Source organism: Chimaeribacter californicus, assembly GCF_002858675.1.
GTDB lineage: Bacteria > Pseudomonadota > Gammaproteobacteria > Enterobacterales > Enterobacteriaceae > Chimaeribacter > Chimaeribacter californicus.
The window spans coordinates 114,474-198,465 of sequence record NZ_PJZF01000008.1 but is presented as its reverse complement, the minus strand read 5'-3'; the positions used below and the strand labels follow the sequence as shown (position 1 = coordinate 198,465).

72 protein-coding genes, 1 pseudogene and 1 riboswitch (1 of these 74 running past the window's edge) are annotated in these 83,992 nt (G+C 60.1%); of the genes and pseudogenes, 40 read left to right on the top strand and 33 right to left on the bottom strand.

The features are described 5' to 3' along the window. A partial coding sequence (locus tag CYR55_RS23990) for a transketolase-like TK C-terminal-containing protein (RefSeq protein WP_175580802.1) occupies nt 1-166 on the top strand: 166 nt, incomplete at its 5' end. Between the two features lie 187 nt (nt 167-353). On the opposite strand, the gene CYR55_RS11715 is transcribed toward CYR55_RS23990, so the two are convergent. The 4 genes from CYR55_RS11715 to CYR55_RS11700 all read right to left on the bottom strand — a co-directional run bounded on the left by CYR55_RS11715 (nt 354) and on the right by CYR55_RS11700 (nt 3,142). Beyond that, on the bottom strand, nt 354-797 hold the full coding sequence (locus CYR55_RS11715; RefSeq protein ID WP_101816313.1) for a hypothetical protein: 444 nt from the start codon (nt 795-797) through the stop codon (nt 354-356). Further along, nucleotides 794-1,156: a tlde1 domain-containing protein gene (locus CYR55_RS11710; RefSeq protein WP_101816312.1), complete on the bottom strand. Its 363-nt coding sequence runs from the start codon at nt 1,154-1,156 to the stop codon at nt 794-796. Before CYR55_RS11710 ends, CYR55_RS11715 begins: the two co-directional genes overlap by 4 nt. Nucleotides 1,157-1,205: 49 nt before the next feature. Beyond that, nucleotides 1,206-1,682 (bottom strand): Hcp family type VI secretion system effector, encoded by a 477-nt coding sequence (locus CYR55_RS11705; protein ID WP_101816311.1) that lies wholly within the window; start codon nt 1,680-1,682, stop codon nt 1,206-1,208. Nucleotides 1,683-2,068: 386 nt separating this feature from the next. Continuing rightward, entirely contained in the window at nt 2,069-3,142 is a 1,074-nt protein-coding gene (locus tag CYR55_RS11700; RefSeq protein ID WP_241522141.1) for a DUF1176 domain-containing protein, read from the bottom strand. A 305-nt stretch (nt 3,143-3,447) separates the two neighbouring features. Between CYR55_RS11700 and CYR55_RS11690 the strand changes: the two genes are divergently transcribed. Beyond that, nucleotides 3,448-4,659 carry a hypothetical protein gene (locus CYR55_RS11690; RefSeq protein ID WP_241522140.1) on the top strand — a complete coding sequence of 404 codons (1,212 nt, stop codon included), beginning with the start codon at nt 3,448-3,450 and terminating at the stop codon, nt 4,657-4,659. Between the two features lie 184 nt (nt 4,660-4,843). Here the strand turns inward: CYR55_RS11690 and CYR55_RS11685 are convergent, their stop codons facing one another. Both CYR55_RS11685 and nudK read right to left on the bottom strand, forming a co-directional pair. Then, complete coding sequence (locus CYR55_RS11685) at nt 4,844-6,274, bottom strand: sugar porter family MFS transporter (RefSeq protein WP_101816308.1); 1,431 nt, start codon at nt 6,272-6,274, stop codon at nt 4,844-4,846. A 345-nt stretch (nt 6,275-6,619) separates the two neighbouring features. After that, nucleotides 6,620-7,195, bottom strand: coding sequence for a GDP-mannose pyrophosphatase NudK (nudK, locus tag CYR55_RS11680; protein WP_101816307.1), 576 nt, complete (start codon nt 7,193-7,195; stop codon nt 6,620-6,622). 215 nt (nt 7,196-7,410) lie between these two features. Between nudK and narQ the strand changes: the two genes are divergently transcribed. Together narQ and narL are read left to right on the top strand one after the other, a co-directional pair. Beyond that, on the top strand, nt 7,411-9,096 hold the full coding sequence (narQ, locus tag CYR55_RS11675; RefSeq protein WP_101816327.1) for a nitrate/nitrite two-component system sensor histidine kinase NarQ: 1,686 nt from the start codon (nt 7,411-7,413) through the stop codon (nt 9,094-9,096). A gap of 161 nt (nt 9,097-9,257) precedes the next feature. Next, nucleotides 9,258-9,890: a two-component system response regulator NarL gene (narL, locus tag CYR55_RS11670; RefSeq protein ID WP_101816326.1), complete on the top strand. Its 633-nt coding sequence runs from the start codon at nt 9,258-9,260 to the stop codon at nt 9,888-9,890. A 12-nt stretch (nt 9,891-9,902) separates the two neighbouring features. Here the strand turns inward: narL and CYR55_RS11665 are convergent, their stop codons facing one another. After that, on the bottom strand, nt 9,903-10,181 hold the full coding sequence (locus tag CYR55_RS11665) for a winged helix-turn-helix domain-containing protein (RefSeq protein WP_101816306.1): 279 nt from the start codon (nt 10,179-10,181) through the stop codon (nt 9,903-9,905). 289 nt (nt 10,182-10,470) lie between these two features. Between CYR55_RS11665 and acrD the strand changes: the two genes are divergently transcribed. Beyond that, the gene (acrD, locus tag CYR55_RS11660; protein ID WP_101816305.1) at nt 10,471-13,605 is read left to right on the top strand and encodes a multidrug efflux RND transporter permease AcrD; all 3,135 of its coding nucleotides are present in this window, start codon (nt 10,471-10,473) and stop codon (nt 13,603-13,605) included. A gap of 178 nt (nt 13,606-13,783) precedes the next feature. Here the strand turns inward: acrD and ypfM are convergent, their stop codons facing one another. Next, entirely contained in the window at nt 13,784-13,843 is a 60-nt protein-coding gene (gene ypfM, locus CYR55_RS24205) for a protein YpfM (RefSeq protein WP_139300320.1), read from the bottom strand. Between the two features lie 797 nt (nt 13,844-14,640). Here ypfM and CYR55_RS11655 point away from each other — a divergent pair. From CYR55_RS11655 to CYR55_RS11630, 6 genes are all read left to right on the top strand, one after another. After that, nucleotides 14,641-15,207: a GNAT family N-acetyltransferase gene (locus CYR55_RS11655; protein WP_101816304.1), complete on the top strand. Its 567-nt coding sequence runs from the start codon at nt 14,641-14,643 to the stop codon at nt 15,205-15,207. After that, nucleotides 15,191-15,622 (top strand): GNAT family N-acetyltransferase, encoded by a 432-nt coding sequence (locus CYR55_RS11650; protein ID WP_101816325.1) that lies wholly within the window; start codon nt 15,191-15,193, stop codon nt 15,620-15,622. The genes CYR55_RS11655 and CYR55_RS11650 overlap by 17 nt, the downstream gene beginning before the upstream one ends. A 122-nt stretch (nt 15,623-15,744) precedes the next feature. Continuing rightward, nucleotides 15,745-16,128, top strand: a complete 384-nt coding sequence (locus tag CYR55_RS11645; protein ID WP_101816303.1) for an ArsC family reductase — start codon at nt 15,745-15,747, stop codon at nt 16,126-16,128. A 1-nt stretch (nt 16,129) separates the two neighbouring features. Further along, a complete protein-coding gene (dapE, locus tag CYR55_RS11640) occupies nt 16,130-17,257 on the top strand; it encodes a succinyl-diaminopimelate desuccinylase (protein ID WP_101816302.1) in 1,128 nt (375 codons plus the stop codon). A gap of 11 nt (nt 17,258-17,268) precedes the next feature. Next, nucleotides 17,269-17,928 (top strand): M15 family metallopeptidase, encoded by a 660-nt coding sequence (locus CYR55_RS11635; RefSeq protein WP_175580803.1) that lies wholly within the window; start codon nt 17,269-17,271, stop codon nt 17,926-17,928. Between the two features lie 2 nt (nt 17,929-17,930). Beyond that, on the top strand, nt 17,931-18,116 hold the full coding sequence (locus CYR55_RS11630) for a YpfN family protein (RefSeq protein ID WP_101816300.1): 186 nt from the start codon (nt 17,931-17,933) through the stop codon (nt 18,114-18,116). Nucleotides 18,117-18,337: 221 nt separating this feature from the next. Here the strand turns inward: CYR55_RS11630 and CYR55_RS11625 are convergent, their stop codons facing one another. The 6 genes from CYR55_RS11625 to dapA form a co-directional block, all read right to left on the bottom strand. Further along, on the bottom strand, nt 18,338-21,028 hold the full coding sequence (locus CYR55_RS11625; protein WP_101816299.1) for an autotransporter outer membrane beta-barrel domain-containing protein: 2,691 nt from the start codon (nt 21,026-21,028) through the stop codon (nt 18,338-18,340). A 353-nt stretch (nt 21,029-21,381) separates the two neighbouring features. Beyond that, nucleotides 21,382-23,412 carry a tRNA(Met) cytidine acetyltransferase TmcA gene (locus CYR55_RS11620; protein WP_241522139.1) on the bottom strand — a complete coding sequence of 677 codons (2,031 nt, stop codon included), beginning with the start codon at nt 23,410-23,412 and terminating at the stop codon, nt 21,382-21,384. A 23-nt stretch (nt 23,413-23,435) separates the two neighbouring features. Next, a complete protein-coding gene (gene ypfJ, locus CYR55_RS11615) occupies nt 23,436-24,290 on the bottom strand; it encodes a KPN_02809 family neutral zinc metallopeptidase (protein WP_101816298.1) in 855 nt (284 codons plus the stop codon). Nucleotides 24,291-24,511: 221 nt separating this feature from the next. Next, nucleotides 24,512-25,225, bottom strand: coding sequence for a phosphoribosylaminoimidazolesuccinocarboxamide synthase (gene purC / locus CYR55_RS11610; RefSeq protein ID WP_101816297.1), 714 nt, complete (start codon nt 25,223-25,225; stop codon nt 24,512-24,514). Between the two features lie 128 nt (nt 25,226-25,353). Continuing rightward, entirely contained in the window at nt 25,354-26,406 is a 1,053-nt protein-coding gene (gene bamC / locus CYR55_RS11605; RefSeq protein ID WP_101816296.1) for an outer membrane protein assembly factor BamC, read from the bottom strand. A gap of 16 nt (nt 26,407-26,422) precedes the next feature. Then, nucleotides 26,423-27,304 carry a 4-hydroxy-tetrahydrodipicolinate synthase gene (gene dapA, locus CYR55_RS11600; RefSeq protein ID WP_101816295.1) on the bottom strand — a complete coding sequence of 294 codons (882 nt, stop codon included), beginning with the start codon at nt 27,302-27,304 and terminating at the stop codon, nt 26,423-26,425. Nucleotides 27,305-27,450: 146 nt separating this feature from the next. On the opposite strand from dapA, the gene CYR55_RS11595 reads away from it, so the two are divergent. Then, nucleotides 27,451-28,020 (top strand): glycine cleavage system transcriptional repressor, encoded by a 570-nt coding sequence (locus CYR55_RS11595; protein ID WP_101816294.1) that lies wholly within the window; start codon nt 27,451-27,453, stop codon nt 28,018-28,020. A 2-nt stretch (nt 28,021-28,022) separates the two neighbouring features. Beyond that, nucleotides 28,023-28,493 carry a thioredoxin-dependent thiol peroxidase gene (bcp, locus tag CYR55_RS11590; RefSeq protein ID WP_101816293.1) on the top strand — a complete coding sequence of 157 codons (471 nt, stop codon included), beginning with the start codon at nt 28,023-28,025 and terminating at the stop codon, nt 28,491-28,493. 58 nt (nt 28,494-28,551) lie between these two features. On the opposite strand, the gene CYR55_RS11585 is transcribed toward bcp, so the two are convergent. Beyond that, nucleotides 28,552-29,625: an AI-2E family transporter gene (locus tag CYR55_RS11585; protein WP_101816292.1), complete on the bottom strand. Its 1,074-nt coding sequence runs from the start codon at nt 29,623-29,625 to the stop codon at nt 28,552-28,554. Nucleotides 29,626-29,918: 293 nt separating this feature from the next. On the opposite strand from CYR55_RS11585, the gene bepA reads away from it, so the two are divergent. Both bepA and arsC read left to right on the top strand, forming a co-directional pair. Then, nucleotides 29,919-31,412 (top strand): beta-barrel assembly-enhancing protease, encoded by a 1,494-nt coding sequence (gene bepA / locus CYR55_RS11580; protein WP_101816291.1) that lies wholly within the window; start codon nt 29,919-29,921, stop codon nt 31,410-31,412. 53 nt (nt 31,413-31,465) lie between these two features. Further along, nucleotides 31,466-31,819, top strand: a complete 354-nt coding sequence (gene arsC / locus CYR55_RS11575; RefSeq protein ID WP_101816290.1) for an arsenate reductase (glutaredoxin) — start codon at nt 31,466-31,468, stop codon at nt 31,817-31,819. A 6-nt stretch (nt 31,820-31,825) separates the two neighbouring features. Here arsC and hda read toward each other — a convergent pair whose 3' ends face one another. The 4 genes from hda to CYR55_RS23325 all read right to left on the bottom strand — a co-directional run bounded on the left by hda (nt 31,826) and on the right by CYR55_RS23325 (nt 34,855). Continuing rightward, nucleotides 31,826-32,533 (bottom strand): DnaA inactivator Hda, encoded by a 708-nt coding sequence (hda, locus tag CYR55_RS11570; RefSeq protein WP_072930421.1) that lies wholly within the window; start codon nt 32,531-32,533, stop codon nt 31,826-31,828. A 119-nt stretch (nt 32,534-32,652) separates the two neighbouring features. Beyond that, complete coding sequence (gene uraA / locus CYR55_RS11565) at nt 32,653-33,939, bottom strand: uracil permease (RefSeq protein WP_101816289.1); 1,287 nt, start codon at nt 33,937-33,939, stop codon at nt 32,653-32,655. A gap of 84 nt (nt 33,940-34,023) precedes the next feature. Next, nucleotides 34,024-34,650: a uracil phosphoribosyltransferase gene (gene upp, locus CYR55_RS11560; protein WP_101816288.1), complete on the bottom strand. Its 627-nt coding sequence runs from the start codon at nt 34,648-34,650 to the stop codon at nt 34,024-34,026. After that, on the bottom strand, nt 34,637-34,855 hold the full coding sequence (locus tag CYR55_RS23325) for a hypothetical protein (RefSeq protein WP_146000976.1): 219 nt from the start codon (nt 34,853-34,855) through the stop codon (nt 34,637-34,639). The genes upp and CYR55_RS23325 overlap by 14 nt, the downstream gene beginning before the upstream one ends. Before the next feature lie 29 nt (nt 34,856-34,884). Between CYR55_RS23325 and purM the strand changes: the two genes are divergently transcribed. Together purM and purN are read left to right on the top strand one after the other, a co-directional pair. Beyond that, complete coding sequence (gene purM, locus CYR55_RS11555; RefSeq protein WP_101816287.1) at nt 34,885-35,922, top strand: phosphoribosylformylglycinamidine cyclo-ligase; 1,038 nt, start codon at nt 34,885-34,887, stop codon at nt 35,920-35,922. Then, nucleotides 35,922-36,560: a phosphoribosylglycinamide formyltransferase gene (gene purN, locus CYR55_RS11550; RefSeq protein ID WP_101816286.1), complete on the top strand. Its 639-nt coding sequence runs from the start codon at nt 35,922-35,924 to the stop codon at nt 36,558-36,560. The genes purM and purN overlap by 1 nt, the downstream gene beginning before the upstream one ends. A 188-nt stretch (nt 36,561-36,748) precedes the next feature. Here the strand turns inward: purN and pstB are convergent, their stop codons facing one another. The 3 genes from pstB to CYR55_RS11535 are packed head-to-tail and all read right to left on the bottom strand — an operon-like array spanning nt 36,749 to nt 41,293. Continuing rightward, entirely contained in the window at nt 36,749-37,558 is an 810-nt protein-coding gene (pstB, locus tag CYR55_RS11545; protein ID WP_101816285.1) for a phosphate ABC transporter ATP-binding protein PstB, read from the bottom strand. Between the two features lie 25 nt (nt 37,559-37,583). After that, nucleotides 37,584-39,251 (bottom strand): phosphate ABC transporter permease PstA, encoded by a 1,668-nt coding sequence (pstA, locus tag CYR55_RS11540; RefSeq protein ID WP_101816284.1) that lies wholly within the window; start codon nt 39,249-39,251, stop codon nt 37,584-37,586. Then, entirely contained in the window at nt 39,248-41,293 is a 2,046-nt protein-coding gene (locus tag CYR55_RS11535) for an ABC transporter permease subunit (RefSeq protein ID WP_101816283.1), read from the bottom strand. Before CYR55_RS11535 ends, pstA begins: the two co-directional genes overlap by 4 nt. Nucleotides 41,294-41,694: 401 nt before the next feature. Between CYR55_RS11535 and ppk1 the strand changes: the two genes are divergently transcribed. Beyond that, on the top strand, nt 41,695-43,764 hold the full coding sequence (gene ppk1 / locus CYR55_RS11530; RefSeq protein WP_101816282.1) for a polyphosphate kinase 1: 2,070 nt from the start codon (nt 41,695-41,697) through the stop codon (nt 43,762-43,764). Nucleotides 43,765-43,768: 4 nt separating this feature from the next. After that, nucleotides 43,769-45,334 (top strand): exopolyphosphatase, encoded by a 1,566-nt coding sequence (gene ppx / locus CYR55_RS11525; protein WP_101816281.1) that lies wholly within the window; start codon nt 43,769-43,771, stop codon nt 45,332-45,334. Between the two features lie 19 nt (nt 45,335-45,353). Here the strand turns inward: ppx and CYR55_RS11520 are convergent, their stop codons facing one another. Further along, entirely contained in the window at nt 45,354-46,340 is a 987-nt protein-coding gene (locus CYR55_RS11520) for a LacI family DNA-binding transcriptional regulator (protein WP_241522138.1), read from the bottom strand. Between the two features lie 198 nt (nt 46,341-46,538). On the opposite strand from CYR55_RS11520, the gene CYR55_RS11515 reads away from it, so the two are divergent. The 4 genes from CYR55_RS11515 (at nt 46,539) to CYR55_RS11500 (ending at nt 52,685) form a co-directional block, all read left to right on the top strand. After that, on the top strand, nt 46,539-47,447 hold the full coding sequence (locus CYR55_RS11515; RefSeq protein ID WP_101816280.1) for an ROK family protein: 909 nt from the start codon (nt 46,539-46,541) through the stop codon (nt 47,445-47,447). A 244-nt stretch (nt 47,448-47,691) separates the two neighbouring features. Then, nucleotides 47,692-47,880, top strand: a complete 189-nt coding sequence (locus CYR55_RS11510; protein WP_101816279.1) for a YfgG family protein — start codon at nt 47,692-47,694, stop codon at nt 47,878-47,880. 106 nt (nt 47,881-47,986) lie between these two features. Beyond that, on the top strand, nt 47,987-49,420 hold the full coding sequence (gene mgtE, locus CYR55_RS11505) for a magnesium transporter (RefSeq protein ID WP_101816322.1): 1,434 nt from the start codon (nt 47,987-47,989) through the stop codon (nt 49,418-49,420). 205 nt (nt 49,421-49,625) lie between these two features. Next, nucleotides 49,626-52,685 carry a PAS domain S-box protein gene (locus CYR55_RS11500; RefSeq protein ID WP_101816278.1) on the top strand — a complete coding sequence of 1,020 codons (3,060 nt, stop codon included), beginning with the start codon at nt 49,626-49,628 and terminating at the stop codon, nt 52,683-52,685. Between the two features lie 27 nt (nt 52,686-52,712). Here CYR55_RS11500 and alkA read toward each other — a convergent pair whose 3' ends face one another. Continuing rightward, nucleotides 52,713-53,600 (bottom strand): DNA-3-methyladenine glycosylase 2, encoded by an 888-nt coding sequence (gene alkA / locus CYR55_RS11495; RefSeq protein ID WP_241522137.1) that lies wholly within the window; start codon nt 53,598-53,600, stop codon nt 52,713-52,715. 115 nt (nt 53,601-53,715) lie between these two features. Continuing rightward, the gene (gene pqqU / locus CYR55_RS11490) at nt 53,716-55,857 is read right to left on the bottom strand and encodes a TonB-dependent receptor PqqU (protein ID WP_101816277.1); all 2,142 of its coding nucleotides are present in this window, start codon (nt 55,855-55,857) and stop codon (nt 53,716-53,718) included. A 268-nt stretch (nt 55,858-56,125) separates the two neighbouring features. Here pqqU and yegD point away from each other — a divergent pair, with 268 nt between their 5' ends. Beyond that, nucleotides 56,126-57,478, top strand: coding sequence for a molecular chaperone (yegD, locus tag CYR55_RS11485; protein WP_101816276.1), 1,353 nt, complete (start codon nt 56,126-56,128; stop codon nt 57,476-57,478). A gap of 363 nt (nt 57,479-57,841) precedes the next feature. On the opposite strand, the gene CYR55_RS11480 is transcribed toward yegD, so the two are convergent. Next, nucleotides 57,842-58,795, bottom strand: a complete 954-nt coding sequence (locus CYR55_RS11480; protein WP_101816275.1) for an aldo/keto reductase — start codon at nt 58,793-58,795, stop codon at nt 57,842-57,844. 274 nt (nt 58,796-59,069) lie between these two features. On the opposite strand from CYR55_RS11480, the gene CYR55_RS11475 reads away from it, so the two are divergent. The 11 genes from CYR55_RS11475 to gutQ all read left to right on the top strand — a co-directional run bounded on the left by CYR55_RS11475 (nt 59,070) and on the right by gutQ (nt 75,352). Next, nucleotides 59,070-60,338 (top strand): MdtA/MuxA family multidrug efflux RND transporter periplasmic adaptor subunit, encoded by a 1,269-nt coding sequence (locus CYR55_RS11475; RefSeq protein ID WP_101816274.1) that lies wholly within the window; start codon nt 59,070-59,072, stop codon nt 60,336-60,338. After that, entirely contained in the window at nt 60,338-63,457 is a 3,120-nt protein-coding gene (locus tag CYR55_RS11470) for an MdtB/MuxB family multidrug efflux RND transporter permease subunit (RefSeq protein ID WP_101816273.1), read from the top strand. Before CYR55_RS11475 ends, CYR55_RS11470 begins: the two co-directional genes overlap by 1 nt. Further along, a complete protein-coding gene (gene mdtC / locus CYR55_RS11465) occupies nt 63,454-66,549 on the top strand; it encodes a multidrug efflux RND transporter permease subunit MdtC (protein ID WP_101816272.1) in 3,096 nt (1,031 codons plus the stop codon). The genes CYR55_RS11470 and mdtC overlap by 4 nt, the downstream gene beginning before the upstream one ends. A 4-nt stretch (nt 66,550-66,553) precedes the next feature. After that, a complete protein-coding gene (mdtD, locus tag CYR55_RS11460; RefSeq protein ID WP_101816271.1) occupies nt 66,554-67,987 on the top strand; it encodes a multidrug transporter subunit MdtD in 1,434 nt (477 codons plus the stop codon). Beyond that, nucleotides 67,984-69,369, top strand: a complete 1,386-nt coding sequence (baeS, locus tag CYR55_RS11455) for an envelope stress sensor histidine kinase BaeS (RefSeq protein ID WP_101816270.1) — start codon at nt 67,984-67,986, stop codon at nt 69,367-69,369. Before mdtD ends, baeS begins: the two co-directional genes overlap by 4 nt. Further along, nucleotides 69,366-70,079: an envelope stress response regulator BaeR gene (gene baeR, locus CYR55_RS11450; protein ID WP_101816269.1), complete on the top strand. Its 714-nt coding sequence runs from the start codon at nt 69,366-69,368 to the stop codon at nt 70,077-70,079. The genes baeS and baeR overlap by 4 nt, the downstream gene beginning before the upstream one ends. A gap of 198 nt (nt 70,080-70,277) precedes the next feature. Then, nucleotides 70,278-70,616 (top strand): YegP family protein, encoded by a 339-nt coding sequence (locus CYR55_RS11445; RefSeq protein WP_101816268.1) that lies wholly within the window; start codon nt 70,278-70,280, stop codon nt 70,614-70,616. 196 nt (nt 70,617-70,812) lie between these two features. Beyond that, nucleotides 70,813-72,171: a prephenate-dependent tRNA uridine(34) hydroxylase TrhP gene (trhP, locus tag CYR55_RS11440; RefSeq protein WP_101816267.1), complete on the top strand. Its 1,359-nt coding sequence runs from the start codon at nt 70,813-70,815 to the stop codon at nt 72,169-72,171. Between the two features lie 488 nt (nt 72,172-72,659). Continuing rightward, nucleotides 72,660-73,559, top strand: a complete 900-nt coding sequence (yegS, locus tag CYR55_RS11435; RefSeq protein WP_101816266.1) for a lipid kinase YegS — start codon at nt 72,660-72,662, stop codon at nt 73,557-73,559. Nucleotides 73,560-73,633: 74 nt separating this feature from the next. Next, the gene (locus CYR55_RS11430) at nt 73,634-74,314 is read left to right on the top strand and encodes a GntR family transcriptional regulator (protein WP_101816265.1); all 681 of its coding nucleotides are present in this window, start codon (nt 73,634-73,636) and stop codon (nt 74,312-74,314) included. A 66-nt stretch (nt 74,315-74,380) separates the two neighbouring features. Continuing rightward, nucleotides 74,381-75,352 carry an arabinose-5-phosphate isomerase GutQ gene (gene gutQ, locus CYR55_RS11425; protein ID WP_101816264.1) on the top strand — a complete coding sequence of 324 codons (972 nt, stop codon included), beginning with the start codon at nt 74,381-74,383 and terminating at the stop codon, nt 75,350-75,352. A gap of 25 nt (nt 75,353-75,377) precedes the next feature. Here gutQ and thiD read toward each other — a convergent pair whose 3' ends face one another. Continuing rightward, nucleotides 75,378-76,178, bottom strand: coding sequence for a bifunctional hydroxymethylpyrimidine kinase/phosphomethylpyrimidine kinase (gene thiD / locus CYR55_RS11420; protein WP_101816263.1), 801 nt, complete (start codon nt 76,176-76,178; stop codon nt 75,378-75,380). Next, nucleotides 76,175-76,981, bottom strand: coding sequence for a hydroxyethylthiazole kinase (thiM, locus tag CYR55_RS11415; RefSeq protein ID WP_101816262.1), 807 nt, complete (start codon nt 76,979-76,981; stop codon nt 76,175-76,177). The genes thiD and thiM overlap by 4 nt, the downstream gene beginning before the upstream one ends. Nucleotides 76,982-77,018: 37 nt before the next feature. After that, nucleotides 77,019-77,110, bottom strand: a riboswitch (TPP riboswitch). Between the two features lie 171 nt (nt 77,111-77,281). On the opposite strand from thiM, the gene CYR55_RS11410 reads away from it, so the two are divergent. Continuing rightward, complete coding sequence (locus CYR55_RS11410) at nt 77,282-77,713, top strand: hypothetical protein (RefSeq protein ID WP_101816261.1); 432 nt, start codon at nt 77,282-77,284, stop codon at nt 77,711-77,713. Between the two features lie 60 nt (nt 77,714-77,773). On the opposite strand, the gene CYR55_RS24135 is transcribed toward CYR55_RS11410, so the two are convergent. Then, entirely contained in the window at nt 77,774-77,908 is a 135-nt protein-coding gene (locus tag CYR55_RS24135) for a hypothetical protein (protein ID WP_277622330.1), read from the bottom strand. A 213-nt stretch (nt 77,909-78,121) separates the two neighbouring features. Between CYR55_RS24135 and CYR55_RS11405 the strand changes: the two genes are divergently transcribed. Next, on the top strand, nt 78,122-78,562 hold the full coding sequence (locus CYR55_RS11405) for a GNAT family N-acetyltransferase (RefSeq protein ID WP_101816260.1): 441 nt from the start codon (nt 78,122-78,124) through the stop codon (nt 78,560-78,562). A gap of 240 nt (nt 78,563-78,802) precedes the next feature. On the opposite strand, the gene CYR55_RS23320 is transcribed toward CYR55_RS11405, so the two are convergent. Together CYR55_RS23320 and iraP are read right to left on the bottom strand one after the other, a co-directional pair. Further along, nucleotides 78,803-79,033 (bottom strand): hypothetical protein, encoded by a 231-nt coding sequence (locus CYR55_RS23320; RefSeq protein WP_146000975.1) that lies wholly within the window; start codon nt 79,031-79,033, stop codon nt 78,803-78,805. A 137-nt stretch (nt 79,034-79,170) separates the two neighbouring features. Beyond that, entirely contained in the window at nt 79,171-79,452 is a 282-nt protein-coding gene (gene iraP / locus CYR55_RS11400) for an anti-adapter protein IraP (RefSeq protein WP_101816259.1), read from the bottom strand. Between the two features lie 233 nt (nt 79,453-79,685). On the opposite strand from iraP, the pseudogene CYR55_RS11395 reads away from it, so the two are divergent. Next, nucleotides 79,686-80,030, top strand: a pseudogene (locus CYR55_RS11395) (type II toxin-antitoxin system RelE/ParE family toxin). Nucleotide 80,031: 1 nt separating this feature from the next. Further along, a complete protein-coding gene (locus CYR55_RS11390) occupies nt 80,032-80,349 on the top strand; it encodes a helix-turn-helix domain-containing protein (RefSeq protein WP_101816258.1) in 318 nt (105 codons plus the stop codon). Between the two features lie 72 nt (nt 80,350-80,421). Here CYR55_RS11390 and guaA read toward each other — a convergent pair whose 3' ends face one another. Beyond that, entirely contained in the window at nt 80,422-81,999 is a 1,578-nt protein-coding gene (guaA, locus tag CYR55_RS11385; protein ID WP_101816257.1) for a glutamine-hydrolyzing GMP synthase, read from the bottom strand. A 74-nt stretch (nt 82,000-82,073) separates the two neighbouring features. Then, complete coding sequence (guaB, locus tag CYR55_RS11380) at nt 82,074-83,537, bottom strand: IMP dehydrogenase (protein WP_101816256.1); 1,464 nt, start codon at nt 83,535-83,537, stop codon at nt 82,074-82,076. A 170-nt stretch (nt 83,538-83,707) separates the two neighbouring features. Between guaB and xseA the strand changes: the two genes are divergently transcribed. Next, on the top strand, nt 83,708-83,992 hold the 5' portion of the coding sequence (xseA, locus tag CYR55_RS11375) for an exodeoxyribonuclease VII large subunit (RefSeq protein WP_420912732.1). 1,092 nt of this gene lie beyond the right edge of the window; only the first 285 of its 1,377 coding nucleotides appear in the window; the start codon lies at nt 83,708-83,710; its stop codon lies off the right edge, out of view.

The following is an 83,992-nucleotide window of genomic DNA, read 5'->3' as shown; positions in this document are numbered from 1 at the left end:
GATTGAGGCGGGTATCAGCGACTACTGGTACAAGTATGTCGGCCTGAACGGCGACGTGGTGGGCATGACCACCTTCGGCGAATCCGCCCCGGCGGAGAAGCTGTTCGAGCTGTTCGGCTTCACCGTGGACAACGTGGTGAGCAAGGCGAAAGCGCTGCTGGGCTAAGCCCGCTGCCTGCCCGGCCTGACCAGATAAGCGCCCCAAGGGGGCGCTTTTTTTATGGGTGCTTTCCGGCTAGTTCCGCTCTTGCGGGGAACACTTCGCCATCCAGCGGTGGGCGTAAATCTCGGCCGATTTAGCCCCGCCCTCGCGGGAAATAACGTAAAAAAAATTTATCGTTTTAATAATTTTTCTAAAAATCACGTTTAACGATGATATAGCCATTAAACCTTACTGAGCAGTCAGTATCACTGGCAAATGCTGAAGCCAGAAAAATGTTTTTCTTCCCTTCTTTATTTTCAAAAGTGTATTCAGCAATTATATTTCTTGCATGGTCAGCCATAAAACCCTTCGCATACTCCTCTGCCGTTGTACGATCTTCGCTGTGTTCACCACTCAGGCGTTTTTCCTCCTTGCCGTATACGATTGCCAGTGGATACGTAACAGGAGTAATTGAAACTATTTTTGTTTCGGTTTTTCCTTCATTGATATTTTCCCGCGCTAACTTCAGGTCATCCAGCATTGAAATATACATGGCAGAGCCAATACCATTATTTAGTTTTATACATTCATCCGGCGTAACGGCAGAGAAGGCATAGAAACTAAAAAAAACCAGCATCAATATCGGGAGCTTCATAATACGATTAATTCCTTATCACCGGATTCGTAGAGCACTCGTCTGAATGTCGGATGGAGAATAATGCATCCATTCGATGCTGTTCCTTTGCTATTTCCGCCATGTATTAAGAACCCACTCCTCCCACACATATTATTAGTAGAATAAGGTTGTAGACGCAGTGTATACGGGCCAGCGTGGTAGTGTCTGAAAGGCTTGCCAACTATCTTATATTTCCCTCGCGGCAAAGGCCCTTTGTTTACTATACATTCGAAGTCAGGCTCATTTTTATAACCAGGAGCCCCAGCATAATCAGCGCTGAATTTATAAATACCATTTTGTTCAAACGACCTTTTTCTTACATTATAAACCCATGTCATTCTACCCTCCTTATATGGCGCCTTTCAGCGCCATTAAATACTCTTCTAGTTATCGATTTTTCCAGGAGTCAGAGTGAGTCAAATTACCATCACAGTATTTCCAGGTAATTTTCTCATAGCGAAGCGTAACTAATTCAAGATGATTTGTACTTTCGAAGGATTTAATATTGTGCATTATCGTTTTTACTGAAACAACCGTAACACCTTCAAGTAGCACATTGTAATATTCTTCCTCTCGCCCAGCATCATTAATCCTGTACCATTTAAACTCAGCACTTTTTAGTGTTTGACCGGTGGTCGATGCTTTATAAAGCAATGGGCTTGAGCTATCAACTTCCTTTTCAAATTCTAATGCATCATGAATTCGCGGCCCAGTTATTTGACCTGTGTGCCCATCGGTAGGAATGTCCACACCATGCATAAAACTTAACACTTCAATACTGTTTTCTCGGCCACGCACGTCAACCAAACCTTTAATCAGTGCGCCACCATCATCTTTTAACCATAAATAGGGAGGAATAGCCATTTTAAACTCCTAATTGATTAGAAAAGCTTGCATAGCTTGCGCCTAATAAAAACCAATGACAAATACCAAAAATCAATAAACACATCGATGAATATAGTTACGAAAAATAATTAAAACAGGGAATGGTTAAATTAATAACATTAAATTTAAAATAATAAGCACATTATATAATATGCATGTCAGAATTTAGAAAAAAATTCTTATATTGGACCACCACAATATTACAAGCTCAGTCATAGTCTATATCCCCGCTCTCATGGGGAATACAGCGTTATTGTTATGGAAATTACAACTGAAAGCGGTTTATCCCCGCTCACGCGGGGAACACGCTGCAATGGTTTCTACCACTCAGGACGCCGGTCTATCTCCGTCAGGTGACGCCGCTCTTATTTTTCGCCCTGCGTCGTCCACAATAACGGCCAGCCGTTCAGGCTGTAGCCGTCACAGTGCGGCTCGGCGCGGTACTCTGCCAGCCGGAACTGTTTGCCGTCATACACCCAGCGGCTGGACTCCCCACAGTCGCCAATGCCGCGCCCTTTGGCGTAGATCGACAACTGGCCGCGCGCCTCATCCATATCCACATTGATCAGTTCCGGCTCGACGAGCTGTGATCCATTGAGTTTGAACGGCGCCTGCAATACCAGATCCTCCGCTTTCAATGGCGCATGGCGGGTCACGACCGACGCCAGCGAGAAGAGGTTATAGGCACCCATATCGCAGTTCACCAGAATCAGCGCCTTATCACTGCTCAGCGGCGTCAGGCTGATGTCACGCTCCGACTGCTCCAGCGTGCAGTCACTGGTATCAATGTTGGTGGCAGCAAACTGGGTCAGCGCAGCGATTTCCCGTTCAGACAGCGAAGGTGCCGGTGTGAACGCCGGAATAACCGGTGCCACCGGGGCCGCCGGCACGGTGTCGGCGGCTTTGCTGCCCGGCGTTGCCCAGGCGGTGCGGGTCTCTACCCGGCCCTGTTGGGCATCCATCGCTAACAGCGCCGCTTTCAACCCTTTGAGTGACACCACCTGCCGCACTTTCGCCTTCTCCTGCCCGGAGAGCGTGAGCACGGAGGCGTCACGGAGACGGGCGATAAAATCATCGACTACCAGCGTATTGTCGGCACGGGTGGTGTGATCCGCTATCTGCCATTCACGCGGGTTCAGGCGCAGTACTTTGCCGTCCAGCGTCAGGCGTGAGGCGATCGGGCGGGTATCCGCGCCCTCAAAGACATCACTCTGCTGGTTATCCAGGCGGGCTTCTGCCCTGCCCTGTGGCCCGGCCTCACGGCTGAGATGCAGCACCAGGCCGTTATGGTCATTAATATTACGGGCTTCACAGCGGTTCAGGTTGTCACAGCTGACCGTCCAGTCACTGTAATCCTGTTGCAGTGGGTCAGCTGCGGCGGTGCCTTGCAACAGCACCATCAGCAGCACAGAAAAGGTCGCGGCTCTTAACATCATCATTCTCGGCTCCGGGAAAGTTCGCCCCGATAATAACGTAACACGTTGAAAAATTGCCTCCCTTTCCTTCGCATTTTACGTACCGTCACGCAAATTATCACCGCAAGGCAGCAAACACCGGCAGAGCGTGGAACCCGTGCCGCAGCCCGGCAATTTCCTTGCCTGCGGCCATTGCCGTTATGGCGCCCGCCCTGCAAAATGCTGCCGGCACCTCACCGGGCTGGTATGCTTTCAGGGTAATGGAAACCTGAGAGCCGCCCGCTGGGGAATCAACGCGCGGCGGGAGGAAGCCAAAGATGATAAGCGGGATGAAAAAGGGGTGGCGGCAGGCTGCCGCAGGGCTGTTATGCGCAGCGGGCATGGTGATGGCCCTGCCGCTGTATGCCGAAGAGGGGCCAACGGTGTATACCGGCACCCTGGGCAGCCAGCAGATTGTGGCCGAGCTGGATTTCACTCAGCCGGATGAGGTCAGCGGGCGCTATTTTTATCAGAAATACCATCTTGATCTGCCTCTCAACGGCAGCCTGGCCAACGAGACACTCAGCATGAAAGAGGGGCTGGACAGCCTGGATGCCGCCCCGCATCCCACGATCACCCTGCATCATACGGCGCAGGGGTGGCAAGGCGAATGGGTCAGCACCCAGGGTAATGCCCTGCCGCTGCAACTGACCACGGCCCACCCGGCGGCTGCGCCGGGGGATGACCCCTACCTCGCGTCACTGGCGGGTGACGACCCTTATGAATACCTGCGCCTGCAAGGGTTACGCCTGCAACGTGGCAAACAACAAACGGTGATGGGCTATCCGCTGCAGTGGTGGAAAGAGCCGCAATCCGGCATTACGTTGTTTGAGATTATTTCCGGCTACCCACCGGCACAGCTGGCGGCGCTTAACCAGCAATTGCGCGCCAGGCTCTGGCAGGAAGTGGTGGATTATCACGGCTGCCAGCTGGGTGCCAGCCGCTTTGGTCAGGGCGAGTTTGACCAGACCGTCACGCCGGAGTACCTCTCTGCCAACGTGGTGAGTATCAGCATTTTTACCAGCTATGACTGCGGCGGCGCACACCCGGACTTCGGCGACACCCCGCTTAACCTGAATGCCCGCACCGGGGAGAAGCTGGCGCTGGAGGATGTGCTCTGGGTGGGTCAAGGCCGCCCGTTCCACTACCTTTATGAAGACGAAGAGAGTGACGATGATGATGGCGATAACCATAACAGCGTCAGCTTTGATGAGTATTCCGCCTACCGCAGCAAACAGTTCGCGCCCTGGCTGGTGAGCCGCTTCCGCGCCCTCTACCCCGCTGAAATGGCCGCCCCGTCAGAGGGGGATGAAGAGGGCTGCAACTACAGCGATCCTGAGGTCTGGAATTTCCCGGCCTGGTATTTTACCCCGCAAGGGCTGCTGTTCAGCCCCTCGTTTGCCAGGGTGGCACGTGCCTGTGAGGCGGGCCTGAGCTGGCCGGTGCTGCCGTGGGCGGAGATTCTGCCGCATCCGGGCGGTGCCGGGCTGACGCTGCCCTGATTCTGCCCTGCGCCTCTCCTGTGGGATGGCATAGCAATGCGGCGCACGAAGGATCGCACGCCGCATACGCCGTCTCACTTTTACCGTGGCTTAGCCGGAAAGCCCCCGCCCATAGCCGCACGACCCATAGCCGTATGGCCGGAAAGGCCCCGGCCAGGGCGATTGCCCGGCACAGCAGAGGCTGCTAGCAGCCGATGTCGCGCAGTTTTTTGCCCGCCATCAGGTTCTTCTCAATCTTCTCCAGCGTCACGTTTTTGGTCTCCGGGATCAGGAACACGGTGATCACGATGAAGATGACGTTCAGCCCGGTATAGAGCCAGAAGGTGGCCGCCGCCCCGATACTGTTAAGCAGCGTCAGGAATGTTGCGCCGATAATCATATTGGAGACCCAGTTGGTGGTGGTGGAACAGGTAATGCCGAAATCACGGCTTTTCAGCGGCTGGATCTCTGAGCAGAGGATCCAGACCACCGGTGCGGCGCTCATCGCATAGCCGGCGATGCACATCATGGTCATGCCGACGGAGAGGTAAGAGATGCCGGTTGAGTGGTGGCCGTTTTCAATCAGTTGCAGGCAGATGCCCAGCACCAGCGTGCCTGCGGCTATCACAGAGAAGCCAATTTTCAGCGCCGGTTTGCGCCCGGCCTTGTCAACCATGCCGATGGCGATAAAGGTCGCCAGCACGAAGGTCAGCCCCACGACCACGGTCGCCATCATCTGTTGATGGGTGCTGGTAAACCCCGCCAGGCTGAAAATTTTGGGGGCGTAATACATGATGATATTCATGCCGGTGAACTGCTGCATTGCCTGTAACAGCATGCCGAGGAACACGGCCCGGCGCACATTGTGGTTGGTTTTAAACAGCCCCCAGCCGTTCTGTTTCAGCTTCAGGCTTTCGCGGATGTCATTAAGTTCCTGGCGCGCTTTTTCAGAGGTGTCGCGCAGCATGTTCAGCACCTGCTCTGCCTCCACATGCCGCCCTTTGGCTGCCAGCCAGCGCGGGCTGTTGGGCAGGAAAAACACCGCCACCATCAGGATCAGTGCCGGAATACAGAGTACGCCCAGCATGGCGCGCCAGTTGCCGCTGTAACTGAACGCGGTATCAGAGAGGAATGCGACCAGGATGCCCAGCGTGACCATCAGCTGATACATGGCAATCATCTTGCCGCGGATGTTTTCAGTGGCCATTTCAGAGAGATAGAGCGGAGCCGTATAGGACGCAATGCCCACGGCAAAGCCCAGCAGCACCCGGGAAAGCAGCAGTACCTCAATATTGTGTGCCAACGCTGACCCGGCAGACCCGGCCACAAACAGAATCGCCCCGGCCATCAGGCTGTATTTGCGCCCCAGCCGGGAGGAGAGCCAGCCGTTAGCCAGCGCGCCAAAGGCCGCCCCCAGCATCATGGCGCTGACCACCCACTCCTGCAGGTGGCTGCTCAGTGAGAAGTGATCGGTAATAAACGGCAGAGCGCCGGAGATGACGCCGATATCCAGCCCAAACAGCAGGCCGGCCATCGCCGCCGCAAACGAGACAAACAGATTCATCAGGCGGGTTTTCTTCGCCGAACTGCCGGCACCGGTTTCCGGTTTACCGGGATACTCATGGGTTGCAGACATAACGTTCTCCGTAACAAATCATCGGCACGCGCCGACAGCAGATTTACCGCATACGAGAACGTCACCCTACGAGGTGTGCCGCAAAGGGTGTGAGGGCAGAGCAGCTATAAGTATTCACTTATCTGCTGTGCCCGTGCGTTTTGTGATAGACCCATCACAAAAATGTGACTAAAAATGCGGCGAATATGGAGAATAGCGTTACAGAGACGACCCGATTATGCCGGATGCCCCTGGGCGATGTGTGCGTGCTCCCAATAAGCAGCATCAGGCCGGCTGAACCGGCCTGATGATTTTATCGTATAAGCAATTGCGGAACGGGAAGCCCGGCAAAACACCGGGCGGGGCTCAGACCAGCAGGCCGGCGAGGCGTGCGTGTTGCAGCAGCATAATGGTTTTGCCGTCTTTGATGCGGCCGTCGCGGATCATCTCCAGCGCCTGCGGATAAGGGATCTCCAGCACCTCGATGTCTTCATCCTCGACGCCGCCGCCCGTATGGCTGCGCTGGGCGTCATCATATTCGGCTGCAAAGAAGTGAATCAGCTCCGTGACGCCACCCGGTGACATGTACGCCTCAAACAGTTTCTCCACCTCACCCACCACATAGCCGGTCTCTTCCACCGCCTCTTTGCGGATGCAGTCTTCCGGTGAGTCGTCATCCAGCAGCCCGGCACAGGCCTCCAGCAACATACCGTCCTGATTGTTGTTTACGTAAGTCGCCATGCGGAACTGGCGGATCAGCACCACGCTGTTTTTCGCACGGTTATAAAGCAGGATGGTTGCGCCGTTACCCCGGTCATAAACCTCGCGTTTATGCTGCACTTTGCTGCCGTCCGCTTTTTCCAGTTCGTAGGTGTAATTACGCAGAACAAACCAGTTATCGGATAAGATTTTATTTTTGATGATGTTAATTTTTGCTGCCATACCGCTCCCCGGTTTAGCCTGAATGAACGATGTTGTCCTGACAGGACAGTGCGCCTCTGATGATAAGGCGCACGCCGGGGATATACCAGCCGCACCCGGCAGCAGAAAGTGCGGGACGCAAAGTGCGAATTAATCCCTGCCGCAGGCGGTGATTTTGATTAAGATGCGCTTTACTCTCTCTTTTTTCTCTCTTTCTTCTTTGCTGAGGCGCTGTGGTGACAGTCAAACGCTCGCTTACCCACTCACTCGCCCGGGTATTGTGCGGCATTCTGCTGCTCTCCGGGCTGACCACCGGCATGGCGCTGTTGACCCTGTCCAGCAGCCTGCGCGACGCGGAAACCGTGAACATTGCCGGGGCGCTGCGGATGCAGAGTTACCGGCTGGCCTATGAACTCGCCACCGATGCGCCGCAACTGGATACGCATCTGCGTGATTACCGCCGCTCACTGGATGCCCCCGCGCTGCACCGCCTGAGCCGCTTTTATGTGCCGGCAGACGTTGAACAGAAGTACCAGGTTCTGCGGGCAAGCTGGGAGAAAATGGACGCCGCCGTCCAGGCACGGAAACCTGAGACTTACCAGCGCCACCTGGAAAGGTATGTGGCTGAAATAAATGAATTTGTGCTGGCGCTTCAGCGCAATGCCGAACGCAAGCTGGCCATGGTGGCGGTGATCAGCCTGTTTGGCTTCTCCGCCATCATTATGCTGGTGGTGGTCTCCCTGCGCTTTATCCGCCGCCAGGTGGTGGCGCCGCTGAATAAACTGGTGGACGCCAGCCTGGCGATGCAGCACGGGACGTTTGCTTTTCCGCCGTTGCAGGAGACGCTGCCCAATGAACTGGGGCTGCTCTCGGCCACGTTCCAGCAGATGTCCGGCGATCTTTCGCGGCTTTACCAGTCGCTGGAACATAAGGTGCAGGAGAAAACCGCGCGGCTGACGCAGGCCAACCGGGCGCTGGGAGTGCTGTTTGACTGCTCGCAGGCGCTCAGCGTCGGCCAGCTGGATCGGGGCTGTTTCCAGCGGGTGTTGGATATTGTGCGCAACAGTGAAAACCTGCAGTGCCTGCGCCTGACGGTGCTGGAGGGCGGCGGCAGTTGGCAGCTTGACAGCGGAAGTGCCCGGGAGACACTGGGCTGGCACCGGCTGCCTATCACGCAGGATAACCGGCCGGTGGGCCAGCTGGACTGGCAAAGCGCCGTGCCGATCCCCCACCCGCAACTCATGGACAATGTGGCGAATATGCTGGGCCGTGGGGTCTTTTTCAACTACGCCCAGAAGCAGCAGATGCAACTGCTGCTGATGGAGGAGCGTGCGACTATCGCCCGCGAACTGCATGATTCGCTGGCGCAGGCGCTCTCTTTCCTGCGTATCCAGCTGACGTTGCTGAAACGCACCCTGCCCGATGCCCCGCCGCCGGCGCAGGAGATTATCTCCGCGCTGGATCAGGGTATGGCCGATGCCTACCGGCAACTGCGTGAGCTGCTCAGTACCTTCCGCCTGACGATTCAGGAAGCGTCGCTGGAGGAGGCGTTGCGCCAGATGCTTATTCCGTTACAGGCGCAGAGCGAGGCGGCGATCCGCCTGGAGTGCGCCCTGCCCTCGCAATCGTTGAGCGCCCAGCAGCAGGTGCACGCCCTGCAGATTGTCCGGGAAGCGGTACTGAATGCCATCAAGCACGCCAATGCCACCGTGATTGATATAAAATGCCGCCCTTATAGCGATGATTTAAATATGATTACCGTTCACGACAACGGCACCGGCATTATCAGCACGGAGGAACCGGAGGGCCATTACGGCCTGACGATTATGCGGGAGCGCGCGGTGAAACTGGGCGGTGACCTGACTATCCGGCAGGCCGACGCGTGCGGCACCGAAGTCCGCCTGCTGTTCCCGCAGCGTTAAAATGCCGGGATTCTTCGCTTTCGGCAGGTGAAACAGACGATTTGCCCCTATTGTTGATAAAGGAGGGCATACTGTGGCCCCCTCTCACCAGCAGTAAAGGCACAGTTTGCGCCGGTATTCTGAAGAGAGATAAAACGGCGTTACGCATGGAGAAGGCTTTTATGGTGAATCAAACACATACCGTCATGATCGTGGACGATCACCCGCTGATGCGGCGCGGTATCAAACAACTTCTGGAACTTGACCCGGCTTTTAGCGTGGTGGCAGAAGCCAGCAGCGGCAGCGAGGCCCTGGCCCTGGCTGCCCGCACAGCACCGGATTTGATCCTGCTGGATTTAAATATGCGGGGGCTTTCCGGCCTGGATACGCTGAAGGCGTTGCGTAATGACGGCGTCATCGCCCGCATTATCGTGCTGACGGTCTCGGATGCGCGCAGTGACGTTTACGCCCTGATTGATGCCGGGGCGGACGGCTACCTGCTCAAAGACAGCGAGCCGGAGGCGTTGCTCAACTGCATTCATCAGGCCGCCGGGGGCAATGCGGTGTTTAGTGAAGGCGTGGCGGATTACCTGGCGTCACGCGGCGACCAGACGGACCCGTTTGCTGCCCTGACCGAGCGTGAGCGGGATGTGCTGCAGGAAGTCGCGCGCGGTATGTCCAATAAGCAGGTCGCCGCCCAGCTGGCGATTTCCGAAGAGACGGTCAAAGTGCATATCCGTAATCTGCTGCGTAAGCTGGATGTACGGTCACGCGTGGCGGCCACGGTGCTCTACCTGGAGCATAAAAAACAGTAGCCTGCCCGGCCGTTACTCAATGGCGGCGAGCAACTGGTCATGGTGGCGGGCAATCCACTGGCTGTCGAGCGGGCCCCAGTCCGCCAGCTGGTAGTAACCGTCATTATTCCGCACCCCTTGCTGAATAAACTGCAGTTCAATCCCCATGCCCGGCAGGGCTTTCAGCACGTCCTGCATTGTCCGGCGCGGCCAGCCGGTCAGCGCCATCAGGCGCGGCACATTGGGCCGCTCATGCTGGCTGATAAGCCAGCAAAGATAGAGGCGGCGGGCGAAGACAGAATTGAGCGGCATGGCGGACTCCTGTTGAACCATAAACATTGATTATGACACGTCGCTGACCTCTCTGCTGTTAACCGGCCCTCAGGCCCGCCGGGCAGAGGGCGGCGCAGGCATTGTCTGCGGAGGGATGAAGATTCCGCAACGAAACATCAGAGTTTTTTTTACATTATCTTCTTATTTTCTCCACGCTTTTGCCACCTGCGGCGCGTAAAGTGCCAGAGGGGGCGGGCATGGGTTCGTTCCTGTGCCTGCCGGGCAGCGCGGCACGGCGCGATCAGTGTAATCATGAGGTTTTCCGCAGATGGCCAATTTCTTTATTGATCGCCCGATTTTTGCCTGGGTTTTGGCGATCATCCTCTCCCTCACCGGACTGCTGGCGATCTTTTCGCTGCCTGTGGAGCAGTACCCTAATCTGGCCCCGCCCAATGTGCGCATCACCGCCACCTACCCCGGTGCGTCGGCACAAACCCTGGAAAACACCGTCACCCAGGTGATTGAGCAGAGCATGACCGGGCTGGATAACCTGATGTATATGGCCTCAGACAGCAGCAGCACCGGCCAGGCGCGGGTGACGCTCTCCTTTGAGGCCGGCACCGATCCCAATGAGGCGATGCAGCAGGTGCAGAACCAGTTGCAGTCCGCGTTGAAGCGCCTGCCGCAGGATGTGCAGCAACAGGGCGTGACGGTCTCGAAAACCGGTGACACCAACCTGATGATGGTGGCGTTTGTCTCCACTGACGGCAGCATGGACAAGCAGGACATTGCGGATTATGTGGCCACCAACCTGCAGGATCCGCTCAGCCGGGTGAATGGCGTCGGCAGCATTGACGCCTACGGCTCGCAATATGCCATGCGCATCTGGCTCGATCCCAACAAGCTGAATGATTACCAGCTCACCACCAGCGACGTGGTAGACGCCATTACCGCACAGAACAGCCAGGTGGCAGTGGGCCAGCTCGGCGGTATGCCGTCGGTGGAGGCGCAGGCGCTGAATGCCACGATTAATGCCCAATCCCAGTTGCAGACGCCGGAACAGTTCCGTGACATCACGCTGCGGGTTAACGCCGACGGCTCCGTGGTGCGCCTGGGGGATGTGGCGCAAGTCGAGCTGGGCGCAGAAAAATATGACTACCTCAGCCGCTACAACGGCATGTCTGCCTCGGGCATGGGTATCAAGCTCGCCTCCGGCGCCAACGAACTGGAAACAGACAAGCTGGTGCGGGCGCGCATTGAGGAGCTTTCCCACTATTTCCCGCATGGCTTAGAGGCGAAAGTGGCGTATGAGACCACGCCGTTTGTGAAAGCCTCCATTGAGGATGTGGTGAAAACGCTGTTTGAGGCGGTGCTGCTGGTGTTCCTGGTGATGTACCTGTTCCTGCAAAATTTCCGTGCCACCCTGATCCCGACCATTGCCGTGCCGGTGGTGCTGCTCGGCACCTTCGCAATACTCTCTCTGTGCGGCTTCAGCATCAATACCCTGACCATGTTTGCTATGGTGCTGGCCATCGGCCTGCTGGTGGATGACGCCATTGTGGTGGTGGAAAACGTTGAGCGGGTCATGAGCGAAGAGGGGCTGGACCCGCGCGCCGCGACCCGGAAATCGATGGGCCAGATCCAGGGGGCGCTGGTGGGCATCGCCCTGGTATTGTCTGCGGTGTTTGTGCCGATGGCCTTCTTTGGCGGGACTACCGGCGCCATCTACCGCCAGTTCTCCCTGACGATTGTCTCCTCTATGGTGCTGTCAGTGCTGGTGGCGCTGATCCTGACCCCGGCGCTGTGCGCTACCCTGCTCAAGCCTGTTGCGCAGGGCCACCATCAGGAAAAGCGCGGCTTCTTCGGCTGGTTCAACCGCAGCTTTGAACGCAGCAGCCGCCGCTATGAACGCGGGGTCGGGATGATCCTGCAACGCAGCCTGCGCTTTATGCTGATTTATCTGCTGCTGATTGCCGGGTTAGCCTGGCTGTTTATCAAATTGCCGACCTCATTCCTGCCGATAGAGGATCGCGGCGTATTCACGGTACAGGTGCAATTGCCGGTGGGTGCCACCCAACAGCAAACGCTGAAAGTGGTGGAAAAGGTCGAGCGCTATTTTCTGACGCAGGAAAAAGAGGATGTGCTGTCAGTGTTCGCCACCGTCGGGGCCGGGCCGGGCGGCAACGGGCAGAACGTGGCACGGCTGTTTGTACGGCTGGCGGACTGGGATGCCCGCAGCGCTGACGGCTCAGCCGATGCGATTATCGAGCGCGCGACCCATGCTTTCCGTGACATCAAGGAAGCACGGGTGATCGCCAGCAGCCCACCCGCCATTAGTGGGCTGGGCAACTCCGCCGGGTTTGATATGGAATTGCAGGATCACGCCGGAATGGGCCACACCGCGTTGATGCAGGCGCGTGACCGGTTGCTGGAGCTGGCCGGTCAGCAGCCGGACCTGGCCCGGGTGCGGCATAACGGGCTGGATGACAGCCCGCAATTGCAGATTGATATCGATCAGCACAAGGCCCAGGCGTTGGGGGTATCGGTGGATGATATCAATGACACGCTGAAAACCGCCTGGGGCTCAACCTATGTGAACGATTTCGTTGATCGCGGCCGGGTGAAAAAAGTCTATGTGCAATCTGCGGCACGCTACCGCATGCTGCCGGAGGATATTTACCGCTGGTATGTGCGCAACAGCGCGGGCGGCATGGTGCCCTTCTCTGCCTTTGCCACGACCCACTGGACTTACGGCTCACCCCGGCTGGAGCGTTACAACGGTTATGCAGCGCTGGAGATTGTCGGGGAAGCCGCCGCGGGCGTCAGTACCGGCTCGGCCATGGAAACCATGGAGCGGCTGGTACGGCAATTACCCACCGGCTTTGGCCTGGAGTGGACCGGCATGTCTTATCAGGAGCGCCTCTCCGGCTCACAGGCACCGGCGCTGTATGCCATCTCGCTGCTGGTGGTGTTCCTCTGCCTGGCAGCGCTCTATGAGAGCTGGTCAATTCCGTTCTCGGTGATGCTGGTGGTGCCGCTCGGGGTGATTGGCGCGGTGGCGGCCACCTGGCTGCGCGGGCTGGAAAACGATGTCTATTTTCAGGTCGGGCTGCTGACCATTATTGGCTTGTCCGCCAAAAACGCGATCCTGATCGTCGAATTTGCCAATGAACTGCACCAGAAAGGGCGCGACCTGACCGAGGCCACGCTGGAGGCGTCCCGTATGCGCTTACGCCCGATTCTGATGACGTCACTGGCGTTTATCTTTGGCGTGTTACCGATGGCGATAAGCCACGGTGCCGGCTCCGGCAGCCAGCATGCGGTCGGTACCGGGGTGATGGGCGGTATGATCACCGCCACCCTGCTGGCGATTTTCTTTGTGCCGCTGTTCTTTGTGTTGGTGCGGCGCCGTTTCCCTGGGCGGAAAGCGCATGGCACCGCACCAGGCCAGGAAAACGCCTGACCATGCCCCCTGGCCGGGCACAAAACAGATGAAAAAGGGGCCGTCTGCAAAGACGGCCCCTTTTATTAGGTAATAAACAAGAGAGTGCTGTGTATAATCTCTTTTTTAAATTTACCCTGGTGTGGCATTAAATTAAAATAGATGTAACGGCAGTCTTGTTATTAACTTCATCTACGTATTACTTACGTAACATCTCTTCGATGAAGTCTTTCCAGGTACTTACTTCTTGTTCGACCATAACCACCTCACTGATGAATTAACGCAAGTGTACGCCACTTTTTTCACTTTAGGAATAGTCTTAAAGAACTATTTTTAACGAAGACTCACTTTTAGTGAAATTGCTGTTTTGTCAGCTTATTGAGCAGCGATATACCTTATATCGGCGTTCTTACCCATTCTATTAAGTTTTTTAACTGGTTCATTCATGCCAGACAATAAGAAAAAGTGTTCAACCCAGACAGTAAAAAGCATGCCTGTTATGAAACCGGGTTACCCCGCGCCATAAGCGCTTTCACACACTTTCCAGTAAGCCTGTTTTACCGTTTTTTCGCCCGCTGGAAGCCCGCTTCTGCCGCGTTTTTTGCGTTCATCCAGGATTTATACCTTCTTTGGTGTTTAATTATTGAAAAAACCCTGTTGCCAAATAAAAACTAAATTAAAAAACCCCCTGATAAATAAGTAGCGCATAGAAAAACCGGAGGAAATAATAACTCATGAAATTATTGTCATTTAATCTCACCAAATCATGGGTGGGAATTAACTATTAACTAATTTATAACAATTAATTAATTTTATATTATCATTATTTTCTTAAACCTCTTTTCCCTCTTTTTTAAACGCATCCTATGTACTGACCGCCACAGTAAAACATCCTTTCCGGCACCCGCAGAGATAAAGGTTCAGCAACGCCGGATGACGTGTTCTCATCTCTTTGTTTTTGTAGTCATTGCCATCATTTGCGCCTGCCAACGCCGGTCAAATGGCTTACTCTGTCCTGCCCAATGCCTTGTTTTCACCCACCGGGAGTGATGCCGTATGACGACTGTTCTGGTTACTGATGCCCTGGAGAGCCACATTCCGGCTATTCAGGCGATTTATGCCCACCACGTTTTGCATGGGCTGGCCTCTTTTGAAACCGAAGCCCCGGATGTGGCTGAAATGCTCGCGCGTTACCAGAAAACACGGGCGAGTGGCCTGCCCTGGTGGGTGGCGCTGGAGGGTGACCGGGTTATCGGCTACTGTTATCTCTCTTTTTACCGCCCACGCTACGCGTACCGTTATACGGTCGAGAACTCAGTCTATATCCGGCATGATGAAACCGGGCGCGGCACCGGTAAACGCCTGGTAGCAACCGCTATTCACTGGGCTGAACAACAGGGTTATCGCCAGATGGTGGCAAACGTGGGTGACAGCAACAACCGGGCGTCCCTCGCGCTGCACCGCTCACTGGGCTTTGAACAGATGGGCGTGCTGCGCGCCGTCGGGCTGAAACATGGGCAATGGCTGGATACCGTGCTGCTGCAACGTCCCCTGGGTGTTGGGGCTGCCACACTCCCTGATATGGAGCCGAAAAAATATGGCACAACTGGACATTGTGACTGATGAAACCCGCTACCCGGTAGACTGGCCGGCACTCGCCCGGCTGATTGAGCGCGGCGGCCTGAATGCGCGGAATGTCGATCAGTTGCGGCAGTCTTACCGCAACAGCGCCTTCTGCTACTGGGGCTATCTGGACGGGAAACTGGTGGCGACCGCCCATGCCATCAGTGATTTTACCTATGCCTCTTACCTTTCCGATGTGGTCATCGACCCGGATGTGCAGGGGCGCGGATTGGGCGACCAGCTGATGCGCCGCATCTGCGAGGATTTGCGCCCCTACGGTAAGCTGTTTATCTATGCGGTGCCGGATAAGATCGATTTTTACCGTCGTTACGATTTTCACCTGCTGCATACCGGCATGGTGACTGCCGCCCCAGAGCAGCTTCAAACGATGCGGCAAAAAGGCTATATCGATTGACCCGCGGGCCCGGTGGCTGGATCGGCCCGCTATTTTCCCGCATTATGTCAGGATGCCGGAACATTCAGCGCACCCCGGCGCACCGTTCCCTTTTCTGATCACGTGTTTATAGGTATTTTTTCATGGCAGAGTCACCCACCTCCCCTGACTTCACCCTCTATGGCATAAAAAATTGCGATACCGTTAAGAAAGCCCGCCGCTGGCTGGATGAGCAGCAGGTGGCTTACCGCTTTCATGACTATCGGGTTGATGGCCTGACGGTGGAGATGCTTCACACCTTTATCGCCCAGCAGGGGTATGAGGCGCTGCTGAATACCCGCGGCACCACCTGGCGAAAACTGAGTGATGAAGAGCGTGGGGCCGTGACAGATGCTGCCTCTGCCCTGCAACTGATGCTGGCACACCCGGCGACGATTAAACGCCCGCTGTTAACCAGCTCCGTCGCAACGTCACTGCTCGGTTTTGATGCCGCACGCTATCAGCACTTTATTTCACAGGGGAACTAAGATGACTTGCCCGGTAATTGATTTGGCGCAGCAACTGATCAAGCGCCCCTCCCTCAGCCCGGATGATGCCGGCTGCCAGGCTATTATGATTGCCCGGCTGAAGGCGCTGGGCTTTACCATCGAACCGATGAACATTGGGGATACCCAGAACTTCTGGGCCTGGCGTGGGGAAGGCAAAACGCTGGCCTTTGCCGGGCATACCGATGTGGTGCCGGTGGGGGATGCGTCGCGCTGGATCAACCCGCCGTTTGAACCGACGATCCGTGATGGCATGTTGTTCGGCCGTGGTGCCGCAGACATGAAAGGATCGCTGGCCGCGATGGTGGTGGCTGCTGAACGCTTTGTGGCCGCCAACCCGCATCATCGCGGCCGTCTGGCTTTTTTAATCACCTCTGACGAAGAGGCAAACGCCACTTACGGCACGGTCAAAGTGGTGGAAGCACTAATGGCACGCCAGGAGCGACTGGACTACTGCCTGGTGGGCGAGCCTTCCAGTACTGAGCGCGTGGGCGATGTGGTGAAAAACGGCCGGCGTGGTTCAATGACGGCCAACCTGCATATTCATGGCGTGCAAGGCCATGTGGCTTACCCGCACCTGGCGGACAATCCGGTACACCGGGCATTGCCTGCCCTGACCGAGCTGGTTGCCACGGAGTGGGATCAGGGCAATGAATTCTTCCCGCCGACCAGTATGCAGATCGCCAATGTGCAGGCCGGTACCGGCAGCAATAACGTGATCCCCGGTGAATTTTTTGTGCAGTTCAATTTCCGCTTCAGCACCGAATTAACCGATGAGATGATCAAACAACGGGTACAGGCGCTGCTGGAAAAACACCAGCTGCGCTACACTATTGAGTGGAAAATTTCCGGCCAACCCTTCCTGACCGCACGCGGTGAACTGGTAGACGCGGTGGTTAAAGCCGTCAGGCATTACAGTGAACTCTCACCGAAACTGGAGACCACCGGCGGCACCTCTGATGGGCGTTTTATTGCCCAGATGGGCGCGCAAGTCGTGGAACTGGGGCCGGTTAACGCCACCATCCACAAGATTAATGAGTGCGTCAGCGCGGCTGACCTGCAACTGCTGAGCAGAATGTACCAGCGGATTATGGATCAGTTAATCGCATGATCACCGATGAAATGCTGACCGGCCGGAGTGATGCCCACCTGGTGCCGCTCTGTGGCCCCCACCGCCTTCAGCCGGAGGCGGCGCAGGCGTTTATCGCCTTGCAACGCGCCGCGCACATCGCGGGGTTTGACCTGCAACCGGCCAGCACATTTCGTGACTTCGATCGGCAACGCGCCATCTGGAATGGCAAATTCCGTGGCGAGTGGCCACTCTTAGATCATGCCAGCCAGCCGCTGGATGCCACGGCGCTCCCTGTGGCGCAGCGCTGTGAAGCCATTTTGCGCTGGTCAGCGCTGCCCGGCACCAGCCGTCACCACTGGGGCACCGATCTTGATGTGTATGATCCCTCGCGATTGCCGGCCGGCCAGACCCTGCAACTGGAACCCTGGGAGTATCTGCCGGGAGGCTATTTCGCACCGTTGACGGCGTGGCTGACTGATCACATGGCTGAGTTCGGTTTTTACCGGCCCTTTGCCGAAGATCGCGGCGGCGTGGCCATAGAACCCTGGCACCTGAGTTACCGCCCCGCGGCCTGTACGCTGGAAAGGTTACTGACGCCGGAAAAGATCATATCATCGTGGCAAGGGCAGGATGTGGCAGGCGCAGAGTGGTTGTCTGCCCATATCGATACGCTGTTTACGCGTTACGTAAGCATTAATCACGGAGGGTAACCATGCATTGGATAGCCGATTACTGGTGGATTTTTTTAGTGATTCTGGTGGGCATCATCCTGAATGGCATCAAAGAGTTACGCCGACTGGATCATAAACGCTTTTTAAACAACAAACCGGAACTCCCGCCCCATCGCGATAACAACGCAGAGTGGGATGAAGATGATGACTGGCCAAAGAAAAAGTAACCGGTCAGGCTAATACCAAGGGCAGCGCAGGCTGCCCTTTTTTATGGGATAGGCCCCCCATAACGCAACAGCGGTGAGTATTACCTGGGTAGTAAGCACATCATCTGCTAGTAACCCCTTACTCACAGGCAAAAAAAAGGCCCCGTCGGGGGCCAGTGTGTACGTTCAGGGAGTAAAGCAACCAGGTGTTGCCTTGCTACCCACGGTATCTCCTGCCGGAATTACCAGCGGTATTTCACGCCGAGGTTGGCAGCCCACGGCTGATCAACATCGCTGCCGCCCAGATAGTTGGCATCTGCATAGATGCTGAAGTTTTTGCTCATTTCGAACTGACCACCGAGCCCTACGCGAACGGCTGAGCCATCCACGCCGTTATCGATGCGGTCACCATTGATCTGCGCATCGTTGCTTGAGCTTTCATACACATACGCCAGAGAAGCGTACGGTGTGAACGCCTGGCCGCCCGCATATTCGAAGGTATAGCCAATGTCTGCACCCAGCTCATAACGCATGCTGTCATAAGCCTGATCGCTGACGTTCATGCCGTTAGTCAGGGTGTAATCATCGTCACCTACAAAGACACCGGTGATGCTGGCATACGGCGTCAGGTACGCTTTCGGCTGGAAGGCCCAGTCATACCCCATTTTCAGGCCAAAGCCCCAGGCATCCGTGGTGTTGTCACCAGAGGCGTGCAGGCCGTTGCTCATGGTGCTGTCGAGGTCATTGCTGAAGTGGCTGTAGCTCAGTGAACTGTCAACAAACAGGCCGTTGTTAAACATCAGGCTGCTGTAAACACGCGCTGACTGGCTGTCAGAATCCGCATCGGCATTGGACATGCTGAGGCTGGACTTCGCGAAGCTGGCAGACATACCAACCAGCCATTCGCGCTCGCCACCGCCTTCAACCACTTTATCCAGGCCAACCATGACACCGTTAACATCCTGATCGTAATCAACGACATCATTACCGGTATTCAGGTTACCGCCAAAGTAGTTAACCCACACGCCGCCTTTATCCTGGTTAGCCGTATGGCGGACGTTGTCCATGCGGTTGTCCAGGGTATCCTGCTCAATGTGCCAGGTGCCGGCATTGGAGGACGGCAGGCTCAGGGCCGCGTTAGCAGAAGAGGTCAGCCCTTTCTGATCCAGTACCACCACGTCGCCACGTTGTTCGGCCTGATAACGGTACGCACCCAGATCCGCTTCATTGGCATCGGTAAAGGTTGCGTTACCGCCGTAGGTGCGGATCAGCTCTTTGTCTTTGTAATCTGCCACGCTGCCGGCACCGGTTGCATTATCAATACGCACCTGATAATTGCCGTTTGCCGTGCCGTTTACACTCAGGTGACCCGCTGAATTAATGCCAATCACACCGCTGTCATAGACGTAATCTGCCGCGGTTTTGTCACGGCCGTTATTCAGGTCAGCGTTCAGCACAAACTCACGGCTGCCGATGTCAAAGGCACCGTTGTCAGTCAGCACCAGGTTCTGGGTGTCAACCTGACCGCGGCCCAGATCCAGCTCAGCGCCGTTACTTACCGTCAGGGTGTTGGCATACAGATATGCGCTCTCTTCGACCAGAGAAGCACGGCTGCCGGTATCAACCCGCAGATCGTCGGTGGCGACTTCACCGTGAGCGGCGATGTTCAGCAGGGAGCCGTTGGTCAGGGTAATGGTATCGGCCAGCACTGAGGCTTCCTGAACCGTGACTTGTGATACGTTGTTAACGCTGAGGTTATCCAGGTTAGATGCTTTCGTCGCGTCCCACTCGGAGCCGTTGTTCACGGCGATGTCAAACAGGCCGCTCTGATAGACGGCATCACCGGTCAGGTGGCCGTAGGCGGAATTGTAAACCGAGTCCGGCCAGCGGCTGTTGGTGCTGTGGTCATACAGCGCGGTGTCAGCTTCCACGCTGGAGATCGCGGCACCCACCCATTTACTGCCGTTATCCAGCGTCAGATGCAGTTCATCGGTGTTATCCCAGCCGTCGGTATCCAGCACGCCGTCACCGTTGCTGTCGTGGCCTTCAACATAATAGCCGTCATCGAAATGGCTGACGAACGCGACATCCCCGGTCATGGTAGAGTTGTTCAATACCACGTTGGTTTTCATCGCATTATCGGCATCGGCACTGGCAACCACAGACAGCGCGATGTCGTCTGCCGCCGTGCTGGTGGCGGTGTTGTAGTCACTTGGTTTATCAGACTGGCCGTAGAACCCGTGATTATCCAGCTCACTGTAGGCCCCGGAAGTTAATACCGAGTCATTGATCTGAACATTATTATCGAAGGTTTCGCCGCTGTTGCCGTTAGCATCCACCCACTCATAACCCTGGGTCAGTGAAATACCCGCGACATGGGAATTATTCTGAAGGGTAATATTGCTTTCCTGATCCAGGGTAATGGCGGTGCCTAAACCATAAGTGTCTACCTGATCAAAATCACGTACCTGATCTGCCCCGGTCACATCATAAATATAGTGCTCATAGGTATCATTAATCGTGGTGTTATCAACGATCAGATTCAGCGGATCAAGATAATGACTCCGCGGTTCCGTGTTGCTGCAATCCCCTGTCATACAGGCAGAGGTAATCATCCCGTTAACGGTGGTATTGGACAGGGTCAGGCTATTATTCACCCCGGCACCGTTATCTAAATAATGGGTTGAGATTACGCCATTCACCACGGCGTTATTAATCACCGGGTAAATATCACTGCCGGCGTAACCTGCGGCACTATTATCCCAGTCTACATAACCCTGATAATGAACATGCCCGCCGATATCAACACCATGCGTGAAAGTATTGAAGGCAGAGCCGGAAATATCCTGCGCCAGGGAGGCAGAGGAGGTCAACGCAAGCGCACAGGCGAGCGTAATTTTTGATAAGGAGAACTTCTTATGGCTGACAGGCATTTGATAATCCCTCAATGCATAAAGTTACACAGCTATTTATCAGAATTCACGCTGATAAATAGGCACGTCCATTAATAAAATAGTATTACTTACACAGTAATCCGCGGGAAGGATCATATTTTAAGGATGAACTTCATTCAACCTCGAGGGGAACTTCACTACCGATTCTTAATTCATTGAGAATACTTAAGAACAATTTTAAGATATTAAGCCTTTTCATTTAATTATTTTCTGCTTAATTTAATTAATTAACCACCTGACCTTTAATCATTAAGCCACAGTTAATTTAATCAGACTATATTAATCTTTTAATGAAAATAAAATGACAACTAAAAAAACGCTGCGTAGCTGCATTATACGCCTGGCCACACTGCCGCCCACGCCTGCCCTTGCCGGCAGGCTGCCGGGTTGAGCGCGGCCAGTGCGTTGGCGGTTTCCTGACGCCAGCGCAACAGCAGGGCTTTACGCCCCGGAAGCGAAAAGTGTGCGCAGAGTGAGGCCGCGTCCTGCCCTTGTTGCAGGTGCGCCCGCAATGCCGGCAATGGCAGGAGTGAGTGCAGGAGCAGGCGTTGCAGCGCGCCCAAACTCGCCTCCAGCGAACGGTGAGCAAACGCAAAGCCCGCCAGCTCCCGCCAGTCTTCGTCGTCCAGGGTTTGTGAAACGTCGTGCGCCTGTGGCAGCGGCAGGGCAACCCGTGCCGCCAGCCATGGCCAGTCCCGGCTAAACCGTTGCGTGGCCTGCTGCCCCAACGCCTGCCCGGCCTCTGAGATCGGCAGCAGCGCCATCGCAGCGTAACAGCCACTGCTTGCCTCACGCTGGCTGCCGATACGCGCCAGGCGAAAACCGCACTGTTGCCAGAACGCCCATAAAGGCTCAGTAAAGCCAAAACTCACTGAGAGATAATCCACCCCGTCAGCACGTGCCCGTGCAATCTGCTCCTCTACTAACCGCTTGCCGAGCCCCTGACGCCGTTGGCCCGCTGTCACGGCAATGCGGCTGATGCGGCGTGAATGCAACACCGGGGCCTGCCACTGGCCGCCATGAGCCGCCAGCGACTGGGCGATCAGGCTGCCGCGCGGGCGGCGGCGGCCGGCCCATACCTCATGCGCCAGCGCCTCACTTAATCCGCCCTCTTCCACCAGCCACAGCGCACCGGAGATCTGTTGTTGATCCCAGGCTGCCATCACATGCTGCCCCGGCGCATCCAGTAAGCGGCGCAGATCCAGCGGGGAGGTGCGGTAGTGGGCGGCACTGAGCAGCCCATAGAAGGCGCTCAGTAACGCGGGGTGCGCAGGCCAGGCGGCCTGCGGCACTGATATCAGGCGGCAGTTTGCCGCCGGTGCGCTGTCCGGTACCGGCGAATCAGACATCAGCAGCGCGGCATCCAGCAGCGCTTCCAGCGGATCATTTTCTGCCCAGCGCACCGGTTGGGTGAGCCTGAGATCGTGCCAGCACGGCAGGTCAGCACAGAATTTAAGCAAGAAGCCACGTCCGGTGCCTTCGTAGCCCTGAACGGTCGTGGTCAGCAGAACCTGTGGGAAATAGGAGATCAGCTCACGCAACAGCGGTGCCGGAATGGCCGCCGCTTCATCGATCAGCAGCCAGCCGTGGGGCTCAGGCGGGCGCTGCCGGCAGGCCGCCAGCAGCGCATCGGGTGCCATAAACGGCAGGCGATCGCCCGCCCAGTGACTCAAGGTCTCCGCCGCGTCCCGGCTGGGGGCAGTTAACAGGCAGCCGCCCGGCCGTGAGGCGGCCAGCATGCCCGCTAACGCCGATTTGCCGCGGCCACGCGCCGCCGTCAGCACCCAGACACCGGCGTCGGCCTGTTGCAAACGGGTCAGCAGGTAGTGCTGTTCAGTCGTGGGGCCGCCGTCAGGGGGGTGCCATGCCGGGCGCGGTGCCCATACCGGCAAAGAGAACGGCTCGCCCTGCCGCCAGAGCAGGGATTCGGTATCGTTTTCCAGCAGGCGGGAGAGGTGTGCCACAAAATGGGGGGTCGCGATGGGGCCCGGCTGTTCGCTCCAGCGCACGCTGTCGTTATCCGGTTGCTGCGGCCAGCGCTCCCATGGCGGCAGCAGTAAAAGCAGCCAGCTGCCGGCCGCCAGGCAGCCGGAGAGCGCCGCCAGCGCCTCGGCATCCAGCCCCTGGGTGGCATCAAACACCGCGTGTTGGCGTTCACTGCCGAGCAGCCCCCTGGCACGCGAGGGTGGAAGCGCCTGAGGCCGTGCCGGGTCAGGTGACATCCACAGCACATCAGCGGCCAGCGCCACAGCAATCGCCTCAGCCTGCGCCAGGCACCAGGTGCGTTCACCGCTCAGCACCAGCAGGCGGCGGATGCCGGCCTGCTGCATGGCGTGCTGTGCGCTGAGGATCTCTGCAATCATACCCTGGCTGCCGGCGTAATAAATTATCGGGCGGCAAAGGTATCACACTCTTTATAGTTTCCGCTGTCAAAACCACGTTTAAACCAGCTGTAGCGCTGCTCAGAGGTGCCGTGGGTAAAGCTGTCCGGCACTACCCTGCCCTGGCTCTGTTGCTGTAAGCGGTCATCCCCGATCGCCTGCGCGGCGTTCAGCGCCTCCTGCAAATCACCTGCCTCCAGCACCTGCTGCTCCTGCATCACATGGCCCCAGACACCGGCGAAGCAGTCCGCCTGCAATTCCAGTTTCACAGAGAGATGATTGACTTCGGCTTCAGACGCGCCTTGCTGCATCTCACGCATTTTGCGCTCAATGCCCAACAGGTTCTGTACATGGTGGCCGACTTCATGCGCCACCACATAGCCCTGGGCAAAATCCCCGTCCGCGCCCAGTTTGTCTTTCAGTTCCTGATAGAAGGAGAGATCAACATACACGGTGCTGTCCGCCGGGCAGTAGAACGGCCCCATGACCGACTGGCCGGTGCCGCAGCCAGTGCGGGTTGCCCCACGGTACATCACCAGTTTCGGCTCGCGATACTGTTTCCCTTCCTGCTGGAAAATGGTTTTCCAGGTATCTTCCGTCGAGGCGAGGATCACGGAGGTGAACTTTGCCAGCTCATCATCTTGCGGGCTGACATTCTGCGTCTGGCTTATCTGTTGTTGCCCGCCGCCACCCAGCAGCGGGGTGAGATCAATACCGTAATAGCCGGCGATCAGCACCACCACCACAATAATAATGCCGCCTTTGCCGCCCATCGGTACGCGGAAGCCGCCGCCACCGCCTGAACCGGCCCCACGGCGATCTTCCACATTGTCACTTTCACGTCTCCCTTGCCAACGCATAACCCTGCTCCCCGGGGTATTGATACCCATGACTGTTAATGATGATTGTTGTTAATGATGATCGTTAATAATTGTTGATAACGCTGAGTCACCACGTTTTAGCTTAGCCTAAATCCTGCCGGGTGAGGCATGGCGCACCTGCCCGGGACGGCAGAAAACAAACGGGCGGCCAATAAGGCCGCCCGCGAAGAATAAGGCAACAGGAGTAATCGATTGCGCGCTTAGTCCAGCTGAACGCCGATACGTTTGGCGACATCTTCATAGGCTTCAATCACACCGCCCAGGCTCTGGCGGAAGCGATCTTTGTCCATTTTATTCAGGGTGGCTTTGTCCCACAGACGGCTGCCGTCGGGTGAGAACTCATCGCCAAGCACCACTTCGCCGTTAAACAGGCCGAACTCCAGCTTGAAGTCCACCAGGATCAGGCCGGCGTCATCAAACAGTTTGCTCAGCACATCGTTTACCTGATAGCTCAGTGCCTTCATGCGTGCCAGGTTCTCTTCATTCACCCAGCCGAAGGTTTTGCAGTAAGATTCGTTGACCATCGGGTCATGCATGGCATCATTTTTCAGGAACAGGTCGAACAACGGCGGGTTCAGCTCCAGGCCCTCTTCAATGCCGAGACGTTTCACCAGGGAACCGGCCGCGCGGTTACGGATGACGCACTCCACCGGCACCATCTCCAGCTTCTTCACCAGCACTTCATTGTCAGAGAGCAGGCGCTCCATCTGGGTCGGGATACCAGCCTCTTCCAGCTTGCTCATGATGAAGTGGTTGAACTTGTTGTTCACCATGCCTTTGCGGTCAAACTGCTCAATGCGTTGACCATCGAGCGCTGATGTATCGTTACGGAATTCCAGCACCAGCAGGTCAGGATTTTCGGTGGTGTAGACGGTTTTCGCCTTTCCGCGATACAGCTCAGCTAACTTTTGCATCTTAACTTACTCCAGTGATATGACTCGTCGGGATAGAGGGTAACGTTTGCGTCGTGGTTGCGGCAACAAAAATCTGTACCGGTTGCCCTGCCGTACTGCCAATAAAAAAGGGGCCGAAGCCCCTCAGATTAGTTTGCCGGTACCTTGTCGAAGGCGGCCTGGAACACCGCCACCAGCGCATCGTTTTCCGACTGCGTCAGCGGGTGCCCTTTGGAATCAATGAACTGCAAGCTGCTGCGGTTATCGAGGTCACCCACCTGCACTTTGTAGTCACCGTTTTTCACGTTTTCCGGTGCTTTTACGCCAAGTGCCTCCCAGTCGCTGTCGCTCAGGGATTTGTAGGTCACGGAAAGTGTGCCCTGCGGGCGGCTGCTGTCAGTCACGCTCATGCCGACACGCTCCAGCGTTTTCGGCAGGCGGTTCCACACCTGGGCATAAGGCGCACGCACCACCAGTACCGGCAGGCCGGTATCATCGCTGCCGCTGGTGACGTTAAAGCTGCTGGTATCGCGCCCTGCGCGGCTGCTTTCCAGATCGGACGAGATCTTGTCGAGGCCCGCCACCAGGCTGTTCAGCATCTGGCCGTTATAGCGCTGGATCTCAGACGGTGAAGTCACCGCTTTACCCTGCTGCTGCAGTGCCAGGGTTTTCACGCTTAGGGCAAGCTGGTAGTCCTGTGGTGCAACGGTGATTTGATAACGCCCTTCGTACTGGAAGTCCTCATCGGCGCGGTTCCATTTCACCCAGTCGGTGCTCAGCGTCTGGCCGGCATCATTGCGGCTGGCCAGCGGGTAACCGTTCTGCTGTGCCACTTTCACCACGTTGGCCCACAGGTCACGGTTTTGCGGGCTGTTTTCCAGCAGGATCATGACGCTGTCCCCGGCAACCTGGGAACGGGAACCGCTCAGCAGCGGCAGCGGCTGCACCGGCGGCCGGATATCCAGTTGCTTACCAACGGCACCCTTCAGCGTCCCGGCCGGCACATCGTACGTCCCGTCCTGTAACGGCAGAATCATCCCGGCGGGCGCTTTCAGTTCTTTCAGCGAAGCCGCATCGAGGTAAGCCTCGTCACCACTTACCTGGCGCTTGTAACGCTGATCGCTGGAACAGGCCGCGAGCAGCAGAACGAGGGATACCCCCGCGACTTTCGCTACACGCGACTTATGCAATGAATAAACCATCAAATCTCCCTAAGAGTTACAGCAAACCGGCATGTTTCAATGCCTGCTCCACCACCGGGCGGGCCGCATCGGTCAACGGCGTCATTGGCAGACGCAGTGTATCGGTTGCCATTAGTCCCAATGCCTTGCAGGCCCATTTCACCGGAATTGGGTTCGCTTCTACAAATAAATCCTGATGCAACGGCATCAGGCGCTGGTTCAGGCGACGGGCCTCAGCAAAGTTACCCTGCTGTGCCAGTGCGCAGAGTTGCGCCATTTCCCGGGCGGCCACGTTGGCCGTCACCGAAATCACGCCCTTGCCGCCCAGTTGCATAAAGTCCAGCCCGCTGGCGTCATCGCCGCTCAGCAGGATGAACGCCTCATCATCTACCAGCACTTGGATCTGGCTGACGCGGTTTAAGTTCCCTGTGGCCTCTTTAATTGCCACAATATTCTTGATTTTTGCCAGGCGCGCCACGGTCACCGGCAGCAGGTCACAGCCGGTACGGGAGGGCACATTGTACAGAATCTGCGGCAGCGCGGTGCTTTCAGCAATCGCTTTAAAGTGCTGGTACAGCCCTTCCTGCGTGGGTTTGTTATAGTAGGGGGTCACGGTCAGGCAGCCTACAACGCCGCTCTTTTCAAAGCGTTGCGTCAGCGAGATGGCTTCCGCGGTGGCATTTGCCCCGGTGCCGGCAATCACCGGGATACGGCCGTCGGCCAGTTCCACGGTCTGCATCACCACATCACCGTGTTCATCGTGGCTCAGGGTGGCAGATTCGCCGGTGGTGCCTACGGACACAATCGCCGAGGTTCCGCTGGCGACATGATAATCAATCAGTTTTTTCAGGCTCGCGCGATCGACAGCACCTTTGTCGTCCATCGGCGTAACCAGTGCAACAATACTTCCGGTAAACATTAGCCATCCCCTCCACAAACAGGTGACTCATGGTACGTTTGACTCTTGATTAAAAGCAAGCAAACAACCTGGTTACAAGCGCTTGGCAGGCGGTTTTTTTTATGTTTACCATGGGAACCCCATGGAGCATGACAGGAAGAGCGATTTTGCCGCAGTCACAACAACACTATCTGGTTATCACCGCGTTGGGCGTTGACCGCCCCGGCATTGTGAACACCATTACCCGTCACGTCAGCAGCTGCGGCTGCAATATTGAAGACAGCCGTCTTGCCATGCTCGGTGAGGAGTTCACCTTTATCATGCTGCTTTCCGGGAGCTGGAATGCCATCGCCCTGATTGAATCGACCCTGCCGCTGAAGGGGGCCGAACTGGAGCTGCTGATTGTGATGAAGCGGACGCACTCCCACGGCCGGCCGCCGATGCCGGTGACCGTCTGGGTGAAGGTGGAGGTGAAGGATTCGCCGCATATTATTGAACGCTTTACCGATCTTTTCGACTCGCATCAGATGAACATTGCCGAACTGGCCTCCAAAACGCAGCCCGCGACTGGAGATAACCCGCCCCAGCTGTCGATCCAGATCACCGCGCACAGCCCTGCCGACACGGATGCATCAATTATTGAACCGGCCTTTTACCGGCTATGTACAGAATTGAATGCGCAAGGCACTATTAGCGTGGTGAACTATCCACAGCATGATGAGAAAGATGGAGAGTAGTGATGAGCCCACTGAAAGCCGGTGATACAGCGCCGCAGTTTAGTCTGCCCGATCAGGACGGCGAATTGGTCAATCTGGCCGACTTCCAGGGACAGCGCGTCCTGGTCTATTTCTACCCTAAAGCCATGACGCCCGGCTGCACCGTGCAGGCCTGCGGCCTGCGTGACAACATGGATGACCTGAAAAAAGCGGGTGTGGAGGTACTGGGGGTCAGCACCGACAAACCGGAGAAACTCTCCCGGTTTGCCGAAAAAGAGCTGCTGAACTTCACCCTGCTTTCCGATGAGGATCACCAGGTGGCGCAGCAGTTCGGCGTCTGGGGTGAAAAGAGCTTTATGGGGAAAACCTATGACGGCATCCACCGCATCAGCTTCCTGATCGGCCGTGACGGCAAGGTCGAGAAGGTGTTTGACGAGTTCAAAACCAGTAACCACCATGACATCGTGATGGATTACCTGAAGGCCGGCGTGTAACCCCCGTTTCACCCCGGCAAGATCTCTCTCTTCTAAAAAAGCGCGTCCCGCGCTTTTTTTATGGCCGGTGCTCCAGATCGTCGTGCAGTTCATCCGGCCAGGCGTGGACGACGGCCTTGACCAGCGTCGCCAGCGGGATGGCGAAAAAGATGCCCCAGAAGCCCCACATTCCGCCGAAAATAATCACCGACAGGATGATCACCAGCGGGTGCAGGTTCACCGCCTCGGAGAAGAGGATCGGCACCAGCAGGTTGCCGTCCAGCCCCTGCACCACCAGATAGGCGATAATCAGCGTCCAGAAGTCCGCCCCCAGCCCCCACTGGAACAGCGCAATTACCACCACCGGGATCGTGGCAATCACCGCGCCGATATAGGGAATCAGCACCGAGAACCCGACCAGCACCGCCAGCAGCAGCGAATACTGCAATTCCATAATAAAGAACACGATATAGGTGGCGATGCCCACCACCACCATCTCCAGCACCTTGCCGCGGATATAGTTGGTGATCTGCTGGTTCATCTCTACCCACACCTGCCCGGCCAGCCCGCGGTTGCGCGGCAGCACCCGCCGCACTGCGTTCATCATCTGCTCTTTGTCTTTGAGCAGGAAAAACACCATCAGCGGCACCAGTACCAGGTAAATCGACAGCGTGAGCAACCCCACCAGCGAGGCGAGCGAGAATTTTACCACTGACCCGCCCACCAGCGTCAGGCGGGTGCGCACATCCTCGGCCATCATGTCGATGATGCCGGCATCCACCAGCGCCGGGTAGCGCTTCGGCAGGCTTTGCGCATACGCATAAAAATGGTTGAGCATCGCCGGCAGGTCAGTGACCAGGTTCACCCCCTGCTGCCAGGTGGCCGGGGCAATCACAAACAGCGCCAGCATCACCACCCCGGCAAACAGCGTCAGCACAATGCTGGCGGCCCAGGTGCGCGAACAGCCCAGCCGCTGCAAGCGCGCGGTTGGCCACTCCAGCAGGTAGGCGAGCACAATCGCCACCAGCAGCGGGGCCAGAATGCCGTGGAAAAAATAGAGGATACAGAAACCGGCCAGCAGGATAATCAGCAGCGCAATGGCTTCGGGGTCGGAGAACCGGCGGCGGTACCACTGTAATAACAACTCAAGCATTCATCACTCCAGAAACCGGAAACCGGGGCAACCCCCAGATTCCGGCATATATCCCCGCGCAAACGTTCCATTGCATCAAGGGGATGGCTAAGATAAGAAAAAGACGCGTGCGCAGGAACCCGCTACGCCGCAGGGAGTCTACGCAACCGGGGGAGCGCCTGAAAGCCATACCCGCCTGTTTTTACTGCCTACGCCGGAACGTTACCGCCACCGGGCAGACGCGGTGCAGAGGGGCAACCTGCCCGGCGCCGTCCTGCTTACCGTCAGGATTTTTTACCAAGGGATCGCGCATCATGGCTTTATCATTAAGAAAACCGCTTATTGCCGCGCTGATTGGCGCCTTGTCGCTCTCTGCCGCGCCCCCGGTGCTGGCTGATGCCCCGCTGCTGGCAGCAGACGCCACCCCACTGGCTGACCAGCTGCCGGACATCGGTACCACCGCGGGCGGCACCCTGAGCATCAACCAGGAGTTGCAGATGGGGGATTTCTACGTCCGCCAGCTGCGCGGCAGCGCCCCGCTAATCAATGACCCGTTGCTGGTTCAGTATATCAACCAGTTGGGGAACCGGCTGGTGGCCCACGCCTATTCCGTGCGCACACCGTTTCATTTTTTCCTGGTCAACAATGACGAGATCAACGCCTTCGCCTTCTTTGGCGGTAACGTGGTACTGCATTCGGCGCTGTTCCGCTACACCGACAATGAAAGCCAGCTCGCCTCCGTGATGGCGCACGAAATCTCCCACGTGACCCAGCGCCATCTGGCCCGCGCCATGGAGGACCAGCAACGCAGCGCCCCGCTCACCTGGGTGGGCGCGCTCGGCTCTATCCTGCTGGCGATGGCCAGCCCGCAGGCCGGGATGGCGGCGCTGACCGGCACGCTGGCCGGCGCGCAGCAAGGCATGATCAGCTTTACTCAGGCCAACGAGCAGGAGGCGGATCGCATCGGCATTCAGGTGCTGCAACGCGCAGGCTTTGACCCGGAAGCGATGCCGACCTTCCTGCAAAAGCTGGCGGACCAGTCGCGCTCCGCCTCCAAACCGCCGGAAATGCTGCTCACCCACCCGCTGCCGGACAGCCGCCTCTCCGACACCCGCAACCGTGCCAACCAGATGGCGCACGTGGTGGTGAACTCCTCACAAGACTTTATGCTGGCCAAAGTGCGCATTCTCGGCATGTACGGCAGCGAGGAGAACCGCCTGACCGAGGACACCCTGCAACCGCTGGAACGGGGCAACGTGCGTGAGCAGACGGCCGCACGTTACGGCCGGGCGATCATGTTTTATCAGGCGAAAAAATATGGCGATGCGGCAGGCGCCCTCGCGCCGCTGCTGGCCAAAGAGCCGGGCAACGTCTGGTATCTCGACCTGATGACCGATATTGACCTCGGCCGGCAGCAGATCCCGCAGGCGATCGCCCGGCTGGAAAAAGCCAATGCGGCCCGCGGCAACCCGGTGCTTCAGCTTAACCTGGCGAACGCCTATGCCGAAGGCGGCCGCCCGGCCGACGCCATCCGCATTCTTAATCGCTATACTTACGCTAACCCAGACGATCCGAACGGCTGGGATCTGCTGGCACAGGCGTCGGCGGCGAACAACCAGCGGGCGCAGGAGTTATCAGCCCGGGCGGAAAGCCTGGCGCTGGTGGGAAGGCTCGATCAGGCGATTGAGGTGCTGAGCAACGCCAGCGCACAAGCCAAACTCGGCAGCCTGGACCAGGCGCGCTATGACGCACGCATTGACCAGTTCCGCCAGATGCAGAAGCGTTTCCGCCAGTACCAGCGCAGCTGACCTTACGGCATCCCTGTATGCCGGTTCATGCATTGACTTTAAGGAAGCACATAATGGAAACCGTTTCGATTTACCACAACCCGCGTTGCAGCAAAAGCCGTGAAACCCTGGCGCTGCTGGAAGAACAAGGGATAAAGCCGGATGTCATCCTCTATCTGGAGACGCCGCCTTCATTTGCGACGCTGCACACCCTGGTGCATCAGCTGGGGCTGGCCTCCGCACGCGATATGATGCGGCATAACGAAGAGATCTACACCGAGCTGAAGCTGGATGACACGGGGCTGAGTGAGGATGCGCTGATTCAGGCGATGGCGGATCACCCACGGCTGATTGAGCGCCCGATCGTGGTGGCAAACGGCAAAGCCCGGATTGGCCGGCCGCCGGAAAAGGTGCTGGAGATCCTGTAGGCGGCGCTACAGGCTGAGGATCTCTTTCACAAAGGGGATCGTGAGTTTGCGTTGCGCGGTAATCGAGGCGCGGTCCAGTTGATCCAGCGTCATAAACAGCGTGCGCATCTCGCGATCCAGCCGTTTCAGCAGGAAGCGGCCCACATCTTCCGGCAGTTCGAAGCCGCGTAACTTGGCGCGCAGTTGCAGCGCCTGCAATTTTTCCTCATCCGACAGCGGCAACAGCTTGTAGATCTGCCCCCAGTCAAGGCGCGAGGCGAGATCGGGCAGTTGCAGGTTAAGCTGGCGTGGCGGACGATCGCCGCTGATAAACAGCCGGGTGCGCCCGGTTTCCAGGATGCGGTTATAGAGGTTGAAGATCGCCATCTCCCAGGCTTCATCCCCGGCGATGCACTCGATATTGTCGATGCAGACCAGCGCCAGCTGTTCCATTCCTTCCAGCACCTCGGGCACAAAATAGGCGCGCTTATCCAGCGGGACATAGCCCACGGCTTCGCCTTTCTGGGAGAGTTCGGCACAGGCGGCATGCAGCAGGTGGCTGCGCCCCCCGCCGACGCGGGACCAGAAATAGATGTATGTCCCGTGTTCCTGATGCAGTGCGGTATGAATGGCAGCGAGCAGGGAGGGATTTTCCCCCGGATAGAAACTGGCGAACGTTTCGTCATCCGGAAGATAGAGTGGCAGTGAAAGCTGCGCCGGCGTATTCAGAAGCACCTCAACCAAAACGGTCAGTAAAACCCGCGGAGTCTACCATAAAAACGGCCGCCAGGAGAACCGGCGGCCGCACGATGATCGATCCTCACAGTAAGAATCGCACCCGGTTAACACGCCGCTTAATGCCGCGGGGCGTCTTCGTCCGGCTCAAGCACCTGCTCTTCGCCGCGGAAACGCTCGATCAGTTTAAACAGCAGGCTCAGGAAGACCCCGACAATGGTCGCCAGCGCCATGCCTTTCAGTTCAGCCGCGCCGATGTGCACTTTCGCGCCGCTCACGCCGATGATCAGGATCACCGAAGTCAGGATCAGGTTCTGCGCCTTGTTGTAGTCCACTTTTGACTCAATCAGCACGCGGATGCCGGACGTGCCAATCACGCCGTACAGCAGCAGTGACACGCCGCCCATCACCGGCACCGGCACTGCCTGGATCGCCGCCGCCAGCTTGCCGACGCACGACAGCAAAATCGCCAGGATCGCCGCGCCGCCAATCACCCAGGTGCTGTAGACCTTGGTGATCGCCATCACGCCGATATTCTCACCATAGGTGGTGTTGGGCGTAGAGCCGAAAAAGCCGGAAATCATCGTCGAGAGGCCGTTGGCGAACATGGAACGGTGCAGGCCGGGGTCACGCAGCAGATCTTTTTTCACGATGTTGGCGGTGACCACCAGGTGGCCGACATGCTCGGCGATCACTACCAGCGCGGCGGGCAGAATGGTCAGCATCGCCACCCATTCAAACCGCGGCGAGTAGAAGGTCGGCAGTGCAAACCAGTGCGCCTCACGGATGGGGGAGGCATCCACCACGCCCATAAAGAAGGAGAGCGCATACCCCACCAGCACCCCGATCAAGATCGGGATAATCGCCAGGAAACCGCGGAACAGCACCGAGCCCAGCACGGTTACCGCCAGCGTCACCAGCGAAATGGTCACGGTTTTGCCGTCCACTGACGCGCCGTCCGCCGGCAGCAGCCCGGCCATATTGGCCGCCACGCCCGCCAGCTCCAGCCCGATCACCGCGACAATCGCCCCCATCGCGGCCGGGGGGAACATCACGTTGATCCAGCCGATACCGGCCTTCTTCACAATCAGCGCCACCAGGCAGAACAGCGCGCCGCACAAGATAAAGCCGCCGAGCGCCACTTCATACCCCAGCGGCAACAGCAGCAGCACCGGCGAGATAAAGGCAAAGCTGGAGCCGAGGTACGCCGGGATTTTCCCTTTGCAGATAAACAGGTAGAGCAAGGTGCCGATGCCGTTGAACAGCAACACCGTGGCCGGGTTAACTTTAAACAGGATCGGCACCAGCACGGTGGCGCCAAACATGGCGAACAGATGCTGGAAGCTTAACGGTATCGTTTGCAGCAGCGGTGGGCGCTCGCTGACGCCGATGGCGCGACGGGTCATCTTTCAATCCTCATACGGTGTTATTGATGGACGGCGTGGGGAAAACAGTTAAAAAAAAGCCGACTTCTCAGCCGGCTTAAATGCTTACTTGGTACCAAATATTTTGTCGCCTGCATCGCCGAGGCCCGGCACGATGTAGCCTTTGTCATTCAGGTACTGATCAATAGAGGCGGTGAACAGCTCGACGTCCGGGTGGGCTTTCTCCAGGGCGGCGATGCCTTCCGGGGCGGCAACCAGCACCAGCACTTTAATACTGGTGCAACCGGCTTTCTTCAGCAGGTCAATGGTGGCGATCATCGAGCCGCCGGTCGCCAGCATCGGGTCAACTACCAGCGCCATGCGCTCTTCAATGTTGGACACCAGTTTCTGGAAATACGGCACCGGCTCCAGCGTCTCTTCGTCACGGTACACACCGACCACGCTGATGCGTGCGCTCGGGACGTGCTCCAGGACGCCTTCCATCATGCCGAGGCCGGCACGCAGGATCGGCACCACAGTGATTTTTTTGCCTTTGATCTGGTCTACTTCAACCGGCCCGCACCAACCTTCAATGGTCACCTTTTCGGTTTCCAGATCGGCGGTCGCTTCATAGGTCAGCAAACTCCCCACTTCAGAAGCCAGTTCGCGAAAGCGTTTAGTGCTGATGTCATTTTCACGCATCAGGCCCAGCTTATGTTTTACCAGCGGGTGTTTTACCTCAACGATCTTCATAATTATTCTCCCCTACGATGGTTGACGGCCAAAAAAAAATCGCGAGATTATAACGCCTTTTTTTTGCCGCGCCACCGCTAATCGCCTGATCAGGATCAACTGATTTTCGATTAACAGTATAGAAGGCAAAACGTCTTTCCCCCGCATAAGCCACTCGCAAACGTTTGCCTGGGCTGTTAGAATTGCCGCGCTCAATTTTAACCACCAACCGCAAACCGCCGTGGGGATCCAGCAGTGACCGATAAAACCTCTCTCAGCTATAAAGACGCAGGTGTGGATATTGATGCAGGAAATGCATTGGTAGACCGTATCAAAGGTGTAGTGAAGCAGACCCGCCGCCCGGAAGTGATGGGTGGGCTGGGCGGTTTCGGTGCCCTGTGTGCGCTGCCGCAAAAATACCGCGAGCCGATTCTGGTTTCCGGCACTGACGGCGTCGGCACCAAGCTGCGTCTGGCGATGGATCTGAAACGCCATGACACCATCGGCATCGATCTGGTGGCGATGTGCGTCAATGATCTGGTGGTTCAGGGCGCAGAGCCGCTGTTCTTCCTGGATTACTACGCGACCGGCAAGCTGGACGTGGATACCGCCGCCAGCGTGATCACCGGCATCGCCGAAGGGTGTAAACAGGCCGGCTGCGCGCTGGTGGGCGGTGAAACCGCTGAAATGCCGGGCATGTACCACGGTGACGATTACGACGTCGCCGGGTTCTGCGTCGGCGTGGTGGAGAAGTCTGAGATCATCGACGGCAGCAAAGTGCAGGACGGCGATGTGCTGGTGGCACTCGGTGCCAGCGGCCCGCACTCCAACGGCTACTCGCTGGTGCGCAAGATCCTGGAAGTCAGCAAGACCGATGCCGCCACCGAGCAGCTTGACGGCAAGTCTCTGGCCGATCACCTGCTGGCCCCGACCAAAATCTACGTGAAATCGATCCTCAGCCTGATCGAGCAGATTGACGTGCACGCCATCGCCCACCTGACCGGCGGCGGTTTCTGGGAGAACATCCCCCGCGTGCTGCCGGCCAACACCCAGGCGGTGATTGACGAGGCGAGCTGGCAGTGGCCGGCGGTATTTACCTGGCTGCAACAGGCCGGGAACGTCAGCCGCCACGAGATGTACCGCACCTTTAACTGCGGCGTTGGTATGGTAATCGCCCTCCCTGCCGCCCTGGCGGATCAGGCGGTGGAACTGCTGACCGCCTCTGGTGAAAAAGCCTGGAAAATCGGCCACATCAACGCCTCTGACGCTGCGGAACAGGTGGTGATCGGCTGATGAAAAGGATCGTGGTGCTGGTATCCGGCCAGGGGAGTAATCTCCAGGCGCTGATTGATGCCTGCCAACAGGGACGTCTCCACGCATCTCTTGCTGCGGTGTTCAGCAATAAAGCCGGGGCCTATGGGCTGGAGCGCGCCCGCGAGGCGGGGATTCCGGCGCACGCGCTGGATGCCCGTGAATTCAGTGACCGCGAGGCCTTTGATGCCGCGCTGGCAGAGCAGATTGACGCCTACGCGCCCGATCTGATCGTGCTGGCGGGGTATATGCGCATCCTCAGCGCGGCGTTCGTCCGGCATTATGCCGGGCGGATGCTGAACATCCACCCTTCCCTGCTGCCGAAATACCCCGGGTTGCATACCCACCGTCAGGCGCTGGTCAACCGCGATGCGGAGCACGGCACCTCGGTGCATTTCGTCACCGAAGAGCTGGACGGCGGCCCGGTAATCCTTCAGGCCAAAGTCCCGGTTTTTGACGGCGACAGCGAAGAGGATCTGCAGGCGCGCGTGCAGGTGCAGGAGCACCAGATCTACCCGCTGGTGGCACAATGGTTTGTCAGCGGCCGCCTGGCCATGCGGGAGAATGCCGCCTGGCTGGATGGGGGGCGGCTGCCGCCGGAGGGATATGCGGCGGAGTAGGTGGCGGCGGCCACCAGCGCTTTTAGAAGGGTTCGTGTATTAGCGATTGCCCAGCGCCGGCAGGCCCTGCTCGGTTGAGGCTCGGAAAGCCGGGTAGCCAACGACACATAAACAACCGAAACCTGCTACCCCACCGGTAGCGGCACCAGAGCCGCAGAAAGCTTCCTGGGTGCAGGGCCAACGCCCTGCTACCCAAATCTCCCCGTAATATAATCCTCCGTCCGCCGCTGGCGCGGTGACGTAAACAACCGGTCAGTATCCCCATACTCCACCAACGCCCCCTGGTGGATAAATGCCGTGTAATCGGAGACGCGCGCCGCCTGCTGCATATTGTGCGTCACCAGCACCACGGTGAACCGCTCTTTCAGCGCGCCGATCAGCTCCTCAATCGTCAGCGTGGAGATCGGGTCAAGCGCCGAGGTCGGCTCATCCAGCAACAGTATTTCCGGCTCAATCGCAATCGCCCGCGCAATCACCAGCCGCTGCTGCTGCCCGCTGGAGAGCCGCAGGGCGTTCTCCTTCAGCCGGTCTTTCACCTCGTGCCACAGCGCCGCCGCGCGCAGGGCGGCTTCCACCGCCTCGTCCAGCACCCGCCGGTCATTGATGCCCTGCACCCGCAGGCCATATACCACATTCTCATAAATCGATTTCGGGAACGGGTTAGGCCGCTGGAACACCATCCCGACCCGCCGCCGCAGCGCGGTCACATCCACCTCGCCGCCATACACCGAACTGCCGCCGAGGCGAATATCGCCCTCGATCCGGCAAGGTTCCAGCAGATCATTCATCCGGTTAAAACAGCGTAACAACGTCGATTTGCCGCAGCCGGAGGGGCCGATCAGCGCCGTAACCCGGTGGCGCGGGATGCGCAGCGAAATATCATGCAGCGCCTGCTTACCGCCGTACCACAGGTTCAGCGCCTGTACCTCCAGCGCGGTATCGGCATCGCTGAGCCGCGACACATCCGGCAACGGCTCGCCACCCAGTAATGATCTCATCACTCTCTCCTGCACAGGCCGGGCATCAGATGCCCAGCGAACGGAATTTTTCACGCAGCGAATGGCGCAGCCCCATCGCCGCCAGGTTCAGGCCGACCACCATCACCACCAGCAGCAGCGCCGTGGCGTAGACCAGCGGCTGGGCCGCCTCCACGTTCGGGCTTTGCAGCGCCATGTCGTAAATCTGGAAGCCCAGATGCATAAATTTACGGTCAAGATGGAGGTAAGGGAAAATGGTGTCCACCGGCAGCGCCGGCACGGATTTCACCACCCCCACCAGCATCAGCGGCGCGGTCTCCCCGGCTGCGCGGGCGATCGCCAGAATCATGCCGGTGAGCATAGCCGGTACTGCCATCGGCAACACTATCCGCCAGAGCGTCTGTGCCTGCGTCGCCCCCAGCGCCAGTGAGCCCTGCCGCAATGCTACCGGAATGCGCGACAGCCCCTCCTCGGTGGCGACAATCACCACCGGCAGCGTCAGCAGCGCCAGCGTCAGCGCGGCCCACAGCACGCCGGGCGTGCCGAAGGTCGGGTCGGGCAGCGCCTGCGGAAACAGTAACTGGTCCAGCGACCCGCCAATCACATACACAAAAAAGCCCAGCCCGAAAACGCCGTACACAATCGACGGCACGCCCGCCAGGTTCACCACGGCAATCCGCAGCAGGCGCGTCAGCCAGTGCCGCCCGGCATATTCATGCAGGTAGACGGCGGCGATCACCCCGAGCGGCATCACCATCACCGACATCAGCACCACCATCAGCACCGTGCCGAACAGCGCCGGGAAAATGCCGCCGGCGGTGTTGGAGGCGCGCGGGTTTTCGCTCAGGAAGGCCCACCCGGCGCGCAGCGTGTGCATCAGCTTCTGCGGCAGGCTCATGGCATTCGGGTACCAGGCGTTGTGCACCTCGCTCAGCGGCAGTGTGTGAATCCGCCCGGCCGCGTCGCGCAGCAACAGGGCGTCGCGCTGACGATCCTGGTTGATGCTCTCCAGCTCCGCGGTCAGCCGGCTGAACTGGTACTCCACCTCAATACGCTCTGCGTGTAAACGGGAGACCGCCTGGGGCGTAAGCTGCCCGGTCATCGCCAGCTGCCGCTCCTCCAGCCGCAGCACTTCAAACCGGTGGTTGACCCGCGCCAGCGCATGGTGCTGCAAATGCCGGGCACGGGCGGCCAGCGCCCGGTTTTCCGGGATGCGGCGCAACAGCTCGGCCGCCAGGTTACGCGCCACCAGCGGCTGGCCGTTCTCCAGCATCCCGGCCAGCGTGCCGTAAGCCAGCCCGCTCTCCTCCCGGTCGAGCACCAGCACGTCCGGCGGCGCGCGGCGCGCCAGCACATCGCGTTCAGCCAGCAGCATAAATTCGCGGGTGCTCTCCGGCCCGGACGCCAAATCGCGGTTCCCGGTTTTGATCAGCAGCCGTGTCAGGGTGGCAGGTGCATCCGGCGGCAGCGGTACCCCCGCCTCGCGCAATTGTTGCTGCGGCACCGACGGCCGGGCATACAACTCACCCAGTAACTGATTCTGCCCGGCCAGCGGCGTGCGCAGCGTGAACTGGTAAACGGGAGCCGGCCAGAAACTGCGCACCCCCTGCCCGGCCAGCAGCAGGATAATCCCGGCCAGCGCCAGCACACTCACGGCCACGGCCGCCGCCGTCAGCCAAATCCACGGGGTACCCGCCCGCCGCCAGCCGGTCATGCGCCCTCCTGATTCTGGCTGTAACGCGCCCGCAGCCGCTGGCGGATCAGTTCCGCCAGCGTGTTCAGCACAAAGGTAAACAGAAACAGCACCAGCGCCGTAAGCATCAGCACCCGGTAGTGGCCGCTGTCTGCCACCGCTTCCGGCAGTTCAATCGCGATGTTGGCGGCCAGCGCACGCAGCCCCTGCAACAGGCTGCCATCCATGATCGGCGTGTTGCCGGTCGCCATCAGCACAATCATCGTCTCCCCGACGGCCCGGCCAAACCCAATCATCAGCGCGGAAAAAATCCCGGCCCCCGCCGCCGGTATAATGACCCGGCGCAACGTCTGCCACGGCGTCGCCCCCAGCGCCAGCGATCCCTGGCTCAGCAACGGCGGCACACTGAACAGCGCATCCTCCGCCAACGTGAAAATCACCGGCACCAGCGCGAAGCCCATCGCCACCCCGACCACCAGTGTATTGCGCGGCTGGTAGCCCTCGCCGAACCACTGGGCCAGCGGCATCCCGAACAGCGCCTGTTCCAGCCAGGGGCTGAAGCGGCATACCAGCCAGACACTCCCGGCCAGCAGCGGCAGCAGGAAGAAGACTTCACGCCCGGCGGTATGCCAGCGCAAACGCGCTGCCAACAGGCTGGCCGCCAGCGTCACCAGCGCCAGCACCCACGGCAACAGCAGCACGCCGAGCAGCAGATGTTGCAACAGCGGGGCCAGCCAGATGCCGGCAATCAGGCCGATCACCACCGTGGGCAAGGCCCCCATCACCTCCAGTGCCGGTTTCACCAGCCGCCGCAGGCGCGGGGTCATAAACCAGGCGGTGTAGGCCGCGCCGCTCAGCGCCAGCGGCACCGCAAACAGCATCGCGCAGAGCGCGGCCTTCAGCGTCCCGGCGATCACCGGCATCAGGCTGAATTTCGGCTGGTAGCCCTCCGCGGCCGAGGTGCTCTGCCAGACATAGGCGGGGCCGGGGTAGCCCTCATACCAGACTTTCTGCCACAGCGACCGCAGGCTGATATCCGGGTAGGGGTTAGAGATGCAAAGGGACAGCCAGCCGTCCGGCGTTTCGGCCAGCAGCCCATCCCCCTGCGGGGAGAAGGCCATCCGGCGTACGCCGGGCAGCGGGCGGCTCAGCAGCGGATCGGCTTGCACCACGGCGTTCAGCGTCAGGGTGTTTTGCGTATCCAGCGCGGCAAACACCCGCCGCATCGGTTCCGCTGCCAGCTGGCTGACCTGTTGCGGGGCGAAATCGCGGATGCGCGTCAGCCGTGGGCCCCGTGGCCCGCTGACGTCAAACCATTGGGTGAGGCGGCCACCGGCATTTACCAGCAGCGACCCGCCGCCGCTGAGCAGCGTCACTGATACCGGGCCGCGATCCGCCAGCGTCACGCTCTGGCGCAGCTGGATGCCGCCGTTGCGCAGGGTGTAGATCTGCAACAGCGGCCCGGTTTGCAGGAACAGCAGGCGGCCGTTGGGCGACATAAGAAGGGAGTCAGGCACCGCGGCCAGGGGCAGCGTGAGCTCGGGGCCGGACGGCAGATCGCGCACCCGCAGGCGGCGATCGGCCGTCACGGCGGCGGCCCGCAGCGGCACGCCCTCGCCCATCACCAGCGCCAGCCGCACCAGCGGTTGCCCGCCGTCATCCACTGTCAGCGGTGTTTGGCCATAAGGGAAGGCCCATTGGGGAGGCTGGCCCGCCAGCGGCAGCGCCGGCTGCACCAGCGTCACACGGCCATCCGCGCCGCCGAGGCCATACACCGGCAGTACGCCGCCGGTGTGCGCCAGTGCCGTCACCGCCGGGGCCAGCACGGTGGTAAGCGGCGTGATCGTCTGTGACGTGGCCGGAAGGGGGATATAGGCGCCCTGCCCGCGTGCGTCCAGCCGGTAGCCCCAGCGGTTGCCCGGCAGCATCCCCATCGCCAGTGACGGCGAGCCGGCAGTAAAACGCAGCGTGACCGGTTCACTCACAGAGACCGGCCGGAACAGCGGCCAGATGCTGTAAAGCAGCCAGACAAAAATCAGCATCAGCGTTAACAGCACCAGCATACCGCAACCGGTAACGCCGTAGCGGATCAGGCGGTCGTGCCTCGCGCGGCGACGGTCCGATGAAAGAGGTAGGTCACGTATCTGCACTGCCCATCCTGCATAAAAAAGTAAAATAGCCTGACATTGCGGCGGCGCATCCGGCCCGTCAACACCGCGTCTGACCGGGCATCTTATGCCAGTTTAATGATCAATGCATGACAATGTTAACCATTGAGAATGGTTGGACTTTGTTGTCATTATTTCGCAATAATGTTGTGAGAGACTCGCCGCCCATTACAGGGGATGGGTCTTTAAGCACTCTGTTTTGCACTATGACTCCCCCCTGAAATTTGTATGCCGGAAAGGCGTAACCCGTTCAGTGGCCTACGGGAAAAGCTTCAGGCTCAATGAATGGAGTGACAATGGGACAAGAAAAGCTATACACAGAAAAAGAGCTGAGCTGGTTATCTTTCAATGAAAGGGTGTTGCAGGAAGCGGCTGATAAGTCAAACCCCCTCATTGAACGCATGCGTTTTCTGGGCATTTACTCAAATAACCTCGATGAATTCTACAAAGTCCGTTTTGCTGAACTGAAACGACGCATCCTGATCAGCGAGGAACAGGGGTCAATGGGCGCCTCGCGCCACCTGCTGAAACGCATCCAGGCCAAGGTGCTGAAAACAGAGCAGGAATTTGACAACCTCTATAATGACCTGCTGCTGGAGATGGCGCGTAATCAGATCTTCCTGATTAATGAACGCCAGCTCTCCGAGAACCAGCAATCCTGGTTACGCCACTACTTCAAACATTCGCTGCGCCCCTATATCACGCCGATCCTGGTCGATCAGGACACCAATCTGGTGCAGTTCCTGAAAGATGACTACACCTATCTGGCGGTGGAAATTATCCGCGGCGAACAGATTAACTACGCGCTGCTGGAGATCCCGTCTGACAAAGTGCCGCGTTTCGTGGATTTGCCGCCGGAAGCCCCGCGCCGCCGCAAGCCGATGATCCTGCTCGACAATATTCTGCGCAACTGCCTGGATGACATCTTCAAAGGCTTTTTCGATTACGACGCGCTGAACGCCTACTCGATGAAGATGACCCGTGACGCCGAATATGATCTGGTCACCGAGATGGAATCGAGCCTGCTGGAACTGATGTCCTCCAGTCTTAAACAGCGCCTGACGGCGGAACCGGTGCGCTTTGTTTACCAGCGCGACATGCCGGATGAGATGGTGGAGTTACTGCGCGAAAAACTCGGCATCTCCAACTATGATTCGGTGATCCCCGGCGGCCGTTACCACAACTTCAAAGATTTCATCGGCTTCCCTAACGTCGGCAAGGCTAACCTGGTCAACCGGCCGATGCCGCAGCTGCGCCACATCTGGTTTGACCGCTTCCGCAACGGCTTTGACGCCATCCGCGAGCGCGACGTGCTGCTCTACTACCCTTACCATACCTTCGAGCATGTGCTGGAGCTGCTGCGCCAGGCGTCGTTTGACCCGAGCGTGCTGGCGATCAAGATCAACATCTACCGTGTTGCCAAAGATTCGCGCATCATCGAATCGATGATCCATGCCGCGCACAACGGCAAAAAAGTCACGGTGGTGGTGGAGTTACAGGCGCGCTTTGATGAAGAAGCCAATATCCACTGGGCCAAGCGGCTCACCGAGGCCGGGGTGCATGTGATTTTCTCGGCGCCCGGGCTTAAGATCCACGCCAAGCTTTTCCTGATCTCACGGCTGGAAAACGATGAGATCGTGCGTTATGCGCACATCGGTACCGGTAACTTCAACGAAAAAACCGCCCGCCTCTATACTGACTATTCATTGATCACCGCGGATGCGCGCATCACCAATGAAGTGCGCCGGGTCTTCAACTTTATCGAAAACCCCTACCGCCCGGTGACGTTCGATCACCTGATGGTGTCGCCGCAGAATTCACGCCGGATGCTCTACGCGCTGATCGATCAGGAGATCATCAACGTTCAGTCCGGCGGCAAGGGCGGCATTATTCTGAAAATTAACAACCTGGTGGATAAGGGCCTGATTGACCGGCTCTACGCGGCGTCCGGGGTTGGGGTGAAAATCCGCCTGCTGGTCCGCGGCATGTGTTCACTGGTTCCGAACCTGCCGGGCATCAGTGAAAATATCCAGGTGACCAGTATCGTTGACCGTTTCCTCGAGCACGACCGGGTTTATGTGTTTGAAAATAATGGCGATCACAAAGTGTTCCTCTCCTCGGCCGACTGGATGACGCGCAACATTGATTTCCGTATTGAAGTGGCGGTCGGGCTGCTCGATCCGCGGCTGAAACAGCGGGTGCTGGATATCCTCGACATCCTGCTGAACGATACGGTCAAGGCACGTTATATTGATAAAGAGCTGAGTAACCGGTATGTTCCGCGCGGCAACCGCCGTAAGGTAAGGGCACAGACTGCCATTTACCACTATCTAAAGACTCTGGAACAACCAGACAAACAGGCCTGAGACTATGCCGTTACAACACATTCCTTCTGCCAAACCCCAGGAGATTGCCGCCGTCGATCTGGGCTCAAACAGCTTCCATATGGTGATCGCCCGGGTGGTCAACGGGGCGCTGCAAGTGCTCGGCCGCCTGAAGCAGCGGGTGCATCTGGCCGATGGGCTGGACAGCCGCAACGTACTGAGTGAAGAAGCCATGCAGCGCGGCCTGGCTTGTCTGGCGCTGTTTGCCGAGCGGCTCCAGGGCTTCTCGCCGGACAATGTCACCATTGTCGGCACCCATACCCTGCGGGAGGCGGTCAATGCGGAAGAGTTCCTCAAGCGCGCCGCCGAGGTAATCCCCTACCCGATTGAGATCATCTCCGGGCAGGAGGAAGCCCGCCTGATTTTTATGGGCGTTGAGCATACCCAGCCTGAGAAAGGGCGCAAGCTGGTGATAGACATCGGCGGCGGCTCCACGGAGCTGGTAATCGGGGAAGATTTTGAGCCGTTGCTGGCGGAAAGCCGCCGGATGGGCTGTGTGAGTTTCAGTCAGATCTTCTTCCGGGACGGGGACATCAGCCACGCCAGTTTCCGCCGCGCCCGCCTGGCGGCGGCGCAAAAGCTGGAGACGCTGGCGTGGCAGTACCGCATCCAGGGTTGGCAATATGCGCTTGGGGCGTCCGGCTCCATTAAAGCCATTGTGGAAGTGCTGGTGGAAAGCGGCGAAAAAGATGGCCTGATCACCCCCGAGCGGCTGGAGTCGCTGGTAGCGCAGGTGCTGAAGTTCAAGAACTTCAAATCCCTGAGTCTGCCGGGCCTTTCTGAAGACCGAAAAACGGTGTTTGTGCCGGGGCTGGCAATTCTGTGCGGCGTGTTTGATGCGCTGGCGCTGAAATCCCTGCGCCTGTCAGACGGCGCGCTGCGTGAAGGGGTGCTGTATGAGATGGAAGGCCGCTTCCGCCATCAGGACATCCGCAGCCGTACCGCCCGCAGCCTGGCGGACCACTACAATATTGACCGTGAACAGGCGCGCCGCGTGCTGGACACCAGCGCCCACCTCTACAGCCAGTGGCAGGCGCAGAACCCGAAGCTGGTGCACCCGCAACTGGAAGCGTTGCTGAAATGGGCGGCACTGCTGCATGAGGTGGGGCTGAGCATCAACCATAGCGGTATGCACCGCCACTCCGCGTACATCCTGCAAAACACCAACCTGCCCGGCTTCAACCAGGAGCAGCAGATCCTGCTGGCGGCGATGGTGCGGCTGCACCGCAAAGCGATCAAGCTGGAAGAGTTGCCGCGCCTGAACCTGTTCCGCAAAAAAGAGTACCTGCCGCTGATTCAGCTGCTGCGCCTTGGGGCTTTGCTGAATAACCAGCGCCAGTCCACCACCACGCCGGAAACCCTGCGGCTGGACACGGACGACAACCACTGGACGCTGACCTTCCCGGCCGGTTATCTCTCGCAGAATATGCTGGTGCAGCTCGATATTGAGCGCGAGCAGGAATACTGGCATGACGTGACCGGCTGGAAGCTGCATATTGCTGAAGAAGAGCCGTCTGACGGCGGCCCTGAGGCAGACGCGCCCGACGCCTGACCGGCACGGCAGCGCCTTTTCACCCTGTGGATTGGCTGCTGCCGCGCACCACCAGCGTGACCGGTAACTGCCGCTGCGGCGGCGGATCTTCCGGCGGCGCCAGCAACATCTCGACCGCCTGCCGCCCCAGTGCGGCTTTGTCCACCGCCAGCGTGGTCAGCCCCGGCACCACTTGCGCCGCCGCCTCAATATCGTCAAACCCCACAATCGCCAGCTGCTCCGGCACCCGGATGCCGGCCTCACGGCAGACCCGCAGCGCAATCAGCGCCACCGCATCATTACAGGCAAACAGGGCATCCGGCGGCACCGGCAGCGCCATCAGTTGCCGCACCGCCTGCGCCAGCCCCTGCTCAGCGTCATCCCCCGGCGGGGCCACCACCTCCAGCGCCGGATCGTTGAGGATTTTTGCTTCAAACAGCGCCTGACGGTAACCCTTCTCTCGTTCACGCAGGCTGAAATGCGCCAGTGAGCGGGTCAGAAACGCGATGCGGCGGCGGCCGAGATCGATCAGGTGGCGGGTCGCCAGGTAGCCGCCCTGCTGGTTATCCGGGTTGATGGCGGCAAGGCCGGGCTGCCACAGATCGGCCAGCACCACCGGTTTGCCGCTCGCTTTAAGCACCGCCAGCCGCTCCGGCTCCAGGTACCCGGCACATAAAAACGCATCCGGCTCATGCAGCCGGATCGCCGCCGCCAGCGAATCCGCCGGGCTGGTGGCGAGCACGCTGAGCACGATCCCCCGTTCACGGCAGGCGCTCTCCGCGCCCAGCAGCACGGCGGAGTAAAACGGCAGGGCCAGCGCGATATTGTGCTGACGGTGCAGCACAAACAGCACGCGTTTGATCGGGCTGCTTTGCAGGCGGCTGAAGTCATAACCCAGCCGGCGCGCCACCTCCACAATGCGCGTGCGCGTGGCCTCTTTCAGCCCCGGCTGCCCTTTCAGCGCGCGTGACACCGCCCCAACGGAGACCCCTGCCTGCTGTGCAATATCCCGGACTCTGACGGCCATAATGATCCTTGTTCTGCTGCCTGCCCACGCAGGCGAAGCCGCCATCGTAACTGTTTAATAAACAAAATGCGATATCACCCCCTTACCTGCCTGCATTAACGCCATATTGGGCAGCGATCACCCTTTCCTCACCATTTTGTTTACTAAACAAAATAAGCGCGGTAGGCTTTCCGGCACTATTTTCACGGAGAGATCATCATGAACAGACTGGGGCTGGATATTGGCGGCACAAAAATTGAGGTGGTGTTGTTTTCCGAACAGGGCGAAGTGCTGGAGAAGCAGCGCAGCGCCACGCAAAAAGCCACGTATGCCGCGTTCCTGGCGGATCTCAGCCAGTTGATCCTGGGGCTGCGGCAGCGGCAGAGCGCGCCGTTTTCAATCGGCCTCTGCCTGCCCGGCAGCGTGTCGCCAATCACCGGGCTGATTAAAAATTCCAATATCCTGGTGCTGAACGGCCGGCCGTTACAGCGCGACCTCATGGCGCAGTTGCAGCAGCCGGTGGCCATCGCCAATGACGGCAACTGCTTTGCGCTCTCTGAAGCGGTGGATGGTGCCGGGCATGACCATGAGATTGTGTTCGGCGTTACCCTCGGCACCGGCTGCGGCGGCGGCCTCAGCATCGGCAAGCGGATGATCACCGGCAACAACGGCAATGCTGCCGAATGCGGCCATAACCCGCTGCCCGGCTACACGCCGGAACGGGATGGCCCGCCGGTCACCTGCTACTGCGGGCAACAGAACTGCGTGGAATCCTTTGTCTCCGGCACCGGCCTGTCACAGCGTTTCGCCGTGCAACAGGGCGAAAGCCTGACGGCCGCCGCGATTATTGAACGGATGCGCCGGGGCGATCCGGCCGCCGTGGCGCAGTTTGCCCTGTACCGTGACCAGCTGGCGCGCACGCTGGCTTCCGTGGTCAATCACCTGGACCCCGGCGCAATCGTGCTGGGCGGCGGGCTGTCGAATGTGCCGGAGATCTACCCCGGCCTGGAGGCGCTGACCGGCCGCTACACCTTTACCGACACCTTCACCACCCGCATTCTGCCCGCCCACCACGGTGACAGCAGCTGCGTGCGCGGCGCCGCCTGGCTCGGTGCCCGCTGCCCGTAGGCCCGGTGCCCCTGTTTTCGTGCCTGTTGACCTGGATCATGGCAGGCACGCTTTAGCGGGGGTTTTCGTCCCCCTGTTTATTTCTTATTTAGGCCAATCGCCTATCTTAGGGCGCGTGTCCCCGGCTTGTTCATTTTTCAGGCTGGACAGGCGTTTTGAAAAGCTTTTACACTTTCATGTGAAATCAACTTATTACCGGGTGCCCGCCGCAGAGACCGGCGCGGTGCCTGCTCTGGAGAACCTTATGCGCCGGCGCACCAACGTCAGCATGACCAAAATTGTTCTGGCCATCAGCTTTATCATCCTGCTGGGGCGCATGATTTACGCCGGTATCGGCGCAATCTCGCACCATCAGGAGAAGCGGCTGATCCAGCAAGATCACGCCGCCGTGCAAACGATCCCGGCGCGCGCGGCGTCCCCCGCCCCGCACTGAGCGGCGGCGCAGCACGCTGCCATGTTCTACCCTTGATCACAGCCCGGAGAGGGGATGCCGCGCCGGTTGGCGCTTAATTGCACATTTGCCGATGAAAGGGAACCTGATGTCTGCCGCTAATCACAACACTAAAAAACTTGCGGAAACCCGCAGCCGCATTCTGGCGCTGCTGCAAAACAATGACGCACTGGTCGAAGATTTGCTGGACGAGCGCGCGCCCGATGCGCCGCCCAGCCCGCCGGAATTGCTTGACCAGACCGCCGAACTCCAGCTGCTGCTGCACAGCCTGCACGCCGCCGACCTGGCGGACCTGCTGGAAGGGCTGCCGCGTGATGAACGCCTGGCGCTCTGGCGGCTGGTCAGCAACACTGCCCGCGGCCGGGTGCTGGTCGAAGCCAATGAAACCGTGTGGGACAGCCTGATCGAAGAGATGAGCGACCGCGATCTGCTGCGGGCGATCGCCACGCTCGACATTGACGAGCAGGTCTACCTGGCGGAGTACCTGCCGCGTAACCTGACCGGGCGGGTGCTCACCTCGCTGGAGCCGGAACAGCGCGCCCAGGTGCGGGAAGTGATGAAGTTTGACCGCGACACCGTGGGCCGCATCATGGATTTTGAGCTGGTCACGGTGCGCCCCAGGGTGACGCTGGCCGCCGTGCAGCGCTACCTGCGCCAACGCGGCCGCGTGCCGGACTCCACCGACAAAATCTTTGTCACTGACCGGCGTAACACCCTGCTCGGTGAACTGCCGCTGACCGCCATCCTGCTCCACCCGCCGAAAATGACCGTGGCGGAGCTGATGGACCGTGACCCCACTACCTTCACGCCGGATGAGAAAGCGGAAGATGCCGCCGGGGCGTTTGAGCGCTACAACCTGATTACTGCGCCGGTCGTGGATGCACGCGGCAAACTGATGGGCCGCCTGACGGTGGAAGAGATTCTCGACGTGGTCAACGAGGAGAGTGACAACAATCTGCGGCGGATGGGCGGCCTCAGCCAGGAAGAGGACCTCTTTTCGCCGGTGGGCAAAGCGGTGCGTAACCGCTGGGCCTGGCTGGCGATCAACCTCTGTACAGCGTTCGTTGCCTCCCGGGTGATCGGCCTGTTTGAGCACACCATTTCAGAGCTGGTGGCGCTGGCCGCACTGATGCCGATTGTCGCGGGCATTGGCGGCAACACCGGCAACCAGACCATCACCATGATTGTGCGCGCGCTGGCGCTGCACCAGCTCCAGAGCGGCAGCGTCTCTTTTCTGATGATGCGCGAGCTCGGGGTGGCGCTGATCAACGGGCTGGTGTGGGGCGGGCTGATGGGGGTCGTTACCTGGCTGCTCTACCATGACTGGCAGATGGGCGCGGTGATGACGCTGGCGATGGTGCTTAACCTGCTGGTGGCGGCGCTGATGGGCGTGATTATCCCGACCACCATGGTGCGCTTTGGCCGCGATCCGGCGGTCGGCTCCAGCGTGATGATTACCGCCATCACCGACACCGGCGGCTTTTTCATCTTCCTTGGGCTGGCCACCCTTTTCCTGTTGTAACACGCCGCCGGCCCACGCCGCGAAATACCCCCTTTATGCCGGGCTGATACACCGATTGGCCCGGCGGTTCTGCGCTAAAATAAGGAAAGAACGCGCTGCTGCGCCGTAAAAACGGCGTGACGGCGCGTCTCTGCATAAACAGAAAGTGACCACGACTATTTTGATCTATTATTTCACAGCATAAGGCATCACCCACCGGGACTGGATGCCTGCCCCGCACACTGCGGCTTCCGGGTCTGCTGCGTCCGGCGGCAACGATAAAAAAGGCCCTGATGTGGAAAGCAACCTGAAGATGGAAGCGGTACAACAGATCCGCCCCGGCTGGCGCACCCTGGGCGGCGTTACGCTGCTGGTGTTTTTACTGGCGCTGTTCTGCCTGCGCTTTACCCTGGTCGATGGGCTGATTGTGTCGCTCTGGCTGCCGACCGCACTGATGATCGCCCTGCTCTACCGCTTCCCGCACCGCACCTGGCCGGTGCTGCTGCTGGGGTCTGCCGCGGCGATGGCCGCTGCCAATCTGCTCTGCGGGGTGCCGCCCGGCTTCTTCCTGCCGCTGACGCTGATTAACATGGCGGAATCGATGCTGGCCGCCACCCTGTTGCACTACCTGTTACCGGCCGATGACCCGCTGGAGAACGTGGCGAGCTGGATTAAATTTGTGCTCGCCGCCGTGGTGTTTACCCCGATGATCAGCGCCATCGTGATGCTGCTTCCGCACCTGAATGCCCCCGATCTGCTGCCGAACCGCTTCCGCATCTGGTTTATCTCCGAGTCGCTCGGCATCCTGAGCGTGACCCCGCTCGGGCTGCTTTATCACCGCACCTCCCTTCAGCGGCTGCTGCACTCACCGCGCCTGCCGGAGGTGCTGCTGATGCTGGTGGGCACCCTGGGGTTCAGTTACCTGGCGCTGTTCTGGCTGCCCTACCCGTTTGCGTTTATCTCGCTTTTGCTGCTGACCGCCTCTATCCGCCTGCACCGCATAGAGGCGCTGTTGATCTTCCTCGCCCTGACGGTGATGGTCACGCTGCTGATCGCCAGTGGACAGATCGGCCACATCCGCTACCCTGCCTACTCCCCGCTGCTTAACTATGTGCCGCTGCTGCTGATCCTGCTGCCGGCCAATGCCATGACCATTGTGATGCACAAGCTGAACGTCGAGCGGGCGCACATCGTGGAGAGCGAAAACCGCTTCCGCAACGCCATGGAGTATTCGGCGATCGGCATGGCGCTGGTATCGCCGCAGGGGCACTGGTTACAGGTGAATCAGGCGCTGTGTACGCTGCTGGGCTACAGCCCCGATGACCTGAAAAAAATGACCTTCCAGGACATTACGCACCCGGACGATCTCGATTCCGATTTGCAGCAAGTGCAGGCGCTGCTGGAAGGCGCTATCCAGAGTTATACACTGGAGAAACGCTACCGCCGCCGCGACGGCGAGATGGTGTGGGCACTGCTGGCGGTATCGCTGGTGCGGGATGAGCGCCAGCGCCCGCTCTATTTTATTTCGCAGATTGAAGACATCAGCAGCCTGAAGATGACCGAGCAGGCCAATAACCAGCTGACCGAGGCGCTGCATGAGGAGAAAGAGCGGCTGCACATCACCCTCGACGCCATCAAAGAGGCAGTGATCTGCACCAACCGCGCCAAGGCAATCACCTTTATGAACCCGGTGGCTGAGCGGATGACCGGCTGGCGGGCGGAACGGGCGGTGGGGCAGCACATTGATGAGGTGGTGCACCTGTCGCGCGGCCTGAACGGCCCGCGTGTGGCAAACCTGCTGCCGTTTGATGTTAATGAAAACCTGAACAGTGCCATTGAGCACGCGCTGGTGCTCACCAACAACAAAGGTGAATCCTTTGAGATCCAGCGCGCGGTGTCGCCGTTAAGAACGCTGGAGCAGGAGCTGCTCGGCATGGTGCTGGTGTTGCAGGATGTCAGCAAATCCCGCGAACTGATGCGTAAGCTGAGCTATAACGCCTCCCATGATGCCCTGACCGGCCTGCCCAACCGCACCAGCTTTGAACGTGATCTGCATCAGGCGTTGACGCTCACCGCCAATGAAGGGCAGCAGCACGGGCTGGCCTTCCTGGATCTTGACCGCTTCAAGGCGGTGAACGACACCGCAGGCCACGCGGCAGGCGATGAGCTGCTGCGCCAGCTCAGCCAGCTGATGCAGGAGAGCCTGCGCAACAGTGACCGGCTGGCGCGGCTCGGCGGGGATGAGTTCGCCATCCTGATGTTTGACTGTGCGCTGGAACCGGCGCATGAGCGCGTCAGGGTACTGGTGCAGAAAATCAACGGGTTCCGCTTCTACTGGAACCAGAAAATCTACCGCATCGGGGCCAGCGCTGGGGTCACGATTATCAACGATCCGCAGCTGACCGCCGGGGAGCTGATGTCGCAGGCGGACGTGGCCTGTTACGCCGCCAAGCACAGCGGGCGCGGGCAGGTGGTGGTTTATCAGGCACGCCAGACGCGGCTGCTGGAGAAAGACAGCGTGCTGCTCACCCCGGTGCAGATTGCGCGCATCCTGGAGGATAACCTGCTGACGCTAACGGCGCGCGCCGCCGCGCCGCCAAAAACCCCGCTGGCCACCTGCTTCTATCAGCTGTCGGTGGAGGTGGCCGCCGCCGAGGAGACCGGGGCCACCAATGAGGCGTTCCACGCCACCGTGGCCCTGCTGGGGATGGAAGCCAGTGTGGATGCCTGGCTGGTACGCCGGGTGCTGCTGGCCTACGGGCCGGAGATTGCGCGCAAAGGGCTGGCGGTGGCACTGACGCTGAGCGAAAGCGGGCTGACCAGCCCGGCCCTGCATGCGGCCCTGTTCAGCGCCCTGCGCCAGACCGTGATCCCACCTTCCCTGTTGCTGTTCCGGCTGGATGAAAGCGTGCTGCTGCAACATCAGACCGAGGCGGAAACCCTGCTGAAAACCCTGAAACAGCAGGGGTGCGGCATCATCATCGCCCACGCCGGCCACCAGCTGGCGGCGCTCAGTGAGCTGCCCGCCGGGATGGCGGACTACCTGCAACTCGACCCGCAATTTATCGCCCAGGTGCACTGTAACCAGATGGATGAGATCCTGGTAAATATTGTGCACGGCACCGCCCACCGGTTACAGGCACAGAGTATTGCCGGGCCGGTGGATCTGCCGGCCACCCACCAGAAACTGATGGAAATGGGCATCGACCTGATTGAGGGCGAAGTGGTCTCGGCACCGCAGCCGCTGGAAGGGCTGCTCAGCAGCGGGTACTTTGCCATGCGCTAGCCTGTTTCCGGCAACAGGCCGGTTGCGTCAGGCGCTGCCTTCCGGCACCCAGTCTGAGGCGAGCCACAAATGCAGCGTGGCGTAGGAACGGAACGGCTGCCAGCGCGCCGCATAGCGCGCAATCTGCCCCGGCGTCATGCCGGGGAAGCGCTGCTTAATCAGGTAGTCGCTGGTGAGGAACACATCCTGCGCCGCCCAGGCGCGCATCCCGATATAGCTGGCCGTCCAGGGGCCGATGCCCGGCTGCGCCAGCAACTGCCGCATGCCCTGTTCCGCATCCGGCACCGCGTCCACCTCCAGTTCCCCCTCTGCCACCGCCCGCGACAGCGCGATCAAACAGGCTGAGCGCCGCGCCTGCACGCCAATTGACCGCAGGTCATCCACCGTCAGGCGGGCAATTGCCGCCGGTTGGGGAAACAGCACGCTGAGGCGATCGTGCGGCATCTCCAGTGGGGTGCCCCAGCGCGCCGCCAGCCGTTCGGTGAGTGTTGCCGCCATCTTCACGCTCACCAGCTGGCCGAGGATGCCGCGCACCGTCTGCTCGTAGCCATGCACCGACCCGGCGAGCCGCAGCCCCGGCCGGTCAGCCGCCAGCGGCCCGAGCACGGCAGCGATTGCCTGCGGGTCTGCATCCAGATCCCACTGCCGCCGCACGCGCCGTACCACCTCCTCCCGTTGCGGATGGAGTGACGGCGACATGCGCAGCGCCAGCGCCGCCTCGCCCGGCACCGGGGCGATCTGGTAACAACCGGGCACGCCGCCGACCACCAGCGTGCGCTGGTAGTGGTGCGCGTCCCCCGCTTCTACCCCGGCAATGGCGCGCGTTTGCAGGAAGCCATGCACCAGCGCCCAGTCATAGGGCGGCGTATAGGGCAGCAGGAGGGTGTCGGGGTGCCACAGGGCGGAATCAGTCACAGGTGAACTCCTTTCAACGCAAAACCTTCAGTTAAGCTGCCCGGCCCCGCGCCTGTCAACGTCCCGCCCTCTATAAAAAAGGGCACCCGGAGGTGCCCTGCAACGCGGTCAGCGGTTACTCGAAACTGTAGGCCAGCGTCACGCCGCCGCCCCAGTTACGGCCGGGAGCAGGCTCAAAGTAGCGGCCGTTGCCCTCGTTGACGATCACCGATCCGACATAGTGCCGGTCAAACAGGTTATCCACGCGGCCGAACACGTCCAGCAGCCAGTTGCCGTGGCGGAACTTGTAGCCGGTGTTCAGCGCCGTTACGGCGTAGGACGGGGCCTGTTCGCTGTTTTCATCATTGACCTGGATATCGCTCATGTAGCGGATTTCGCCGCCTGCGTACCAGCCCTCCTCCGGCACCCAGCCCAGCGAGGCGTAGCCCATGTTACGGGCGATGCCCGGCAGGCGGTGGCCGGCGGTGCCGCTACAGACGCCCTCGCTGCACTGGTCATCCCGGTAGGTGGCATCCAGCAGCGTCCAGGCCATGTTGAGCCGCCACGCCTCACCGAACTGCTGATCCAGCGCCAGCTCCACGCCACGGCGGCGGGTTTTCCCGGCGTTGGTGTAGCTGGTGCGGCCGTTGCTGCTCTCCGCCACCACAATCTCGTTGCTGGTCTTGGTTTCAAACAGGGCGGTGGTAAACAGGCCGTTGCCGACGCGCAGTTTGCTGCCCAGCTCCACGCTGTCACTGGTGGCTGGTTGCAGCGCAAAGTTCAGCCCGGCCAGCCCGTTGCTGCGGTAGGAAAGCTCGTTGATGGTCGGCGTCTCCACGCCGCGCCCGGCGGAGGCGTAAAGGTTCCAGCCGTCGTTTACCGCGTACTTCAGCGAGCCGACCGGCAGCCAGCGGTGGTAGTTGGCGTCGCCGCTGTCATCGCCGTTGCCTGCCGTCACATAGTGGTCGTTGGAGTCAAAATTGACGGTGGTGTAGCGCACCCCGGCGTCCAGCGTCCATTTCGGCGTCAGCTTCCAGGAGGTTTGCAGGTAAGGGTCGAGGTTCCACATCAGGTTGCGCTCATTGCGGCGCAGGTTGCCCATGTTGCCCAGCTCGGTCACCCCATTGTTCTGCGTAAAGTTTTCATAGCCTTTGCGCTGCTCGGTCATGGTCTCGTAGTCCAGCCCGCCGGTCAGCGTGACCGGTACGCCCAGCTCGCCACGGTGCGTCCAGCGGGTGTCGATGCCTTGATAATGGCGCGTCAGGTCGATAACCCCGCCCGGCTGCTGCGGGTTGGCCTGGGTGCTGACCGGGATCGACTGGTACTGCGTGGTTTCGCGCTGCCCGGCGTAGGCCATGATGCTCAGGTCATCTTTCTCGCTCATCTCGCGCTGGTAGCGCAGCCCGGCCTGGGTCTGTGAGGTGGTTTTGCGGGTATTAAACTGCTCCACGGTGCGTACTACCTGGCGGGGGTTGTCATGCCACTGGGCGTTGGTGAGGCCGCCCGGGTCATCGGCGTCAATATCTACGCTGTTGAAAATCAGCGTCAGGGTACTGACATCATCAATGCGCACGCCGAGTTTGGCGTTGCCGAGGTTTTTCTGCGCGGCGCTGTGGTCGCGGTAGCCGTGGGTGGTAAAGCGGGTGGCGGAGACGGCGTAGTTGACGTCACCGGCCTGGGTGCCGTCGCCGGTGGCCCCGGTGGCTTTCACGCCGTAGCGCCAGCTGCCGTAACTGCCGTAGTACATGCCCGCCTCCAGCGTCGGGGGCTGGCTGCCGGTCACGGTCTCGACATTTACCACGCCGCCGGAAGCGTTGCCGTAGAGCGCCGAATAGGGGCCGCGCAGCACCTCGACACGGTCAACCGAGTTGAGGTCGATGTTGGAGGTGTAACCCTGCCCGTCCGGCATGGTGGCCGGGATGCCGTCCACATAGATGCGCACGCCGCGCACGCCGTACATGGAGCGCGCACCGAAGCCGCGCACTGACAGCTGCAAATCCTGCGCGTAGTTCTGCCGGTTCTGCACCTGCAAACCGGGCACCGCGCCCAGGCTCTCCGAGAGGTTGATTTCCGGTTTCGCCTGCCGGAAATCCTCCCCATTGACCACGCTGACGGCGGCGGGGGTGTCCAGCTCCGAGATGCCGGCCGGGGCCGGGGTGGCGGTGACCACCATGGTCTGTTCATCGTTATCCGCCGCCTGGGCAGCGGGGGGCAACCACGGCAGCAGGGCCGGGATCATCAGCGAGCAGGCAGAACGAGCAGTGAGTGGTTTTTTCATGAGGTATTGTGCGCCAAAAAGTAAAAATGAACCAAAGGGAACATAAACCGCCCAGCGTAATTCATCCCGGACACCGCGTGAACGGTTGTTTGCGTAACGTTAAGGCACGGTTGATAAAACCGTGTACCGGGCGGTATCAGGAGTATAGGCGCCGGGTAAAATAATCGCGGCTAATTTCACCCCATCACGGCAGGGCAGCGGGTTTGGCTTGCCCGGCGCGCCGCTCTCCGGTAAAGTCGCGCCCTTTTATTTGGCATGGGGGTAAGAGATGTTTATCGGTTTTGACTACGGTACGGCGAACTGTTCAGTGGCGGTAATGCGCGATGGCGATGCAGTGTTGCTGCCGCTGGAGAAGGAGACACCCTACCTGCCCTCCATGCTGGCCGCGCCGACGCGCGAGGCAGTCAGTGAGTGCTTACATCGTCACTGGCAGGTACCGACCGGCAGTGACGAAAACCAGCAACTGTTGCGCCGCGCCATCAACCTCAACCGCGAGGAAGACATCCCGGTCAATGCGGACAGCGTGCTGTTCGGGCTGGCGGCGCTGGCCCACTACGTGGAAGACCCGGAAGAGGTTTACTTCGTTAAATCGCCGAAATCCTTTTTAGGAGCCAATGGCCTGAAGCCGCAGCAGATCGCGCTGTTTGAGGATCTGGTGTGCGCCATGATGTTCCACATCAAGCGCCAGGCGGAGAACACGCTGCAACAACCGATCACCCAGACGGTGATTGGCCGCCCGGTCAACTTCCAGGGCACCGGCGGTGACGAGGCGAACCAGCAGGCGCAGGGCATTCTGCACCGGGCAGCGGCGCGCGCCGGGTTCCGGGACATCGCCTTCCAGTTTGAGCCGGTGGCGGCGGGGCTGGATTTTGAGGCGACGCTGACACAAGAGAAGACGGTGCTGGTGGTGGACATCGGCGGCGGGACGACCGACTGCTCGGTGCTGCTGATGGGGCCGACCTGGCGCAACCAGGCTGACCGCCAGCAGAGCCTGCTGGGCCACAGCGGCTGCCGCGTGGGCGGGAACGATCTGGACATTATGCTGGCCTTCCGCCAGCTGATGCCGCTATGCGGCCTCGGCAGTGAGACCACCAAAGGGCTGGGCATTCCGGCGCTGCCGTTCTGGAACGCGGTTGCGACGAACGATGTCCCGGCGCAGAGTGATTTTTACAGCGTGGCCAACGGCCGCCTGCTGCGTGACCTGATCCGTGACGCGGCTGACCCGGCACGCGTGCAGCGCCTGCTGAAGGTGTACCAGCAGCGCCTGAGCTACCGGCTGGTGCGCGCAGCGGAAGAGAGCAAAATCGCCCTCTCCCACGACGCCGAGATCCGCACCGCACTGGACTTCGTGGAAGCCTCCCTGAGCGAGCGCATCACCCAGCAACAACTGGGCGAGGCGATCAGCCAGCCGCTGGCGCGCATTCAGGAGCAGGTGACGGTGGCGCTGGAAGGCAGCGCCGTCACGCCGGACGTCATCTACCTCACCGGCGGCAGCGCCCGCTCCCCGTTGCTGCGCGCCGCGTTGCAGGCGCAGTTGCCCGGCATCCCGCTGGTCGGCGGCAACGATTTCGGCTCCGTTACGGCGGGTCTTGCCCGTTGGGCAGAGGTGCTTTACCGGTAAAAGAAGATCCGCCCCTACCTTTTCCTTACATACTCAAAGATTTGCAGTCTGGTGGGGGCGTAAAAATCATTGCCGAGTGGAGCCGCAGGGCCGGGTGAGCGGGCAGGACGCCCGCGAAAGTCGCAGCCACGCCGGGAGCGTGTCTGCGGCGGCCCGAACAGCCCGAAGGCGAAATGAGGGTACCCGCTACGCGGGCAATGATTCAGCCAGGGCACCCAAAGCGCGGGGATGCAAGGGGCGGGCGCTTACGCGCCCCTTGCGCGGTGGCGGCAGCGGGGCTGCAGAAAAATGCCGGCCGTATGCCAACGCAACCTTCTCCGATCTGTATATCGCACGCTATAAATGCCTGCGCCTACTCAGGCGCTAGTAGGCACTCGCCTGATCTAACGCCTGAATATCCCCCGCGTCCAGCGCCAGCCGCGCCGCCCCAGCCAGATCCTCCAGCTGTGCCAGCGACGTCGCGCTGACAATCGGCGCGGTCACGCTGGGCCGGGCGATCAGCCACGCCAGCGACACCTGCGTCGGGCTGACGCGGTGCTTCTCCGCAACCTGATCCAGCGCCGCCAGGATCTTCCGGCCGCGTTCATTCAGGTAGCTTTTCACCACGCCCTCGCCGCGTGCGCTTTTCCCGGCATCTTCCGGGCGGCGGTATTTGCCGGACAAAAAGCCGCTGGCCAGCGAGTAGTAGCCAATTACCCCAAGCTGGTTCGCCTGCGCCACCTGCTCCAGCCCGCCCTCGTAGCCCTGGCGGTCGTAGAGGTTGTACTCCGGCTGCAGCGTCTCATAACGGGCGATGCCCTGCTGCTCACTCACCTTCAGCGCCTCGGCCAACCGCTCTGCGCTGTAGTTGGACGCGCCGATGGCCCGCACCTTGCCCTCTTTAATCAGCGCGTCGAAGGTCGCCAGCGTCTCTGCCAGCGGCGTGTCCCGATCGTCATCATGGGACTGGTAAAGATCCACATAGTCGGTTTGCAGGCGTTTCAGCGAGGCGTCAATGGCTTCACGGATGTAGCGCGGCGACAGCCCCACTTTACCCTCGCCCATGGATTTGCCGACCTTGGTCGCCAGCACAATCTGCTCACGTTTGCCGCTTTTCTTCAGCCAGTTACCGATAATGGTCTCTGATTCGCCACCGTGGTTGCCCGGCGCCCAGTGGGAATAGACATCAGCGGTATCAATGAAATTCAGCTGATGGTCGAGCAAGGCATCCAGAATGCTGAAGGAGGTGTTCTGATCAATCGTCCAGCCAAAGACATTGCCGCCAAACGTCAGAGGAGGAACCTGAATACCGGAACGGCCCAATGTGCGCTGCTTCATGCTGATCTCCTTAGTGAGGTTATGGTTAACAGGCAAATTATTGCACAGGAAACGAAAGACCACAGGAACGAAATCGCCTGAGGTTATAACAACTTTCATATTTGCTACAGCCTGATACCCCCTGACACGCCCTGACATGGACTCCATATTTCCTTCATTTTTTCTGAGGCCTGGAGTCGCTACACTGCTACCCTATTGGCGCTATTATCCTGACTCTTTCATCACCTGAATCGGTTCGTCTGGACTCTGAACAACGGAGACTCTGTTCACTCCTATGAATGCATCCCTGAAACGACGTATCCCCCTGCGCCGCCTGCTGGTCTGGCTGGTGGTGTTGCTGGCCGCTTTTGCTGCCTGGCATTTTTTTATCGCTGAACCGCCTGCCGACCAGAGCGCAACGAACCGGCCGCAGGGCCGGGGCGGCCGCCATCAGGCTGCGCCGCCGCCGGTGCAGGCCGCGCCCGCGACCACCCAGAGCGTGCCGCACTACCTCATCGGGCTGGGCACCGTGACCGCCGCCAATACCGTGACGGTGAAAAGCCGGGTGGACGGCGAGCTGATGGCGCTGCACTTCACCGAAGGGCAGCAGGTCAAGGCCGGGCAACTGCTGGCGGAAATTGACCCGCGCCCCTATCAGGTGGCGCTGACGCAGGCCGAGGGGCAGTTGGCGAAAGATCAGGCGACGCTGGCCAACGCCCGGCAGGATCTGGTGCGTTACCAGAAACTCGGCAAAACCAACCTGATCTCCCAGCAGGAGCTGGATGCCCAGCAGTCGCTGGTGCGTGAGAGCGAAGGCAGCGTCAAGGCCGACCAGGGCGCGGTGGCCAGCGCCCGGCTCCAGCTGGACTACAGCCGCATCACTGCGCCGATTGATGGCCGCGTCGGGCTGAAACAGGTCGACATCGGCAACTACATCACCAGCGGCGACACCACCGGGCTGGTGATCCTGACCCAGACCCGCCCGATTGATGTGGTATTCACCCTGCCGGAAGACACCATCCCGACCCTGCTGCGGGCGCAGCAATCGGGCCGGGCCGTGCCGGTCGAGGCGTGGGATCGCACCAACACGGTGAAAGTGGCGGAAGGCGCACTGCTGAGCCTCGACAATCAGATCGATGCCACCACCGGCACCATCAAGATCAAGGCGCGTTTCAGCAATGATGACGGCATGCTGTTCCCCAACCAGTTCGTGAATGCGCGGGTGAAGGTGAACACCGTGGCCGATGCGGTGGTGGTGCCTGCCGCCGCCATCCAGATGGGCAATGACGGCAACTACGTCTGGGTGCTGGACGCCCAGAACCAGGTGAGTAAGCACTTAGTGACGCTGGGCACGCAGGACAGCCACCAGGTGGTGATCGCCACCGGGCTGAGCGCCGGGGCGCGCGTGGTAACGGACGGCATCGACCGCCTGAAAGAGGGGCTGAAGGTCGAGGTGCTGGGCAATGATGATGCCGCGACCCGCGCCGATGAACAAACAGATGCCGCCGCGCAACAGAGCCGCCGGCACCACCGTACCCCACCGGCCGCCGGGGGGCGCTCCTGATGCAGGTGATGCCCCCGGACCACAGCGGCGGCCCGTCCCGCCAGTTTATCCTGCGCCCGGTCGCCACCACCTTGCTGATGGTGGCGATTCTGCTGGCCGGGATTATCGGCTACCGCGCCCTGCCGGTGTCGGCGTTGCCGCAGGTGGACTACCCCACCATGCAGGTGGTGACGCTCTACCCCGGTGCCAGCCCGGACGTCACCACCTCCGCCGTGACCGCGCCGCTGGAACACCAGTTCGGCCAGATGGCCGGCCTGAAAACCATGTCATCGCAAAGCTCGGGCGGCGCGTCAGTGATTACGCTCCAGTTCCAGCTGACGCTGCCGCTGGATGTGGCGGAGCAGGAGGTGCAGGCCGCGATTAACGCCGCCACCAACCTGCTGCCGGACGATCTCCCCTACCCGCCGATCTACAGCAAAGTGAACCCGGCTGACCCGCCGATCATGACGCTGGCGCTGACCTCCGATGCCCTGCCGATGACGCAGGTTGAGGACATGGCCGAAACCCGTGTGGCGCAGAAGATGTCGCAGGTCAGCGGCGTCGGGCTGGTGACCATTTCCGGCGGCCAGCGCCCGGCGGTGCGCGTGGAGATGAATGCCGCCGCGGTGGCAGCGCGCGGGCTGGACAGCGAAGTGATACGCACCGCCATCAGCAACGCCAACGTCAACTCCGCCAAAGGCAGCCTGGACGGCCCGGCCCGCTCGGTGACGCTGGCCGCCAATGACCAGATGAAATCCGCTGAGGATTACCGCCAACTGATCATCGCCTACCAGAATGGCGCACCGGTGCGGCTCGGCGAAGTGGCGACCATTCACCAGGGCGCGGAAAACAGCAAACTGGCCGCCTGGTCCGGCACCAAACCGGCGATTGTGCTGAATGTGCAGCGCCAGCCGGGCGCCAACGTGCTGACCACGGCGGACAGCATCCGTGCGCTGTTGCCGTCGCTGCGCGCCAGCCTGCCCGCCTCGGTGGAGGTGACGCTGGTCACCGACCGCACCACGGCGATCCGCGCCTCGGTGAGTGATGTGCAATTCGAGCTGCTGCTGTCGATTGCGCTGGTGGTGATGGTGATCTACCTGTTCCTGCGCAACGCCGCCGCGACGCTTATCCCCAGCATTGCGGTGCCGCTGTCGCTGGTGGGTACCTTTGCCGCGATGTATTTCCTCGGTTTTTCGATCAACAACCTGACGCTGATGGCGCTGACCATCGCCACCGGCTTTGTGGTGGATGACGCGATCGTGGTGATTGAGAACATCTCGCGCTATATCGAACGCGGCGACCCGCCGCTCACCGCCGCGCTGAAGGGGGCGGGCGAGATCGGGTTCACCATTATCTCACTGACCTTTTCGCTGATTGCGGTGCTGATCCCGCTGCTGTTTATGGGCGACATCGTCGGGCGGCTGTTCCGCGAATTTGCGGTGACGCTGGCGGTGGCGATTTTGATCTCGGCGGTGGTGTCACTGACGCTGACGCCGATGATGTGCGCGCGGATGCTGAGCCACGAGGCGCTGCGCAAGCAGAACCGCTTCTCACGCGCCAGCGAGCGCTTTTTTGACCGGGTGATCGCAGGCTACGGCCGGATGCTGAAGGTGGTGCTCGGCCACCCGTGGCTGACGCTGGGCGTGGCGATCTCTACCCTGCTGCTGACCGCCCTGCTCTACCTGCTGATCCCCAAAGGCTTTTTCCCGGTGCAGGACAACGGCCTGATCCAGGGCACGCTGGAAGCGCCGCAGTCGGTGTCGTTCAGCAACATGGCCGCGCGCCAGCAACAGGTGGCGGCGATCCTGCTGCGTGACCCGGACGTCGCCGGGCTGACCTCGTTTGTCGGCGTGGACGGCACCAACGCCACGCTGAACACCGGCCGGTTGCAGATCACCCTGAAACCGCTGGACGAACGCGGTGACCGGGTGGACGCCATCATCCCGCGCCTGCAACAGGCGGTGGCGGGCGTGCCGGGCGTGCGGCTCTACCTGCAACCGGTGCAGGATCTCACCATCGATACGCAGGTCAACCGCACCCAATACCAGTTCACGTTGCAGGCGATGTCGCTGGAGTCCCTGAGCGAATGGGTGCCGCAACTGCTGGAGAAACTGGAGCAGGCGCCGGAGCTTCAGGAGGTGAGCAGCGACTGGCAGGACAAGGGGCCGGTGGCCTACGTCAACATTGACCGCGACAGCGCCAGCCGCCTCGGCATCAGCATGGCGGACATCGACAACGCGCTCTATAACGCCTTCGGCCAGCGGCTGGTCTCCACCATCTACACCCAGGCGAACCAGTACCGGGTGGTGCTGGGGCAGGACACCACCACCACGCCGGGGCTGGCGGCGCTTAATGAGATCTGGCTCAACGGCAGTGACGGCAACCGCGTGCCGCTCAGCAGCATCGCGCGGATTGAGCAGCGCTTCGGCCCGCTGTCGATCAACCATCAGGACCAGTTGCCGTCGGCGATGATCTCCTTCAACGTCAGCCCCGGCTACGCGCTGGGCGATGCGGTGCAGGCGGTGACGCAGGCGGAGCAGCAGCTCAGGCTGCCGGAGGACATCACCACCCGCTTCCAGGGGGCGACGCTGGCGTTCCAGGCGGCGCTCGGCAGCACGCTGTGGCTGATTCTGGCGGCGGTGGTGACGATGTACATCGTGCTCGGCGTGCTCTATGAGAGCTTTATCCACCCGGTGACCATCCTCTCCACGCTGCCGACCGCCGGGGTCGGGGCGCTGCTGGCGCTGATGCTGGCGGGCAGCGCGCTGGATGTGATCGCGATTATCGGCATCATCCTGCTGATCGGCATCGTGAAGAAGAACGCCATCATGATGATTGACTTCGCGCTGGCGGCAGAGCGCGATCAGGGCATGACGCCCTACGAGGCGATCTATCAGGCGTGCCTGCTGCGCTTTCGGCCGATTCTGATGACCACGCTGGCGGCGCTGCTCGGCGCGCTGCCGCTGATGCTGGCCGGCGGCGTCGGCGCGGAGCTGCGCCGCCCGCTCGGCATCTGCATGGTGGGCGGGCTGGTAGTGAGCCAGGTGCTGACGCTATTCACCACGCCGGTTATCTACCTGTTGTTTGACCGGCTGGCGCACCGCGCCCGCCCGCACCCGCAGGAGCCGCGCCCACAGTGAAATTTTTTGCCCTGTTTATCCATCGCCCGGTGGCGACCACCCTGCTGACGGCGGCGATTGTGCTGGCCGGTGTGCTGGGGTTCATCCGGTTGCCGGTGTCGCCGCTGCCGGCGGTGGACTACCCGGTGATCCAGGTCACTGCCTCGCTGCCCGGTGCCTCGCCGGAAACTATGGCGTCTTCAGTAGCGACGCCGCTGGAGCGGGCGCTGGGGCGCATCGCCGGGATCAACGAGATGACCTCGCGCAGTTCGCTCGGCAGCACCACCATCGTGATGCAGTTTGACCTCGACCGGAACATCGACGGCGCAGCGCGTGACGTGCAGGCGGCGCTGAATGCCGCGCAGAGCCTGCTGCCGAGCGGCATGCCGAACCGGCCAACTTACCGCAAGGCCAACCCCTCCGACGCGCCGGTGATGATCCTGACGCTGACCTCCGACACCTACAGCCCGGTACAGATGTATGACGTCGCCAGCACCCGGCTGGTGCAGAAAATCGCCCAGATTGAGGGCGTCGGGGATGTCACGGTGGGCGGCAGCTCGCTGCCTGCGGTGCGGGTGGCGCTTAACCCGCAGGCGCTGTTCAACCAGGGCGTGTCGCTGGATGAGGTGCGCGAGGCGATAAGCCAGGCCAACGTGCGCAAGCCGCAGGGCGCGGTGGAGTCCGGCGACCAGCGCTGGCAGTTGCAGGCCAATGATGCCCTGACCAAAGCGCGCGACTACCAGCCGCTGATTGTGCACTACCACAACGGCGCGGCGGTGCGGTTGCAGGATGTGGCGCAGGTGCAGGACGGCTCGCAGGATGTGCACAACGCCGGGATGAGCAACGCGAAACCGGCGGTGCTGATTCTGGTGCGGCGCACGGCGGATGCCAACATCATCGCCACCGTGGACCGGGTGCGGGCGGCGCTGCCCGCGCTGCGGCAGGCGGTGCCCGCCACCATGACGCTGGCGGTGGCGCAGGACAGATCGCCCACCATCCGCGCCTCGCTGCATGAGGTGGAGCAGTCGCTGATTATCGCGGTGGCGCTGGTGATTCTGGTGGTATTCCTGTTCCTGCGCTCCGGCCGCGCCACGCTGATTCCGGCGGTGGCGGTGCCGGTGTCGCTGATCGGTACTTTTGCCGCCATGTATCTGTGCGGCTTCAGCCTGAATAACCTGTCGCTGATGGCGCTGACCATCGCCACCGGCTTTGTGGTGGATGACGCCATCGTGGTGCTGGAGAACATCGCCCGGCACATTGAATCGGGCATGAAGCCGTTGCCCGCCGCACTGCTGGGGGTGAAAGAGGTCGGTTTTACCGTGCTGTCGATGAGCGTCTCGCTGGTGGCGGTGTTTATCCCGCTGCTGCTGATGGAGGGGCTGCCGGGGCGGCTGTTCCATGAGTTTGCCGTGACGCTGTCGGTGGCGATTGGGCTGTCGCTGGTGGTCTCCCTGACCCTGACGCCGATGATGTGCGCGCGCATCCTGCGGCCGCAGCCCCCGGCCTGGCCCGGGATGCCGCACCCGGAACCGCGCGGCCTGACCCGCTGGCTCAACCGGCTGCAACAGGCCTACGGCCGCTCGCTGAACCGGGTGCTGAACCATGCCCGGCTGGTGGGGTTGCTGCTGCTGGCCACCATCGGCCTCACGGTGTGGCTCTATATCAGCATCCCGAAAACCTTCTTCCCGGAGCAGGACACCGGCCGCCTGCTCGGCTACATCCAGGGCGACCAGAGCATTTCGTTCCGCGCGATGCGCCATAAACTGGAAGATTTTATGACGATTGTCGGCGCAGACCCGGCGGTGGAGAGCGTCACCGGCTTTACCGGCAACCGCGTCAACGTCGGCTCGATGTACATCTCGCTTAAGCCGATTGGCGAACGGCGGGAGAGCGCCCAGCAGGTGATCACCCGGCTGCGCGTCAAGCTGGCGAAAGAGCCGGGGGCCAGCCTGTTCCTGGTGCCGGTGCAGGACATCCGCGTCGGCGCGCGCCAGTCCAACGCCGGTTACCAGTTCACGCTGCTGGCCGACGAGCTGGACGACCTGCGCACTTGGGAGCCGCAGGTGCGGGCGGCGCTGGCGAAACTGCCGGAGCTGGAGGATGTGAACTCCGATCAGGAGGACAGCGGCGCGGAGCTGGGGCTGATTTATGACCGTGATGCTATGGCACGGCTCGGCATCAGCGTGGCGGACGCCAACGCCCTGCTGAATAACGCCTTCGGCCAGCGGCAGATTTCCACCATCTATCAGCCGCTTAACCAGTACAAAGTGGTGATGGAGGTGGCCGCCGCCTACAACCAGGACGTCAGCGCGCTCGACAAGATGTTCGTCACCAACAGCGACGGCAAACCAGTGCCGCTCTCCTACTTCGCCCGCTGGCAGCCGGCCAATGCGCCGCTGTCGGTGAGCCACCAGGGGCTGTCGGCCGCCTCGACCATCTCGTTTAACCTGCCGGACGGCGTCAGCCTGTCGGATGCCACCGCCGCGGTGCAGCGCACCATGACAGAACTGCGGGTGCCGCCCTCGGTGCGCGGCCAGTTCGCCGGCACGGCGCAGGTGTTCCAGGAAACACAGCGCTCGCAGGTGCTGCTCATCCTCGCCGCCATCGCCACCATCTACATTGTGCTGGGGGTGCTGTATGAGAGTTACGTCCACCCGCTGACCATCCTCTCCACCCTGCCGTCGGCCGGGCTGGGGGCGCTGCTGGCGCTGGAAGCGTTCGACACGCCGTTCAGCCTGATTGCACTGATAGGGGTGTTGCTGTTGATCGGCATCGTGAAAAAGAATGCAATAATGATGGTCGATTTCGCGCTGGAGGCGCAGCGGCGCGGCCACCTCACCGCACGTGAGGCGATTTTCCAGGCCAGCCTGCTGCGTTTCCGGCCGATTCTGATGACCACCCTGGCGGCGCTGTTCGGCGCGCTGCCGCTGGCGCTGACCCAGGGCGACGGCGCAGAGCTGCGCCAGCCGCTGGGCATGACCATCGTCGGCGGGCTGCTGGTCAGCCAGGTGCTGACGCTCTACACCACGCCGGTGGTCTACCTGTTTTTTGATCGCCTGCGTGCCCGCTTCCGCCCGCCCGCCGCGACCCTACGCCCTCAGGAGGAGAACTGACCCGATGCCCGCCTATTCCCCTGCCGTCCGCTGGCAACTGTGGATTGTCGCCTTTGGCTTTTTCATGCAGACGCTCGACACCACCATTGTGATCACCGCCCTGCCCTCGATGGCTAAAAGTCTGGGCGAAAGCCCGCTGCATATGCACACGGTGATTGTGGCGTATGTGATGACAGTGGCGGTGATGCTGCCCGCCAGCGGCTGGCTGGCAGACCGCATCGGCGTGAAGTGGGTGTTTTTCGCCGCGATTGTGCTGTTTACCCTCGGGTCACTGTTCTGCGCCGCCTCCGGCACCTTGAACCAGCTGGTGCTGGCGCGGGTGATTCAGGGCATCGGCGGGGCGATGATGGTGCCGGTCGGGCGGCTGACGGTGCTGAAAATTGTGCCGCGTGAGCAGTATATGGCGGCGATGACCTTCGTGACCCTCCCGGGGCAGATCGGCCCGCTGCTCGGCCCGGCGCTCGGCGGCTTTCTGGTGGAGTACGCCAGTTGGCACTGGATCTTCCTGATTAACCTGCCGGTGGGCATCGCCGGGGCGGTAGCGACGCTGATGCTGATGCCGAACCACACGCTGAAGACCCGCCGCTTCGACCTGCGCGGCTTTGTGCTGCTGGCGGTGGCGATGGCGACCCTGACGCTGGCGCTCGATGGCCAGCGCGCCCTGGGGCTGAGCGGTGCTGACCTCGGCTGGCTGGTGTTTGCCGGGGCGGCAGCGCTGCTGGCCTACTGGCAATATGCGCACCTCAACCCGGCGGCGCTGTTCCCGATGCGGCTGTTCCGTACCCCGACCTATAAAATCGGCCTCACCGGCAGCCTGCTCGGGCGGCTCGGCAGCGGCATGTTGCCGTTTATGACGCCGGTTTTTTTGCAGGTCGGGCTGGGCTTTTCACCGTTCCACGCCGGGCTGATGATGGTGCCGATGGTGCTCGGCAGCATGAGCATGAAGCGCATCGTGGTGCGCGTGGTGAGCCGCTTCGGCTACCGCCGTGCGCTGGTGGTTTCCACGCTGCTGCTGGCGGTGACCAGCCTGCTGACCCCGGCGGTGGGGCTGGCCGGGTGGACCATGCTGATCCCGGTGACGCTGTTTTTGCTCGGCATGGTCAACTCGCTGCGCTTCTCCAGCATGAACACCCTGACGCTGAAAGACCTGCCGAACCGGCTGGCGAGTAGCGGCAACAGTTTGCTGTCGATGGTGATGCAGCTGTCGATGAGCCTCGGCGTCAGTGCCGCAGGCATTTTGCTCGGTGTGTTTATGCAGCACGATAACGCCGGTGCCCTGACCGGCTCGCCGGATGTACAACGGGCGTTTATTTTCACCTACCTCTGCCTGGCCGCGATCATCGCGCTGCCGGCGCTGATCTTCAACCGCGTGCCGGACACCGCCGCCCCGGCGGGGGCCGGGTCTAAACGCACCACGCGCAACACGGAGCCTTCATGAGAATCGGCATTACCGGCAAGCTGTTCCTGGCCATTTTCGCCACTTGTATGCTGGTGCTGATCACCATGCACTGGGGGGTGCGCCTGAGTTTTGAACACGGCTTTATTGACTACATCCGCCACGGCAACGAGCAGCGGATCGAGATGATTGGCGAGGCGCTGGAAGATCAGTACCAGGAGCACGGCAGCTGGACCTTCCTGCGCAAAGACAACAAAGTGATTTACCGGATGCTGCGCTCCTTCGAGCAGAACGACGAGGATAACCCCAACCTGCCGCCGCACGGCTGGCGCACCCAGTTCTGGGTGCTGGATGAACAGGGCAAGCCGCTGGTGGGGCCGCGCTCGGCGGTACCGGCGGAGGGGATGCAGCGGCCGATCCGGGTGGAGGGGCGGCAGGTCGGGATGCTGGTCTCCTCGCCGGTGGAGCGGCTGACGCGCAACACCGACATCAGCTTTGACCGCCAGCAACGGCGCACCAGCTGGATGATTGCCGCACTCTCGGCGCTGCTGGCGGCGGCGGCCACCTGGCTGCTCTCCCGCGGGATGCTGGCGCCGGTAAAACGGCTGGTCAACGGCACCCACCGGCTGGCCGCCGGTGATTTCTCGGCGCGGGTGGAGGTGGATTCGCAGGATGAGCTGGGCAAACTGGCGCATGACTTCAACCTGCTGGCGATGACGCTGGAGAAAAACGAACAGATGCGCCGCGCCCTGATGGCCGACATCTCCCACGAGCTGCGCACCCCGCTGGCGGTGCTGCGCGGGGAGATGGAGGCGATGCAGGATGGCGTGCGCCGCCTCAGCCCCGAGTCGCTGCTCTCGTTACAGGCCGAGGTCGCGACCCTGACCAAACTGGTGGATGACCTGCACCAGCTGTCGCTGTCCGATGCCGGGGCGCTGGCCTACCGCAAAGAGCCGGTGGACGTGGTGCACCTGGCCCAGCTGGCGGAGGCGGCGTTCCGCGAACGCTTCAACGGCAAACAGCTGTCGATTACCAGCGCGTTGCCGCCGCAGGCGATCATCTTCGGCGACCCTGACCGGCTGACCCAGCTGTTCAATAATTTGCTGGAGAACAGCCTGCGCTATACCGACCCCGGCGGCAGGCTGCTGATTCGCGGTGAAAAACAGGAAAAAAGCCTGTTACTCTGCGTTGAGGACAGCGCGCCCGGCCTGAGCGACGATCAGCTGGGGCGCATTTTTGAGCGCTTTTACCGCACCGAAGGCTCGCGCAACCGTGCCAGCGGCGGCTCCGGCCTTGGGCTGGCGATCTGCCAGAATATTGTGGATGCCCACGGCGGCAGCATTCATGCGGCCCATTCCCCGCTGGGCGGTGTTTCGCTCTGCGTAAGCCTGCCGTTAATTACCCCTGCTGAAGGATTAAGATGAGCGACCATCAGAGTGATACCCCACTGCAAATCATGATTGTGGAAGATGAACCGAAACTGGGCCAGTTGCTGGTGGATTACCTGGAGGCCGCCGGTTACCAGACCCGCTGGCTGACCCACGGCGACGAGGTGGTACCGGCCGTGAAGATCCAGCCCCCGGCAATGATCCTGCTGGATTTGATGCTGCCCGGCACCGACGGCCTGACTATCTGCCGTGAGATCCGCCGCTTCTCCGAGGTGCCGATCATGATGGTGACGGCCAAAATCGAGGAGATCGACCGCCTGCTGGGGCTGGAGATCGGCGCGGATGACTACATCTGCAAACCCTACAGCCCGCGTGAAGTGGTGGCACGGGTGAAAACCATTCTGCGCCGCTGCCTGCGGGTGCAGGAGGCCCCGGTGGAGGCGTACGCGTTGCGCATTGACGAGGCGCGTTTTCAGGCCAGTTACCAGGGCGAAATGCTGGATTTAACCCCGGCTGAGTTCCGCCTGCTGAAAACGCTGGCAATGCAGCCGGGGCACGTCTTCTCCCGCGAGCAGCTGCTCAACCATCTTTATGATGATTACCGGGTAGTGACCGACCGCACCATCGACAGCCACATCAAAAATTTGCGCCGCAAACTGGAAGCGATCGACGGCGAGAAGCCGTTCATCCGCGCGGTGTATGGCGTGGGCTACCGCTGGGAGGCAGACGCCTGCCACCTGGAGTAAGTGCCCGAAATCTGGATAAATGGGTTAAAAATATGCAGCAACCGGCTATTTATTGCGGGTTGCGCCCCGCGGGGTACAGAATTTTGACGCGGATCACAACCTTTTAGCAAAGGCACAATTGGTTAATTTTTGATCGCACCAGCCGGATTCCGCTTGGCTACACTTGGTCGGAGTATTCTGAAAGAGGAGACCCTTACCATGGCAATCGGGCATTATGAGATAAAAAAAGCCAAAAACGGACGCTACCATTTCGAACTGAAAGCCGGCAACGGCGAGATTATTCTCAACAGTGAGATGTACGCCAGCAAAGCCTCGGCGGAGCACGGCATCAGTTCTGTGCAGACCAATGCGCCGGATGAGGCGCAGTATGAACTCAAACACAGCAGCAGCAATCAACCCTATTTTGTTCTGAAAGCCAAAAACGCCCAGGTGATTGGGGTCAGTGAAACCTACAATTCCGAAAGCGCGGCGCGTAACGGCATTCAGTCTGTGACGCGTAACGGCACCAGTACTGACATCCGTGATCTGACCCACTGACCCTTTTCCCCTCTGCCCCGCGCGCGCCCTGCCAGGCTCCGGCTCAGGATGAGCTCCGCCAGAGCATTGCACCGGCGCGCGCATCCGCCTACAATTCCGGCCTTAATCTTTTTGCGGGTATTGCCCCCATTGTTTCCTGTTCCATGTTCTCTGCGCCCTGCTGCGCAGCCTGACCTGTCATCAGAAGAGCCGTATCATGCCATCAACACCTTTTACCCCCGAACTGCTGTCGCCTGCCGGCACGCTGAAGAATATGCGTTATGCCTTTGCCTACGGGGCCGACGCCGTGTACGCCGGCCAGCCGCGCTACAGCCTGCGGGTACGCAACAACGAGTTTAACCATGAGAATCTGGCGCTCGGCATCCTGGAGGCGCACGCGCTGGGCAAAAAATTCTATGTGGTGGTAAATATCGCCCCGCATAACGCCAAGCTGAAAACCTTTCTGCAAGATCTGCAACCGGTGGTGGAAATGGGGCCGGACGCGCTGATCATGTCCGATCCGGGGTTGATCATGCTGGTGCGTGAGGCGTTCCCGCAGATGCCGGTGCACCTGTCGGTGCAGGCGAACGCGGTGAACTGGGCCACGGTGAAATTCTGGCAGCAGATGGGGCTGACCAGGGTGATCCTGTCTCGCGAACTGGCGCTGGAAGAGATCGCCGAGATCCGCCGCCAGGTGCCGGGGATGGAGCTGGAGGTGTTTGTGCACGGCGCGCTCTGCATGGCCTACTCTGGGCGCTGTCTGCTGTCGGGCTATATCAACAAACGTGACCCGAACCAGGGCACCTGCACCAACGCCTGCCGCTGGGAATACAACGTGCAGGAGGGCAAAGAGGATGACGTGGGGAACATCGTCCACCAGCATGAGCCGATTGCGGTAAAACAGGTGGAGCCGACGCTCGGCATCGGCGCGCCCACTGACCGGGTATTTATGCTGGCCGAACGCCAGCGACCGGACGAGGCGATGTCGGCGTTCGAGGACGAACACGGCACCTACATCATGAACTCCAAAGATCTGCGCGCCATCCAGCATGTTGATCAGCTGACGCAACTGGGCGTGCACTCGCTGAAAATTGAGGGGCGCACCAAATCCTTCTACTACTGCGCCCGCACCGCGCAGGTTTACCGCCGGGCGATTGATGACGCGGCAGCCGGCAAACCGTTCGACCCGACGCTGCTCACCACGCTTGAGGGGCTGGCGCACCGCGGCTACACCGAAGGGTTCCTGCGCCGCCATACCCATGATGAGAAGCAGAACTACGCCTATGGGCATTCGATGTCCGACCGCCAGCAGTTTGTCGGTGAGTTTACCGGTGAATGCCGGGAGGGCTGGGCCGAGGTGGCGGTGAAGAACCGTTTCCTGCGCGGTGACAGCGTGGAACTGATGACCCCCGCCGGCAATATCGTGTTTACCCTGGAAACCATGCGCAACCAGAAAGGGGATGCGGTGGACGTCGCGCCGGGTGACGGACACATCGTCTGGATCCCGGTGCCGGACAACCTTGATACCCGTTTTGCGCTGCTGTTGCGTAACCTGCCGACCAGCATGGCCGAATAGCCGCAGCAGGTATCCGGGTTTTTCATGGTTTTTAGAATCCGATCACATCAATAAGCGGTATTGATGCGTACTATCTGGGTCGCTAATTAAGAATCAAAAACAGCATTACTGATATTCAGGAACCACCTCCTTCGCCGGTCCAATCTCCCTTGGCCCGGCTTTTTCTTTTTTATCAGCCGGTTAAAATAAAATCAGCTAAGGGATTGGCTTATTTCATTTACAGGGTTAATTGATTATTTCTTTCATTATGACGGTGGTATTTTCCGTTTTTTCCCTTTATAAAAAACATCGGGAAATAAAAAAGCCTGATTTATCATCTTTTTTTCTCTTTTATTTGCCGGTTTTTTCCGTTATTGCTTTACCCCTAAGATTTGTCTGCTTTATTTGGGCCGCCGGATCGCCAGTACCGGCCCGCGGCCGTTCTGGTTTATCTTATACTCAGTTCAGGGCACGGTGCCCGTGGTCCGCTTCACAGCCGGGAGTTTGCGATGTCAGAATCATCAGTCAATGTACTGATCCTTAATGGAAAAGGGGCGGAGAACGACGATCTCCGCCAGGCGGTCACTGCCCTGCGTCAGGATGGCGTGACCCTGCATGTGCGCGTGACCTGGGAACAGGGCGACGCCGGGCGGTTTGTGGAAGAGGCCGCCGCGCTCGGCGCAGATACCGTGATTGCCGGGGGCGGTGACGGCACCATCAATGAGGTGGCCACCGCGCTCTACCGCATCCCCGCGGCACGACGCCCGGCGCTGGGCATCGTGCCGCTCGGCACCGCCAATGACTTCGCCACCGCCTGCGCCATCCCGGACACGCTGGAGAACGCGCTGCAATTGGCGGTAAAAGGCCACGCGTACGCCATCGATCTGGTGCAGGTTAACCAGGATCGCTTCTTCATCAACATGGCGACCGGCGGCTTCGGCACCCGCATCACCACAGAAACCCCGGAGAAGCTGAAGTCTGCGCTTGGCGGCGTCTCCTACCTGCTGCATGGCCTGATGCGCATGGATACCCTGAAAGCGGACCATTGTGTGATCACCGGGCCGGATTTCCGCTGGGAAGGTGACGCGCTGGTGATTGGCATCGGTAACGGCAAGCAGGCGGGCGGCGGCCAGGCGCTCTGCCCGGAGGCGCTGATCAATGACCGGCTGCTGCAACTGCGGCTGTTTACCTCAGAGGAGCTGGTGCCGGCCTTCCTGCGCAGTATGCTCAATGGTGAAGAGAACCAGAACGTGATCTCAGCGACGCTGCCGTGGCTGGAGATCAACGCGCCGCACGAGATGACGTTCAACCTCGACGGCGAGCCGCTGAGCGACACCCATTTCCGCATCGACGTGCTGCCGGAGGCGATCGCCTGCCGCCTGCCGCCCAACTGCCCGCTGCTGGGATAATCCCCCGCAATGATCCCTGTAATCGCCCCGTGTTACACTGCGGGGCATCGCCCCTAGCTGAGCCGTTCTGCCTTATGCCGTCTGAACTTCTGAATAGCGTGCCCGTTAACCAGCAGATTTATCGCCTGCTGCGTCAGGATATTATCGACTGCAGCATCGCGCCCGGCACCCTGCTGTCGGAAAAAGAGATTTCGCTGCGTTTCAGCGTCTCCCGCCAGCCGGTGCGCGAGGCGTTCATCAAGCTGGCGGAAGCCGGGCTGGTGCAGATTTTGCCGCAGCGCGGCACCTTTGTGCGCAAGATCTCCGCCAAACAGGTAGCCGATGCGCGGTTTATCCGCCAGGCGCTGGAGTGCGCCATTGTGCGCCGCGCCGCAGAGATGATCACCGATGCGCAGATCCAGCAACTGGAACACAACCTGAACCGGCAGGCGCTGGCCGCCGCCGGTGGGCAAACGCGGGAATTCCTGGCGCTCGACGACCAGTTCCACCAGTTGCTGACGCGGATTGCCGACTGCGCGCTGGCCTGGGAGACCATTGAGTCGATCAAAGCAACCATGGACCGGGTGCGTTTCCTCAGCCTCAGCAAGGTATCGCCGCCGGACAGCCTGATCGCCCAGCATCAGGAGATCGTGTCCGCCCTCAAGGCGCGCGACGCCGACACCGCCGAAGCGGCGATCCGCCGGCACCTTCAGGAATTGATCTACTCGATTACGCCGATTGCGGAACAAAACAGCGACTGGTTCGGCGCGTTATAACGCGGCCGGTCTGCCCCGGGCGTCATGGTTTACGGTAACGCCCCTTACGTTAACAGGAACCCTGCAATGCAAGAACATCACCCGCTGCTGGCCTTTGCCCGCGAAACCCTGGAGATAGAACTGGCCGAGGCGCAGCGCCTGCTGGCCCGGCTGGACGGGCAATTTGTGCGTGCCTGCGAACTGCTGCTGGCCTGCAACGGCAAGGCGGTGGTTTCCGGCATCGGCAAGTCCGGCCATATCGGCAAGAAGATCGCTGCGTCGCTGGCCAGTACCGGCACCCCGGCCTTTTTCGTCCACCCGGCGGAAGCGCTGCACGGCGATCTCGGCATGATAGGCCGTGGGGATGTGATGATTTTTATCTCCTACTCCGGGCGCGCCAAAGAGCTGGACCTGATCCTGCCGCTGCTGGCGGAAAACGGCACACCGGTGATCGCCATCACCGGCGGGCTGGCCTCACCGCTGGCGCAACAGGCGGCCTGCGTGCTGGACATCAGTGTCGAGCGTGAAGCCTGCCCGATGGGGCTGGCGCCGACCTCCAGTGCGGTGAATACCCTGATGATGGGCGACGCGCTGGCGATGGCGCTGATGCGCCGGCGTGGTTTCGGCGCGGAGGATTTTGCCCGCTCCCACCCCGGCGGCAGCCTGGGCGCCCGCCTGCTGAACCGCGTGCACCACCTGATGCGTACCGGCGAACGTATTCCGCAGGTGCGCAGTGATGCCACGGTGATGGAAGCAATGCTGGAGCTGAGCCGCACCGGGCTGGGGCTGGTGGCGGTGTGCGATGAGGAGCAGCGGGTGCTCGGCGTGTTCACCGACGGCGATCTGCGGCGCTGGCTGGTGGGCGGCCACACGCTGCAACAACCGCTGCTGCCCGCCGTGACCCGCCCCGGTTTCCTGCTGCCCGCTCAATGGCGCGCCGGCGAAGCACTGGAAGCGCTGCACGCCAACCATATCGGTGCCGCCCCGGTGGTGGATGTGAACGGCACGCTGGTCGGCGCGCTCAACCTGCACGACCTGCATCAGGCCGGGATTGGCTGACCACCGCTTTTATTGACCGGGTGCCTTACCACCAGGCGTGGAAATGGTGTACCGGGCCGATGCCCTGCCCCACTTCCAGGGTGTCGGCCTGCTCCAGCGCCCGTTGCAGATAGGCTTTCGCCGCCTGTACCGTCGCGGCCCAGTCAGGATGGCGCGGCCGCAGCGCCGCCAGCGCGGCGGAGAGCGTGCAGCCGGTGCCGTGGGTGTGGCGGGTCGCCACGCGCGGCGCGGTAAAGCGCTGCTCGCTATTGCGGGTAAACAGCCAGTCCGGGCTTTCGCTTTCGCTGAGGTGCCCGCCCTTCATCAGCACCGCCTGACACCCCATGCCCAGCAGTTCCCGCCCTTGCTGACGCATCTCGGTTTCATTACGCGCCGGGGCGCACGCCAGCAACGCCGCCGCTTCCGGCAAGTTCGGCGTGATCAACGAGACCTGCGGCAACAACCGGCGGCGGATCGCCTCTACCGCGTCCGGGGTCAGCAGCGGATCGCCGCTTTTCGCCAGCATCACCGTGTCCAGCACCACATACGGCACCGGATAATGGGCCAGCCGTTCGGCCACCGCCACCACCACCTCACTGTTGGCCAACATGCCGATTTTGGCGCTGTCGATGCGCACATCGCTGAGTACCGAGTCGAGCTGCGCCGCCACGAATCCCGGATCGATGTGATACACCGACTGCACCCCGCGGGTATTTTGCGCCACCAGCGCAGTGATCACGCTGGTGCCGTAAGCGCCCAGCGCGGAGAAGGCTTTGAGATCCGCCTGAATGCCCGCGCCGCCGCTCGGGTCAGTGCCGGCGATGGTCAGGGCGTTAATGCGCGTCATACCCCGCCCTCCACCAGTTGATAGACTTCATCCAGCAGCCGCGGCAGCACACTGCCCGGCCCGGCCGCCTGTGACGCCGCCCGCTCCCCGGCGCGCGCCATCAATGCGCACGCGGCGGCCACCCGATCCCGCCGCGGCCCCTCCAGCGCACAAAAACCGGCCACCAGCGCCGACAGCGCACAGCCGGTGCCGACTACCCGCGTCATCAGTGGATGGCCGCCGGGGATCGCCCAGGTCGCTTGTCCGTCGGTGACGTAGTCCACCCGGCCGGTGACCGCGACCACCGCGCCGGTCTGTTGCGCCAGTTCACGGGCGGCGGGCAGCGCCTGTAGTGAGTCATCCCCGCTGTCGACGCCGCGCCCCAGCGCCGGTTGGCCGCAGAGCGCGAGGATCTCCGAGGCATTGGCGCGGATCGCCGCCGGGCGCAGGGCCAGTAACCGGTGGGCAAACGCCGTGCGATAGGTGAGCGCGCCGACGGCCACCGGGTCCAGCGTCCAGGGCGTACCGGCCGCATTGGCACTCTCAATCGCGGCCAGCATACTCTCTGCGCGGGCGTGGTTCAGGGTACCGAGGTTCACCAGCAGTGCATCGGCCAGCGCGCTGAACTGCGCGGCCTCCTGCGGCTCCACCACCATCGCGGGCGAGGCCCCGGCGGCCAGCAACAGGTTGGCCGTCACGGATTGCACCACTTCATTGGTCAGGCAGTGCACCAGGGGTGCACGGCGGCGGAACTGCGCCCAGCACTCAGCGGCAGCATCAACAGGAAAGGTCGCCGGAGCGGCGGGATCGGCAGGGGACAACATCATGATTCTCCTTACCGGCGTGAAAGAAGGCGATGCCGGTAAGGCAGCGTGACTTCCCTACGCTGGCATTATCCAGGTCAGGTAATACGGGTAAAGTCTCAGCCCTTGCGGGCACCCCGAGTCATGGTTTGGTATTCAAACGCGGCATCAGCATAAGCAGCCGGCAGGCAGGTTGCAAATCGGATCGTGGCCTTTTTCACCGGCGACAAGCATAAGAGATGACAGAGGTTAATGAAAAAAATCCCTGTTGCCGGTTATGTTGCGCCCCTCGCAAACAGCGCCCCCCTACCGTGAGGAAGTATGCAAAACAACATCATCATTAGCCGCTTACACGCAGCGCTCACCGGCGTACTGCTGTTGCTGGTCGCTGGTTATGCGTGCTATCAGTGTTATGTTAACCGCGCGCCGGAGGACGCCCTCTACGCCCAGCGGCGCATCACGGAAAGCACGTTTCTGTATGTGACAAAATACCAGAGCGGCGGGGCGACGGTCTCTGAGGTCTACCGCTATTATCTGGATGGCGCACTGCCGGGTGACCCGATGCCGCACCTGAAAGAACGCACACCGTTTCTGGTCACGGATGTAGGCGAGGCAAAGATCTCAGGCTATGGCAATCACATTAGCGTCACGCTGAGCGGGCGCGTTTACGCGTTCACAAACTCAGACCTGTTTTATACTGACGGTGTCGCCGTGATGCCGGTGATTTCGCTGACGGCCAACGGGGTACGTTAAGCGCTACTGGCTTCTTGATGCATGAAAAAAGCGCCCTGGCGGGCGCTTTCACAGAGGCGGTTACTGCGTTTTTTTCTTCTTTTTCGACGGCGTATTGATGGTTTCGGTCACCGTCGATTTCGGCCGTTTTTTGGCTTCACCGGGCTCAACAAACTGGCCGGTTTCAGTGTCTCGCACCACTTTTCGGGTTCCCATGATGACCTCACTGCACTGAGCTGGAGCCTTTAGCCTAGTGACGGCGCGGCTGCCCCTCAAGGCCATAATGATCACATCTGGTCAGTTAGCGCTATAATTTCAATCAATTAGATAAATCATGCTGAAGGGCGCACGGTGCCGTCTCAGTGACCTGCTCATCAGGCTAAATCACGCCCCGTCAGGCGGTGGCCTGCCCCCGTTAAAGGAACGCCAATGATTGTACGCCCCTATCAGGAAACCGATCGCCCCTTCCTGCGCACCCTGTATCTCGCGGCCCGCAAACAGGCCTGGCCCTGGCTTGCGAGCAGCGGCTGGCAACTGGAAGATTTTGACCGTGCGGTGCTGGGGGAAACGGTGCTGGTGGCCGAAGAAGAAGGCCGCCCGGTGGGATTTGCCTCCCTGTTTGATGCGGAAAATTTCCTGCATAACCTGTTTGTCGCGCCGGAGGCACAGGGCCGCGGCATCGGGCTTGCGCTGCTGAAGGCGGCGCAAGCCACATTTACCCATACCGGTGCGTTAAAGTGCCTGGTGAAAAATGAGCGCGCCCTGCGGTTTTACCAGCGCCATGGCTGGGAGAAGGTCAGCCGGGGTACCGCCCCAAAAGGCGATTACTATTTGCTGCATTACCGGCTTGATCAGAAAAAAGAGGGGTAAACACGGTCAGTCACAGACAGGTTTCCCGATAATTATTCGAAGGGGTAAACCTGCTGTGCTGCCGTGACAGGAGTGAGAAGCTGGGGAGCGGCGGGCTGATAACACCCTATGGCCTTAAACTCCCCCCAAAGCAGTGTCCCTTGCGGTGTATGAGCAGATGCAGGGCCTGTGCCGGGCATCTTAAGTAGAGCAAATGTTACCTTTTCCTTTCTTTTTATGCTTTTCAACACGGGCTGGTTTTCATCCTGACACCTTGCGCCGTATTGGCACGGGGGTATGGTGCTCTGCGTGGATCTCCTCACTGGACATACTGATGATATTGCCGCAGTGCGCACAGTACCGGACGTTAATAATGGTGTTTCCGCTTTGACTATCCTTAATGCTTTTTACCTGGGTCATGTAATCGTCGCCACTTGCCAGACACTCAGGACAGACTTTGGTGCTGTCTTCATCATTTAAATCTTCGTTCACATTTCCTCCGCATTTTGTTAGCAAATACTAACAAGCCTAGCAGCGATTTAACACATTGTGAAACGGGTAAACCGGGCTGGAGACCGCAGCATGGCTGAATTTTAACCGATTCAGCCGTTTAAGCTGCCTGCTTCAGATTATTCGGATTTTGCTTTTACGAATTCAGGTAACGCTAATAACCGGCCTACATGTGACAGTAAAAGATCGACATCAGAAGACATGATTTCATCTGATTCTTTGGCCGCTGTCACTATCGCCTGGTTAATGGTTTGGGTGACGTTTTCCGTCAGGGTTTTATCCAGCATCAGGATGATGGCTGCCAGCAACAGGGATTGTGCCTCTACCTGCGCGGTCAATTCTTTGGCTTCCACCTCGATTTTTGACATTTTAATCAGTACGTCTGCCACCAGATTTTGCATAAGCCACCTCTCTAGTCCGCGTCTGTAGACCCTAGCACTCCCTTTTCACAAGGCATAGCGCCATCTCACGCCTTTAAGACAAAGCGTAACTTTTTATGCGTAATTGTGAGGTGCTGCGGGGTGGGACTATTTATGGAAAGCACGTTCCAGATCCCTATACAGCCCGGTGCATAACGTAAGCCACGTGGTAATTTATACCTATATGGGTATAATTAAGCGCAGGGATTTCGCACATGAAACCGCTCTATTGGATTGGCAGCAGCAAAAAAGATCTTCAATGTCTTCCTGATGATGTGCAGGACGTCTTTGGATTTGCGCTTTAACTCGCACAATGTGGTAATAAACATCCTCAGGCTAAACCCTTGAAAAGCTTCAGTGGTGCTGGCGTGATGGAAGTGGTTGAGGATTATACAGGTGATACATACCGGGCAGTGTATACCGTTAAATATGGTGCGGCTGTCTATGTTCTCCATGCTTTTCAGAAAAAATCAACGTCAGGGATAGCGACCCCAAAACCTGATATGGATAAAATCCGTAAACGCCTGAAAGCCGCAGAAGACCATGCTAGAGGAGCATAAAATGAGCCACGAAATCGAAACCGGCAGCGGTAATGTTTATGCCGATCTTGGCCTGGACGATGCTGAAGGAATGCAGATTAAAGCCCAACTGGCGGCCACGATCGGTGCCATCATTAAAAGCCGCGCGTTAACTCAGGCACAGGCTGCAAAAGCGCTGGGCATGACGCAACCTCGCTTATCCAATATGTTACGTGGGCAATTCCGCGGTATCAGTGAAGTGAAAATGCTGGAGTGCCTGACCAGATTAGGCCGGGATGTACACATCGTCGTCGGCAAACCCCGCCGGTCGCCGGGCAGCCTGAAAGTGGTATTCTCCTGATTGCCCGGCCTGCGGCTATCGCCATAAAAAAACCGCCCTGAAGGGCGGTTTTTGGGGTGAACGGCGGAGAAATCATTCCCACTCAATGGTCGCCGGCGGTTTGCCGGAGATATCGTATACCACGCGGGAGATACCGTTGATTTCGTTGATAATGCGGTTGGAGACGCGGCCGAGGAACTCATACGGCAGGTGCGCCCAGTGCGCGGTCATGAAATCGATGGTTTCGACGGCACGCAGCGAGACGACCCAGTCATATTTACGGCCATCGCCCATTACGCCCACAGAGCGCACCGGCAGGAACACCGTAAAGGCCTGGCTGACTTTGTGGTAGAGATCGGCTTTGTGCAGCTCTTCAATGAAGATGGCGTCTGCGCGGCGCAGCAGGTCGCAGAACTCTTTCTTCACTTCGCCCAGCACGCGCACACCCAAGCCCGGCCCCGGGAACGGATGGCGGTAGAGCATGTCATACGGCAGGCCAAGCTCCAGGCCGATTTTGCGCACTTCGTCTTTGAACAGCTCTTTCAGCGGTTCCACCAGCCCCAGTTTCATCTCTTTCGGCAGGCCGCCGACGTTGTGGTGGGACTTGATCACGTGCGCTTTGCCGGTGGCAGAGGCCGCAGACTCAATCACATCCGGGTAGATGGTGCCCTGCGCCAGCCATTTGAACTCTTCATGCTTGCTGGCCTCTTCGTCGAACACCTCAACGAATACGCGGCCGATGGTCTTGCGCTTGGCTTCCGGATCGTCGATGCCGGCCAGCGCGGACAGGAAACGCTCCTCCGCCGGGACATGCACAATGTTCAGGCCGAAATGGTCACCGAACATCTCCAGCACCTGATCCGCCTCGTTCAGGCGCAGCAGGCCGTTGTCCACAAAGACGCAGGTCAAACGGTTGCCGATGGCGCGGTGCAGCAGCATCGCAGTGACGGAGGAGTCCACGCCGCCGGAGAGGCCGAGGATCACCTGATCGTTGCCCACCTGCTGTTTGATGCGCTCAACCGCATCTTCAATGATGGTGGCCGGGGTCCAGAGCGCTTCACAGCCGCAGATGTCCAGCACAAACCGCTCCAGCATCCGCTGGCCCTGACGGGTGTGGGTCACTTCCGGGTGGAACTGCACGCCGTAGAAGCGTTTTTCTTCGTTCGCCATGATGGCAAACGGGCAGCTGTCCGTGCTGGCGACGGTCACGAAATCAGACGGGATCGCCGTGACTTTGTCACCGTGGCTCATCCAGACGTCCAGCAGCGGCTGGCCGGTCGGGCTGAGGGCGTCCTGAATGTCACGGATCAGCGCGCTTTCAGTCTGGATTTCCACCTGTGCATAGCCGAATTCACGCTCGTTGGAGCCTTCCACATGGCCGCCCAGCTGCATCGCCATGGTCTGCATCCCGTAGCAGACGCCGAACACCGGCACACCGGCGTTGAAGACGTATTCCGGCGCGCGCGGGCTGTCCAGCTCGGTGGTGCTCTCCGGGCCGCCGGAGAGAATAATGCCGCTCGGGTTGAAGTCGCGGATCTGCGCTTCGGTAACGTCCCATGCCCACAGTTCACAATAAACGCCGATTTCACGAACGCGGCGCGCAACCAATTGGGTGTACTGAGAACCGAAATCCAGGATCAGGATACGATGCTTATGGATATTTTTTGACATGTGAGGCGAATTCCAGAAACAGAGAAAAAAGAAGAAAAATCAACGGGCGGCAGCCGGGGCCGCCGCCACGCTTATCAGCCCATGCGGTAGTTCGGTGACTCTTTAGTGATGGTCACGTCGTGCACGTGGCTTTCCTGAATGCCGGCGCCGCTGATGCGGACGAACTCCGCTTTAGTGCGCAGGTCATCGATGGTCGGGCAACCGGTGAGGCCCATGCAGGAGCGCAGGCCGCCCATCTGCTGGTGGACAATCGCCTTCAGCATCCCTTTGTAGGCCACGCGGCCTTCGATCCCTTCCGGCACCAGTTTGTCTGCGGCGTTATCGGTCTGGAAGTAGCGGTCAGAGGAGCCTTTGGACATCGCGCCCAGTGAGCCCATGCCGCGGTAGGATTTGAACGAACGGCCCTGATACAGCTCGATTTCACCCGGGGATTCATCAGTACCCGCCAGCATGGAGCCGACCATCACGCAGGAAGCGCCTGCCGCCAGCGCTTTGGCGATGTCACCGGAGAAGCGGATGCCGCCGTCAGCGATCACCGGGATGCCGGTGCCTTCCAGCGCTTCTACCGCATCAGCAATGGCGGTGATCTGCGGGACGCCCACGCCGGTCACGATACGGGTGGTGCAGATAGAGCCGGGGCCGATGCCGACTTTCACGGCGCTGACGCCCGCCTCAACCAGCGCTTTCGCGCCTGCGGCGGTGGCGACGTTGCCGCCGACGATTTGCAGATCCGGGTATTTGGCCCGGGTTTCACGGATGCGCTGCAACACGCCTTCCGAATGGCCGTGCGAGGAGTCGATCAGCAATACATCTACGCCAGCCGCGACCAGCGCATCAACACGCGCTTCGTTGCCCGGGCCGGCACCCACGGCTGCGCCGACGCGCAGGCGGCCGCGCTCATCTTTACAGGCGTTGGGTTTACGTTCAGCTTTCTGGAAATCTTTTACGGTGATCATGCCGAGCAGGTGGAAACTGGCATCGACGACCAGCGCTTTTTCCACGCGCTTTTCATGCATTTTTTGCAGCACGATGTCGCGGGCTTCGCCCTCTTTCACCGTCACCAGGCGCGCTTTCGGAGTCATCACGGCGGTGACCGGCTGGTCGAGGTCGGTCACGAAGCGCACGTCACGGCCGGTGATGATGCCCACCAGCTCATTTTCTTCTGTGACGACCGGGTAACCGGCGAAACCGTTGCGGGCGGTCAGCTCTTTCACCTGGCGCAGGGTAGTGGCAGGCGTCACGGTTTGCGGGTCAGTGACCACGCCGCTCTCATGTTTCTTCACCCGGCTGACCTCTTCGGCCTGGCGTTCAATGGACATGTTTTTGTGGATGAACCCAAGGCCGCCTTCCTGAGCCAGCGCAATCGCCAGGCCGGATTCCGTAACGGTATCCATGGCGGCAGAGAGCATCGGGATGTTCAGGCGGATTTTTGCCGTGAGTTGCGTGCCGAGATCGGCCGTGTTCGGCAGGACAGTGGAGTGGGCGGGAACGAGCAGAACGTCATCAAACGTCAGGGCTTCTTTTACGATACGTAGCATGGGCAATATCTCACCAGGGTGGCTGCGAAAAAGATAAAATATTGCCGCGGCATTATACAGAGCGTAATCGATTGCCTCCAGCACTATTTTCCTAAAACCCTTGATTACCTGTTACAGCCCTGTAGTATCGACCAATTAAGTCCCTGTTTTAAAATTTGATCAAGATCACAATGCCGAATTTATCTTCCCCAGGAATTTTTACGGTCAGCCGCCTGAATCAGACGGTGCGACAGCTGCTGGAAGGTGAAATGGGCCAGATCTGGCTCTCCGGCGAAATCTCCAACCTGTCGCAACCCGCCTCCGGCCACTGGTATTTCACCCTGAAGGATGACCGGGCACAGGTGCGCTGCGCCATGTTCCGCAATGCTAACCGCCGCAGCACCTTCCGCCCGCAGAATGGCCAGCAGGTGCTGATGCGCGCCACCATCACCCTGTATGAACCGCGCGGCGACTAC

Excerpts from the sequence above, each read along its gene's own strand:
- CYR55_RS11715 (WP_101816313.1), bottom strand. The coding sequence starts at position 797 with ATGAAGCTCCCGATATTGATGCTGGTTTTTTTTAGTTTCTATGCCTTC.
- CYR55_RS11710 (WP_101816312.1), bottom strand. The coding sequence starts at position 1,156 with ATGACATGGGTTTATAATGTAAGAAAAAGGTCGTTTGAACAAAATGGT.
- CYR55_RS11705 (WP_101816311.1), bottom strand. The coding sequence starts at position 1,682 with ATGGCTATTCCTCCCTATTTATGGTTAAAAGATGATGGTGGCGCACTG.
- CYR55_RS11700 (WP_241522141.1), bottom strand. The coding sequence starts at position 3,142 with ATGATGATGTTAAGAGCCGCGACCTTTTCTGTGCTGCTGATGGTGCTG.
- CYR55_RS11690 (WP_241522140.1), top strand. The coding sequence starts at position 3,448 with ATGAAAAAGGGGTGGCGGCAGGCTGCCGCAGGGCTGTTATGCGCAGCG.
- CYR55_RS11685 (WP_101816308.1), bottom strand. The coding sequence starts at position 6,274 with ATGTCTGCAACCCATGAGTATCCCGGTAAACCGGAAACCGGTGCCGGC.
- nudK (WP_101816307.1), bottom strand. The coding sequence starts at position 7,195 with ATGGCAGCAAAAATTAACATCATCAAAAATAAAATCTTATCCGATAAC.
- narL (WP_101816326.1), top strand. The coding sequence starts at position 9,258 with ATGGTGAATCAAACACATACCGTCATGATCGTGGACGATCACCCGCTG.
- CYR55_RS11665 (WP_101816306.1), bottom strand. The coding sequence starts at position 10,181 with ATGCCGCTCAATTCTGTCTTCGCCCGCCGCCTCTATCTTTGCTGGCTT.
- acrD (WP_101816305.1), top strand. The coding sequence starts at position 10,471 with ATGGCCAATTTCTTTATTGATCGCCCGATTTTTGCCTGGGTTTTGGCG.
- CYR55_RS11655 (WP_101816304.1), top strand. The coding sequence starts at position 14,641 with ATGACGACTGTTCTGGTTACTGATGCCCTGGAGAGCCACATTCCGGCT.
- CYR55_RS11645 (WP_101816303.1), top strand. The coding sequence starts at position 15,745 with ATGGCAGAGTCACCCACCTCCCCTGACTTCACCCTCTATGGCATAAAA.
- dapE (WP_101816302.1), top strand. The coding sequence starts at position 16,130 with ATGACTTGCCCGGTAATTGATTTGGCGCAGCAACTGATCAAGCGCCCC.
- CYR55_RS11635 (WP_175580803.1), top strand. The coding sequence starts at position 17,269 with ATGCTGACCGGCCGGAGTGATGCCCACCTGGTGCCGCTCTGTGGCCCC.
- CYR55_RS11630 (WP_101816300.1), top strand. The coding sequence starts at position 17,931 with ATGCATTGGATAGCCGATTACTGGTGGATTTTTTTAGTGATTCTGGTG.
- CYR55_RS11625 (WP_101816299.1), bottom strand. The coding sequence starts at position 21,028 with ATGCCTGTCAGCCATAAGAAGTTCTCCTTATCAAAAATTACGCTCGCC.
- CYR55_RS11620 (WP_241522139.1), bottom strand. The coding sequence starts at position 23,412 with ATGATTGCAGAGATCCTCAGCGCACAGCACGCCATGCAGCAGGCCGGC.
- ypfJ (WP_101816298.1), bottom strand. The coding sequence starts at position 24,290 with ATGCGTTGGCAAGGGAGACGTGAAAGTGACAATGTGGAAGATCGCCGT.
- purC (WP_101816297.1), bottom strand. The coding sequence starts at position 25,225 with ATGCAAAAGTTAGCTGAGCTGTATCGCGGAAAGGCGAAAACCGTCTAC.
- bamC (WP_101816296.1), bottom strand. The coding sequence starts at position 26,406 with ATGGTTTATTCATTGCATAAGTCGCGTGTAGCGAAAGTCGCGGGGGTA.
- dapA (WP_101816295.1), bottom strand. The coding sequence starts at position 27,304 with ATGTTTACCGGAAGTATTGTTGCACTGGTTACGCCGATGGACGACAAA.
- bcp (WP_101816293.1), top strand. The coding sequence starts at position 28,023 with ATGAGCCCACTGAAAGCCGGTGATACAGCGCCGCAGTTTAGTCTGCCC.
- CYR55_RS11585 (WP_101816292.1), bottom strand. The coding sequence starts at position 29,625 with ATGCTTGAGTTGTTATTACAGTGGTACCGCCGCCGGTTCTCCGACCCC.
- bepA (WP_101816291.1), top strand. The coding sequence starts at position 29,919 with ATGGCTTTATCATTAAGAAAACCGCTTATTGCCGCGCTGATTGGCGCC.
- arsC (WP_101816290.1), top strand. The coding sequence starts at position 31,466 with ATGGAAACCGTTTCGATTTACCACAACCCGCGTTGCAGCAAAAGCCGT.
- uraA (WP_101816289.1), bottom strand. The coding sequence starts at position 33,939 with ATGACCCGTCGCGCCATCGGCGTCAGCGAGCGCCCACCGCTGCTGCAA.
- upp (WP_101816288.1), bottom strand. The coding sequence starts at position 34,650 with ATGAAGATCGTTGAGGTAAAACACCCGCTGGTAAAACATAAGCTGGGC.
- purN (WP_101816286.1), top strand. The coding sequence starts at position 35,922 with ATGAAAAGGATCGTGGTGCTGGTATCCGGCCAGGGGAGTAATCTCCAG.
- pstB (WP_101816285.1), bottom strand. The coding sequence starts at position 37,558 with ATGAGATCATTACTGGGTGGCGAGCCGTTGCCGGATGTGTCGCGGCTC.
- pstA (WP_101816284.1), bottom strand. The coding sequence starts at position 39,251 with ATGACCGGCTGGCGGCGGGCGGGTACCCCGTGGATTTGGCTGACGGCG.
- CYR55_RS11535 (WP_101816283.1), bottom strand. The coding sequence starts at position 41,293 with ATGCTGGTGCTGTTAACGCTGATGCTGATTTTTGTCTGGCTGCTTTAC.
- ppk1 (WP_101816282.1), top strand. The coding sequence starts at position 41,695 with ATGGGACAAGAAAAGCTATACACAGAAAAAGAGCTGAGCTGGTTATCT.
- ppx (WP_101816281.1), top strand. The coding sequence starts at position 43,769 with ATGCCGTTACAACACATTCCTTCTGCCAAACCCCAGGAGATTGCCGCC.
- CYR55_RS11520 (WP_241522138.1), bottom strand. The coding sequence starts at position 46,340 with ATGGCCGTCAGAGTCCGGGATATTGCACAGCAGGCAGGGGTCTCCGTT.
- CYR55_RS11515 (WP_101816280.1), top strand. The coding sequence starts at position 46,539 with ATGAACAGACTGGGGCTGGATATTGGCGGCACAAAAATTGAGGTGGTG.
- CYR55_RS11510 (WP_101816279.1), top strand. The coding sequence starts at position 47,692 with ATGCGCCGGCGCACCAACGTCAGCATGACCAAAATTGTTCTGGCCATC.
- mgtE (WP_101816322.1), top strand. The coding sequence starts at position 47,987 with ATGTCTGCCGCTAATCACAACACTAAAAAACTTGCGGAAACCCGCAGC.
- CYR55_RS11500 (WP_101816278.1), top strand. The coding sequence starts at position 49,626 with ATGCCTGCCCCGCACACTGCGGCTTCCGGGTCTGCTGCGTCCGGCGGC.
- pqqU (WP_101816277.1), bottom strand. The coding sequence starts at position 55,857 with ATGAAAAAACCACTCACTGCTCGTTCTGCCTGCTCGCTGATGATCCCG.
- yegD (WP_101816276.1), top strand. The coding sequence starts at position 56,126 with ATGTTTATCGGTTTTGACTACGGTACGGCGAACTGTTCAGTGGCGGTA.
- CYR55_RS11480 (WP_101816275.1), bottom strand. The coding sequence starts at position 58,795 with ATGAAGCAGCGCACATTGGGCCGTTCCGGTATTCAGGTTCCTCCTCTG.
- CYR55_RS11475 (WP_101816274.1), top strand. The coding sequence starts at position 59,070 with ATGAATGCATCCCTGAAACGACGTATCCCCCTGCGCCGCCTGCTGGTC.
- CYR55_RS11470 (WP_101816273.1), top strand. The coding sequence starts at position 60,338 with ATGCAGGTGATGCCCCCGGACCACAGCGGCGGCCCGTCCCGCCAGTTT.
- mdtD (WP_101816271.1), top strand. The coding sequence starts at position 66,554 with ATGCCCGCCTATTCCCCTGCCGTCCGCTGGCAACTGTGGATTGTCGCC.
- baeS (WP_101816270.1), top strand. The coding sequence starts at position 67,984 with ATGAGAATCGGCATTACCGGCAAGCTGTTCCTGGCCATTTTCGCCACT.
- baeR (WP_101816269.1), top strand. The coding sequence starts at position 69,366 with ATGAGCGACCATCAGAGTGATACCCCACTGCAAATCATGATTGTGGAA.
- CYR55_RS11445 (WP_101816268.1), top strand. The coding sequence starts at position 70,278 with ATGGCAATCGGGCATTATGAGATAAAAAAAGCCAAAAACGGACGCTAC.
- trhP (WP_101816267.1), top strand. The coding sequence starts at position 70,813 with ATGCCATCAACACCTTTTACCCCCGAACTGCTGTCGCCTGCCGGCACG.
- yegS (WP_101816266.1), top strand. The coding sequence starts at position 72,660 with ATGTCAGAATCATCAGTCAATGTACTGATCCTTAATGGAAAAGGGGCG.
- CYR55_RS11430 (WP_101816265.1), top strand. The coding sequence starts at position 73,634 with ATGCCGTCTGAACTTCTGAATAGCGTGCCCGTTAACCAGCAGATTTAT.
- gutQ (WP_101816264.1), top strand. The coding sequence starts at position 74,381 with ATGCAAGAACATCACCCGCTGCTGGCCTTTGCCCGCGAAACCCTGGAG.
- thiD (WP_101816263.1), bottom strand. The coding sequence starts at position 76,178 with ATGACGCGCATTAACGCCCTGACCATCGCCGGCACTGACCCGAGCGGC.
- thiM (WP_101816262.1), bottom strand. The coding sequence starts at position 76,981 with ATGTTGTCCCCTGCCGATCCCGCCGCTCCGGCGACCTTTCCTGTTGAT.
- CYR55_RS11410 (WP_101816261.1), top strand. The coding sequence starts at position 77,282 with ATGCAAAACAACATCATCATTAGCCGCTTACACGCAGCGCTCACCGGC.
- CYR55_RS24135 (WP_277622330.1), bottom strand. The coding sequence starts at position 77,908 with ATGGGAACCCGAAAAGTGGTGCGAGACACTGAAACCGGCCAGTTTGTT.
- CYR55_RS11405 (WP_101816260.1), top strand. The coding sequence starts at position 78,122 with ATGATTGTACGCCCCTATCAGGAAACCGATCGCCCCTTCCTGCGCACC.
- iraP (WP_101816259.1), bottom strand. The coding sequence starts at position 79,452 with ATGCAAAATCTGGTGGCAGACGTACTGATTAAAATGTCAAAAATCGAG.
- CYR55_RS11390 (WP_101816258.1), top strand. The coding sequence starts at position 80,032 with ATGAGCCACGAAATCGAAACCGGCAGCGGTAATGTTTATGCCGATCTT.
- guaA (WP_101816257.1), bottom strand. The coding sequence starts at position 81,999 with ATGTCAAAAAATATCCATAAGCATCGTATCCTGATCCTGGATTTCGGT.
- guaB (WP_101816256.1), bottom strand. The coding sequence starts at position 83,537 with ATGCTACGTATCGTAAAAGAAGCCCTGACGTTTGATGACGTTCTGCTC.